Below are 102153 nucleotides of genomic sequence, written 5' to 3' on the forward strand. Positions count from 1 at the left end.
GGCGGGGAGCGGCTCAGCTACGGGGATGGCAGTGGGGATGGCTTGGGCAGTGGTGGAGGCGGTGTCGGAAGGAGCTAAACGGCACACGGCGATGACCACGGCTGCCACGACTGAGGCTGCTGCCATCCAGGGCATCATCCGGCGCAGGGTAAGCGCACGAGACTTGGGGCTGGGGGCGGCATAGGCGGTAAACATGAGTCTGAAGGTGGCCCACTCGACAGGAATATCAGTGGCGGTGCGGAAAAAACGCTCCAGCGTCTGCTCTTCGCTGAGCGACGTGGTGCCCTGCATGTAGCGCTCAAGGAGCCGGGCTATGGTGGCATAATCGGGATTTCTCATAAGGCTTTATCTACGTTTGTCCAATTCTTCATAAATCGCTTTGCGGGCTCTCGCCAAGAGGGTGCTGACCGACTTGGGGGCTATGCCCACGATGCGGGCTATCTCGTCGTGGCTGCGGTGCTCGACCTGACGCATGTAGAAAACCTGCTGCTGTACTGAGGGCAGGCGCCGCATCTGACTGTCGAGCCACTCGAGGTTCTCGTGGTGCTGAAGGCTGACATCGGGCTGGGCGTAAACCGAAGCGGCAAGCTGGCGGAGGGCGTCGGCAAGAGGGAGGCGGGATGACTGGCGACGGCAGGCATTGAGAGCCAGGCGACGGGCGATGGTGGCAGTGAGGGCTTCGGGCGACTCGACACGCTCCAACGCGGCAAGGAGTTGCCACAGGCGTATCATCGTGTCTTGGGCGACATCCTCGGCGCCTTCGGCATCACTTCCGGCGCCGACAGCTGCGGTGAGCGCCACCTGGCGCAGTCGCGGGACAAGGCTGATGAACTGGTTTTCGGTCATTGTACTGTGGCTTTGTTACACCAATAAGACACATAAGGCGGATGAAACCAAACGGGAATTAACATTTTTAACAATTCTGCCGACTCCACAGCAATCTGCAGAGCTACGGCGTAGCCGTCATGCAGCCGGCGGATAATGCTCCAAATCGCATGATCAAGCAGTCTGGGGCTCCATACAAAACTCAATAACGGCTGTATCATTGAAAAAAAGCGAGAGCCGCATAACCCTGAATGGGCCGGCGGCTCTCGCTTATGTTGTAATCAAGGGAAAAACCTTAGATGTTGCTGTCCTTGACGTCGATGTCGAGGATGTTCTTCTTGTTGGCCTCGATGCGCTCGTAATCCTCACGCGAACCAACGATGAGCTTGTCAAACTGGCGCAGACCTGTACCGGCGGGGATGCGGTGACCGCAGATAACGTTCTCCTTCATACCCTCGAGGCGGTCTTGCTTGCCACGGATGGCAGCCTCGTTGAGCACCTTGGTGGTCTCCTGGAACGAAGCGGCAGACATGAAGCTCTTGGTACCGAGGGCAGCACGGGTGATACCCTGGAGTATCTGGGTGGCTGTGGCCTGGACGGCATCGCGCACCTGGACGAGGCGCAGGTCGCGGCGCTTGAGGCTTGAGTTCTCGTCGCGCAGCTTGCGGAGAGTGATAATCTGACCAGCCTTGAGGTTCTCGGAGTCGCCGGCGTCGGTGACTACCTTCTTGCCCCAGATGCGGTCGTTCTCCTCGGCGAAGTCGAGCTTGTCTACGAGTTCCTGCTCAAGGAATGTGGTGTCGCCCGGATCATTAATCTGAACCTTGCGCATCATCTGACGCACGATAATCTCGAAGTGCTTGTCATTGATCTTCACACCCTGGAGGCGGTAAACGTCCTGTACTTCGTTGACGATGTACTCCTGCACGGCGGTGGGACCCTTGATGGCAAGGATGTCATTGGGAGTGATGACACCATCGGAGAGTGGAGTTCCGGCACGCACGGCATCGTGCTCCTGCACGAGCAGCTGCTTGCTCAGATTGACAAGATACTTATGGGGTTCGCCGTGCTTGGGCGTAACGATGATCTCGCGGTTACCACGCTTGAGCTTGCCCATAGTGACCTCGCCATCGATCTCAGATACGACTGCGGGGTTAGAGGGGTTGCGGGCCTCGAAGAGCTCGGTAACTCGTGGGAGACCACCGGTGATGTCACCAGCACCTCCTACGGCACGTGGAATCTTAACGAGAGTGGCACCGGTAGATACCTTCTGTCCGTCTTCTACCACTACGTGACAGCCTACGGGGAAGTTGTAGGTACCGAGCACATTGCCGTCGGCGTCTAGCACATCGCAGGTAGGAACCTTGGTGTGGTCCTTGGCGTCGATGATAATCTTCTCGGAAAGACCTGTGGTATCGTCGGTCTCGGCCTTGAAGGTGACACCGTCGATGACGTCGTTGAAGCGCAGTGTACCGGCATATTCGGTAACGATGAGCGCATTGAAGGGGTCCCACTTGGCGATGAGGTCGCCCTGCTTGACGATGTCGCCGTGCTTGTTGTAGAGGATAGAACCGTAGGGCAGGTCGAGGGTAGAGAGGACAATATCGGTATTGGGGTCGATGAATCGGATCTCGCCCAGACGGCTTACGACCATACGGCAATCCTTGGACTCGTCGTCGCGGAAGGGAACGTCGCGCACCTCTTCAAACTCGATGCGGGCATTGTTCTTGGCAACGATGCTGGCGTTGGCGGCTGCATTACCAGCCACACCACCGGCGTGGAATGTACGCAGTGTAAGCTGTGTACCAGGCTCACCGATGGCCTGAGCGGCGATGACACCGGCAGCTTCGCCCAGCTGTACCATACGCGAGGTGGCGAGGTTGCGGCCATAGCACTTGGCGCAGATACCGCGCTTGCTCTCACAGGTAAGTACGGAGCGGATTTCTACCATCTCGATGGGTGACTTCTCGATGATGTCGGCCTTCTCCTCATTGATTTCCTCACCGGCGGCGCAGATGAGCTCGCCAGTGGTGGGATGGATGATGTCATGGACAGACACACGGCCGAGGATGCGCTCGCCGAGAGAAGATACAATCTCGTCGCCATTCTTGAGCGCACGGCACTCGAGGCCACGCAGTGTACCGCAGTCTTCCTGGGTAATGATGACATCGTGAGACACGTCGACCAGACGACGGGTAAGGTAACCGGCGTCGGCAGTCTTCATAGCGGTATCGGCAAGACCCTTACGGGCACCGTGGGAAGCGATGAAGTACTCGAGCACTGACATACCCTCCTTGAAGTTGGAGAGGATAGGATTCTCAATAATCTGAGCGCCCTCGGCACCTGCCTTCTGGGGCTTGGCCATCAGACCACGCATACCGGAGAGCTGCTTGATCTGGTCCTGAGAACCACGGGCTCCGGAGTCGAGCATCATGTATACGGCGTTGAAGCCCTGGTCGGCTTCGGTCATTTCCTTCATCAGGACATCACCCAACTCGTCGTTGACGTGGGTCCAGGCATCGATAACCTGGTTGTAACGCTCGTTGTCGGTGATGAAACCCATGTTATAGTTGTTGGTAATCTCCTCGACCTCGCGCTGTCCCTTCTCTACGATAGCTTCCTTCTCAACAGGGATGATGATATCGTCGAGGTTGAACGACAGACCGGCTACATAGGACATGTGGTAACCCAGGTTCTTGATGCCGTCAAGGAAGGCGCAGGCGCGAGCCATACCGACTGCCTTGATAACGCGGGCGATGATGCCACGGAGTGACTTCTTGGAGATGATTTCATTGACGAAGCCCAGTTCATCGGGGATAATCTGATTGACTACCACGCGGCCAACAGAGGTCTCGACAATATGCTTGACGGGCTGACCCTCAACGATATCGTCGACGAGCACCTTAACAGGAGCGTGGAGGTCGCACTTGCCGTCGTTGTAGGCGATGATGGCCTCTTCGGGACCGTAGAAGCTCAGACCCTCGCCCTTGGCTCCGGGACGGAGCTTGGTGATATAGTAGAGACCGAGCACCATGTCCTGAGAAGGCACGGTGATAGGAGCGCCGTTGGCAGGGTTGAGGATGTTGTGGCTCTGGAGCATCAATATCTGTGCCTCGAGTACAGCCTCGTTGCTCAAGGGAAGGTGGACAGCCATCTGGTCACCGTCGAAGTCGGCGTTGAACGCAGTACATGCCAGCGGGTGGAGCTGGATGGCTTTGCCCTCGATGAGCTTGGGCTGGAAGGCCTGGATACCCAGACGGTGCAGTGTAGGAGCACGGTTGAGGAGCACGGGGTGACCCTTCATGACATTCTCGAGGATGTCCCAGATGACGGGCTCACGACGGTCTACTATCTTCTTGGCACTCTTGACAGTCTTGACGATGCCACGCTCGATGAGCTTGCGGATGATGAATGGTTTGTAGAGCTCGGCAGCCATCAGCTTGGGCAGACCGCACTCTCCCATCTTGAGCTCAGGACCAACGACGATAACCGAACGCGCAGAATAGTCGACACGCTTACCGAGAAGGTTCTGACGGAAGCGTCCCTGCTTACCCTTGAGTGAGTCGGAGAGTGACTTGAGCGGACGGTTGCTCTCGCTCTTCACGGCACTGGCCTTGCGAGAGTTGTCGAAGAGAGAGTCGACAGCCTCCTGGAGCATACGCTTCTCGTTGCGGAGAATCACCTCGGGAGCCTTGATTTCGACGAGTCTCTTCAGACGGTTGTTGCGGATGATGACACGACGGTAGAGGTCGTTGAGGTCGGATGTGGCAAAGCGGCCACCGTCGAGGGGTACGAGCGGACGAAGCTCGGGGGGGATGACGGGAAGTATCTTCATAATCATCCACTCGGGCTTATTGACCTCCTTGGACGAGCGGAAAGCCTCGACAACCTGCAGGCGCTTCAGAGCCTCGGTCTTGCGCTGCTGGCTGGAGTCATTGTTGGCTCGGTCGCGCAGCTCGTAAGAGATAGAGTCGAGGTCGAGGTCGGTAAGGAGGTCGCGGATAGCCTCGGCACCCATCTTGGCGATGAACTTGTTGGGATCATCGTCGGGGAGGAGCTGGTTGTTGGGGTCGAGCTGGGTATCGAGAATGTTCAGATACTCGTCTTCGGTGAGAAGGTCCATGCGGTGAGAACCGTTGATCTCGAGTCCGTCCTTGTCGGTGCGGCCCTCAAAGGCTCCGGGCTTGATGACGATATACTTCTCGTAGTAGACCACAGCGTCGAGCTTCTTGGTAGGCATTCCGAGCAGATAGCCAATCTTGTTGGGCAGTGAACGGAAATACCAGATATGTGCGATTGGCACTACCAGTTCTATATGACCTGAGCGCTCGCGGCGTACCTTCTTCTCGGTAACCTCGACACCGCATCGGTCGCAGACGATACCCTTGTAGCGTATGCGCTTGTACTTGCCGCAGGCGCACTCATAGTCCTTGGTAGGACCGAAGATGCGCTCGCAGAAGAGTCCGTCACGCTCTGGCTTATAGGTACGATAGTTAATCGTCTCTGGTTTGGTAACCTCGCCAAACGAATTTTCCAGGATTTCTTCGGGAGAAGCCAATCCGATGGTAATCTTCGTAAAATTATTCTTTATTTTTGTATCTTTCTTAAAAGCCATTGTCTTGAAATAATTAAGGGTTCTCGTTTAATCAAGTTTGATACTCAAACCAAGACCACGGAGTTCGTGGAGAAGTACGTTGAGTGACTCGGGGATACCGGGAGTAGGCATGGCATCGCCCTTGACGATAGCCTCGTAAGCCTTGGAACGTCCTACGACGTCATCACTCTTGATGGTCAGAATCTCCTGGAGCACATGGCTTGCGCCGAATGCCTCAAGAGCCCAAACCTCCATCTCTCCGAAACGCTGACCACCAAACTGGGCTTTACCACCGAGTGGCTGCTGGGTAATCAAGCTGTACGGACCGATAGAACGGGCGTGCATCTTGTCTTCTACCATGTGGCCGAGCTTCAAGAAGTAGGTCATACCGATGGTAGCGGGCTGGTCGAACTTCTCGCCGGTCTCACCATCATATATATAGGTAGAGCAGAGGCGGGGCAGACCTGCCTTGTCGGTCCACTCGGAGAGGTCGTTGAGCTTGGCACCGTCGAAGATAGGAGTGGCAAACTTGACACCGAGCTTCTTACCGGCAGCACCGAGGATGGCTTCGAAGATCTGACCGAGGTTCATACGAGAGGGCACACCCATAGGGTTGAGCACCAGGTCTACAGGACGTCCGTCCTCGAGGAAAGGCATATCCTCGGCACGTACGACCTTGGAAACGATACCCTTGTTACCGTGACGACCAGCGAGCTTGTCGCCCACCTGAATCTTACGCTTCTTGGCGATATAGACCTTGGCCATCTGCAGGATGCCTGAAGGCAGCTCGTCGCCAATGGTGATGGCAAACTTGCGGCGCTTCAGCTCGGCATCGAGCTGCTTGTACTTGCGGATATAGTTCATGATGAGCTTCTGGATAAGGCCGTCGGTATGCTCGTCGCCAGTCCAGCCATTGCTCTGGATGCCGTCGTACTCGAGGTTCTTCAGCGCAGTAGCGGTGAAGGTAGAACCCTTGGAGATGATTTCGGCACCGGTATAGTCCTTGATACCCTCACACTTCTTGTCTTCGGTGAGTTCAAGGAGCTTGTCAACGAGGATATCCTTCAGGTCCTCATTCTTTGCCTCGTATTCCTCGTCAATCTTGGCCAGAACAATCTTGTCCTGCTTCTTGGACTCACGAGTCTTGATGGCACGAGAGAAGAGCTTCTTGTCGATAACCACACCGCTGAGTGATGGATTGGCCTTGAGTGAAGAGTCCTTCACATCGCCGGCCTTGTCGCCGAAGATGGCGCGCAGCAGCTTCTCCTCGGGTGAGGGGTCGCTCTCGCCCTTGGGCGAAATCTTACCGATGAGTACATCGCCTGGCTCTACGCGGGCTCCGACGCGGATAACACCGTTCTCGTCAAGGTCCTTGGTAGCCTCTTCGCTCACATTGGGGATATCAGAGGTAAACTCTTCCACACCACGCTTGGTCTCACGCACGTCGAGTGAATACTCGTCGACATGTACGGAAGTGAGCACATCCTCACTTACCAGGCGCTCAGAGATAACGACGGCGTCCTCATAGTTGTAACCCTTCCATGGCACGTAGGCTACGAGCAGGTTGCGACCCAGGGCCAGCTCACCATTCTCGGTGGCATAACCCTCGGTGAGGATATCACCGGCTTTCACACGCTGACCCTTGTCGCAGATAGGACGAAGGTCGATGGTCATATTCTGGTTGGTACGACGGAACTTGGGAATGCGATACTCCTTGAGAGCAGGCTCGAAGCTGACAAAGTCTTCCTCCTCGGTGCGGTCGTAGAGAATACGGATGGTGGTGGCGTCAACATACTCGATGACACCGTCGCCCTCGGCGGTAATCATGGTGCGTGAGTCCTCGCAGACCTTCTTCTCCAGACCGGTACCTACGATAGGTGCATCGTTGTGGAGCAATGGCACTGCCTGGCGCATCATGTTACATCCCATCAGCGCACGGTGACCGTCATCGTGCTCGAGGAAAGGAATAAGACCTGCTGAAACAGAAGCAATCTGCTGGGGAGCAACGTCCATGTAATCTACCTGGGTAGGAGCAACTACTGGATAGTCGGCATCCTGACGGCACTTTACAACCTTGCGGATGAAGTTGCCCTCGGGAGTAAGGGGAGCATTGCCCTGACCGATAATCTTGGCCTCTTCCTCCTCTGCGGTAAGGTATACCACGTCCTTGTTGTCCATGTCGGCCTTGCCGTCAACAATCTTACGGTAAGGTGTAACGATGAAGCCGAGGTCGTTAATCTTGGCATACAGACAGAGTGATGAAATAAGACCGATGTTAGGACCTTCAGGACTCTCGATAGGACACAGACGGCCGTAGTGAGTATAGTGTACGTCTCGAACCTCGAAACCGGCACGCTCACGAGAAAGACCGCCAGGACCAAGGGCCGAAAGACGACGCTTGTGGGTAACCTCGGCAAGGGGGTTGGTCTGGTCCATGAACTGGCTCAGAGGGTTGGTACCGAAGAATGAATTGATAACGCTCGAGATGGTCTTGGCGTTAATCAGGTCGGTAGGAGTAAACACCTCATTATCACGAACGTTCATGCGCTCACGGATGGTACGGGCCATACGGGCAAGACCGATAGAGAACTGGTTGGCCAACTGCTCGCCTACCGTGCGTACACGGCGGTTGCTCAGGTGGTCGATATCGTCAACGGTAGCATTGGAGTTGACGAGCTGGATAAGATATTTGATAATCTCGATGATATCTTCCTTGGTAAGCACGCGGACATCAGACTCGGTGTTCAGGCCCAACTTCTTGTTGATACGGTAGCGGCCCACCTCGCCCAAGTCGTAACGCTTGTCAGAGAAGAACAGATTCTGGAATACTTCCTTGGCACTGGCATCATCGGCAGGGTCAGCATTACGCAGCTGGCGATAGATGTAGAGCACGGCCTCCTTCTCAGAGTTAGAGGGGTCTTTGGCCAATGTATTGAAGATGATAGAATACTTGTTACCGGCTTCGGCATCCTTGTGCAGGAGAATGCTCTGAGCTCCACTTTCCAGAATCTCAGGTATCATCTCCTCGGTGATGACTGTCTCACGCTCAACGATAACTTCCGAACGGTCAATAGATACTACTTCACCAGTATCTTCATCCACGAAATCCTCGTTCCAGCGAGTCACCACGCTACCGGCAACCTTGCGGCCTACGCAGGCCTTGAGGTTCTTCTTGTTGACCTTTACCTCCTCGGCAAGGTCGAAGATGCGCAGAATGTCCTTATCGCTTTCATAACCGATGGCACGCAGCAGTGTCGTAACAGGCAATTTCTTCTTACGGTCGATATAAGCATACATTACATTATTTATATCGGTCGCAAACTCAATCCAAGAGCCCTTGAATGGAATGATACGTGCGCTGTAAAGCACAGTACCGTTGGCATGCACACCCTGACCGAAGAATACACCCGGTGAACGGTGCAGCTGGGCAACTACCACGCGCTCAGCACCGTTGATAACGAATGTACCGTTGCTTGTCATGTAAGGAATGGTACCGAGGAACACGTCCTGGATGACGGTTCCGAAATCCTCGTGGTCGGGGTCGGTACAAAACAGCTTCATCTTAGCCTTCAAAGGCACACTATATGTAAGGCCACGCTCCAGACACTCGTCTATGGTGTAACGCGGCGGATCAATATAGTAATCCAAGAACTCAAGAACGAAGTTATTGCGAGTATCGGTGATAGGGAAGTTCTCAGCGAACACCTTATACAGACCGTCATTCTTGCGTTCTTCAGGCGGAGTTTCCAACTGTAAAAAGTCCTTGAAAGACTTCAACTGCACATCGAGAAAATCCGGGAAAGGGTACGGATTATGCACGCTGGCAAAATTTACTCTGTTATCGACAATTTTTGTAGCCATAAATGAATTAAATGATCTGTTATAAAAGCCCGAAAGAGCGGGCTGGGCATCAGCGTCTATAGAAAGACACAAAAAGGTTAGGACTCACCGACTGGGCAAATCCTAACCATATTTAAGAGAAAACTGAGTTCTTATTACTTGAGCTCTACCTTAGCGCCAGCTTCCTCGATAGCCTTCTTCAGGTTCTCAGCCTCTTCCTTAGAGAGACCTTCCTTAACTGTAGCAGGAGCAGCGTCTACGAGATCCTTAGCCTCTTTCAGACCAAGACCGCAAGCCTCCTTAACAGCCTTAACTACCTGGAGCTTTGTAGCACCTACCTCAGCGAGGACAACATCGAAAGATGTCTTCTCCTCAGCTGCGGCTGCACCAGCAGCAGCAGGACCAGCAGCAACAGCAACAGCTGCAGCTGCGGGCTCAATACCGTACTCGTCCTTCAGGACTGTTGCCAACTCATTTACTTCCTTAACAGTAAGATTTACTAATTCTTCTGCAATAGCTTTAATGTCTGCCATTTTATTCTAAATTTTAATTGTTCTTGTAATAAATATATCTTTGACTTTATGTAATTGTAATTGTTACATTGCAATTATTATTCAGGACGCTCGCCTAAAGTCTTGAGCACACCGTGGATGGTGTTTGCGCCTGACTGAAGAGCAGAAACAACGTTCTTGGCGGGAGACTGAAGCAAAGCAACAATATCTGCGATAACTTCGTTCTTGCTCTTGATAGCCACGAGTTCCTCGAGCTGGTTAGCTCCGAAGAAACCCTCCTCTGCGTAAGCAGCCTTAAGTGCGGGGATACCCTCTTTGGTATATTCCTTAAGCAACTTGGCAGGTACATTCGCTGTGTGAGCGAAGAGGACGGCGGTGCTACCCTTCAGGCTACCGTAGAGCTCAGAGAAATCAATCTCAGACTCTTCCATTGCCTTGTGGAGAAGGGTGTTCTTCACAACGACCATCTTGATTTCACTCTTGAAGCACTGGCGACGGAAATCACTGGTTTTCTCTGCATTCAATCCTGTTACGTCAACAAGATAGAAATGGGGATATTCCTTGAGTTTCTGTCCAAGCTCTGCTATAATAGTATCTTTAAGTTCTTTCTTCATTGTACAAAACTTTTAGAGTTATTCAACTGATTTAGGATCAATCTTGATACCCTTACTCATAGTGCTTGAAATAAAGATACTCTTGATATATGTACCTTTAGCAGCAGCAGGCTTCAACTTGATAACGGTCTGGATAAACTCCTTAGCGTTACCATAAATCTGCTCGGCGGTCATATTAACCTTACCGATAGAGGTGTGGATGATACCAGCCTTATCTACCTTGAAGTCAATCTTACCCTGCTTAACGTCCTTAACTGCCTTAGCAACATCCATAGTTACAGTACCGCTCTTGGGGTTAGGCATAAGACCACGAGGACCGAGTACACGGCCGAGGGGACCTACTTTACCCATGCAAGAGGGCATTGTGATGATGACATCGATATCTGTCCATCCGCCTTTGATCTTCTCAATATATTCATCAAGACCAACGTAGTCGGCACCTGCCTCCTTGGCAGCTGCTTCCTGATCGGGAGTACAGAGGGCGAGTACACGCGTAACCTTACCTGTTCCGTTAGGAAGAGATACTACGCCACGAACCATCTGGTTTGCCTTACGGGGGTCAACACCAAGACGAACGTCCACGTCAACAGAAGCCTCAAACTTGGTAGTGGTAATTTCCTTGACCAGCTCTGTAGCCTCCTTGAGTGTGTACATCTTCCCTGCTTCAACCTTCTCAGCGACTGATTTTTGATTTTTTGTCAGTTTACTCATCTTTAATTGAAGTTTTTAAATTATTCTCCAGGGAAGTCCCCTTTTACAGTGATACCCATACTGCGAGCAGTACCGGCAACAAGTCTCATAGCGCTCTCGATAGTGAAACAGTTCAAGTCAGCCATCTTGTCTTCGGCGATAGCCTTTACCTGATCCCAGGTTACGGTTGCCACCTTCTGACGGTTGGGCTGGGCTGAACCACTCTTTACCTTGGCCACCTCTTTCAACTGCACAGCTGCGGGAGGAGTCTTGATAATAAAGCTGAAAGACTTGTCTGTATAATAAGTGATAACAACAGGAAGTATCTTACCTGCCTTATCCTGGGTTCTGGCGTTGAACTCTTTGCAGAATCCCATAATGTTGATACCCTTAGAACCCAAAGCAGGACCTACGGGTGGTGAAGGATTCGCAGCGCCACCTTTAATCTGTAATTTGATTAATCCAGCAACTTCTTTAGCCATTTTTGTTAATAATTGATTTTTTGTTAATTATCAGTCTGAAGAGTGGAAGCCTCTCGACTTGTTAGGAAGACACACCGTAACAATATGCGCCTATCCTTCTTTTTCTACTTGCATGAAATTCAACTCAAGCGGTGTCTTGCGTCCGAAGATTTTCACCATAACCTTGAGCTTGCGCTTTTCGGTGTTCACCTCTTCGATGATACCGGTAAATCCGCTGAAAGGACCGTCGGTAACCTTGACAACCTCGTTTACCTCGTAAGGGATGTTTACGTCTGCGGCAAACTCAGCTTCCTCAGCAGCACCGAGCATACGGTTGATATCGCTCTGGGGAACAGGTGAGGGATTGTCAAGACCTCCGAGGAAACCTAAACAGTTGGGCATAAAGCGCAAAGTATGTGCAACATCACCGATGAGTGTTGCCTGCACAAAAACATATCCTGGCAGAGAGATTTTTTCCTTCTCCACGCGACGACCGTTACGCTGAGAATATGTCTTCTCTGTAGGAATAAGTACCTGAGCTACATTAGCACTGAGCAAATCGTTGTGTTTGATTTCGGCCTCAATATATTCTTTGAGCTTGGCCTCCTTGCCACTAACGGCGCGCAGTACATACCAATTCATTCCAGTTTCTGCCATTGTTACCTTTAATTAGGATAGATGGTAGTCATCACAAAACGGAAAAAACTATCCATTGCGAAAACAACAAGAGCCACCACAACAGAAGCAGACAGCACAACAACAGCGCTATGCGTCAGCTCAGCGTATGACGGCCAAGTGGTCTTATGTACAAGTTCGTTATAACAAGCCTTGCAATAATTTCCTATTTTCTTAAACATATATTTTTTATTTTTGCACGGGTTGGAGGGCTCGAACCCCCGACACCTGGTTTTGGAGACCAGTGCTCTACCAACTGAGCTAAACCCGTAAGAAAGTCTCCGCAACCGCAGCTGCGGAGACTTGTATTTAGTTTTTCAACTAATTCTCTGATTACTTAACGTCGTCGAGGATAGCTGTGATCTGACCAGAACCTACTGTACGACCACCCTCACGGATAGCGAAACGGAGACCCTCGTTCAGAGCAACCTTGTAAATCAAGGTAACCTCAATCTCTACGTTGTCACCAGGCATTACCATCTCAACTCCCTCAGGAAGTTTGATTTCACCGGTACAGTCCATAGTACGGAGATAGAACTGAGGACGATACTTGTTACCGAATGGAGTGTGACGGCCACCCTCTTCCTTCTTCAATACATAGATAGAAGCCTTGAAGTGATCGTGAGGAGTGATAGCACCGGGATGCACAACTACCATACCACGCTTAACCTCGTTCTTGTCGATACCACGGAGAAGCAGACCTACGTTGTCACCAGCCTCACCCTCAGCAAGAATCTTGCGGAACATCTCAACACCAGTGATAACTGACTTCTTGTCCTCACCGAGACCGAGCAGCTGAACTTCGTCACCTACCTTACACTTACCAGTCTCGATACGACCTGTAGCAACAGTACCACGGCCAGTGATTGAGAACACGTCCTCAACAGGCATCAAGAAAGGCTTATCAACCTCACGAACAGGCTCCTGGATCCATGTATCAACAGTATCCATCAGTTCGAGAACCTTGTCCTCCCACTTCTCAACACCGTTCAGAGCACCGAGTGCAGAACCGCGGATGATAGGAGTATCCTCTTCATAGCCATACTGCTCGAGAATCTCGTGAAGCTCCATCTCAACGAGCTCCAGCATTTCCTCGTCGTCTACCATATCGCACTTGTTCAGGAATACTACCAGACGGGGAACGTTTACCTGACGAGCGAGAAGCACGTGCTCACGTGTCTGAGGCATAGGACCATCAGTAGCAGCACAAACCAGGATAGCACCGTCCATCTGAGCAGCACCAGTAACCATGTTCTTTACATAGTCAGCGTGACCGGGACAGTCAACGTGTGCATAGTGACGTTTAGCTGTTTCATACTCAATGTGAGCAGAGTTGATAGTGATACCACGCTCTTTCTCCTCAGGAGCGTTGTCAATCTGGTCAAATGACTTAACTTCCTCGCCAGTACCCAGTCTCTTGTGAAGAACGAGAGAGATGGCAGCTGTCAAAGTAGTCTTACCGTGGTCAACGTGACCGATAGTACCGATGTTTACATGCGGTTTGGTACGTACGAATTCTTCTTTAGCCATAGCTTTGATATTTAATTTTTATAATGAAAATCAGTTTAAATTAATATATTGTTTGTTTTCCATATCCTTTCCGTTCTGCCGGAATGAGATAAGAATTAGAGCTGTAACTGAGAGTTGAACTCAGGACCTCTTCCTTACCAAGGAAGTGCTCTACCACTGAGCTATTACAGCAAATTTAGAGCGGAAAACGGGGCTCAAACCCGCGACCCCCAGCTTGGAAGGCTAGTGCTCTATCAACTGAGCTATTTCCGCGTTGAGTGGGTGGTGATGGATTCGAACCACCGAAGGCGAAAGCCAGCAGATTTACAGTCTGCCCCATTTGGCCACTCTGGTAACCACCCATATTTTTACGGTCATGCGTCCGTTTCCGTTTCTTGAGCCTCTTGTCGGATTCGAACCAACGACCCCGAGATTACAAATCACGTGCTCTGGCCAACTGAGCTAAAGAGGCAAATCCTTGCAGCCGCCGAGCGACTCGTTTTTAGGACGTGTTGTAAAACGGCTGCAAAGATACGCATTATTTTTCTATTGCCAAAACTTTTTGCAGTTTTTTTTAATGGCTACGCTGTTTTTCCTTGAATTTGGTGAGTTGAACCTTCAGGCTCTCGACACACTGGTCAATACTTTCCTCAAATGTGTCACAAGTCTTTTCAACATAAAGGTCCTTGCCGGTCACACCCACAGTCACGCAGGCTTGCTTGTTGAGAGCGGTGGCAGGCTTCACCACTTTTAATTGCACCTCTACTTTCTGAATATCTTCATAAGTTTTTTCCAACTTGGCGATTTTCTTTTCGACAAACGCCTGTAACTTCTCGGTAGCGTCGAAATGTATCGACTGAATCTTAACTTCCATAATTACCTCCTTTTTATTTAATTAAAGAGTTACGCCCTTGGATGGGCTTCTTGATATACTCGCTTGAGTTGCTCAAAGGTGGTATGGGTGTAGATTTCGGTCGTAGAGAGACTCTCATGACCCAACAGTTTCTTCACACTTTCCAGACCAGCCTCGTGATTGAGCATAGCGGTAGCGAAGGTATGGCGGAGCACATGGGGCGACCGTTTGCTGAGCGTGGATACAAGCGACAGACATCGCTTCACCTCGTTTCTTACCTGGTCACCGCTCATCCTCTCTCCCTTGCGAGTCACAAACAGGGCGCCGTTACCGGCCTTGACCTGCTCATCACGCACCCTTATATATATTAATAAGGTGTGCTCCAGTTCCTCACCCAGAGGGATGATGCGCTGCTTGTTGCGCTTTCCCAACACTTTGACAGCATGGTTAGCCCAGTCTATCGCCGTGCCGTCCAGTCCTGTCAATTCAGAGAGACGTATGCCTGTCTCGTAAAAAGTCATCAGCATCGTCCGTGCCCTTACGCTTTCGAAGTCATCACCCCACTCCACCACATCCAGAAGCCGGTTCATCTCCTCTTCTTTCAGAAATTGCGGCAGAGGCTTTGCCTTCTTCGGGCCCTTAATCATCCTCGACGGGTCGCGGGCTACCTTTTGGTGAGCCAGAGCATAACGGTAAAACGAGCGAAGAGCACTCAGTCTGCGATTAACAGAAGTAGCTCTATTGCCTTTATCCATCATGCTTTCCATCCATCCACGGATGACATCGGCATCGACAGTCTCCCAGGAAAGCAGCATGTCCAAATTTTTGAAATATGCCTCAAAAGCCTTCAGGTCTTCGGCATAACTGCTAACAGTCAACTCTGAACGGTTCTTTTCAAACCGCAAGTAGTCCAAAAATTCGCCAATCATCGCCATCGCGCCTATTACATTACTGTTTTCGGCAACGAATATACGGAAATTAATTCAAACTACCAAATTTTCGGAGGAAAAATTATTCCTCTTCCTGACGGAGCTTCTGTACGTAGATGGCGTGTTCCATCTTGAGACGCTTCAAAACAGAAGGCTTATCAAACTGCTGACGAGAGCGGAGTTCCTTAATAACACCTGTCTTTTCGAATTTTCTCTTGAACTTCTTGAGAGCTCTTTCGATGTTCTCACCATCTTTTACTGGTACAATAATCATTGTCTTGTTTTTATTAATTAATTATGTTAAACTTATTGCTTTCGGGCATGCGCCCAATAATAGCGGCTGCAAAATTACTGCTATTTTGTCACTTGGGCAAGTTTTTTGCCCTATTTTTTCACAAAACGGCTGAAATTGTTGCATTTACGCCGTTCAGCGCCACTATCTCCAGCCCATTCCAGCCCATAGATACGCCCTCCGCAGTCCCCGTTTTTGGGGCGGAGATTATGGATGGAAGTCGGGGAAGGACTGATGCAAAAAGGGAGATTATCGGCGCTTTCGCCGAGGACATCGTCAGAATTGCCGAGGGCACCTTCACACTTCCTGAGGGTACCTTCACGGTCGCCGAGGGTATCTTCACGGTCGCCGAGGGTATCTTCAGAATTATTGCGAGGAGGGATATGGATATTTCATGGCTTGAAATGATTGTTGCGGAGCTTGATACTGGTATTGCGTGTCACGAAATTACTCTGATAGGATGCTGCATGGGAATGTGAATGGCTAACGGATGAGCGAAGCGGGTAATAGGTGCGACAAAGTGGTCAAACTTGCAGACAAAGCGGGCAACGGATGTAGCAAGATGGGTAGCCGTGTACAACAAAGTGGGCTGCAATGCACAATAAAGTGGATGGTCAGGGACTATAAAGTGACTGCCCTTATATATATAATAATGTAGGGAATGGAAGAAATGGTGATTTGCCTGTTGGTGGCGATTGCTACAACGCTGGGAGCGGCTGGGAGGGCGGCTGGGCTTCTATCCTCTCTTCCTCGGACTGTCGTGGATTTCCTCGGGGTTGTCGTGGATATTCTTGAAGTAGTCACGGATATTCTCGGGGCTGTCGCTGATATCCTCGGGGCTGTGGTGGCTCAACCTCTTGTCCATCCCGCCGCCACAGCCAGCCACACGGTGCTACCACTGGTCACCGCTATAGCCGTTGTGACGGAAGGGGAATTCGTCCTCTTCCTTAGGGACAAACATCGAGTCGTCTTCGCTCTCGCCGTCCATACGGGCAAGCGTCTGGCTGTTCTTGAAACAGGTCCCGAGATAGTCGTTGCGATGAAAATATCTGCCGAGCACCTCGCGGTAGTCATCAAAGGCCTGCGGCGATGGCGTCTCGGTGAATATACGGGCAATCGCAGCCTCAACCTCATCAATACCGCAGTCCTCGGCCAGACAGGAGAGCGCACCCAAGGCATAGGTCCAACCCCGCTTGGCATAACGGGTGACGAGCCTTACCACCCGCTTCCAGCAGGCATTGTCTATACGACAGCCGTAGAGCCTCGACACGACCAACACGCCAAGATAATCGAGCCTCGCGTCGCCACACCACGACTCCACGATGTCGAGGAAGTAGTTGCAGTCGTCCTCGGGCGAAGCGAGCAGCATCTTCAGCCCCGTCTCGTCCCTACAGTCGATATACTCTTCCACCTCTGCCATGCGGCGCTGGCAGTCCTCGAGTATGCTCACCATCCGCGCGTCGGGCTCTATCCCCACCCCGTGCAGGAAGAACTGGTGCAGGTTGTCTATCAGCGGTTCGTCGTTGCACTGGAATGCGAACAACATCTCCAGAAGGAACTGCGGAGTCTGGTTCTGACAGTAATCTTCGGCATAGAAGGGGTTGGGCTCGCCCCGCTCGTCATACTTGTCGATGCAACCCAGCACATCCAGGGCGTCGGAGTCGCGGGCAAGCGCCTTTTCCACATAGTGGCGCGTGTAGCGGTTGTCTGGGCCCTCCCGGAGACTGCAGTCGTCGAGGAAGAGACGCAGCGCATATCTGTTGTAGTCCCTGCCCTCGCTGTAGGCGGCATAGACGCTGGCGGCATCGGTCCATCCATAGCGCTCGACGAGCTGCCTGTTCTTGTCCACGAAATCGATGCTGCAGTCTACCTCTGCCTCCTGACTCAGCAGTTCGTCTGCCAGCAGTATGGCGAGCCCGCTGCCTATGGCGCTATCCAGCTCGGGTATCATCGGAGCCATCTCGCGCCTGCCCACCTGCGTCCTGCCCACATAGGGGTATAGCATCAGACGGCGCACCGAGCTCTCGTCTACCTCTACGGTCATCACCATATCGCGGGCCGTCACCCAGTCCCTGACCTTCACGTCTACTATCACTTGTATCATATCTTCCATTTCCGTTATGCTTGCCGGCACCATGCCAACAGTCTGCGAAATTAGCGAAAATCATTCTGTCCACAGCGCTCGAGATACGTATAAAACTCTGCCGGACCCACTTTTTCTCCCTACTTGTCATGGCCAGACAAAAAAGTGTGCCCTTTTGCACCCATTACTCGTTTTTTATTTTTACCTTTGTCACACATTGACAATCGCATTACACCTATTTATATTATATAGACAATGAAGACATCTAAGAAGTGGACCATCCACATTGCCTGTTATGTGATAGCTGCCCTCGCGCTATCCGTTCTCAACGAGTTGCACCCTGCGGTGAAATACCGCACAGAAGTAATCGAGCCACAGTCCGAGGCCCTGCAGCCCACGGCAGTCATCGATCTGGACAACGACAACCCCTATGCCTACGCCGGACAGGAGAGCGACGGCAAACTGTATCTCTATGCCGACAGACAGCTGGCGGTCATGAACCCGCGCGTCTCCGAGAACCGCAATCTGACATTCATGCAGATTGTCACCACTGCCGACGGCGCTATGGAGCTCCACGTCAAGGGCTTCATCAATGTCGACGCCCAGGGCCACTACTCGCTCGACGATGCCGGCAATGTGGGCAAGCCTATGGTCATCAAGCAGGTCAAGGACGGCGAGCCCATCATGCAGAACATATCCAATATCGACACCAAGCGGTATAAGATACGCCTCCTGCGCAATGCCCCTCTCGGCATCAATGCCGACGCCGTGGCCAAGGCAGCCCAGCGCGTGAGCCCCGACTACACCCCCGCACCCCAGCCCGACCCACAGCAAGAGAAGGTGCAGGAGTATATCCACAACAAGAGCCTGCTGGTCTACAAGAGTACCATCTTCTACTCGCTCCTGGGCATCACCGTGCTGGCAGTGATTATGGCCATCCTGCTCTTTGCCGAGCGCGACGAGATAGAGTTGGGTCCGAAGAACAAGATAACCACCTGCGACGACGAGCTGACCATCAGCACCGAGTACCAGAAGATGCCCAAACTGCTCCTGGTGAGCAACTATCTCTTGCTGGCCCTCATCGCCGTCATCACGGTATGCCTCTGCGTGCCCCTGCTGACCGAGACCATCTTCGCCAATCTCTTTGCCGGTTTCTTTGAAGGTCTGGGCGCCATCATCATGCTCACGGCACTGGCCTGCGCCATGGCCTACAACTGCTGGATGATGAGCCGCCACATCAAGGATGCTGAGGCCTGCGATACCGACAAGGGCTTCTGGCTCACTGCCGTCGAGATACTGATGGTGATTGTGGTCAACACCGTGGTGGTGGCCATGTGGCTGCCCGTATCGCTGATACCCGTCTTCGGCATCAACGTGATACTCGCCCTGCCCAACATCATCATCGCCTATGCCACCAGCGCCCACCGCTCCGAGCTCCACTGGATGCTGCCCATCCACGAGATATACAAGTGGATAAGCGGCTTCACCGTACTGGCCTTCGTCGTGCTGCTGTGGATATTCAACTGTCTGCTCCAGGGCAAGGTGCGCAGTGACAAGCTCGAAGCCGCCGCCAACGCCAAGCGCCAGCTCTCTGAGGGCAATGACTTCTATGCCACCGGAGAAGACGGCAAGCTGCACCACTTCCAGCGCGTAGGCTCCAGCGACGAGTGGCGCGACCTCAGCGATGAAGGCGGCCAGATCTACTACCGCAATGGCACCGTATTAACACGTGCTGCCTACTAAGAGAACATGATGCCAGATACAGCCACACTACTCTACCGGCGTGTAGAGGCACTTGCAGACCTCGACAGCGATACCGTCGAGGTGCGCAACAGGAGTCTGCACGCCGCCCTGGCGCAGGTGTGCCATGAGGGAGTCAAGGATACGGGCATGGCCTTTGGCAACCTGTTTTCGCAGGTCGACTACCTGTGTCGCAGCCGTGCCGTGGGCGCCGCCGACAGGCAGGAGATACAGACCATGCGCCGCCACTCCAACAGCACCGAGCCCATCGCCGATGCCGACTGGCCCTACGACCTGCGCGCGCTGGCTCTGCTCGTGTCGGCAGTCACCTCCACCGACGTGCCCTCGGCCCTCGTGGGCCGTCTGCCCGTCATGGGGCGTCCCGCCGACCTCAGCCACACCATAGACCGCCGCTATCTGCGCTGCGTGGTCACCGACCATGACGACCAGCTTATCCACGTCCATGCCGACGGCGAAAGCACGGGCGACACCTACACCGTCGACTACACCGCCCACAGCTATCTGCAGCCCCTGCTCAAGCGCGGCATGCAGCTCAACCTCATCGACTGCCACAAGGGCAAGCACCTCGAGCCCGGACTCATCATTGTCGAGCCCGACTATCTGCTCGACATCAGCCAGATAGCGCGCTGCTTCACCGACTACGGCCACCATCCCCTCGCCTATGTCGCCAACAGGCTCAGCCCTACCGCCAACTCCTATGCCATACTCCTGGGTAACTTCGCCGGGCGCGCCCTCGACGACATCATCAACCACCCGACGGACTACGACTGGCTCGACACCCTGCGTACCAACTTCCGCGAGCGGGCGCTCGACTACTGCACCTGCCCCGACTTTGCCGGCGGAGCCACATTCAAGGTCGACGCCAAGGCGCAGATCGACAATCTGTGCGGCATCGTAGACAATCTCTTCGCCCCCGACCCCGCCTCGCGCCGCAGTCCCTACAGGCGCGACCAGGCCATCCTCGAACCTTCCTTCGTGTGCGAGCGGCTGGGCATCCAGGGTCGTATCGACCTCATGACCACCGACATGCGGCTGCTGGTCGAACAGAAGTCGGGGCGCAACTACAATATCGAGCGCGGATATGCCAACCAGTATGGCTCCTTCCAGAAGGAGGACCACTATGTGCAGCTGCTGCTCTATGCAGGGCTGCTGCGCCAGAACTTCGGACTGGGCCACCGCAAGACCGACATACGCCTGCTCTACTCCAAGTATCCCCTGCCCGGCGGACTGGTAGCCGTCAACGAGTACCAGGCCCTCTTCCGCGAGGCTATTGCCCTGCGCAACCGCATCGTGGCGCAAGACTACGCCATAGCCCACGACGGGTTTGGCAGCATCATCGACCAGCTCACCCCCGAGACCATCAACGAGCGACAACTGTCTACCCGCTTCTTCTCCGACTACATTCTGCCACAGCTCCAACGCCTGCTCACTCCGCTCCACACCATGAGCGCCGTAGAGCACGCCTACTTCTGCACCATGGCGACATTCGTGATGCGCGAGCAGCTGGCTGCCAAGGTGGGCAGCAATGAGGGCGTAAGTGCCAGCATGGCCGACCTGTGGAACATGCCGCTCGCCACCAAGCGCGAGATGGGCAACATCTACACCGGGCTCACCATCACTGGCAAGGAGAAGAGCAAGGGACGCGGCGGATGGGACATCGTCAGCCTCGACGTGCCCGACCAGGGCGAGGACTTCCTGCCCAACTTCCGCCCGGGCGACTCGATATATCTCTATGCCTACACCGACACCCCCAACCCCACCGGCGCCATCCTCTTCAAGGGTTCGATAGTGACGATGAGCCAACACAGCATCACCGTGCACCTCAACGACGGCCAGCAGAACGAACATATACTCGCCGACAGCACCTATGCCGTAGAGCACAGCGGTTCCGACAACACCTTCACCGCCAATCTGCGCAGTCTGAGCGAACTGATACACGCGCCGAGCGACCGCCGACAGCTGCTCCTCTCGCAGCGCGAACCCACAGCCGACACCTCGCGACGGCTCACCCGCCCCTACAGCCCCACCTACGACGCCACGCTGCTCAAGGTCAAGCAGGCCAATGACTTCTTCCTGCTCGTGGGCCCGCCGGGAACCGGCAAGACATCGATGGCGCTGCGCTTCATGGTCGAAGAGGCACTCTGCGACCCCGACGCATCGCTGCTGCTCACCTCGTACACCAACAGGGCGGTAGACGAAATCTGCGCCATGCTCACCGAGGCGGGCATAGACTATCTGCGCATAGGCAACGAGTACACCTGCGACCCCCGCTTCCGCGACCAGTTGCTCGACAGGCGCGTGGGCGAGACTCCCAGACTCGACCACGTGCGCCAGACGCTGCTCTCGGCCCGCGTGGTCGTGGCTACCACCACCACGCTGCAGAGCCGCACGCCCCTCTTCACGCTGCGCCGCTTCTCCCTGGCCATCATCGACGAGGCCAGCCAGATACTCGAGCCTTCGCTGATGGGGCTGCTCACCCATATCGACAAGTTTGTCATGGTGGGCGACTACAAGCAGCTGCCGGCAGTGGTGCAGCAGCCCGCCGCGCTGTCGCAGACCACCGACCCGCTGCTCACAGCCATCCATCTCACCGACTGCCGCAACTCGCTCTTCGAGCGGCTTTACCGCCGCGAGATGGCATTGGGTCGCACGCAGTTTGTGGGCATCCTGCGACGTCAGGGACGCATGCACCCCGACATCGCAAGTTTCCCCAACGAGATGTTCTACCGTCGCGAGCAGCTGGAGTGTGTGCCCCTGCCCCACCAGCAGACCGACGTCATCTACCCCACGCCACTGCCCCACGCCGCCGACGGTCTCGACACGCTTCTCCACCATCACCGCCTGCTCTACTTCCCCTCGGCCGGCAATCTCTCGCCCACCCAGTCAGACAAGGTCAACCCCGTAGAGGCGAGGATAGTAGCCCGGATAGTCGGGCGGATATACTCCTACTGTGGCAAGGACTTCGACCCCGACCGCACGGTGGGCGTCATCGTGCCCTACCGCAACCAGATAGCCATGATACGTCGCGAGATTGAGCAGATGGGCATCGAGCCGCTCACCCGCATATCCATCGACACCGTAGAACGGTATCAGGGGTCGCAGCGCGATGTTATCGTCTACTCGTTTACCATCCAGCACGCCTACCAGCTGGACTTCCTCACCGCCAACTGCATGGAGGAAGACGGCCTGGTGATAGACCGCAAGCTCAACGTGGCGCTCACGCGTGCCCGCAAGCAGCTCATCATTACCGGACACGAACATACGCTGCGCCAGAACGCGCTCTTCGCAAAACTCCTGGACCATATACGCAGCAGGGAGGGATATGCCGAGCCGCAAGAAGAGTAGCCCGGTCGTGGGAACAAGGATAATCGGCAGAGACCATATCGCAGAGGCTTTGCCACAAACGATTGTGGTGGCCGCACGGTCCTCGCATGACTGGAATACAGACAATTGGCAGACGGGGATAAAAAAAGTGGGCAGTCATGGCGTGGCATGGATAGATTATTAGTACCTTTGCACCGTCAAACAGAGCTGCCGCTACGGTTGCGGGCTGCTACACAACAGATATCTCTATGCTTAGCAACACTACTAAAGGTTATATTCTGGCTGCCATCGCAGCCGCAAGTTACGGAACCAATCCCCTCTTCGCCCTGCCCCTATATAAAATAGGTATGAACCCCGAATCGGTTCTTTTCTTCCGCTATATGACCGCCATACCTATGCTGGCAGCTATGCTGATGATGCGCGGACGCGGTTTCGGACTACGCCGGCACCAGATACTGCCACTCGTGGCGATGGGTCTGATAATGGCCCTCTCGTCGCTCACCCTCTTTGAGAGCTACAACCACATGGCGGCAGGCATAGCCTCAACGCTGCTCTTCGTCTACCCCATCATGGTGGCGGTCATCATGGCACTCTTCTTCAAGGAGCGGCTCACCATCACCACCATCCTCTGCATCGTGATGGCTCTGAGCGGAATAGGGCTGCTCTATCGTGGCAGCGACGGCGACACACTGAGTCTGGTGGGCACGCTTCTGGTCATGGCATCGTCGCTGAGCTACGCCATATACATCGTGGGCGCCAACCGCCCCATGCTGAGCGAGATCCCCACGCTCAAGATTACCTTCTACGTGCTGGTGTTCGGCGCTGTAATCTTTGCCGGACGCTTTGCCACCGGCACGCCCTTCACCATGCCCGCCACCAGCCAGTGGTATATGTGGGCCGACGTGGTGGCGCTGGCGCTCTTCCCCACCGCCATCTCCTTCCTCTGCACCACGGCTGCCATCCAGCGCATTGGCTCTACGCCCACCGCCATACTGGGAGCGCTGGAGCCCGTGACAGCCATCATCTTCGGCGTGCTCGTCTTCGGCGAGACCCTCACCCCGCGCGACATGGTGGGTCTGACGCTCATCATCGCGGCTGTGACAATGGTGGTAGGCGGAAGCAAGACAGGCGAATACCTGATGCGTCTGCGCCGTATGTTCCCACGCATACTCAACCGCGTACGCCACAAGTGAGGAAAGATTTAGGCGCATAAATTTGTAAGTCAGCAGGAAAACAAGTACTTTTGCAACCTGTGCATCAAGATACACAAAGAATGGAACAAGACAACAAGAAATTTGAACAGATACTGGTAAACATTACCGGTCAAGACCGCCCGGGACTCACCGCGATGGTCACAGAGATACTGGCACGCCACAAGGCCCAGATACTCGACATCGGTCAGGCAGACATCCACGCCACTCTCTCACTTGGCATCCTCATCCGTATAGACGAGCGCCAGTCGGGACAGGTGATGAAGGAACTGCTCTTCAAGGCTACCGAACTGCAGGTGCAAATAGCCTTCACCCCCATAGGCGACGACGAGTACGAGGCATGGGTCAACAAGCAGGGCAAGAACCGCTACATCCTCACCCTGATAGGCAAGACGCTCACCGCAGAGCAGATTGCCTCAGCCACCAAAATCATCGCGCAGCAGGGGCTCAACATCGACTCGATACTGCGCCTCACTGGACGCCAGAGCATCAAGAAGACCAACCGCAACGTGAGGGCCTGCATCGAGTTCTCGCTGCGTGGCACGCCCCGAGACCAAAAGGAAATGCAGGGAGACCTCATGCACATGTCGGCAGACATGGGTATAGACTTCTCATTCCAAAAGGACAACATGTACAGACGCATGCGCCGACTGATATGCTTTGATATGGACTCGACGCTGATACAGACCGAGTGCATAGACGAGCTGGCCGACCGCGCCGGAGTGGGCGACAAGGTGCGCGCCATCACCGAGAGCGCCATGAGGGGCGAGATAGACTTCAAGGAGAGCTTCACCCGACGCGTGGCACTGCTCAAGGGCCTCGACGCAAGCGTGATGCAGGAAATAGCCGAGAAGATGCCTATCACCGAGGGCGCCGACCGTCTCATGTCGGTACTCAAGAGATGTGGATACAAGATAGCCATCCTCAGCGGTGGTTTCACATACTTCGGCGAATACCTCCAGCGCAGATACGGAATTGACTATGTCTACGCCAACGAGCTGGAGATAGACGATAACAACAAGCTCACCGGACGCTATGTGGGAGAGATAGTAGACGGTACACGCAAGGCCGAACTGCTGAAGCTCATCGCACAAGTGGAGAAGGTAAACCTGGCGCAGACCATCGCCGTGGGCGACGGTGCCAACGACCTGCCCATGCTCAGCGAAGCCGGTCTGGGTATAGCCTTCCATGCCAAGCCACGCGTGGTGGCAAGCGCTGAGCAGAGCATCAATACGATTGGACTCGACGGAGTGCTCTACTTCCTCGGGTTCAAGGACAGTTATCTCGAAGACCAGGGCCGTTTCTGACCCCGCAACCATACACGACACTCCCGACCGCAATGTCCACACCAGGGCATTGCGGTTTTGTTTTGTCCGAAGCGGGTGTATGACGGCTGCGGTTATGGTCTCTGCCGTGGAGTCTGGTAATGCGCGCAGCGGGACTATGATGGATATTTAACACACATTATTTGGGGAATTCAAAAAAAATGAATAAGTTTGTGCAGAAAACAATAATAACAAGAACGATTATGACGAAAGAAGAACTGATGAGACGCGCCATCGCCCTGAGCGAAGAGAGCGTGCGCAAAGGCGGCGGCCCCTTCGGCGCCGTGATAGCCCGCGACGGCGTGGTGGTGGCCGAGGCTTCCAACCGTGTGACCCTCGACAACGACCCTACCGCCCATGCCGAGGTCAGTGCCATCCGCGCCGCCTCGCTGCGTCTCGGTACCTTTGACCTCAGTGGTTGCGACATCTACACCTCATGCGAGCCTTGCCCCATGTGTCTCGGTGCCATCTATTGGGCACATCTGGACCACATCTACTATGCCAACGACCGCAAGGACGCTGCCGCAATAGGTTTCGACGACGACTTCATCTATCAGGAGATAGCCCTCGCTCCGGCAGACCGCCACAAACCCATGCGCATCCTGCTGCCCGATGAGGCCAAGAAAGCCTTTGAGGCATGGAGAGAGAGCGACAGCAAGACTGAGTATTGACCCCTACAAGCCAATATCCGCCACTGGCAGAGGATATTGGCTTTTTTGGTTGCAGAGGAGTTGTCCCGCCGCCACGCGAACTATCGTTTATTTGTTATGGATGACGAAAAAAACTGACAAAACAGTTACGTTTCTGATTTTATTTCTTAACTTTGCAGATATAGTCATTGTTTCTCAATATATTGTTATGACAGAAAGATACATCAACCCGCATACTGATTTCGGTTTCAAACGCCTTTTCGGCTCCGAGTTCAACAAGGAGTTGCTGATAAGTTTCCTCAACGCATTGTTTCGTGGCGAACAGGATGTTAAGGATGTGACTTACCTCAACTCTGAGCAGTTGGGCGACCGTGCTGATGCCCGGCGCGCCATCTTTGATGTCTATTGCGAGAACCAGAAGGGCGAGAAGTTTATCGTCGAGATGCAGAATGTGTATCAGGAGCTCTTCAAAGACCGCACCATCTATTACTCCACCTTCCCTATCCGTGAGCAGGCTCAGCGTGGAGGTAACTGGGACTTCCATCTCAGTTCGGTTTATACCATCGGTTTGCTGAATTTCAATTTCGCAGAAGGTCTGGAGGAAGCGCAGCATTGGCATCATGAGGTTAAACTTATGGAGGTCAACACCAAGAAGGTGTTCTATGACAAGCTCACTTATATATATGTAGAGATTCCTAAGTTTGACAAGACCGAAGACCAGCTCGTCACGATGTACGACAAGTGGATGTTTGTGCTCAAGAACCTCTCTGTGCTCATGGAGCGCCCCGCTGCCCTTCAGGAGCGTGTGTTCACAAGGCTGTTTGAACAGGCTGAAGTTTCCAAGTTCAATGCGCAGGACAGGATGCTGTACGAGGATAGTGTGAATGCCTATCGCGACATCATCAACGCCATCAACACTGCCAAGAAGGATAGTTTTGCAGAAGGACGCGCAGAGGGCATTGAGTTCAAGACGGTCGAGATAGCCCGCAAGATGCTGCAGCGAGGCATGGCTGTCGAAGAGGTAGCTGAGCTGATGGATATGACGGTTCAGGAGATAAAGAAGATATTGTAGACAGATGTATACCGATTGCGACATCATCAACGCCATCAACACTGCCAAGAAGGATGGCTATGCTGAAGGCTATGCCAAGGGCTTGGCTGAAGGCATTAAGCGCAGGAAGGTCGAGATAGCCCGCAAGATGCTGCGCCGCGGCATAGAGGCTGAAGAGGTGGCTGAGGTGGTGGACATGACGATTCAGGAAATAAAGGAGAAGATGTAACCGGATGTTTCCGGGAGCCTTGTCATTATCGAGGCGACGCTGGCGACATCGGTTATCATACTATAAAGCAGGCTGGATTCCACTCGCGGGGTCCAGCCTTTTCTGTGGATAATCTTCAGAATCATTGTAGCAAAAGTGGCCGCTGAGCAGGGTTTATAGGGCTTACGCGTAGTAAACGGTAACAAAATCACGGCTGTTTCTCATTTTTTTATCATAAACTGCGGTGGGTAAAGAGATTTTTATTATATTTGCAATCATCAACATTATATTAACATAAACTAAAACTAAATTAACTATGAGAAAAGTTATGCTACTGTTGGCTATGGCGATGATGAGCTTCAGCCAACTCTCAGCCCAGGAAAGTGCAGTAGATGACCATGGAATCTTCAACCATCTCAGTGTGGGCGTCGGTGTCGGCCTTACCGGTATCAGCATCGAGGCTGCAGCCCCCATCACTCCCTACGTGACCGTACGCGGTGGTGTAAACATCTTCCCGCAGATTAAGGTCAAGACCGACCTCGACCTCGACGGTGAAATCCCAGCAAGTTATAATGGCCCCCGCTCTTTCGAGGTGGAAGGCAAGTCGTCGCTCACCACCGGCCATCTGCTCTTCGATGTCTACCCATTCAAGACGAGTGCATTCCACGTTACCGCAGGTGCCTACCTGGGTTCCGACAAGATAATTACCCTAAAGAATACCAAGGACGGCGTGCTGATGGATATCAACAGACTCAACGCCTCTCTCCCCGACGGCCAGAAGATTGGTCTTGACCTGGGCGACTACCTGCTTACCCCCGATGAGCGTGGTAACGTAGACGCTACACTCAAGGTTGCCGCCTTCCGTCCTTATCTGGGCGTAGGCTTCGGCCGTGCAGTTCCCGCCAAGCATCGCTTCGCCTTCAACTTCGACATGGGTGTGCAGTTTTGGGGTACCCCCGAGGTTTATCTGCGCGACCACAAGCTGACCAAGGCCGACACCAACAGCGATACCGGCGAAGTGCTGAAGTATCTGAGTAAGGCTACAGTTTATCCCGTGCTCAACTTCCGCATCGTAGGTCGTATTCTCTAATCGCATCCATAAAGATAGAATTTTTCATGACAAGGCATATCGGCGGCAGAGTGCATCGCAGCCGGTATGCCGATTTTTATACCATCCTGATGACCATCGATACCCAAACCCTCGACCCCAAGCGCGACCCTATGGGCGCAGCCATTCTCGACTATCTCACCACGGGCCGTGCCAAGACGCTCACCGTGATGTCGTCGATGTTTGACGACGACGAGATGCCGGTAGACTATCTCTTCCGCACTACCGACAGCATGCCGCCGTTGGAACTAAAGGCGCTGGAGATGACCAGCGGCACCACGCTCGATGTGGGCGCCGGAGCCGGATGCCACGCCCTGGCGCTGCAGCAGCGCGGTGTGAGCGTCAAGGCTATCGACGTGTCGCCCCTGAGTTGTGAGGCCATGCGCCGGCGCGGCATCGCCGATGTGGAGTGCATCAACCTCTTCGACCCACGCCTCGGCGGAGGTTTCGACACCATACTCATGCTGATGAACGGTACGGGCATAGCCGGCAAGATGAGCGGACTGGGCGGGCTGTTGCGTCGCGTGGCGAGTCTGCTTGCCCCGGGCGGGCAGATACTTATCGACTCGAGCGACCTGAGTTATGTCTATCAGGATGAAGATGGTGGTATGGACATCGACCTGTCCGGCAAATACTATGGAGAGGTCGACTATCAGATGCGGTATGACCGTGTCGAGGGCCTACCGTTCGACTGGCTCTATGTCGACTATCCGCTGCTCAGCGCCGCAGCCCGTGAGGCGGGGCTCGACTGTCGGCTCGTGGCCGAAGGCGACCACTACGACTATCTGGCTCAGCTCAGTCTGGAGAGAACCAACCCTTAAACATATCAAGATTATGATGAAAAAGATATTTGCCCTGGTCATCACCCTATTTGTCATCTTGCTGATGGCGCTTACCTGTCCCGACAAGAAAGCCCATACCGAGGCCATCCGTTCTGCGGTCTCGGGCTATGTGAACGAGACCCTTTCCCAACGTCATGACGACAATATCGTGATGGGCTTTTTAGGTTCGCTCTTCGTGAGCAAAGTGGCAGAAGTCTATCTGGACAATTCGCTGGAGGTAAGCAACTATCTGCTGTTCAGCGTAGGCCGCATTACCTTCGACGGAACCACCCGCGTGGTCTCGGTGGGTGCCTTCAACCATGTCTTCACCAGCGACAAGGACGATATACGCCAAGCGCTGCAGAAGACTGATGAATGACACGGACTCCCAATTCGCCCCTACCCCGCTACTGGCCACCCAGCAGTTCGAAATAACCGATGATTTCTTCCCAGGTCTTGAACTTGTCGCTGCCCCAACGGATGACGGTACCCATAAAGTCGTCCACATCGCGGTCGCTTATCAGGTAGTCGGCACAGATGAGCTGCGGGTCGTTGGTATAGATTACCCTGTTCCACGCCGGAGCCGAGAGCGCGTCTTCTATCCATGCTCCCATCTCGGTTATCTGTTCGGGGTGGTCGGTGGGAGCCGGCGCCACTATCCTTACATCGTATTTCTCGATGAGCATCTCAAACGCCTTGTGCATGCTTGATGTCGCGTTGAGATAGCTGTCTCTCATGGTCGAACTGTCTATCAGCACCACGGGACGCGTGCGGCCCTCCTGCCGGTCGTCTATCCACCTTATCACCGGTATCAGATACCTGTGCACCACCTTTTCTATCAGTCGGTGCTCGCCGTGGAAGCGGATAGCCTGAGGATAATGGCTGTGGAAGAGGTCGAAGGTATGCACCACCGGGTCCTTGTCGCCAAAGAGACCATAGACACGCCGTTGCTCGTCGGCATCGACTGCCGCAAAGCAGCGGGTGGTAATGTCGGCATACTCCTTGACCAGAGCCTTGGTCACCACCACCTCCTGCACGCCGTCCCGACGTGGATTCTGAAACACCTGTTTGCCCATCATGTTGCTCTTCTGCATGGTCTGCCCCATCTCCAGTGCGGGGTTGACCAGTATGCGGTCATAGCCGTGCAGCATCTCGGCATACATGCCGCCCATCGAGGTACCGATGATGAGGTCGGGGTTCTCCCGGCGAGCCATTTCCTGCAACATCGTCACCGCCTCGACCGGGTCCAGCGGAATGTCGTCCGCCACCACCGTCGCATTGGGTAACAGTGTCTGCAGGATTGATACCGTTCCGCTCTGTGCTGATGACATAAAACCATGAATATACATGATTTTCTTCCCGTCCATGAGGTCGGGGTACTGTTTAATATAGGGATTTTGCATTTTTAAGCCATTTATGTGCAAAGTTACCATTGTTTTTGCTTATCTTTGCCATGTCTACCTATGCATTATCATTAAATTAACAATAATTACATGAGAAATTCATTCCTTTTATTGGCACTTGCAGCAACACTTTCAGTGTCGGCGGCCGATGTGACGCCCACTTTCACTGAATGGCAAGACTTGCAGGTAAACGCGGTAAACCGTTTCCCATTGCACACCCAGTTCTTCGCGTATGAGAACCGTGACCTGGCGCTCAAGGGCGCCAAGACCGAGTCGTCCAATTTCCTCTCGCTCGACGGCAAGTGGAAGTTCAAGTTTGTAGAGAACGCCGACCAGCGTCCTACCGACTTCTACAAGACCGACCTCGACGACAGCACATGGGGCGAAATCAACGTTCCCGGCATGTGGGAGCTCCAGGGATATGGCGACCCTGCCTATATCAACGTGGGATATGTCTGGCGCGGTCATTTCAAGAACAACCCGCCCTATACCCCCAACGAGCGCAACCACGTGGGTTCATACCGCCGCATCATCACTATCCCCGCCAACTGGGACGGCAAGCAGGTGATAGCCCACTTCGGCTCTGTCACTTCCAACATGTACCTCTATGTCAACGGACGCTTCGTGGGCTACAGCGAGGACTCCAAGGTGGCTGCCGAGTTCGACATTACCCCTTACATCCATAAGGGTGACAACCTCATTTCATTCCAGACATTCCGCTGGTGTGACGGTTCTTACTCCGAAGACCAGGACTTCTGGCGCCTCAGCGGTGTGGCCCGCGAGAGCTACCTTTACGCCCGCGACGCCGGAGTGCATATCGACGACCTCAGAATTACCCCCGACCTCATCAATGACTACAAGGACGGTACCCTCGAGGTGAAGGTCGACGTGACCGGACGCCCTGTCATCGACTTCGAGCTGCTCAACGCCAACGGCATCACCGTGGCCAAGAGCACTGCCGACTTCAAGCGCCACGCCTACGGCACCATCCGCTTCTCGCTGCGCAATGTCAAGAAGTGGACTGCCGAGACTCCTTACCTTTTCACCCTCGTGGCCACAGTCAAGAACGGCGACAAGGTGACAGAGGTCCTCACCCAGAAGGTGGGCTTCCGCAAGATAGAAATCAAGAACTCGCAGATGCTGGTCAATGGCCAGCCCATTCTCCTCAAGGGCGCCAACCGTCACGAGATTGACCCCGACGGCGGCTACGTGGTAAGCGTGGAGCGCATGTTGCAGGACATCAAGATTATGAAGCAGCTCAACATCAATGCTGTCCGCACCTGTCACTATCCTTCTGACCCCCGCTTCTACGACCTCTGCGACGAGTACGGTATCTATGTCCTCGCCGAGGCCAATCAGGAGAGCCACGGTCTTGGCTACGAAGAGACCGCTTTCTCTCGTAAGCCCGAGTACGCCAAACAGATAATGGAGCGCAATGAGCATAACGTACACATGTATTTCAACCATCCCAGCGTCATTATCTGGTCACTCGGCAACGAGACGGCAGAGAGTGTGAACTTCGAGAATGCCTATAAATGGGTCAAGGAGTTCGACCCCAGCCGTCCCATACATTGGGAGCGCGGCCGCTGGAACTCCGACTCCGACTTCTACTGCCCCATGTACCTCGGCCTGAAGGAGAGTGAGGAGTACTGCAAGCGCACCGACGAGAAGGCCAAGAAGCCTTTCTTCCAGTGCGAGTATGCCCACGCTATGGGCAACAGCCAGGGCAACTTCAAGGAGTACTGGGACATCATCCGCAAGTACCCCAAGTACCAGGGTGGTTTCATCTGGGACTTCGTAGACCAGGCTCTCCGCAAGAAAGACGCCAACGGTGTGGAAATCTTTGCCTATGCCGGCGACTACAACGACTGGGACAGCAATGATGACAAGAACTTCAACAACAATGGCTTCATCAGCCCCGACCGCAAACTCAATCCTCATGCCTACGAGGTTGGTTACCAGTATCAGAACGTATGGGCAAAGGCCATCGACGCCAAGGCTGGCAAGATAGAGGTTTACAATGAGAACTTCTTCCGCAACATCGACAACTACAAGCTGTGCTGGACTCTCCTCGCCGATGGCAAGGCCGTACAGCAGGGCGAGATAGCCAACCTCGATGTGGCTCCCCAGCAGAAGGTGGTTTACACTCTGCCCTACAAGCTCGACGGTATCGACGCCAATGCCGAGGTGATGCTCAACATCGACTTCAAGACCAAGACTGCCGAACCTCTCATCGCCAAGGGACAGACCATGGCTTACGCCCAGATAGCCATCGCCGAGAAGGACGCCAAGCCCGAGCTCAACGCCGACGGACTCATCGGCACAGCCAAGGGCAAGGTCAAGGTAGCCAACAAGAAGGGTGCTCCTCTGCGCGTTCAGGGCAGCAACTTCGTGGTAGAGTTCGACCCCGCCACCAGCTACATCAACTGCTACGAGGTCGATGGCGTGTCTATGCTCGGCGAGGGCGGTATGCTGAAGCCCAACTTCTGGCGTGCAGTGACTGACAACGATATGGGTGCCAACCTGCAGCGTCGCTACGTGGTTTGGCGCAACCCCGTCATCAACCTCAAGTCTACCGAGGTCGAGAAGGGCAAGAACTCAGCTTCGGTTAAGGTCGTTTATGATATGCCCGAGGTCAAGGGAACACTTACTCTGTCTTACCTCATTGGTGCCGACGGACAGATACGCGTTACTCAGGACTTCAAGGCCACTCCCGGTGCAGAGGTGGGCAACCTCATGCGCTTCGGTATGAAGCTCGACATGCCGTACCAGATGGACCAGAGCCACTTCTATGGCCTCGGCCCCAACGAGAACTATATCGACCGCTGCTCTTCTCAGCGTCTTGGCATCTATACTCAGACCGCCGACGAGCAATTCTATCCCTACATACGTCCGCAGGAGACCGGTACAAAGACCGGCATACGCTGGTGGAACCAGACTACCACTGAGGGCAAGGGTCTGAAGATTGTGGCCGACGCTCCCTTCTCTGCCTCTGCACTCCACTTCAACATCTCCGACCTCGACGAGGGCGACAAGAAGAAGCAGCGCCACGCTGCCCAGTTGCCCAAGTCCAAGTATACCGAGCTGTGCATCGACAAGAAGCAAGCCGGAGTGGGTGGTGTAGACTCATGGTCACGCGCGGCTGAAGCCCAGCCCGAGTATCGCCTCAAGTATGGCGACTACAGCGTAACCTTCTGGCTCGTTCCCGTGAAGTAAACTGCCCCCAATATCCTTCAAGCCCGCCATCATCGCAACCCAAGCGAAGATGACGGGCTTTTTGCATCTAATTGCGACGGCGCAGCGCAAGCAGCCCGCAAGCAGCGGCAACTCTGTAGGAGTTGCGTTTCCCCAGCCCAGGGTTGAGGTGCGCAGCGCCTCTACCCTGGGTATATATATAATAAGGTGTAGCAACTCTATAGGAGTTGCGATTAGCGAAGCGTTAACCACAGCAAGAAGGGCGAGCATATCAATTGAGGTAACGCCTACGGCTAATCGCAACACTTACAGCGTTGCCACATTAGTGGGGCAGCTACCCAGGGTAGCGTGCTTCGCCCGCAACCCTGGGCTATGAAATCGCAACTCCTACAGAGTTGCTGCAGGGTGCTTTCCGGCTGTCAACCAATTACACCGCCGCATCGACCACGCACACCGCCGCACCAACCACGCACGCCGCCATGCCAACCAAACACATCGCCGCGCCAACCACGCACACCGCCACGCTAACCACAGTTGGTGGCTCGTATCAATAGGTACGAGGCCGCGCGTCATTTGTTACGAGCCCGCGTATCATAAGGCACGAGGTCACGTATCTTATGATACGAGCCGACGATGACAATCACGGTGCTTCCAAACACATGGTTTACAATGGCTATAGGACGCCTCCGCACGAAGGGGATGGAGCGCGGGGAAATCGGGAGGCTGGCAAAACGGGAACGTAGGGCGCTGCCCACGATACGGGGGACCACCACGCCACATGCCTCCCTCACCACAAGGCATCAAAAAAATATCCGCAATGCCTGGGGTGATGGCATTGCGGACAATGGAGTCGGTAGTAACGGGCGTCACGTGGCGCCTGTACTATATAATAAGGTAAGCCTTAGTGGCAGAAACGCACCTGGACATCGTTGCCCTTGTCGTCCATGACGCGCAGACGCAGCTGACCACCGTTGTGGTCGAAGTAGCGGGCATAGATAGGGTGGAGACCGCGGCGCATGGCGTGCTGGCCGATGATTTCGCGCGGGCTGTGCTCGCCATCATTGTCTGCTACCATCGTATCGTCTATCTTCAGATAGCTGCCGTCGTCAGAGAGCAGGACGAAGGTATAGATGCCGTCGGCGGGGATGTCGATATATCCGTTGAAGATAAGTCCGATATTGCCCTTTGCCTCGGCGGGTATCTGGATGCCGGTGGTAACATAGGTGCCGTTGAGCGCAGCCTGGTCTATGCCGGCACAGTCGCGTCCGTCGTAGTCGTGCCATGCCACCTGCAGTCCTTCCTTCAGACTGTCGGCAGTCACAGCCGGTGCCAGGTCTTCCTTGACATAGCTGCACTTCACCATATCACCCTTGCGGTTGTCGGGGCCGAAGGTGCGGAAGGTGAAATGCGTGGTCTCGGTGATGGTCATCGGTCCGGCATAGAGCTGTGCGTTGACGCCGGGTATGCTACCGTCGGTGGTGTAGCGTATGGTGGCCGAGGGGTCGGCACACTTGACATCGACCACGCCCTTGTCGGTGAAGACATTGACATTATAGAAGCCAGTGAGGTCGGGTATGCGATAGGTGACACCCATCTTCTGCAGACGGGGCAGATGGGCGACGAGGCGGCTGGTGAAGTTGTCGATATTCATGGTCTGGGGCTTGCTCCATCCCAGCTCGGCGGTGGCTATCACACGTGGGAACGCCTGATACCACACGCGGTTCATCGTGGGCACCCATTCGGTCCAGAGGTTGGCCTGCACACCCAGCACCAGCTGCTGCTCCTTGGCGTCGAGTCCCTTGACGGGGTCAAAGCGGTAGATGGCGGGGATGGAGTTGCGGTCTTCCTGATAGTCGATGTAGAACTCGGAGTTGGGCGAGCATATCAGCGCATTGCCATGCGAGGTGGTCTGCTTGGGCGAGTCGGCAGCCCATGAGCGCCACCACATCACGGCCGAGTTGGCGGTAAGTCCGCCGGCGATAATCTCGTCCCAGCCTATCATGGTCTTGCCGTGGGCGGTGAAGAAGTCCTCCATATAGTGGTTGAACCATGCCTGCAGCTGTGGCTCGGTCGTGAGGTGATGGTCCTTCATACGCTTCTGGCAGTCGGGGCAGGTCTTCCAGTTTTTCATGTCGACCTCGTCGCCGCCGATGTGTACGTAGCGCGATGGAAAGAGGTCGAAGACCTCGCTCCACACGTTCTTGCAGAACTCGAGCATGGTGTCCTTGCCCGGGCACATAGGCGTGGTGAAGAGCTTGCCCCATCCCGTCTGCTTGAAGCACGACAGTCCGTCGTAGTTGTCGATGGCCATCAGGCTGTGGCCGGGCATATCTATCTCGGGGATAATCTCGATGCCACGCACCTGGGCATAAGCCACGATGTCGCGCACCTGCTGCTGGGTGTAGAAGCCACCATAGAGGGTGCGTCCCTTATCATCGCGGCGCGTACGGGCAACAGGAACCTGCAGGTCGGGTGCATCTTCCTCGGCGGCACGCTTCATGCACACGGTATCCTGGTTGTTGTAGATGCGCCATGCACCACGCTCGGTGAGGAGTGGATAGCGCTTAATCTCGATGCGCCATCCCTGGTCGTCGGTGAGGTGCCAGTGCATCTTGTCTATCTTGTAGAGCGCCAGCACGTCAAGCAGCTTGTAGACCTCGTCGACGGTAAAGAAGTGGCGGGAGCAGTCGAGCTCCATGCCACGCCACTCGAAGCGTGGCGCGTCGGGGGTGGTCACACAGGGCACCGTCCACGTGCGTGCCACCACCTGCTGTGACTCGATGTCGTCGGGCAGCAGCTGGCGCAGGGTGGCTATGGCGTTGATGACGCCACGGTAGGTGTCGCCCTCGATGGTCACTCCCTTGCCGGTGACGCTGAGGCGATAGGCACCGGCATTGCCCTCATTGGCAAGGGTAAGGCGGATGTCGCCCTTGCCATTTTTGACGGCAAAGCGATAGCCCGTGGCGCGGCTGAGCATCTGGCTGAGATACTCGGCGGCAGGCCGCAGCTGTGCATTGTCGCAACCGATGGTTGCACTCTTCTTGATGGTCCACGCTCCTGTGCCCACCGTCATCTGGTCGGGTACGGGAATGATGGCGGGCTGCTGTGCCATAGCCGTAGCGCCGGCAAACAACAGGCAGCAGACCAATGCTTTCTTTATACTTATCTTCATATCTTTAGGTTTTATGCTACAAAGTTAGCACAAACGGCGTGAAGAACAAAAGGAAATCAGTCCTTTTTCTTCCGGGATGCACAGATGGACTGCCACAGCCCTGCCCTCACCGACAGAATGTCAACAAAAATCGAGCAAAAACGTAAGAAATATCGCCATGGGCTTGGTCGGTACGACGGTTTGCACTATCTTTGCATAAGATAGGCTGCACCTCGGCCATTAAGCGAGCTTATGGCGTTCGGTTTGCACTATCTTTGCATAAGATAGGCTGCACCTCAGCCATCAAGCAAGCTTATGGCGTTCGGTTTGCACTATCTTTGCAAAATATCATCTAACGCAAATCATTCTACTATGACCAGAAAACCTGTAATCATCATGCTCACAGCCGCCCTGTTGATGTCGGTGGCTGCCTGGGGCCAGAGCCTGCCCAAGTTCAAATTCGGCGAACCCACCATGGAAGAACTGAAGATGACCACCTACGACAAAGACTCATCGGCGGCAGCCGTGGTGCTGCTCAACCTGCGCGATGTGGGCTTTCGCCTCGACGGCGGCGACATCACCGAAGTCACCACCAACCGCTTCCGCATCAAGATACTCAAGGACGCCGGCAAGGACTATGCCAACGTAGACCACGTGCTCTACAACAGCCAGGGCGCCAAGGGCCATGAGAAGATTTTCGGCATCAAGGCAGTCGCCGTAAACCTCGAGAACGGCAAGGTGGTCAAGACCAAGATGAAGAGCGACATGATATTCACAGAGAAGCTCGACGAATACCACGACCGCGTCAAGTTTACCATCCCCCAGGCCAAGGTAGGGTCGGTCATCGAGTACGAATACAACGTGAGCAGCGACCTCTACTACCAGATGGACGACTGGAACGCCCAACAACCCATACCCGTGGTACACGCAAGATATACATCCATCATTCCCGAGTGGCTGCTGTTCAGGTATGAACTGCGCGGACCTGGTCTGCTGCAACCCATCCTGGGCGATGGGCTCGTAGCGCGCAGTGACGTGATACAGACCACCAGCAAGAACTATGTCTATGTGGGCAACAACATGCCTGCCGTCAAAGGCGACGACTACGTGTGGTGCAAGAGAGACTACATGGCCCGCATCACCGCCGAGCTCACAGCCACCAACTTCCCCTATGTGGGCTACAAGGACTTCGGAGAGACCTGGGAGCGCATAGACGAGATGCTGCGCAAGGCCGACTGGTTTGGCAGCAAGTTTGGAAGCAAAAGCCCTTACTGTGACGAAATCAAGGAGAAGGGCATAGACAAGATAGCCGATACAGAGCAACGTGCTGCAGCGGTGCTGCGACTGCTCTTCAGCCACCTCAAGTGGAACGAGACGTTCGAGTTGAGCCCACAGTCGATGGCGAAGACCGCCAAGGCGGGCACAGGCTCCAACGCCGACATCAACCTGATAATGGTCAACATGCTGCGCGACGCCGGCATCGAGGCGGTGCCCGTGGTGATGCGCCTACGCAACACCGGCACGCTGCCCGTGACCTACCCCAGCATGGACAAACTCAACACCTTTGTGGTGGGAATACCCATGGGCGAAGGCAAGATGATGTATGCCGACGCCTCGTCGGAGAAAGGCTTCCTCAACGCGTTCACTCCCTCTCTGTATGTCAACAAGGCGCGCATCCTGAGCAAGCAAGAGGGCGAGAAGTGGGTAGACCTGCAGCTCATAGGCAAAGACACCGAAAGCAATGTAGTGACGGCAGCGATAGACGTCAACGGCGAACTCAAGGGCAAGGTCAAGGCCGTACACCGAGGTACGGGTGCCTATATGTTCCGCTCCCACTATGCGCAAGCCAAGGACGAGAAGGAATATGTGACCGACAAGGAGGAAGACTTCAACATCAGTATAGCCGACTACAAGACCACCGACGCCAAGGAGTTTGGCGACGAGGCGAGCGAGGACTACACCTTTACCCGCAAGGGTGAAGCCACAGACGACCACATCTACATCTCGCCCATCATCTACCCCATGGTCAAGAGCAACCCGTTCACCGACGCCACCCGCCAGATGCCCATAGAGTTTCCCTTCATCCATACCGAGCGCACCCTCTACACCATCACCATCCCCGAGGGTTGGGAGGTAGAGGAACTGCCCAAGAGCGTGAACATCGCTACCCAGGGGCGCGAGATGACGGCACGCATCGTCTGCGGTGTAGCCAACAATGTCATCAAGTGTAACACCATCTTCAAAATCAACAAGGTATTCTTTGCCAACAACCGCTACGACGAGGTGAAGACATTCTTCGCCAACATCGTGGAGCGTAGCAAAGACCTCATAGTACTAAAGAAGAAGCCATGAGAATAATCACGCTTATCGCCGCAGTCACGGCATGGGCTGCCGCGGCATGGGCAGAACCCACAGCACAGATACGCAAGCAGACAGTGCACATCGACGTAATCTCGCAGAGCGAATACCGCATGACCGAGCACACCGAGGTGGTGATATACAAGGAGACCATGAGCCAGCTGGCCAACTTCTACACCACGCTCGACAAGTCGGAGAAGATTGAACGTTTCGCCTGCGTGGTCGAAGGGGTAAACAGCAAGTTCAACAAGAAATACAAAGCCGGCGACCTGAAGTATTCGGAATACTCGGGAGACATGGTCACCGACCTGAAGAGCGTGGAACTGAGCATAGACCTACCTCTCTACCCCATCGTGGTGACCACCGACGTGACCTACCACCGCACGGACAACACCATAAGCTATCCGCCCTTCTTGCCCATACCCGCCTATGACACCGAGGTCAAGGAGGCTACCTGCATGGTAGACTTCCCGGCATCGATGAATCTGCGCTATGTGGCTATGGACACCGACATGAAGCCCGTGGAGAGCACCACGCCCAAGGGGAAGAAACGCTGGACTTTCACGCTCGCCAACCAGGGCGAGATAGTCTATGAGGAGTTCAGCAAACCGCTGCTGCAGCAGATTCCCAAAGTGCTCTTCGTGCCAGAGAGACTTGATTATTACGGCACACAGGGCAGCATGAAGTCGTGGGAAGAGTTTGGACTGTGGATCAACAGCCTCTGCCAGGGCATGGACGTGCTGCCCGACGATGCCCGGGCCAAGGTACACGAACTCACCGACACCTGTGCCACCGACTGGGACAAGGTGAGGGTGCTCTACAACCTGCTGCGCCGCCACACCCGCTATGTGAGCATCCAGCTGGGTATCGGCGGCTACCGCCCGCTGGCTGCCGAGTTTGTGTGGCGCAAAGGTTTCGGCGACTGCAAGGCACTGACCAATCTGATGAAGGCCATGCTGGCAGAAGCGGGCGTGGCTTCGACCTATACGCTCATCAGCACCAAGTATGACAGGCTCATCGACCTGCCCAACTTCCAGCAGCTCAACCACGTCATCCTCAAGGTGCCCACCTCCAAAGGGGTGATATGGATGGAGTGTACCAACCCAGAGATACCTCTGGGCTATACCCACGACGACATAGCGGGACACGAGGCGGTAGAGATAAGCGACAAGGGCGGACACAGAGTCATCCTGCCCGACTATGCCGATACACTCAATCTGCGCACTACCAAGGTGAAGACCGTTTTCCGCCCCGACGGCACCGGCAGCATAAACATCATCGACAGCTATAGCTGTCATCGCTACACCAGGCTCTATGGCTGGCTCAAGAAGAGCGAGAAAGACCGCATCAATGCGGCTGCAAGGGCTTACAGTCTGCCCTTTGGCAACATAAAGCGGGCTGTGGCGAGGATGGGCTACCGCAAGGGCGAGGGCGGGCGTGGCCTACTGCCTCTCATCTCAGCCTCGGTCGAAGCCGACCAGGTGCAGATAGCCACCAGCACGCGTGCCCGCCTCTTTGCCTCCATCAACCCGCTGCACGGCAACTTCGTCCCGAGCCACATAGCGCGCGACCGCAAGCACGAGATCTACATAGATCAAGGCTTCAAGAACGTGGAGATTATCGAGATGACGCTGCCCGAGGGATGTATGTTAGAAGCCACGCCCAAGCCGGTAAGCATAACCAACGAGATAGGCTCCTTCACATCGACCGTAAGCGTAGAGGGGCACACCGTCAAGCAGACCAACACCCTCATCCTGCGACGCGGCACCTATCCCGCCGCCAAGGCGCAGCTGCTGGACGACCTCGACAGCGCCGCCGACACAGTCTACAAAGGCAAAGTGATACTCAAGCGCCCATAGAGGGCTACTGATTGGGTGGTAGAAACAGTTGCAGCAGCAACAATCAGAACAATCAGAGAGACATTGATAAAAGGGGTGCATGGTCTTCATATCGGCCAGGCACCCCTTAATATTGAACCCCAAACGGTCATTAGCCCGTTAGGTGTATTCTTGCTAATCTATCAGTTGGCTACATATACGCCTAATTCGGCAAGACTTGATACTGAAGAAGAGCCACTCTCAATAGAGAGGCGTATGTAGCGTGCTGACACACCACCATAGAACGAACAGTACTGGTAACCTCCGTTCTTGGGCATTTCGCTCTCTGTGACGGTACCAGCCTCATCCCAGTTGACACCATCTTTGCTCAACTCAATCTTGACAGCAGAGAAATAGTACTCATCATACCACCATCCGCCATACCAGGACTTGTAGTAGCGTGAGAATCGGAAACCGCTGACAGACTTATTGCCGCCCATATCCACGATGACTACCTTGGTCTTGCCATCATTGCCGTCGGCACGGAGACCAGCGCCATTGGTCAGGTCACCATCAAAGAGTTCGCTGGCGGTAATATCTACACCGCTGTCATACTTAACATTCCAACCAGTATAATCAGTAAGGAGAGTTCCTACAACGTCATCTTTAGAAGAAATATCCTTGACGAGTTTGGTCTCTGTGTTCACGATGAGATAACCTACGCCACGCTCCTCGCTGCCCTTAAGTTCTCCCTCGGCAGAACCTATCTTGACAGCCATCATATAGGCCTTCTCGGTGAGCGAAGCCAGAGCACTCTCATTGAGAGTTACCTTCACGGTATCGCTTGCATCCGTCTTTCCTGCTTCTACCGTGACGTTCTGGTTCTCGAATGTAACGGCAGACTCGGGAAGAGCAACATAAGAAGTGTTATGCTCGGCATTGTAGGCTTCAACCAGGCTGGGATCTGAGACTACATATACCTTGCAATTCTGGCTTGGGGCACGCTGCACTTTTACAGGGAATTCGCCCTTGAGCGAACCGAAGTCACCTACCGGAGTATGAGCAACCGTACCTGTAAAGGTATTGTTGGCGTTAGCCTTGAAGTAAACGAGGTTGTTGGGATTGCCCACCACGTCATATACGGTGTCGCTCGAGCATGATGCCATCGTGATGCCGGCTACTGCCAAGACACCGAGGGCTGCTGATTTGATTATATTTTTCATTGTTACTATCCTCCTTTGATTACTCAGAACACTTGTTGTTTTCGTCTATGCCCCAAGAGATACCCTGATAAGCATCGGTTGTAGCTGAGAGATTACCGCTCTCGTTCTTGTCGCGCACGGTATTCTTCCAGTCCATGTCATAACCGTGGTTAGAAACGTCCTTGATGACATAGCCCTCTGTCTGGTTCATCTTCCAGTAAGCCACGAGACCATCAGAGTTGGGGTCTACGCCACAGAGAGTGGTAGCGATGGTGCTGGGAGAGAGGGCCTTGTTCCACAGACGAATCTCAGCCAGACGACCGCTGAAGTACTGGCTGGCATAGTAGTTACCCCAAGACATACCCAGCTCGAAACGCTGGAAGGGAGTAGACTTGCCTGATACAGACGCATTGGCATCGGGTGAGGGGTTGTCATCTACATACATATTGAAGTCGGAGCCGTTGTAGGTACAGGTCACGAGATACCAGCGACGGGCAGCAAAGTGAGTGGTAGAGAACATACCGCCACCGGGATAAATCCACTGGAGGATGTCGCCACCAGCAGAACCAGACTCACCAAAGCGGAACATATTGGCCATTTCCTCATTGGCACCCTCGATAGCCAGCACACGCTGGATGTTACCGGCATATCCGAAGCCGTTGGCATAGAACTTGAACTGGATGGTGTAGTTGCCCAGGTCTACCTTCTTGCTCTCATCAAAGATGAAGTTGGATGAAGCGGTAGAGGTGTATGACATATGGTGGAAGTTGAGCACACGTGAGATGCGGATGAAGAGAGTGCGCGAAGCCTCAACGACATCCAGATTGCCACCAGATACGGCCTTGATGGTAACAGGAATCATGTAGCTGCGTCCCTCGACAAATGACTCGGTGCTTACCACCTTGACAGCAGTGGCTGTAGATACAGCGCTACCAGCCTTGATGGTTACCTCGCTGTTCTCGAGTTCTACACAGTCCAATGGTATGCCATAGTAAGAGCTACCATTCTTAAGGTTGTACTGCGATACCAATGCAGTATCGATGGCGAGTGAAACCTTAACATCACTTTCTACCTTGCTGGTTGCCTGGATAGAGATAGGATACGAAGAAGGGGTATCCTCAACCACAAATTTCTGAACGGGAGTAACCTCGGTACCTACTACCAGAAGTCCGTTCTTGCCATAATCGAAGTCGTCGCCCTCAGCATTACAGCCGGTCAGTACTGTACCGCCTGCCATGAGCAGCAGGGCTGCCGACATTAAACTATACTGGATATTCATTATTGTTTCTGTTTATTGTAGTGTTGATACATTTATTTATTCAACGCGGGATTCATAATCTGAATGGCCTCACGCAGAGCCTGATAGGGCTGTCCATTCTTAGACTGGTTGTAGTTGAAACGGGTAGAGTAGCTACCTACGCCGCCCTTATGACCCTTTGCGGGCTCCCAGCGGGCATAGTTCCAGATCATGCCTCCGTCGGGTTTCTGATGAAACGCCTCGATGTAGAGGTGCTTCTCCTCGGGCCAGCCAGCGGGAGCGCCCATGCCGGTAGCACCCTGGCCGCTATATGCCTGCTTGATGAGGTAGTCGCAATAGGGTTCGCAGTTGTCACCGGGGGACCTACCGAAATAGTCTATCATGAACAGCTTCTCTGCCCACTTGCCTTCGGGACCGAAATACTTGTTGCACTCATCGGCAACGATGTACATAGAGTTGCTGTCCCATCCCTCGTAGTCGAAGTCTACGCCATCGAGACCACATTTTACCACGGTATCGACAGCCCATCGGGCATAGGCACGCAGAGCTTCCTCGCTACGGTCTTCACGCAGGTCTACGATGGTGTTCTGGTCTACATTCATATTCTCGTCACGATACCACACGGCGTGGTTCCAGTTAGAGGCATCGGCATGGAACACAAAGCGTGTACCCAGTTTCTCCTGGCAGTAGCGCATATCAGCGTAAGCCACAGGATGGGTCTCTGGGGTAGGAATACCTATCCAGAGGTTGCAGATATCGAGCGAGTCGGGCAGTCCGACGAGACGCTCGCCCCAAGAGGCGGGGTCCTTGCTACCTTCCACACCCTCGAGAGGTGCCCAGTTCTGATAGTAAACATAGCAGATCTCGTGGTCGCTCTTCTTGTACGCACGGAGATTCTTGTAATATTGCTCGTCATAGGTCTTCAAACCCTGAACGGTATTGGCCTCGGTGTCGGTATCACAGCTTGTGAGACCCCCAAACACCATAGAGGCTACTACGGCAGCGCTGAAAAATATTCTGAATTTCATATTGGTTCTATCTTTAATATACATTATTAATATTAATGTGACTTCTTGTCCCACCAGAGAGTGGTGCCACCGTTGTCGCCGGTACCATTGTTAGACTCGCCGTTGAGTACGCTTACTGCTGAGTTGACAGCAGCGCTGTTGGTGGTGTACTCTGACTGTGGATAAGGCAGTCGGCGTATCTGTACGCTGGTGCTTATCTTGCCATTGCTGTCATTGCGTACCACGGGGAACAGCTTGGGATAACCTGTACGACGGAATTCAGACCATCCTTCAGGGCCATCGGGATACATAGCTATCCACTTCTGGGTGATGATGCGCTCGAGGTTCTTCTCAAAGCCAGCGCTCTCGTCCCAAGCGATGGTGATAGAACTGGGAGAAGCGGCATCGTTGCCGTCGCCGGTCTTGTCTTCATAGGCAGCGGGAGTCAGTTCGTCGTTGGCGAGATAGTTGTCAGCGCCAGAGACGCCAGCCTCCTGGAAAGAGATTTTCACACCAGCCTCATAGAAGTGCTGGGCTGTACCACCCATGTTCCAGCCACGCAGAGCGCCCTCGGCACGGAGGAAGTAGCTCTCGGCAGCTGTCATCCACACGATAGGAGTTGTGGTCTTGTCGATATTGAGCTTGGAAATCTTGGCTCCGGCATAGGCACTGACCTTAGAGCTGATGTTGCCCGTACCACAGCGCACACCATGATAGCCACCGTCGTCGGCAGCAGTCTTGAAGTAGGCGGTACGACGGGGGTCGTTGTAACCATTCATGTAAGAGTCCATGGCTGCACTCATACGGATTTCACCGGCATTGAAGGTCTCCTGCATATCATAGTTGGGATGATAGTAGTTGAGCTTGCTGTGGAGCAGTTCGGCGTGTTCGTCTACAGCCTCGATGACGCCGATGACATTGTTGATGGATTTTTCAGCCTCGGTTCTGGCGAGGGCTGCATCGGCATAAGCCACACGGATAGCAAGACGCAGACGCAGAGTGTTGGCAAACTTGACCCAGTTCTTGACACTGCCGTCATAGACATTGTCGTAGTCCTGCATCAGAGTAGCACCGGCGCTGGCCAGAGGAGTGAGCACGTCGATGGCATCGTCGAGCTCGGCAAAGAACTTCTTGTACACTTCCTGCTGGCTGTCGAAGGCAGTTCCCAGCGAACCGCTACCATAATTGATATAAGGTATAGGGCCATAGGTGTCGGTGACACGGTGCATAGCCTCAACCTTGATGATGTCTGCCAGAGCCTTGATTTCGGGCTGGTTGCCCTTCTCGGCTGCCTTTACCAGACTCTGCCATGCGGGCATGACGCGAGAGAATGGCTTGGTAAACATCTGCTCATACCATGTCATCTTGTAAGTACCGTTGTGAGAGCCGCTGGCCCAGGTACCGGTCGGACCGATATAGCCTGAATAGAGGTCATGAGAGAGACCCTGACAGACCTGATAGTCAGAAGACTCGTTGCCGGCACCGTCCTTGTAGAGCACCACATTGTTCTGCATCTGGGTGAAGAAGGCACCTGTGCTCAGGTTGTCTTTCTCCATATCTTTGTCGTGAGCCTCATTGGGATTGGTATTGATATCCTCAAACGAGTTGGTACATGCTGTAGCCAAGCTCATGGTAAAGGCTCCTATCAATGTATATTTGATGATTGATTTCATAGTGTATTATCTCCTTGTTAGAATTTAACTTTAACAGAGAAACCTAAGTTGCGGAGGCTTGGCTGCATGAAGTAGTCTACGCCCTGATAGTAGGTTCCTGTGTTGGATGTAAGTTCAGGATCAAATGGAGCCTTGTTGTAGAGCATCCACAGGTTGTGGGCTACAAATGAGAGGTTGAGACCCTTGATCCAGTTGACATACTTGGTGATTGGCACATCATAGCCGAGGCTCAGTTCCTGCAGACGCAGGTTGGTAGCACTGTAGGTGTACATGGCATCGATGGTCTTGGTGGGGTTACCCACTACCTGATAGTAAGCCTGAGCGGGGATGGGCTTGCCATTGACGATGGCACCACCGTTGTTGCGGGCATCCTGAGAAGCCTTGGAAGCGCCATAGTAGTCGAGGATGGCCTGTGTCTCAGAGACTACCACGCCACCATTGCGGTAAGTGAAGAGGAAGCTGAGGTTGAGACCCTTCCAGCTGAAGCTATTGCCCCAAGAGAGGTTGTAATTAGGTGTGGCCTTGCCGGCATAAGCATAATACTGGTTGCCGTTGGGGCTGGCCTCTACGGTCTTGGTGTCAGAGTCGACATAGATGGCTCCGTGCTCGTCGGTCTTGAGTGTGCGTACCCAGATGTCGCTCATAGAGCCACCTACCTGCAGACGGTTCTGATAACCTGAAGTGCTGGCGGGATACATCACGTCGAGGTCGTAGAGCTGGCCGTCGATGGGGTTCTTCCATCCGTGGAGCATCTCCTTGATTTCGTTGCGGTTGAGAGTCCAGGTCATATAGGTCTCCCAGTCTACGGGGCCGAGTGGCTGGCTGAAGCGGGCAGAGAGTTCGATACCCTTGTTGTCTACGCGGCCACCGTTGGTCCAGATGCTGGTATAACCGGTAGATGAAGACATAGGCACGTTGAAGAACTGGTCATAGGTAGCCGACTTATAGAGAGTGGCGTTGACCTTCAACTTGTTCTGGAAGAGGACAAAGTCGAGACCCAACTCCCAAGACTTGGTGCGCTCGGGCTTGAGGTCATCATAGAAGACGGTAGTGGTCTCAGGGCGACCGGTAGTGGGGTTGATGGTGTAACCGCCGCGCTTGAGATAAGGATTGTTAGGCTCATTACCTACCTCAGCATAAGAGAGGCGGGTCTTGAAGTAGTTGAGCCACTTGTTGCTCTTGATGACAGGGAAGATGTCGGTCCAGATGCCAGAGATACCGGCAGACCAGTAGAAGAAATTGTCTTCGAGCTTGGATGACCAGTCATTGCGGGCGGTGAGGTCTACATAAGCCATACCCTTGTAGCCTACCTGGGCAGTAGCGAATACGCTCTCCAGACGGGTACGGTAGCCGTCATCCTGATATTTCTTGAAGGTGGCATCGCTGGTCTTCACGTTTTCAAAGGTGAAGATATTGGGGGTACCCAGCAGATGGCCCTCAAAACCGAAAGGCTTGTAGTCGTTCTGGGTATAATTGGTACCCAGCACACCAGACACATTCCATGTCTCATTGCAGAAATACTTGTTGGCCTTGAGGAATGCCTCGGCGTAGAGTGTGGTATAGTCTTCGGTCAGATTCTTGTATGCGCCATACTTAGAGGCATACAACTGGTTGGTAGAAGCGAAGAACTTGTACTCGGAGCGGTTGTGGCTGTTGTCGTACTTCACACGACCGGTCACGTCGAGCCAGCTGTTGATCTTGTAGTTGAGAGAGAGCGAGATCTGATTGCGGGTCTTGTGGTTGATATAGCGCTCGCGCTCAGTCTGCCAGTAGGGGTTCTCCATACTCATATCGTTGGCGTAGGGCCAGTACTGTACTGGGAAGTTGCGGTTGGTATCATAGCGCTCATAGTAGCCGAGCTTGCTGAAGTCGTCGCCTGCGGGGAAGAGGTAGACGGCAACCAGCGGGTTGTGATACTGTCCCTGTGACAGCATGTTCTGCTCCTTGGCGGTAGAGAGCATATAGCTGAAGTCGATGGTCAGCTTGTCGTTCAATGCAGTTGTGGTGTTGCGGAAAGCTACATTGTAACGGTCCAGGTCATTGCTGTGGATGATGCCCTGGGCATTGGTCGAACCCAAAGAGAGATAGGTCTGGTTGTGGTCAGAACCTACAGAGAGGCTTACATTATTAGAGATGTTGGTACCGGTCTGGAAGAAATCTTTAGGGCTATAGCTTGAAGGAGTGGCGAGCTTGCTACCCCAGCTGAAGTAGGAGTTGGCCTCGGTAGGACCATACTGGTTCTGGAACTCGTGCATCACAAAGGGCTCAGAAAACTGGAAGCTGCCGCTGTAGGTAACGTCCATATGACCCTTCTTACCCTTCTTGGTGGTAACGAGGATGACACCGTTGGCGGCGTTGGCACCATAGAGGGCGGCAGCCGAAGGACCGGTGAGCACGTTGATGCTCTCGATGTCATCGGGGTTCATGGTAGACACGGCATCACCTGTCTGGCCGGCACCCTCGAAGATTCCCTCGGGCTGGCTACCCTTGAGGTCATTCATGGGTATACCGTCGATGACATAGAGTACGCCGTTGTTGCCGGTGAGTGACTTGGCACCACGCATAACGACACGGGTAGAACCGCCGACGCCGGCAGAACCTGTAGTAAACTGGACACCCGCTACTTTACCATTGAGAGAGTTGACAAAGTTGGCATCCTTGACTTTTGTTACAGCATCTCCGCCAAGCTGCTGTACGTTGTACGAAAGTGATTTGGCTTCTTTCTTGATACCCAGAGCTGTTACCACAACTTCATTCAGCACCTCGGTATCGGGCTTCATGGTTACTTTGATGCCTTCACCGGCATTGACTTCTACGGTGGAGTAACCCAGATAGGTAATGACAAGTTTACTACCTGCTGGAGCCTTCAATGAGAAGTTACCATCTACGTCGGTTGGCACTGCGGTCTTGGTTCCCTTCAAGGTAACGGTTGCTCCGATGATGGGCTCGCCGTTCTCGTCGAGTACCTGTCCGCTAACCTGCTTTACATTAGCCTGCTGTACAGAGTAGGAGCTGCCTGTGGCTTCCGTAGAAGCGGCACTGACACTCAGAGCACCCATGCACAAGGCTGCAGAAAAGCACAATCTTAACAATTGCTTTTCATTCATAGCGTTGAACATTATTATTTTAAGTTAGACATATAAGAATAGACGTTTAGTGCTAATTCTTCAATTTTTTATAATGAGGTTTTATTGCGTTGGGCTGGTCCTGGACGCGTCCGAGTTTAGCATACGTTGGTTTTATGGCCGCAAATTTAACAAAAAATATAATTCCCGTGCAAATTTTCTTGAACTTTTTTTCGCTTTTAACGCAAAATTGTGTGGTCGGAATCGCTGTGTGCGTACACAGCACACAATTCCACCAAGGTCGTGATGAATTTCAGACGTGCATTTAGTGTTTTTTCAATCGTCCTGCAATGGAGAGGTAACGACAGAAGGGATGGAAAAAAGGAGCAGAGATGGCTCTGGGGGCATTTGCAACAATTAACACATCAAGCGCGGTGATTGTTAACAATCATAAACACGCGCGCGGCGGGCGCAGAGATGACTTTGATGCCAAGCGTGATGGTCGGCAAGACGGGCGCAGCTACTTGACGATTGGCAGAGCGCACATTCTGCGTAACGTGCTTCATATTGTATTACAAATACTTATACTTTCACCAACAACAACCACGCCCGAGATGCGGGCGGGAGTCAAAGGCTGGCAGCCAGAGCCATCTCGGCCATGCTGCAGAGGGGAAAAGAGATGCGGAGGGATGACGGCGAAATTAAATATGTTTAACTATATTCTATTAATAGTAATTACTCTATCGCTCGCGTACGCGACGCCTTGCGCCGACACCAGCGCCATTGCGCCCGCAGCCCTCTTGAGGATAATTGCAAGGCGCGAAACAGTCGTTTCGGGGCACGAAATAAGGAAATCATGCTTTGCAATCATTATTTCATGCCCTGAAATCAACATATAGTTGGTAGCGGGCAAGATTGGCGCGGTGGCGGACAGGAGGGTCAGAATGGCGAGCAAGACAGCCGGAGCGGCGGAGAAGCTGAATGGGGGCAGCGGCAAGATGGAGGATATGGCGGTCAAGACGGATGAAGCGGCGAAGAAGTTGAAGACTATCGGCAAAGAGGACGGAGGATGTGGCGAAGAAGACGGAGGATGTCTGCGACAAATTTGCGCCAATGTCGCAGGTCGTCGGGACAAGGGTTGCGCAACTTTTTGCGCAAGCGGGCGATGTGCAAATGGTCTCAAAATAAACTGCTTGGAATGGCAGAAAACGCGACGATGGCCGCCGTTTTTGCCTAAAAATGCTGCAAAAATGAAAAAAAAAGGACAGAAAGGATAGATTTTACAAATAATCGCATAACTTTGCACATAATTAACGTGAGTTCGACGAAAATGCTTCAAGCAGCGATACCCTGATGAATGAAAGAGAATCATTATCACCATGATTTCCGCCTTTGACATGCGGCTTTCACGCTGGTATTTGCGCTTTCTTTCTGCCTAAAGCGCCAATTTTTTTTTCAATGCATCAAAAACTTTGCAGAAATCATCAGCAATACAAAAAAGTTCAGTAACTTTGCACCGTCAATTTAGGAAAACCGTTGCGTAGCAACTTAATCGACAAATAAACCTGTCGCATCATACCGTAAACCATTACTGGGAGGTCGATGATAAATGAACAGAATAAGGTATTATTAAAAACAGATGCAATGAGCAAATGCAAGACAATAGGGATAAAGGTAATATTGTTGATGTTGTTATTGTTGATGGGTAACACTTCAACCATAAAAGCACAAGGCTTGGCTTTGAAAAGCAACATCCTTTATGACGCCACCACAACTCCCAATGCAGCTATAGAGGTAAGGCTATCCAACAAATGGACAGCCGGGATAAATGTTGCCCTTAACCCATGGTCTTTTTCCGACAACAAGAAACTCAAGCATCTGCTTGTTGCCCCACAACTTCGCTACTGGTTGTGCGAATCATTCTCAGGACATTACTTCGGAGCAAACATAGCTTATGTTCATTATAACGTAAGCGACATCAAGTTTCCCTTTGGACTTTATAGTGGTGTTGACGGTGAGCGCCGACAGGGCGACCTTGCCGCCATAGGTGCATCCTACGGTTATTCGTGGATACTCTCTCCCCATTGGAGTCTTGAGGCTGAGGCGGGTCTCGACCTCGGCTATACCTGGTCTGACAGGTACGACTACCCTAAGTGCGGCACCTACCGTGGTTCCGACAACAAGTTTCTTGTTCTGCCCAAGTTGGCGTTGAACATAGTGTATATAATAAAATAAGGTAAGGAAAGGATATATTTATGAAAAGATTTTTTCTGATTATCACTCTCACGGTTATGGCATGTATAGATGCCATATCGCAGACGTCACCGCAGATGTCACTGCGTGTTGACGGTGTGGAGCGCGAGGGCAATGGCTACCGTGTCCGCTATTCCTTCACCCTGCCTCAGCCGGCATCCGACTATTCCTATCAGGTGACTCCGCTCTTCACCTGTGGCACCGACACCATCTTTGAGGAGTCAGTCACTGTGCGCGGCAAGCTCAATGCCAAGAAGCTGCGCCGCCGCGTGGTGCTTGGCGACCGCAATGCCACTGTACCCTCGTATGTGCCTTCGGGTATCGACTCAGTCATCACTCGCACCGCCTATCTGCCCACCGACCGCTATCCCTGGGTAGTAGGCTCCACACTTCAGCTCTGCACGTCAGTAGAGGGGGAGGGTTGCTGCGAGGTAAGTCCTGCCGTAGTCCTTTGCTGCGACAGTTTCCTCTGCGAGCGTCCCTTCCATCCCGTGTTCTCCCCGGTTGAGGACAACACCGGCAAGGCGGGCGAGCTACAGCGCAACAATCCCGTGCTTCAGCATATATCCCAGTATCGTCCTTACGACAGCAGCCGCATACTGCGCAAGGAGGAGGGAGCCTTGTATGTCTTCTTCCCCTTGGACAAGTGGACACTGCTGCACGATTTCCGCGACAATGCCGCCACTCTCGACACCATCGTGAGCATCACTCGCCAGATTATGGCTGACTCCACGTCGAGCGTAAAGCTCATACAGATTATCGGTCTTGCCTCGCCCGAGGGAAGCGTGAAGCGCAACAACCTCTTGGGTCAGAACCGTGCTGCCGCCCTGCGCGACTATATCAAGCAGAGGGTAAAGACAGGCAATGCCATGTTTGAGCTATGCAACGGCGGTGAGGCATGGACAGAGCTGCGCGACCAGATTGCCGACAGCAATATAGAGGGACGCGACCAGCTACTCAATATCATCGACACCGAGAAGAACCCCGACGAGCGTGAGCGCAAGATGAAGCGGCTGAACAGGGGAAAGACATATAAATACTTGAAGGACAACGTGCTGAGCGACCAGCGTAATTCAGGATACATCCGCGTATATTACGACTATGTGCCCGATTCAGCCGCTGCGGTAATCAACCGTGCCTCAGAGCTATTGCGTGAGGAGCGATACACGGAGGCACTGACGATGCTTCGCACCGTAGAGTCAGACGAGCGCGCCCAGAACGCCCTCGGCGTAGCCCTCTACATGACGGGCGACAAGCAAGAAGCTCTCTGCCGCTTCCGCCGTGCGGCAGCCTCAGGCAATGAGGATGCCCGCCGCAATGCCGAACAACTTGAATAATCAATTATATACAATATTTAATTATACAAAAATTATGAAGAAAATTAATCATTACGTTCTCAACGGTGCGATAGCGCTGTTGTCAACCGCAGGTTTCGTAGCCTGCTCGTCCTCCGACGACGTAACAGATGCTCCCGTCAACCCCACGTATGACGGCAAGAGCGTGAAGACCCAGTTTGCGATTAATATCGCAAATGAATCCTCTAAGACAAGGATGACTGCTGAAAATACTCAGAATAGTTCGAATTTCTTAGGAATGAACAATATCTACTTGATACCGTTTGTGGAAATTCCTACAGAGAGTAAATATGTAGATGGAGCACAAACAGGATCAACCCCTAAAACTTCAAAGGAATATACTTTCCCGTCTGATGTACTGAAGTTAGCTGCTATAAGTAATTCCGAAATAGATAATTCTACAGATAACAAAAATTATAAGATTTATAATGATGTTAGTATTCCTGTCGGAACAAAGAACTTCTTGTTCTATGGCACTGGACCAATGACAGATAAAGTTAAAAACGGAGCATTAACAGTTGCTGACATATCTTCTACTTCTGGTAATACCACCAATAAGATAAAGTTCTCTTTGGTGGATATTGCAACTACTGATGGAGCCAATAATACTTTGACAACAGTAAGTGGTGATTTTGCAGCATATCTTACAACAATTGCAAATGCTACAGGATGGGCAGAATTAACATCAAACGATGATGCAACTTTATATCAGGCACGCACTAACTTGATTACCAATCCTTCAAATGGTGGAGTTCGTGGTGTATCTGCTATTGCATTGAAGCAGATTGTTCAAGATATTGTGACATTGGCTTATCCGAAGCAAACTCCTAATGGAGGCACGGAAACTACTGTTAGTAAGGTTGCTGATGCTATATGTACAGCAGTAAAGGCAAAGTATTTCGACATTTCAGAAACAGCAGGATCAAAGGGTAAAGTAGATTGGAAATCAACAGGCGTGGAAAAAACTATTAAAACCTTCCCAAGAGATCTGAATATTCCTGATGGTGCTATGTTGATGACATGGAATAATACAGAAAACAAATTCGAAGCTACAGCTAATCCAAGTATGGGTACTACTACAGGAAGCTCACCATTTATCAATTTCTATAATCTTACTTATCCTGCTTGTATAGCATATCGTGCAAATACACCATTGGCAGCTAAGAATGAAGAGGTGTCAACATGGCCTACTCAATATAGTAGTTGGGAAAGTTATGATTGGACAACACAAGGTTGGGGTCAAGAAGTTCTTGTTACCACACGTTCTATAGCACTTCAGAATAATATTCAGTATGGAGTCGCTCAGTTGGAAGCAACCGTCATAGCTGCATCGAATTTGTTAAATGATAATTCTGGTAATAATATGGTTTCTGTAACAGCTAATGCATTCCCTGTGAAAGGAATTTTGATTGGTGGTCAGAAATCTGATGTTAACTGGGAATATTTGCCTAATACGTCTGCTTCAGATAAAGTTGTTTATGACTCGGATATAAATAATATCAATCTTACAACTACAGAAAGTTCTCCATTCTATACACTATTGTTTGATAGTTATACAACTGGTCTAAAAGCAAAGCAAAATACTATTAGAATAGCGTTGGAGTTAGAGAATAATTCTGGTGCAGATTTCAAAGGTATAGATGGAGTTGTAGCTGCTGGTCAGAGATTCTATCTCTTGGCGGAATTAGATCCAAAGGCATCATCAGGAGTAACTGCTATTTCTTGGCCAAACACTAATCCAAATCGTTTCCCACAGTTTGGAATAGACCGTACATTTGTTCAGGATTTCAAGACTAAGGTGAAATTTACTGTAAGAACATTGAAGAATGCTTACGTCACAATTCCAGATTTGCGTTCAATCAAACTTAAGCTTGGTCTTTCTGTTGACCTGCAGTGGCAGAGCGGTTTGACATTTGATGTTCCTCTTGGTGGAACTATTAACTAAAGATTTCAAGTATCGGAAGTTAGGAAACCACAGACCTCTCCGCCCCTTTAGGGGACACCTCTCCTAACTTAGGAGAGAAGTTAAGTTACCCAAGACACTTCCGACACTTTAGTAAATTCTGATGGCGTCACGACATCTATTGTCGTGATGCCATTATATCGGTATTAACAACAACAATATCATATATATAATAAGGTAATGAGAAGCAAGTATTGTCTGCTGATGCTGCCCGCTGCGGCGGTGATGCTCTCGTCGTGCTCTATCATCGACGAGGACAACTCCGACTGCGGATTGGACAACAAAATCGTATATCGCCTGAAACTCAGAACAAACATCCAAACCGAACTCGAAACACAGCTCGGCACGGAGGAGGAACGCCCCGTGGCACAAGCACTCAGCTCCTCACTCAGCGGTATATTCACTGACTGGGCACACGACATCTCTCTCTCATTCTATGACACCGACGACAAACTGTATAAAACGGAAAAGCATACGATGGATGCGTCGCAAGCTGAATACGTGGTGTATCTGCCAGAACGTGACTACCGTAATCTCGTTGTGGCAAATATAGCCGACGCTGAAAATATCCGCCCCCTCGATGACACCCATCCCGGTGACATGAAGTTGCAGTATGACAACCTCACCGACACCCTCAACAGCCACACCACCGGTCTCTTCACCGCAAGACAAGTGATAGAGGTGTGCGGCTGCACCGAGACATATTACGTTGACCTGTATATGGCTAACAGCTGCGCCGCTCTTGTGGTGGATACCACGGGTGTGGATATACGCGGCATGAAGGTGTTCACCCAGGACTTCGCCACCTCCTTCGCAGTGGCTGACAGCACCTACGCCTTCACAGCCAATCCCGTGGTGCGCTCAACTGAGATACCTCTCCCCGGTCAGCACCGCACCTGCCATTATGCCGTGAGCTTCCCATCAAGGAACAACACCGTAGCCACCGCTTCCGCCGTCAGTCAAGCCCCGGCAAGGGCAGACTCCCAGGCAGAGTCCCTCTTCCGCATAAAGGCATACATCACCCTCCCCGACGGCTCTGTCACTGAGAACATCATTTCTGTGGAGCAACCCCTCCTCGCCGGTTATCTCAAGATAATAAAGATGAAGATGAAGCACGACGGCTCGCTCACTCCCGAGAGTCACGACGTGGGAGTAAGCGTGACGCTGGACTGGAAGCAAGGGGGGACTTATGAGCCGGAGATATAGTTATTAACTCAACTTTCGCAAGAAAGGATAATAGTTGGTAGTTAAGGAGTTAAGGAGTTAAGGAGTTAAGCCAAATGTTGTTGCGCTTATATCCAATGCTCAATACTAATGGCTTAACTCCCAGCGACCAACGGGAGCGATAACTCCTTAACTCCTTAACTTCCAAAAAGTTGAGCATATGCGAAACTTAAGTTATTAAATAACTCCTCCAAAATAAAATAACAATGAAAATTGATTTGAAAAATATATTATTGACTATAATGATGATACTGGCTGCTGCCTTCGTCACCTCTTGTTCGGATGACGACAGTCTTGCCTCCCGCGGTCTGGAGACCGTGGAGATGCCTATCTCCATCTCTATCCCCGCCGAAGGATTCGTCAATCCCACTGATGTGGGCATAGGCAATGAGGAGCCTGCTTCGACGTTAGCCGTCACCCGCGCCCTTGGAGACCCCGGTGAAGCGGAGACCTTTGCTCTCCCCAAATATCTCTATATATACCTCGTCTCAACCTCTTCCTCTAATTCCACCCAAGTCATATTCAAGAAGCAAGAGGTGAAGTCCGAGGACTGGAAGCTCTCCACTTCCGGAGATAACACCAATGGTCATTTCTCGGCTAAGGATGGCCTCTATGTCTATCAAGGTCATCTCTCCATCAATCTCCCGCTCAACCGCAAGGAAGGCAGGGTGTATGTGGTGGCAAGCAATCTGGACTTGGATGACAGTGGCTCAGCAAACCCGAAATACAAACTCGTGACAGATGTCTCGTCTTGGAGTTCTTCTAAAGAAGTAGAGGATGGAGTTACGTTCACCAACCAGTCTGAATTGCGTAACAATATGCAGAACCTCTACTCCTCGCCATATAACCTCGAAAACGATGGTAATTATTACGGCACCATAAAAGACTATGCCTCTAATGTGCCGCATATCGACATGGTGCTGTATCATGTGGCAACAAAGGTTGACCTGCAATGGACTATCGACGAGAAGTTTCAAGGAACCAAGGCATGGAAGCAGGAGAAAAAGGAATCAAATGGTTCTAAGGATACAATGCGCAGCACGACGGATAACACATCCGAAGACTACAACAAGGTGTTCTTCTCCTTCATCGAGGCGCGACTACTGCCTAAGGAAGAACTGCCAATATTCAAGCCGATGAATGTGATAAAATACAAAAGCACATTCGACGCGGCTTTTCTCGGAGAAGAGAAGTATACGGGAAAAGATCAGCCATATACAGATTCTAAAGGAAACGCCAAAACAAGAAAGGAATACTACCAAGTGCTCCCGGAAGCAGAAAAGTCGGGCATGTACTACGGTCGCAAGGTCATCTATGTGATGCCGGAACTTGTTACCCCAAGTCCTGGAGATTATTATTACGACATTACGTTGAAGATACTGGTGAACAATTACACCACCTCAGAGAAAAAAAAGGATGGATCATATTCTTCCCTTCTCACTGAAGAAGACCATGCCACCACGGGTCATCATGCCCGGATAAAGATAAAGAAGTCAGACCTCAACGGTGCTCCTAAAGGCAGCGACGGCTATCCGATTTTCACCCCATGGATAAGGGCGACAATCCATGTCAACACTGTGAAAGACGTGGAAAACATAGTGAAGTTTACCGATCCAAATAAGTAAATAACATAGATAATAACATGCTGAGTAAAAGAAGATTATATACTACGATAATAGCCTTGCTGACCCTCTGCACCACAGCTTTTGCGCAGACGGGTAGCTTCAGCGGACCTGTGAGATATGTGAAGACGAATGGATCTTATGCCAACGACGGCACTTCGTGGGCGCAGGCTAAGAACAACCTGCAGGATGCCATAGAGTCGCTTCACGACTATATGACCCGAAACGGCATCACGGAGGGACGGGTGTATGTGGCGAAAGGAACATACAGCCCCACCACTTCTACCCCCGGTGGCGACGGTGTGCTATACACTTCTTTTCTTATCTATGAGGGCATAACGGTGTATGGAGGATTTGATGCCGCAAATCCCGAAGACACTCCCGAAGAACGTATCGTCCTTGATGCTAAAGGTTCGGAAATGCCAATCTCTGAAGCCAAAGGATTGAAGTGGCTAATGAAGAACACCACCACGCTCAGTGGTAATCACAGTAGCTCTACGGAAGACCCGATGAAGTGGGACTCGAAAAAGAACGAATACGACGAGTCGTTTACGGGCAACTCATACCATGTGGTATGGTTTGCCACCAACACCTCAACCCATTCCTCCGGTCTCGACACCAAAAACCGCGGCGTGGCTCTTGCCGATACCGCCGGTCTCGACGGCTTTACCATACGCGACGGCAATGCCTCCAACCGCACCGTGCCCGAGCAAACTGACGGCTCTCATGCTTATCACAACAGTTATGGCGGCGGAGTGTATATGGTGGGCAATACCGTGCTACGCAACTGTATCATCCGCCAGAACTCATCGTCGCTGCGTGGAGGCGGTGTGTATATGGACGGCGGCGGACTGATGGAGCAATGCTATGTCACCCAGAACCAGTCGGGCGGAGTGGGTGTTACCGACGGATATGGTGGCGGTGTAGCTTGCGATGATGGCGGCATCGTGCGCCATTGTCTCATCGAGAACAATGCCGCGAGATGTGGTGGCGGACTCTCCATAGCCTTCTCCTCGCAGCCTAAGGACGACAAGGCGCGATATGCTTCATACGCAACGGGATGCGTGGTGAACAACAACACATCATCGGCCGAGGCGGGTGGAGTGTTTATGAAGAATGGCGGTCTGCTCAACCACCTCACCATCACATGCAACAAATGTGTGGGAGCGGGAGTGGTGTATAATAGCCGTCGCTACGGACGCAGCGGCGGACTGTATGTGGATGGCGGCGGTATGGTTACCAATTCCGTGATATGGGGCAATGAGGTAGCTGCCAACAACAATGTGCAGTATGCCACATACCGTGAGAATGCCTCCACCCCGAAGGTGAAGCTCGACTTCGTGGCTCTCTCCAAATACAACTACGTCGATTGGAGCGGAACGGTGAAGCGCACCAACGGAGTGTATTCCTTGAATGAGGAAAACAGCAATGAGTCTATTCCGGGATATTATCCTGACTTCACCAATGTCCCCGATGCAACGGGAGTGCTGGGTAGTTCCACTGTCTCAAGACGATGGAATCCCCGCGCCTCGTCATACCTGCGCAATAAGGGGATGCAGCTCAACGACTATCCAACGAGCGCCAACTATCCCAATGGCTCTGACTACGAGACGGAAGGCAAGGACATCATTGATGCACATATCACTGAGGACATCTTAGGCAGTCAGTTTGCCCCCCGTTGCGTGCTTGGCGCCTTTGTGGCTAATAGCTTTAATGGTGAATATGAGTTAGTGGCAAGTATGGAAGACAATACCACTCCGATAAAAACAATATTTATCGACCCCACCACTGATGCTGAGGTGTCATTAGTTTCAGATGAGACATTGGGCAATTCGTGGGAGAATGCTTTCAGTAATATCAACGATGCCTTGGATTATGTTGTCAAGAAGCTCAATCCCACAGCTACCAATCCTGTGCAGCTACTTGTCAAGGAGGGCACAACCACCACGGCTGGAAACAATTATATTCCCTATATCCGCTCGTCGTATATCGACCTGCCGAGCCATGTGCGGCTATATGGCGGTTTTGCCTCATCGCTCACCGGCACCAACATATCCAAGCGCAATCCCAAGGCTTACCCAACCCGCATAACCGCCAACATCACAGGTGGCGACTATGCCGAAAATGGTTGTCATATCATCACCGTGCGCCATGGAGCGACCGACGTTATTGTGGATGGCTTCCAGCTCTACTTTGCCAATGCCCAGACGAGCAGTGTGCTGCCCACCCTCGCTTTGGAGGGAGGAGCGGGCATCGCCATTATCAACAGTTATGCCGACAAACTGATGGAGAACATCAAGATACGCAACTGCGTGGTAGCCAACTGCACCGCCTCGCAAGGCTCCGCCCTTTTCCTGCGCAACACTCCAGGAGCCGTGATGCAGGTGGATGTGGAGAACTGTATCTTCCACAACAATGCCGTGACAAAGCAGCAGGCTGCCACCGTTGAGGCTACGGGCAGCAACACCACGCTCACCCTCAATCACTGCCTCATCCGTGGCAACGTGGGATATGGCGTTATGGCTACAGACCATGCCAATATCAAGGTAAAGAACACCGCCCTGCATGCCAATATCGGCTATGGCTCATACACCTCAGGCAACAATCCCAAGATAACGGATTTGAAGGCTGATGCCTCTACTCCCGATTCCAAGGTTGTCACTTTCTATACGACATCAAACGGAAGAATAACATTGGCAGAAGGAGCAACCAATGCCAACAATATGATGGACCTGGGAGTAACTTCTTTTAGCGATGTCGCCACCTCCAAGTTCTCCTATCACTCCTCATTTACCGACACCTATCCCAAGTTCATCAACCCCACGAGCAACATTGGGGTAAACAAGGATGGTGATGTGACGATGTACGGTGGCGACCCCAACTGGATGCCGATGAACATGAATCCGATGGTGAATGCTGCCAACGAGACAGGTTCCTCAGCCACTGACCCCGGCTTTGGCAAGGACATAACAACAAATATCTACCGCAACTATGGCGGTGCAGCCGACATTGGTGCAGTGGAGAACCACAATGAAGTGGCAGAAGGCGACACTTCCAATGAGGATGTTGAGGGAGGCTACCAGCCACCATACGGCAAGGTTATTTATGTGCGCGACTACCGTAATCCCGACGGAACAATAGACAACACAAGGGATGGTGACGGTTCATCATGGCAGAATGCCATCAATGGAAACCTCGAGTCAGACAAATATAAGAACAACCACGGCTTTGGCGGCGTGGATGCGGAACTGTATGAAGACGGCTATCAACTTACAGGACTCCAATGGGCTGTGGATGAGGCTTTTGCCCGCTCGTTGGATAGGAATGATGATAATACTATTAAATATACGACAAAATCAGGTGTAACTCATTTCAATCCAGGAAGTCAAAGCACAGTCAATCCTGACCGTACAACTATAGAAGTCTCAACTGTTGACAAGAGCAAGCGAGTTCAAGTCTGGATAGGTGAGGGTGAATACATCCGTCGCGAAGGCTTCTTCATGCGTGATGCAGTGGATGTATATGGTGGTTTCCCTGGCAAGGGAGGCGACCCTCAATCCCCTGGTATGAAAGAGCGTATGCCCAAGACATCTATCCTTGAGACATTGAGAGATGACGAGGTGACTGAGACAGGTGTTATTGGTACAGGAGCATGGGGGCCTCAGGTAGATGACTATAAGCATAATGTATTGGCTGCTTATTCCTCAGGAGATGTCACTAATTTGTGGAAAGTAGTTGACTTTTCTTCCGATGATAAACAGGGTAATGCACCTGCATGTATTGATGGAAATAATGATACATTCTGGCATTCGCGCTGGCAGGACGATAATGCAGGTCATGGAATTAAAAATGGTGGTCTGCCTCAGTGGATAATTATAGATATGGGACAGACATATGAAATAACATCTCTGAAAATCACAAACCGCAATTATTATCCCAACAACTATACAATAGGATATGCACCATCTTATTCCGATGATGGTATAGCTCAACAAGTAGATGAGAAAGCCTTCACGCTGATATGGGAAAATAAAGATATTACAGCAGATAAATCACAGACCCTTGTTTTTGATAGGACTATTAGTTGTCAATACTTATATATTAAGGTCAACTCAAATAACAACAGTCAAAAGCATGTTGACATATTAGAGATTGAGGCCTATAACGGCAGCACAAAGATTGACCATTTATTAGGTTCGAGAGTCCAAAACAATGTATATGATCTTAATAGTTATGCAAAGGCATATAAGTCACAGCGTGTGCTTACCCAGCCATATCCTTACTTTAAGGGAAGTGTACAAATAAATGGAAAGGAACCAGGAAATAACCTGGAGTTTGATAACGACCCAATTAATCCATTCTGTGTCATTACCAGTTGGGATGGTTTTGTTATCCGCAACGGAAGAGCCAAGATTACACATCAGCGTGACGGTGGAGCTGGAGTGGCTTTGCGTATCAATGGACGTTTGGCTAACTGTGTGATAACAAATAATATTCTGTCGTCAAAATCAAATACTCGTGGAGGTGGCATATTCCAAAATGGTGGAATAATTGAAAACTGTGAGATTGATGGTAATATATTAAATAGTGAAGGCGGTTCTGACAATAATGTCTTTGGTGGAGGACTTTATCAAAGAACTGGTACTGTATTCAACACTTCTGTCATTCATAATAAGATTACAGGTAACGGAACAACGCAAGGTACTGGCGTGTTCTTTGAGAATGGACGATTCTATAATAATACAATTACGGCTAATGAAGGACCATATACACTGTATTCTGGAAAATGGTTCTCAAATGGCCGTATTGATGTGTATAACTCAATAATTTATAATAATACAACAAATAATACCAAAGAATTCGACTGTACCACAGAAAAAGGCAATATCACTCTGAAAAACTGTTTGTTTAAGAATAAAAATACACACAGGACTTTTGACAATTCCTATACTAATGTTGATGCTTCTTCATTCGTTTATATGGATGACAAGGGTATGTCAGTCTCAGACCTCTTCAACGATGCCGACAATGGTGACTATAGTTTGAAGGAAGGGGCTATTGCCATTAATATGGGAACTGACCAGTTGGGTAAGAATATGGAGGGTACTGCCGATATTGTGCTTCCTTCATACGATGCGCAATATGCCGACCGTATCCAAGACTGCACCGTGGATATCGGTGCATACGAGTTTAATGGTGCGTATAGCATTACGCCGGATGTAACTACAAGCACGGACAAGGCGGTGTACTATGTCACGCAGAACGGACGCGGCACAGGCTCGGCTGCCAATCCCGCTAATGCGGCTTGCTGGACTAAGTTGCAGAAGGTGCTGGATGCTGCGGGAAGATATGTGTATGAGCATAAGGACGATGTAGTCAAGAAACAAGTGATTGTGAAGTTGGCGGGCGATGCGCCGGAGGAAACAACTGTAGGCGGGAACAAAACTTATCAGTATTCTGGCTTTGTATATCGCCCTCGCCGCTCATACAAGAAGACGAATTCGGGACAGGAGGTGAACACACGCGACTATACTATCATCGTGCCTCATGGAGTGGAGGTATGGGGAGGATATAGCGACGACTACGAAAGTGCTGACAAAAACGGATTCTATACCAAGGTCTCTGAGGGCAACTATACCGACAACCGTGATGTACTGAAAAACCGCACAACTCTCAGCGGTGTATATCAGGCTGATGACCAGGATGTAAACGTGTATAATGTGGTGACGTTCACCAATAATACATTTGACGAAGAGGGAACACTCAATCCAAATGATACTCTTGAAAACATATCAGCCCGCGCCGTGCTCGACGGACTATTCATTGAAGGCGGCAATGCCGACGGCGAGAAGCAATCTACAGGAAAGAGAACTGACACTCGTGTGGGTGGCGCTGCCATCGTCACGGGCTATGCCCATATACGCAACTGCGTGGTGCAGAACAACAAGGCTACGGATTTCGGAGGTGGACTGTATCTCGAAGAGGGCGCATTGGTGAGCGGAAGTATCGTGCAATATAACGAGGTAACCAAGGGTGACGGAGGAGGACTATACGTGGAAGAACCGGCATCGGCATCCTCTGAGAATGTCAACGCCGCAACCAACCCTGCCCGCATCTTCACATCCGACATCATCTATAACACGGCAAGCGGAGCGGGAGGAGGTATCTCGTTCACCACCAACGGCACGCCGAATGTCAGGGCAAACAGTGTGCTGTTCTGGCAGAACACGGGTAGCGAGCAGTCGAACGTCAACGGCATGACAACACCGACGGATGCGGGGAACACCAACCTTACCATCAAAGACTATCCCATATCCTTCTGCGCCACTGAGACAACACGTGAGCCGGGTATCAACAACATCGCAGTGCATACCGATGTGGTCAAGGGTGTGCGCTTCGCCACAGAAACGTACAACCATGACTATATCGACAGCAAGGGAACGGCTGTCAAGAGAATGCATAATAGTTATGAGTTCTATAAGATAAAGAAATACAGTCTGCTGGCACGTGGAGGCATGGAGTACAAGGACTATAAAGCCCTTGTCGCGAGTGATGCCCTTACCGCCGAAGACCTCGCAAAGAAAACACGCACATTTGAGGGCAACGACTTCATTGACATCGGAGCGAGAGCCATCGACGAACTGGTGCTGCCTGTGGCTACTGCCGACAATCTCATGACCCGCATCTTTGTGGTGAAAAACGAGGACGACGTGGCTACTACATCAGTGGAGGTGATGCAGAACCAGACCCAAGACCCATACTATCAGCAGGAAGGCTCGTCGTTCGCCTATCCCATGCGCTATCTCGACGATGCGCTGCAATATGTGAGGGAGGCACGCAAGATGAAAGATGAGAATGGCGTATATACAAACAGAAAGAAGAAGTTTGAGATTATCCTCAGCGGCGGAACATATTACCCCATGCGTAATATCAAGGGAGAATATGTGAACAGCCGTGGACGTACATATCTCGTGCCTGAAGGCGTGACCATCGTTGGAGGTGTCAAGACAAAACAAAGCGACAATAACAAGGATTCCACCTATTATGGCAACACTGCTGAGCCATCTGATAATACTACTTTTACTTATGGCAATTCAACTGTCGTTATCTCCCATCCCAAGATTAAGAACATCATAGAGAACCGCGAACTCTCCGACATCAACCACAACAACATTGCTGAACCGTGGGAGATGGCAGTGCAGACCATTCTGTCAGGACAGGTGGTGAACGGTAATTCCAACGAAAACGTATATCACGTCATAACTTGTATCGCCGACGAGAAGCACGTGGGAGGACTGCCTGATGCTACGATTAAATATCACGACATCACAAGTGAGAAATATGACGCAAATGCCGGCAACGGCACTGTTCCATACGAGCGTGGTGTGCCTGTCATCATTGATGGTGTGGAGATCGAGGACGGCATGGCTATGGGATATGACGCAAAAGCCGTGAACAGTAAATCAACATACTATAAGGGGGGTGCCATCTGTGTCGAAGGCAACTGGACTACAGGTGATGTCTTAAGAACATATACGGATGGCAGCGGCAATGCTATCGAGAGGCCTGTAGGATATAGAAGCATCCCTCTTGAGGTGCGCAACTGCAACTTCCGCAACAACGGAGGATGCCTTGGAGGTGCCATCTTCACCGACAGCGAGCTGAAGGTCTTCGCCTGCAACTTTGTGCAGAACTATGCCAAGGTGGAGACTGACCAAATAGGTAATAATAGTGTGACATACGCCGGACGTGGCGGCGCCATCAATGCCAGCTACAACACCGTGATAGTAAACTCGCTGTTTGCAAACAACGAGGCTGACACAAACTATCAGACAGGTGTGGGAGGTGCTGTGCTGCTCGGAGAGTATGCCTCGCTCCACATGATTAACTGCGACGTGGTGCGCAATCTTGCCTATGCCTATCCCGCTATCTATTGCTATAAGCCAAATAAAGGAGGCAAGTACTCTGATGGCGAACAAACATTGAAAACCAACAATCCACATAAGATTGTCAACACCATATTCTGGGGCAATGAAGTGACGGGTGACAGCGGATTGAACAGGGTAGCCAACCTTAGTCAGGATAATAATAAGAAGAATGCCGAGATGCTGTGGTTCTGCGCCTACGAGGAGGGTAAGGGTAACGCCCCTGTAAACTCCGGAAACAATATTGATTACCGACTCCAGACATATAAAGGCTTCGGAACTTTCATACCTTCGCTGTGGATTGGCAAATATAACTATCTCTATACAGACAACACAACTATCAAAGAGTCAACAGTAGATAATCCCGACAAGGATCCCAATACAGGTCTTAACCCCGTTACCTGCAACATCATCATCGCCTCTGACAACGACGCCATCAACGGACCGAACTTCATCAACCCGTCGTCAAAGGCAGGAAAGGCAGGATATCATACCTCTGCCGACTGGATGATAGGTCGTATCAACAACCTCGTGGATAATGGATGGACATATCTACAGCAGGACCTGAGCGGTAAAAAACCGACGTTTGTCTATGAAGAAGAAAAGGCAAAGGGTGCCGGTATCTATCGCCATACGGCGTATAACGACAAAAATGTCAACACGGGTGAGACGGCTGTGCCAATCGGTAATGACGAGTATATGACATACGCCGATGCTACGGGCAAGTCGATGCTGCGTATTTCCACCGACCCCAACCCTACTCACCACCAGACTTACATTGATCTCGGCGTGTATGAATACCAGCACGTGAAGCTCGACCCGTCGGTGGAGAAAGGACATGTAGATGTGCTGTGGGTGACGCAACAGGAGAGAACCAGTGCCTCGGTGGCTGACGGTAAGACATGGGAGACGGCGACGAGCGACGTGCAGCGAGCTATAGAGACGCTGCTTGCATCACGCAACGGACACGACAAGGAGATTCGTATGCTTGAAGGACAATACCAACCGGTATATACCATCAATGGTAATCTCGGTTTCACTATCACAACAGACATCTCTACGAGTAGTATAGTGCCGCCCGTTGGCTCGACACCCGAGGGTGTGAACTCCCTTACTATACGTGGTGGCTACAGTAAGGATGTGCAGGGACTGGAGAACATCCACGACTATCCCGTTTATCTTTTCGCTTCGGAACGCTCGGGCGTGAATGAGGATCTCCTCGGACATATCTTCGTGATAGGTGATGTAAGGCAGAGGGAATCTTCGGGAAATGTTACTAACGATGTGAAAGACTATGTCGTTCCTGTATATTTCGACGGATTGACCTTCTGTAATATTAAGTCTAAAGATAAAGACGGAGGTGCCGCTGTGTTCTATAAGGATCAGGTCGATAAAAATGGTTCTCCTGTAGGTAAATCATACGTTACGGAGAATGGAGAGATAGTCAGCAATAATGGTGTTAAATATACTCAATATCCAATCAGCGACACACCATCTGAATATCCTCTCTATAAGCTGACGATGAACCGCTGCGACTTCCGCATCAATGGAGCAACCTCAGAAGTGCCGGCAGTAACTATAGGCGAGGGTGGAGGTGACGCTCTCATCTATAATTCCGTATTCCATAGCAATGCGGGAAGTCCGCTCGTCGCCACAGATACCAAGGTGGTTAACTGCACTTTTGCCCTCAATGGTGGTGAGATAGAATTTTCAGGCAATTCGGAGATGCACAACTCTGTGCTTTGGCGCAATAACGGGTATGAGACTACTCGTGAATGGACAGGTCTAACCGCTACTGGAAGCATGTCGTATAATGCCATATCGTCGCTCAGCTCAGACGATAATGTCAATAATTATAATGTGACGTTGTCATCCGACAACAACAACGTGCTGCAAGGCCCGAACTTCTTCGACCCGGCATTAACTGCTGCTGACAGTTGGGCTAAGGCTTCGCGCGACTTCCGTGTCAATCCGAGTGCAAAGATTATCGGTAAGGCATCGCCTAAGAAATATGTGGAACTCGTGAGGGACCTCACGGGAAGGTATCCTTACACTTCTGACGTGGATATTTCGAATGCCGACGATGACAACGACCCATATTATGTGGACTTGGTTAAGAAGGACTTCGACCTTGCCAATAACAGCCGCTATTACGGCTCTGCCGGTATGGAGAGAGGTGCTTATGAATGTATCGCCACTCTTAGCCGTGTGCTCTATGTCAATCCATCGCTTGACTTGTCAGGCCCTGACTACAACGGATTCTCTTGGGAAAAGGCATATACCAAGGGCAATCTCCAGAAAGCCATAGATGCTGCAGCCGTTTATTCTAACGTCCATGAAGGCGAAAAGTCGTATGTCTTCGTAAAGGAGGGTACGGACACATCTACCGGTAAGCCCATCACCATGCGCAACAACGTAACGCTTTATGGAAGTCTGCCGTCAGCCATCAATACGGGAGTTGAGGAGACGACAGATAAGAATGGAAACAAGTATTACGATAACGACAAGATAGAAGAATATATCAAGGCTATGGATGCCGACCGCGACGGTATGGCTTCTTCTTACGCCAAGCATACCATCGTGAATGGTGTAAAATCGGTGGAGCCTTTAACCTACTGTCTTTTCGACGGACTTCTGATTGGTAATGCCGATAACGGTGCTGCAAACAAATCCGCTTCGCCCGTGGTGGATATACAGCAAGGCAATGTGGCCCTGCGCAACTCCATCATTGCCAACAATGAGATTACTGCCACCGGTCAACACCTCGTCAATCTCCAGTCGGGACTGCTCTACAACACGCTTATACGTGACAACAAGATGCCATCAGCCTCCTCAGCCCTTGTCGATCTCAGCTCCGGAGGCTATATGCTCAACTGCACTGTCGTAGGAGGTGACTTGACTCAAGGCTCCACCGCCTCACATGCCATTAATAATATAATGTATAAGGAGACGGACTCTACTATGCCGTTTGCCCCCTACTTCCGTCCTTCCACTACGGCTTATCATGGAGAAATACCAGAGGCGGATGTCAGCAATCGCAACTTGTGGTATCAGCTACACGAACGTACAGACAATATTGAAGGCGGTGATAACGGAACATCGGGTGACGGCAAGAGCCATATCTCATCTTCTCTTCAGCAATTTGTTGACTATACCTCAGACCGTGACCTTCTCGGCAATCCCCGTTTCATTGGTTCCAATGTGGATAAAGGATGCTTTGAGACATGGTCAACGGGAACTATCAACTCGCCATTGGACATACATGCCAATACTCTTGCCACAAGCTACAACGGGCAGACTTATCCACATGAAGGCTCAGTGGTGTATCTCCAAAAAGGTGGCAATCTGATTTGTGATGTAAAGAGCGACAATTCACCATACTTTACCAACGCCAATCCCCTGCGCCCAGGCTACGTTCTGGCATCGGAGGGCGGCTCGCTCTATGGACAGGGCAATACTATCGACCTCCGATATGTGGCAGCCGAGAGAACCATCGGACAGCAAACCATCGCACAATACTCCCTCGTCTCACTGCCATTTGACATGAACTATGGGACGAACGATGAGGGCGTAATGCCTTTCGTCACAACTACCACATACGATAAAAATAATAACAATGTTACGGAAGAAGCCGTTGCCCCATTCTATCGATATGAGTATGACGGTGAGGCACGAAGCAACTATAAGTACAGCTTTGCAGAGAGCGACTCTCCATGTTGGAAACTGCTCACCACAGACACCCGCACAGCCAACGAGGGTATGCTCATCGACCGTGGCTCTACAGCTACAAAGCAAACTCTTCGTTTCACCGCATACGGAGCGAAAGCCGCTGACGATCCTGACGCTCACTATCTTTATCGCGAGTCTGCCGACAAGGATTATGTCACCCTCACTCAATATGACGACCGCACATCAACCAATGGCGGTGCTGACTTCACCTTCACCTCTGTATATAATATGGGATGGAACCTCAAGGGCATGCCTTATCTTATAAGCAATTATCCCGTATATAAGAAGATGGACGACGGGACGTATGCCATGAATGTGCCGCACGTGGTATATACGATGAACCCCAATGGAAGCTATGTGACGAAGCAATCGTGGTATGCTGATAATACACTCTCGCCCGGAGAAGCCTTCTTCACACAGACGGCAACCATCAACAAAGAGGAGCATCTCCACTTTGCCCAGCTCTTATATACCTCTTCTGCTTCTACTAACACGGGCAACACTCGTAACGTCCTCAATATCTCCTTGTCTTCCGCAGATGCAACAGGTGAGGATGCCTATCGGAGCGTGGGCGTTTCACATGCGGCTGGCGTTGTCAGTCTGCAGCCAGTGGATAACACCTCTGATGATAACACCTCTATGGTATATACCATCAATCGCGACGGAGCGAAGTTTATGTCGATGAATCCCGCTATCCCCGACATTGCCGTATGTGGCGCTGGCGGCGAGATGATGTCGTTGGTAGGTGCTGCTCCTATTGAAAAGGAAATATCCTTGGCTACGAGGGTTGGCTCAACCGGTCGTTACATCTTCTCGCTCGATAGGAGTGCAGGCGTTTCACCCGCCACCACCGAGGTATGGCTAAAAGACTATCAAACGGGCATTGTAACGAATCTTATGGAAGATGATTATACTGCTGAGATTACTGTGGGCGAGAATCCTGCATCCCCGGTGCTTACCACAGGTAGATTCTCATTGACCATCGGCGGTGTGCGTCCTGACATCGGTGAACGTGATGAAAACAGTGCCAGATGGACCATATCCATCAACCGTTGTCACGTAACAGTCTCTGGTCTCTCCACAGATTCCGATGTCCTCTTCTACACCACCGATGGCATACTCCGCCATCGTGCCACTCCATTCCTTGGCAAATGCGAGGCAGAGCTTTCTCCTGGCGTATATGTAGTCAGGGCAGAGGGAAATAGCAAGGTTATAGGGCTTGTAAGGAGAGATTAATAGGGAATTTTGCAATAAAAGACGAAAATCTTGACCTATACGCCTAAAATATGTACCAAATCCAAACTGCATTATTAGCACCCATTTTGACCTATACGCCTCATTTTCACCCCTCAAAATAACTATTTTGACCCCACAAAATGGCTATTTTCACCCTCAAAATGGTCACTATGAGACGTAAAGTCAAATCATATTCATTTGTCACCCAAGCAGAGGATGGTATCATCTTTTCAAAACCTCGTTGCTGCTTTGAAGGAGAAATCGATTCGGACTCTCCTTATATGAATAAAGGTAGGTTCTATAAATTAGTTTTCAATGTAAGGCAGTGTTTCTGTTTTACTTGGATGTCTTCACGCCTCTCGCACCGTATCTTTTTGTCTTTCATTCAGTCACGTAGCCCGCTACGCTCCCTCGTGAAAAACAAAAACCTACGGCACGATAGTCGCAAATACATCGCAAGCTAATTTATAGAACCTACCTAATGCTGTCAGTGAACGCCCTTTCGATAGAGGTGGTGCGATTAGGTACATAACTGCAAAATGAAGAACTCTGATGGTAAGGCATTGAAACAATAATGCTCTGATACATCTACCATAGCGGAGGGCAGCATGAAACAGCCCAGTGCATCCAGGTCTTTGACTGCTAAATGGATTCTGCCGATGTCGTAAGGATGTACAAGAGGGGGTGTGTCAGAAGTAACTGACACACCCCCTCTTTCATAACTTAACGTGAGTTCGATGAATTATAATTCATTGAAAATATGGTAATTAGCGAAATTTTTAGTAACTTTGTAGTGGATAAAAAACAATGAAACTAAAGAATTTCGCTATGATTACCGAAGACAAAGTTACAGAAATTTTCTGTATTGCTGATGATTTTTGCAAAGTTTATGATGCGCAGATGGCAAAATATACGTTTAAGGCAGAAGGAAAGCGCAAATACCACCGTGAAAGCCGCATGTCAAAGGCGGAAATCATGATTATAATGATTCTCTTTCATTCATCAGGGTATCGCTGCCTGAAGCATTTCTATCTCGAAAAGGTATGCAAACACATGCGCCATCTGTTTCCTGAGGTGGTATCATACAATCGTTTCGTTGAACTGGAACGGGAGATTGCCATCCCATTGATAGTGTTCATCAAGAAGGTCTTGCTTGGCAAGTGTACAGGTATCAGTTTTGTCGACAGCACACCTCTGCGAGTATGCAAGAATCAGAGAATCCATATTCACAAGACCTTCAAGGGTATCGCACAAAGAGGCAAATGCTCCATGGGTTGGTTCTTTGGATTCAAACTTCACTTGATATGCAACGAGAAAGGTGAATTGCTCAACTTTATGATAACCCCTGGGGATGTTGACGACCGAAAACCTCTTGAATATAAAGTTTTTGTCGAATTCATTTATGGAAAGCTCGTTGGTGATAAAGGATATATTGGAAAGCGTCTGTTTGAAAGACTTTTTGTGGATGGCATTCAGCTTATCACGAAACTCAAGAGCAACATGAAGGGAGCTTTGATGTCCGTTTCCGACAAGTTGCTGCTCAGGAAGAGGGCGATCATTGAGACTGTGAATGATGAACTGAAGAACATTGCCCAAGTTGAGCATTCACGACATAGAAGCTTTGACAATTTTGTAGTCAATCTTCTGGGAGGTATAGCTGCATACTGTTACTTCCCAAAGAAACCAACCATACGAGTACAGACCGTGGACATTTCAAATGACAGGCAACTTACTTTATTCTAAAGTATATTCGTCGAACTCACGTTAATTAATATAGGCGCAACATATAATCAATATAGACGCGCTTATAAACGGAATAAACAGAATTGCGAATTCTTGGCATTGTATCAACAGACTGCCTCAACCAACAAGGAAACTGAGAACAACTGAAATGAGAGCAATAAAGCGAATAGTGCTTACACTGTCTATGACCTTATTGTGCTGCCCGCAAGTCTTTACAGACAGCATCATGGACCGTATGCGCACCCGCGACTTCTCCCCCATCGACTATATGGGATATGTGCTCACCATGTGGTACAATGGTTTCTTCAACTATCCCTTCGTGGTGCGTGTCAGCATCTTCATGATTCTCATCTGCTGTATATCGATGGTCGTCTTTACCATTTCTATCAGTGTCAACAAGCATTTCGAGGGCCGACGCAACCGCATCTACAACCGCTACTACAAGCGTTTCTACGACATCTTCTGCGAGATAACACTCAATAAGGACAAACTCACCCGCAACGAGATCGACGAGCGCATAGGCCTCACCACCCGCGACATAGCCCGCCGCAAGAAGCCCAAGTACATGTTTGCGCTGTGCATGCTGCTGGTGCAGGTCAAGTCAGACTACTACAACGAGTACAACTACCGCAACGTGCGCACCCTCTGCAACGCCATCGCCATCGAAGAGTTCATGGAGCGTATGCTCGTGTTCGGCTCGCGCACCAACAGGCGTCGCGCGCTGCAAATCTCCCAGTTCATGATGATTGACCTGCCCGAGTCGGTGCTGGTGCGCCTGCTCAACTCCGTCAACCAGGTCATCCGTAAGGAGACACGTATGTACTATCTGTGGCTGAGCGACTACAATCCCTTCAGATTCTTCATGGAGAGCGAGCTGCACAACTATGATTGGCGCGAATGGGACGCTCTGGAGATACACTTCCTGATGAGAGCACGCCATATAGCCAACAAGGAGATGCCCTCGCTGCCCCCTATCATCGCCGAGTGTGAGAACGAGAAGCTGCAAGCCTGTCTGATCAGAGAGGTGGGCTACTGGGGCACAGCCGAGGATGTGGACAACATGAAGAAATACCTGGCCCACAAGAGTCAGGTGGTACGCCAGGCTACCATAGAGTGTATCATCAAGGGCCATCTGGTATCAGCAGAGCCGCTGCTCATGGCTGCCTACGCCCATCAGAACGAGCATCTGCGCCAGTTTATCCTCCGCGCCCTGGTGACATTCAATACGGGCCGCGCCATCCCCTTCTTCCTGAAAGCATGGAGCGAGTCCAAGGTCCAGTCGACCAAGCTCAACATCATCATGTCGCTCAGCCTGTATGGCGAGAAGGGCATGGAAGAGTTTGAACGCCTGGAGAGAGAGTGTACCGACAAGGACGACAGTATCCTCTTCAAGCAGGTTAGAGTGTTTGACAGTTATATCAAGAATTTGGCACGATGAAAGAGATTATATTATACACCTACGGATATCTCGTCTTCTTCTACTCGATGGCGCTGATGTTCAGCTACGTGATGCTGGTGGCCCTGTCGCTCAGAGAGACGCGCCGCTCGCGCCACTCCCTGAGCGATATCTACGTGAAGAAGATATTCGACAACTCGCCCTATACCCCCGGTGTGTCTATCGTGGCTCCCGCCTACAACGAGGAAAACACCATCGTGGACAACGTGAAGTCGCTGCTCTCGCAAGACTGGCCCAAGTTTGAGGTCATCATCGTCAACGACGGTAGCAAGGACCGCACGCTGGAGAAGATGATTGAGGAGTTTGATCTCGTCGAAGTGCCCTATCTCTACAAGCAACGCATCATCGCCAAACCGTTCAAGCGTATGTTTATCTCCAACCGCAAGGAGTATGAGAAACTGCGCGTGGTGGACAAGGAGAACGGTGGTACCAAGGCAGACCCCGTGAACGCCGGTCTGAACGTAGCCAACTATCCCTACTTCATCAATACCGACGTAGACTGTATCCTCTCCAAGAACGCTATCCGTATGTGCGTGCGCCCTATGGTGGAAGAAAGGAACGTGATAGCCGTATCGGGCGTGATGAACATCTCCAATGCCTGCAAGGTGGTCAACGGCGAGCTCATCAAGTACCGCATACCCTGGTCGCCCATCCCTCTGTTCCAGACACTGGAGTATCTGCGCTCGTTCATGATAGGCAAGATGGGCTGGAGCCACATCAACGCCATGCCTAACGTATCGGGAGGTTACGGTATGTTTGACACCGAGATAGCCATCAACGCCGGTGGCTACTCTGCCGACTCGCTGGCAGAGGACATGGACATGCTTACCCGCATGATAGGCTACTGCTGCGACTTCGACAAGCCTTACCGCGTGATACAGATACCCCAGACCTGCTGCTGGACGGAAGGTCCGTCAAACCTGCGCATGCTGTACCGCCAGCGTGTGAGATGGGGACACGGCCTGATACAGACATTTGCCAAGTATTACCGCATGATGTTCAAGAAGAAATACCGTCAGCTGGGTCTCATCACGATGCCCTACCTCTTCATCTTCGAATTCATCGCCCCCGTCATCGAGCTGATAGGTTTCTGCACGTTCCTCTACCTCGCCTTCACGGGCGGCGTCAACTGGGGCACAGCCTGGATTATCTTCCTGATGATGTATATCTTCTGCTTCCAGCTCTCGCTTGTCGTCATCTATTACGACTATCTGCAGACCCGCATGCGCGGCTGGAGCTATCTGCGACTCGTGCTCGCTGCCCTGCTCGAGCCCTTCTTCTACCACCCCTTCATCATGCTCTTCTCGCTGCGCGGCTACCTCAAGTTTATCATGGGTAAGCGTATCGTATGGGGCGAGATGCAGCGCAAGGGCTTCAACAATCCCAACAGCGGCAACGCTCAGGGCCAGGCCGACAACTCCCCCGGCCCCGACATCAATATAGCCACCCAAACCACCGAATAAAGAACCAAAACCAAAGTCATGATGATGAAAATACATAAACCACAGATATGCGGCATGGCGCTGCCCCTGATGATGGCAGCCTCGGCACTCACGTTCACCCCTGCACAGGTGCAGGCACAGTCGATAGTGAAGACCAAGGACATCCATCTGCCCGACTACTACGACACCACGGTGCGCGCCGCCTTCAAGCGCGGCAACTGGGAGGGCGGCAAGCGTCTGCTCGACGAAGGTCTGAAGCGCTACCCCGACGTGTCGACGCTCAACGAGCTCGCCGGCCGCTACTACTACCACAAGAAGTCCTACGACGACGCCCGCTTCTATCTGGTGCGCGCCCTGCGTGACAACAACGCCAACGTCGAGGCCAAGCAGCTCATCATCAATGTCGAGGAAGAGACACGCAACTACTCGAGCGCCATCTGCTACGTCAACGAGCTGCTCGAGATACATCCCTACTGGAAAGGACTCTGGCGCCGCAAAATCAACCTCTACCGCAAGCAGAAGAACGATGTGGAGGCCGACCGTCTGCTGGAGCGCCTCTGCCATATCTACCCCAACGACGCACAGCTGAAGAAAGACCTGAACTATCGCCTCGAACAGCGCGCCATCGCCGACCGCAAGGCGGGCGACAAGAACGGCGCCATAGAGTCGCTGCAGCAACTGGTCAACAACGACCCCAAGAAGGAAGAGCACTATCTGATGCTCTGCAACCTGCTCCTGCAGCAGGGTCGCCGCAGCGAAGCCATCGACGTGGCCGACCGCGGCGTGAGCAATCTGCCCGGCAGTTACCGCCTCATCATCAAGAAGGCTGGCATCCTGGCCGAAGACAACCGCTATGGCGAGGCGATGGCGTTTGTGGAACGCTGCATGAAGCACAACCACAGCGGACAGCTCAGCAGCTTCTACGGACAGCTCCAGGCTGATGCCGCCCGCGCTGCCGCCAAGGGCGATCCCTATATCCTCTATGGCAAGGTCTATGAGCGCACCAAGAGCCAGGAGTCGCTCGACTATCTGCTCAATACCGCCATCACCCGCGGCTACTACGACGACGCCCTCACCTATATCGCCGCCGAGCGCAAGCGCAAGGGCGACACCGAAGACCTGCTCTACAAGGCATACATCGTAAACCGCCGTATGGGCAACGCCCAGGCTGCATCGAGCCTGCTCAGTCGCCTCTACCAGCGCAACCCCGCCAACAAGGACGTGGCTGACGAGCTGGCGCGCGAGCGCCTCACCCGTGCCATGGAGATGATGAACAATGGCGATTACGGCGAAGCCCTCCCCCTGCTCGAGTTTGCCGCAGAGCACTCTACCGACAAGGAGGTGCGCGAGGCTGCCTTCAACCGCATGGTGACCTGCAACGTAGAGCTGCGCCGCTATACTGCCGCCGAGCGTGCGCTCGCCGACTATCAGGCGCAGTTCCCCGATGCGCCCAGCACCATACTCAAGCACGCCGACATCCTCAGCCGCAGCGGACGCACCGAGGCGGCTCTCGAACTGCTTGCCAAGGAATGCGAAGAGGAAGACGACGCCCTCACCCGCGCCCAGTATGTCAACGCCTACGAGGAAGCTGCCGTGCCCCACATCAAGCGCCTCATCCGGCTGGGCGCCTATGGCAAAGCCTATACGCAGAGCCTGCGCCTGCTCGAGATATGCCCCCTCTCTGAAGACGGTCTGCAATATGCCGTCAACACTTCTGCCCAGCTCAAGCGCTGGAAGGAGCACCGCCGCTGGGTGGCTCTGGGCCGCGAGCGCTATCCCAATGACAACTTCTATGTGGTCAAGCAGGCTGCGCTCTACACCACCGACCGCAAGTACTCCAACTCTCAGGACATCCTGCTGCCCAAGGTGGCAGAGTATATGGGCGACTCGCTGCTGATACGCGCCAACAGTACCAACAGCAGCGACTGGGCCATGGCGCTCCTGGACCGTCACCAGAACGACTCGGCTATGGCCGTCATCAACAAGGCGATAGAGTATGACAGCGAAAACCGTCTGCTACTCTACACCAAGGGTCTCATCTTCGAGGCTAAGCATGAGTATGACTCTGCTTATGTCTACCAGAAATACTACCGTCCGGGCTACGGCGAGGAGGCTTCGTTCCGGCGCCATCTCGACGGACTCGTGGCACGCGGCTACCGCAATGGACTCAACTTTGAATACCTGCAAGGACGCTATGGAGAAGAAGATGTAATCACGGCTGTGGCTTCGATAGAGTATACACGCAAGCTGGACGATACCGACGCCGTCGGCGTGCGCTTCAACTACGCCGGCCGCGAGGGTGCCGCCAAGGACACCAAGAGCGACGACCAGCAGCCCGGAGGTACGGGCATCCAGCTGGTGGGCGAATGGACACACCAGTTTGACGACCTGTGGTCGGGAACGGCTACGGTGGGCTTGGCCAACAAGTACTTCCCCCAACTCATGGCTAACGCCCGTCTCACCCGCAACTTCACCCATGACTGGGAAGGCGAGGTGCATGCCGGTTTCCGCCGCATCAACTCCTACGAGAAACGGTTCAGATGGCAGGCTACGGGCGAGGACTCGCCGGCATGGGTCTTCGACCACTGGGACGACACCCACAATCTGCTGCTCAACCTGGGCATCGGCGCCAGCAAGACCATCGACCTCTTCTGGCTCAACGGTCGTCTGGACCTCTACAACATGAAGAGTAAGATGTATGCCAACCTGATGCTGCAAGGCAAGTACTTCATGCTCAACGACGGCAAGTCGTGCATACAGGCACTGGCGAGCATCGGCTCGGCGCCCGAAGCGTCGATGATAGACAACGCGATGCCTGGCACCTTCAGCAGACTCAACACCCAGGTGGGCCTGGGCGGTCAGTACCGCATACACCGCAATGTAACGCTGGGCGTGCTGGGCACCTGGCTCACCTACTACACCCAGACCAACACCCGCACGGGTACCGAAGAGAGCCCCATCGACGGCGTCAATACAAGATACAAAAACCTGTTCAACATAGATGTACAAGTTCTCATCAGCTTCTAAGACAATGGCCACAGCAGTGTGCGCGCTGATGCTCGCCCTGCCTATCACCCTGCTGGCTGCATGCTCGGGCACAGAGCTCAAGCCCTTCAGCCAGTACAGCGAGTATGCCGTCAAGGCTGCCGACGACGGCGACCCTGGCGACGCCAAATGGGCTGCCTATCTGAAGAGTCACTTCCAGAAACGGGCTACCGACCGCGACTGCATCATCGCCGGAAAAGCGCAGGACGACAGTCAGCTGCAGCTGGTGGTCGACCTCGACGGCAGCATGGACAGTGACTACGAGGTGGCTGTGGCTCCGCACGAAATCAGACTCAAGGCGCGCTCTACCGAAGCGATGCTCTGGCTGCAATACCAGTTCATGAGCTCGGCGTCGGCTGATGACGGCCGCTTCCTCTCTGCCGACCTGCCTCCCGCTGTGGTCGACTGCAAGAGCGACACTAAAGGCAGCTTCGCCTTCGAGCATCGCAGCATCTATACTCCCACCAATACCAATGCCGACATGATGCCCATACTGGGTGTGGGCAATGTAGACTTCGACTGGGGACTGTGGGGACACAATCTGCGCAAGGTATTTACCGACGGTATACCGGCTGAAGCGACGGCTATGGTCAATGGCAAGCGGGACGCGGGGCAGTTCTGCTTCTCGTCGGAGGCACTCTACCATGCCTATGAGCAGTTTGTGGTAGACCAGTATGGCGACGGCAGCGACGGGGTGACCACCCGCTTTGCCGTGGTGCCCAACGACAATCGGCTGGTGTGCCAATGCGCCGCATGCAAGGCAAAAGGAAACACACCGCAGTCGGCTACGCCGGCGGTGACAGCCCTCATCGAGCGGCTGGCGCGCCGCTTCCCGCACCAGATGTTCTTCACCTCGGCCTACTCGACCACCCGCACGGCTCCCACACACCGTCTGCCCGACAACGTGGGCGTGATGGTGAGCGCCATCGACATGCCTATGGCGCCGGAAGCATCACAGGCCAAGGGCCACGAGGGTCTCGAGGCGCAGATCAAGGCTTGGCAGCAGTGCTGCGGCAGAGTCTATGTGTGGGACTACATGCGCAACTTCGACGACTACCTCACCCCCTACCCCTGTCTACACCACATGCAGAGCAGACTGCGCTTCTACCGCGACCTGGGTGTCAAGGGCGTGTTCCTCAACGGCAGCGGATACGACTATGCGCCGTTCGACGATGTGCAGACCTATGTGCTGGCACAGCTGCTTATCAATCCCGATGTCGACATCGAGGCTTGCGCCAGCCGCTACTTCGCCTCGGCTTATCCCAAGACGGGTCAGTTGCTCGGCGACTACTATCGCAAGATAGAGCAACAGGCTCAGCGCGCCACTCTACCCTTCTACGGCGGCATCGACGAGGCGCTCGACACTTGGCTCAACGCCCAGCAGTTTGGCGAGTTCTTCTCCACGATGGACCGGGCTTCCAAGCAAGCCGACGAGGCTGAACGCAGCAAGCTCAACCGTCTGCTTACGGCGCTTGCCTTCACCCGTCTGGAGATTATGCGCAGTCAGCAGCAGGCGCCAAGCCATCAGCAGATAGATGCGATGACCTCGCTGCTGGCGCATCATACTGCTTTCGAAGACATGGCTAACTACCGTGAGAGCGACGGCGACCTCGACGCTTACCTCAAGCAATGGAAGGAGAGCTATCCTTGGCTCGACACCGCCGGCAATCTGCTCCGCGGCGTCACTATGGATGCCGAGCCCAAGGCCGATGCCCATCTCCTCACCGACGGCAAGCAGGGATTTGCCACAGACTATCATCTGTGTTGGCTGATTTCATCGGCACCGGTACAGCGGTTCTCGGTATCATCGGGTCTGCCATCAGCAGCCGTTTTCCATGTATCGCTGCTTCACGCACCACAATGGCACATCTTCGCGCCGTCATCGATAGAGGTCGTGCAGGGCGGAGCGGTGAAAGGCAAGGCCATCATAACCTCACCAACCGACAGCCGCCGCGTCAGGGTGAGCATCAGCGCTACGGGCTTGCAGCCTGGAGTCAAGACCGAGGTCATCATCACGCAGACCGCTGCAGCGGAAGGGCGCAAGACGATGGCTCTCGACGAAATAGAAATAACCAACAGACAATGATGCATATACATTATTATATATATAAGGCGTCACGAGTACTCCTGCCTCTGGTCATAATAGGCATGGCAGCAGTGATGGAGACCGCATGCACAAAGCGCGTGCGGCCCACCTACATCACCGTGTCCGACTCCATACGCCACTACTATCCCGTGGTGTCTGGCGAGGTGCTCGACCTCACCTACGTGGTACGCAACGAGGGCGACGACCCGTTCCTGATTGACGATATCCAGCCCTCGTGTGGTTGCATTGACGCTCCCAAGGACATCGACGCCATTCCGCCTCATGACTCCATCACCCTCAAGTTCTCCTTCGACACCACCAAGAACATCGGCTACGTCCGCCATTGCATCAGGCTCTTTGGCAACGTGCTCCCCCGCGGCATGGCTGTACTCACCTTTGATGTCAACGTGGTACCGCCTTCCTTTGACCAACCCGACTACGAGGAAGTTCATTCGCAGCGCCGTGCCAACAATGTCGAGGAACTTGTAGATGGCAAAGCCTCGGAGAAAGGATATTATACCACTCCCGACGCCTCGCGCGACAGCCGTCAGCACGTGAGGTATCCGTGGCGCGACTGACCCCAACAAGAGAATAATCATCAAAAATATAACAAACAAACATTTACAAACATTTCAAATCATTACAATTATGAAGAAAGTATTATTCATGATTTTCGCCGCAATGACCGTGATGGCATGCAGCGATGACTCCACTCCAGGAGTAGAGCCAGGAGGCGGCAGCCAAGCTAAGACTGAGCCAGCTACCGAAGTGTACATCCAGGGCAGCAAGGTGGCTGCCACCCGCGTAGCTGAGGTCCCGACCAACCGAGCATACTTCTTTATCCGCGTAGACAACCGTATCCCCGGCATCGGTAACTTCGACTCCAAAGAGTACTTCCCCCAGACCGAGACAGGTAAGAGCGTCATGGTCGCTGCCAACGAGGGTACCGTCGACGTGTACTACCCCAGCTGGAATAACAGCAGCTTGAACCCCTGGTATGTCTTCGACACCAAGGGCGTGGCTACGCTGAAGGCCATTGACAAGATGCCCACTGTAGAGGACCTCATCAAAGCCGACAAGAGCAAGGGCAAGATTAACTTCAAAGGCGTTGACCTCAAGAAGCTCCACGTGCTGTGGTATATTGTCAAGTACCAGAACGTAGACTACCTGTGGCACGTCGACGGAGTGCTCACCGACCAGGACGTCAAGGACGTGACCGACATACCCGGTATCGGTGAGGACATCAAGAATGAGAACAAGGACCTCGAGGACAAGAGAGACGAGAGCACCGTGCTCCCTACGGGCAACGGCAATGTGGAGGTAGACATACACCAGCAGGCCCACAAGGACTGGAGTGAAATCAAGACCTCTATCCATGTCCGCGACGAAGCCGCCAAGAAGGTTATCGTCGAGATCCCTCTCGCCAAGGAGAACGTGGCTGAGCAGGACGACTTCGCCATCCGCACCTGGGACCTGAAGATTGACGCCAAAGTCTATATCAATGGCAACGAGTACGAGTTTGGTACCACAAATCCTGTGAAGGTAACCATTGAGCATCAGGCTACCAAGGTGGTCATTACTGCAGACTGCACAGCCGCTACAGAGTACATCCAGATGCTGCGCAAGGAGTATGGCGACGGCGTGACCGTTGAGGTTCACACCTACGGCAAGGGACTCACCGACGCCCAGCTATGGGAGAAACTCAAGAAGGCCACCGTGCGCGTCGAGCCCAGCGGCTACAAGTTCTTGAAGTACAACGGCGCCACCAGCGCCTACTTCAGCAAGTAGCCGCCAGCCGTCTATACCATCCGAGACGCGATCAAAGACAAACAAATAACTGCCGTTGGCGCCTGCCTGTGTGAGCAGGCAGACGCCGACGACATCTTGATAACCATTACTAACTATTCAAAATCAACTAATATGAAAAAAGTATTGTTTATGGCTATCGCTGCAATCGCCATGATTTCCTGCAGCGACGACTCCACTTCCGGCCAGGGAACAGGAGGCCAGGGCAGTCAGACCAAGACCGAACCCTCTACCCAAGTGTACATCCAGGGCAACAAGACCGCTGCCACCCGTGCTGCGGCTGCCAAGGTGAACAAGAAGGGTGCCTATTTCTTCATCCGTTTAGACAACCGCATCGCCGGCGCCGAGGACTGCAAGTCGGGCGACTATTTCCCCCAGGACGTATTCGGCAACACTGTCTGGTTGCCATACAACAAGGGATATATAGACGCCGACTACGCCTACTATTCCAGAAATGACGACTACGACAAATACGTCTACGACAGCAAGGGAAAGGCCACCCTCGACGCTATAGTCGAACAACCGCAGCTCAAGAGCATCATCAAGGCCAACCTGAACCCCAAACTGAAGCTCAAGGACATAGATATCGAAGACCTCTACGTCATCTGGTACATGGTGAAGAAGCAGAAAGATAGCTGGCACGTGGACGGTGTGCTGACCAAGAAGACCAACAAGGACCTCTCGGCTATCCCCGGCGTGGGCGGCGACATCAAGGAGGAGAACAAGGACCTCACCGACAAGAAGGATGACAACACCGTGCCCGCCACCGGCGACGGCAACGTGGAGGTAGACATCCACCAGCAAGCCCACAAGGACTGGAGCGAAATCAAGACCTCTATCCATGTGCGCGACGAGGCTGCCAAGAAGGTTGTCGTCGAGATTCCTCTCGCCAAGGAGAACGTGGCAGAGCAGGACGACTTCGCCATCCGCACCTGGGATCTGAAGATTGACACCAAGGTCTATATCAAGGGTACCGAGTATGAGTTTGGCACTACCAATCCTGTACAGGTCATCGTAGAGCATCAGGCCGACAAGGTAGTCATCACCGCCGATTGTACCGCCGCCACAGAGTACATCCAGGCGCTGCGCAAGGAGTATGGCGACGGCGTGACCATCGAGGTACACACCTACGGCAAGGGACTCACCGACGCCCAGGTATGGGAGAAGGTCAAGAAGTCGACCGTGCGCGTCGAACCCGCCGGCTACAAGCATCTCAAGTACAACGGCGCCACCAGCGCCTACTTCGGCAAGTAGACCCACGGCTGATACAAGCAGCTCTACGGCTCAGACTATCAGCCCTATACCTTATATAATAAGTAGGGCGCTGCCATCCCTGATGGATGACAGCGCCCTCTCTCTATCCGCAATGCCCACATCCGGCTTTGCGGATATTGTTTTGATACCGGCTGCGGGCGTCAGGTGTGCAGTTCGTGCCCCAGCCTGCGCCGGCAGAGCCATATCTCTACCGAGTTGATGATGTTCTGCCACAGGATATAACAGCCGGGACCTATCGACGACAGCGGGTTGAGGTAGGTATAGGCTATCCAGATGGCAAAGGCGGTGTTCTTCTGGCCCAGAGCCTGCCCCGACTCAGTGGTGGCACCAAAGTAGTGACCTATAAATCTGCCCACGGCAAACTGGATGACACAGAGGACAAGCCCCAGCAGCGCGATGATGAGCAGGAAGGTCAGCGAGGTGTCAGCGTGTGCGATGTTCTTGGCCGTGGTGCCCGAGACGATGAGCAGCGAGCCACCCCACATGTAGTACGACAGGTCGTTGATGCTCACCACCCACCGGTGCAGCCGCTTCATGCCATGCTTCACGATATACGCCAACAACATGGGCAGCACCAGCACCATGCACACCTCGTGCAGGATGGTCAGAAAGGCGGTGAGAAAACTCACATTGGCAGCCTTGTCGATCAGCGGGAAACATACCGGGATGAGCAGCGCCGTGATGAAGTTGGAGATGAAGGTATAGGTGGTCATCTGCTCCAGTTTGCCGCCCAACTTGGCCGTCACCACCGGCGCGGCAGCAGCCACGGGGGCTATGATGCAGGTGATGATGGCCTCGACGATGATCAGACTGTTGTCTTTGAGCCTGTATTCCACCACCAGCAGCGTAAGCAGCGCCACAAAGAGCACCTGAACCACGCCCACCCACAACATCCACCTCACGGGTATCAGTCGGCGGAAGTCTACCTTGCAGAAGGTGACAAAGAGTATCAAGAACATAAACAGTGGTAGGATGCGATCGCAAATGGGACCACACACCCGCGCCGCGCCGTTGAGGGCTGGCACCAGGGCAAAGACCAGATATATCGCGATGCCCGAGGCGATGGACACAGGCAGTGTCCAGTTGCGCAGAAACCGTAACAGAGACTTCATATCAGCTATCTTCAGAATTCATAATCATCTATCGCTGACAAAAGTACGCTTTTTCGCGCTAACAGAGGCAGCCACACCACTTTTTCTGTCATTCCGACGCCCGTCAGACGCTTTTTTCCCTGTGATAGAGCAAAAAGAGCGGCTTTTCCTTTTACCACTACCCGTTTTTTTGTATATTTGTAGCATAATACCAACAAACAATAGATATGCGAAACCTTATCATCTCTTTACTCTTAAGTCTCTGTGCCTCCACGGCATGGGGAGCCAAGGCGTCGTGGATAACGGCTGCCGATGACAGTGTCAACCGCCCCAATACATGGATAGCCTTCCAGAAGGATGTGGTGATGAAGACCAAGCCGCGGAGCCTGAAAGCACGCATAGCCTGCGACTCCAAGTACTGGCTGTGGGTCAACGGCAACCTCGTGGTCTTCGAAGGCTCGCTCAAGCGTGGTCCCGCTCCCGGCGAGGGCTACTACGACGAGATCGACTTGGGCCGCCACCTCCAGCGAGGTCACAACCGCGTGGCTGTCCTTGTATGTTACTTCGGCCGCTCGGGCTTTTCCCATGAGGACAGCGGCAAGTCAGGCCTCTACATCGACTCCGATAATGCCGAGCTGTGTACCAACGCCAGCTGGATGAGCCGCATCCATCCCGCCTATGACACAGCCACAGGCGAGATGCCCAACTTCCGACTCTCCGAGAGCAACATCAGCTACGACGCACGCCATGCCATCGACGGATGGCAGACTGCCGACGTCTCTGCCAAGTACGGCTTCACGCCCTCGGTCGAGATTGGAGCCTGGGGCGACCGCCCATGGGGCAAGATGACACGCCGTCCGATACCCATGTTCAAGGACTTCGGCGTCAAGGCTGCCCGCTTCGAGCTCCACGAGGGTGCCCGTCGCGACACCGTCATCGCCTTCCTCCCCGGCAACCTGCAGGTGACACCCGTGATAGACCTCACCGCCACCCAGGGCGGCGACACCATAGACATCTGGACCAACCACTCCCACATGGCGGGCGCCTGGAATGTCAGAGCACAGTACGTGACGCGACAGGGACAGCAGCAGTACGAGTCGCTGGGATGGATGAACGGCGAGAAGATTATCCTCTATCTCCCCAAGGGCATCAAGGTCAACGGCGTAAGCTACCGCCAGACGGGTTATGATACCGAGGTGGTGGGTACTTTCCACTCTGACAACGATTTCTATAACCGCTTCTGGCAGAAAGCCCTCAATACGCTCTATGTCAATATGCGCGACACCTATTTTGACTGTCCCGAGCGCGAGCGCGCACAGTGGTGGGGCGACGAGGTGATACTTACCAGCCAGGCTTTCTACACGCTGTCGCTCTCGTCGATAGACCTGATGCGCAAGGGCATGCTCGAACTGGCTGCCTGGCAGACCGATGAGGGAATACTCCACGCCCCTGTGCCCGGTACCTACAAGAGTGAGCTGCCTGGACAGATGCTGGCAGCCGTAGGACTCTATGGTTTCTGGAATTACTATATGAATACGGGCGATTCTGCCACCATCCGCAAGGTCTATCCTGCCGTGCGCCGATACCTTGAGCGCTTCCCGCTCGACTCCACCGGGCTTACAGCTGCCTACAAGGCCACTTGGCTGTGGGGCGACTGGGGCGACAACCGCGACATCAGGCTCATCTTCGCCGGCTGGCATTACATGGCACTCGACGCGATGGCACGTATGGCCGACATGATGGGTCTCGACGCCGACGCAGCCCAGTATCGCGCCACTATGGAGCAGATCAAGAAGGGTTACAACCACTGTTGGAACGGCTACAGCTACCGCCATCCCCAGTATATGGGCGCTACCGATGACCGCGTACAGGCTCTTGCCGTCATCTCGGGCATCGCCGACGAGTCCAAGTATGGCGAGATATTCAATGTACTCAAGACGCAGGAATACGCCAGCCCCTATATGGAACGCTATGTCATGGAGGCCCTCTTCCAGATGGGCCAGGGCGACTACGCCATGCGCCGCCTGAAGAAGCGCATCGCCCCCATGGTCAACGACAAGGACTACCCCACGCTGTGGGAGTTCTGGGATGCCCGCAAGAGGGGCTTCCGCGGCGGCTCGTCCAACCACGCCTGGAGCGGTGGCGGTCTCATCGTGATAGCCCAGAAGCTCATGGGCGCCGAGACCATCGACCCCTGCTGGCGACGCTTCAAGATAGACCCGCAGTATGTCACCTTCGGCGAGGCGAGCCTCTCCTTCCCCACCCTGAGCGGCACCGTCTCTACCGCTTTCAAGCGCGACAAAACCCAGCTCACCATGTCGGTGGGCGTGCCTGCCAAGACCGAGGCGCTGGTCTACATTCCCTCGACCGCCACTGACCGCATCACCATCGACGGCCGCGCTCTGCGCACCGACCGCATCGTGACCGACGCCCAGTGGGCCAAGGCGGGCAAGACTGCCGTCTGGCTGCGTGCCGGCAACCACGAGATACGCGTAGCCAAGTAACCCGCTGATACCAGCCGGCATCACCGCCGGCATAGATACGACAAGGCCGAAGCCCGAGACCCACTGTGTCTCCTGCTTCGGCCTTTTCATTTCTATGCTTGTCGTGTTGACTACATGATTTTGGGCACCTGGGCGAGATACTGCTGCAGTTCCTCGTCAGAGAGCGAGTAGTTCATCAGGTCGCCGTTGAGATAGCTGTCGTACGAGGGCATGTCGATGAGTCCGTGACCACTCAGGTTGAAGAGTATGGTCTTCTGCTCGCCAGCCTCGCGACACTTGAGGGCCTCGCGCACGGTGGCGGCAATGGCATGACAGCTCTCGGGCGCGGGCACGATGCCCTCGGTGCGCGAGAAGAGGATGCCCGCCTGGAAACTCTCCAGCTGCGGGATGTCTACACCGTGCATATAGCCGTCCTTGATGAGCTGCGACACGATCATTCCGGCTCCATGGTAGCGCAGACCGCCCGCATGGATGTTGGCGGGCTTGAAGTCGTGGCCCAGGGTGAACATGGGCAGCAGCGGAGTATATCCCGCCTCGTCGCCGAAGTCGTATTCAAACTTGCCCCTGGTCAGCTTGGGACAGCTCGATGGCTCGGCGGCGATAAACTCGGTCTTCTTGCCGTCGAGGATGGTATGGCGCATGAAGGGGAAAGCCAGTCCGCCGAAGTTGCTGCCTCCTCCGAAGCAGGCTATCACCATGTCGGGATATTCCTCGGCCATCTCCATCTGCTTTTCTGCCTCAAGTCCTATCACTGTCTGGTGCAGTGAGACGTGGTTGAGTACCGAACCGAGCGTGTACTTGCATCCCGGAGTCTGCATGGCCAGCTCTACAGCCTCGGAGATGGCAGAGCCGAGCGAACCGGGATTGAGGGGATCGCGGGTGATGATGTCCTTGCCGGCGCGGGTCGACATCGATGGCGAGCCCTCGACGGTGGCTCCGAAGGTGCGCATCAGTATCGAGCGGTAGGGCTTCTGCTTCATGGTAATCTTGACCTGGTAGACAGCAGCCTCGAGACCAAATATCTTGGCGGCATAGGACAGCGCGGCGCCCCACTGGCCCGCTCCGGTCTCGGTGGTGACGTTGGTTACGCCCTCTCGCTTGCAATAATAGCACTGTGCGAGTGCCGAATTGATTTTGTGTGAGCCCAGTGGCGACGCACTTTCATTCTTGAAATAGATGTGAGCAGGCGTGTCGAGCGCCTTTTCCAGGGCATACGCGCGCACCAGAGGTGTCGAACGATAGTAGGCATAGAGGTCTCTCACCTCGTCGGGGATGTCTATCCACGCGTGCTCGGTATCGAGCTCCTGGCGCGAACACTCTTCGCTGAATATATGAGCCAGGTCTTCAGGACCTATGGGCTGGTGGGTCTGTGGGTTGAGCGGCGGCAGCGGCTTGGTGGGCATGTCGGCCTGGATGTTGTACCACTGCCGGGGAATCTGGTCTTCCTCGAGCAGAAATCTCTTTTGTTTTTTCATGTCTTGTCGTGTTAAGTGATTTGATTTCCATTTACAAAAGTAGTATTTTCCACGCAAACCACATTACGTTTTGCCGGTTTTTTACACACCGCGGGCTACATTTTGCCATCCCCCACCATCGATACGGCATACGTAGTTGCCTCAGCCACTCTCCCCACCATCGCTGTCGGGACAGAGGGAGCAGGCGCCACGCCGCCGAGGGCGCCAATCATGCCCGAGATGACATCAAGAGTCATTTCGTGGTGCGAAACGACTATTGCACGCCGCGATACAATTAAGGCAAAGCCCGAAATGACTATATCTCACCGCCGAAACAACTTTTCGGCCATCGCGACGCAGATTGCGAGGGTGGCGGCGAGGGTAGCGAGGAATGGGGTGCGGATAGCAAAGGACGGGGCGACAGCAACGGGGGATGCGATAGCGGCGGCAATGGTAGAAATGGGGATGAAGATGGCTTCCATAACATGCGCACGCATACATATTTTTAACAAATATGATGCGATTTGTTTTGCAAAATGATTGGTTATGCGTAACTTTGTAGATGATTTTTCCGACAGCGCCAGCTGCCGGACCTCATCAGCATAAGGTGAAGACAACAATAACAAGAAACAATACAAACAAGCCAAACAAAATGAACAAGCTAAGAACCCTTTGCACAGTAGTGCTGTCGGCAGGTATGGCCATGATGGCCTACGCCGGGAGCAAGACCGAACCCGTAGATTATGTAAGCACGCTGGTAGGCACGGCATCGTCCTACGAGATATCTACCGGCAACACCTATCCCGCGATAGCCATGCCTTGGGGCATGAACTTCTGGGTGCCTCAGACCGGAAAGAACGGCGACGGCTGGACCTACACCTACTCAGCCAACAAAATCCGTGGCTTCAAGCAGACCCACCAGCCCAGTCCGTGGATCAATGACTACGGCATGTTCTCGCTGATGCCCGTCACCGGACGCGCGATCTTCGACGAGGAGCAGCGCGCCAGCTGGTTCTCCCACAAGGCCGAGAAGGCACTGCCCTACTACTATCGCGCCTATCTGGCCGACTACGACGTGGTGACAGAGATTGCACCCACCGAGCGTGCCGCCAGCTTCCGCTTCACATTCCCCGAGACCGACTCTGCCTTCGTGGTGGTCGACGCCTACCACAACGGCTCTTACGTGAAGATACTCCCCCAGGAGCGCAAGATAGTGGGCTATACCACCTTCAACCACGGCGGTGTGCCCGAGGGCTTCCGCAACTACTTTGTCATCACCTTTGACAAGGACTTCACCTATACCGCCACCGTAGACAAGGGCGTAATCAGCCGCGGCATCGCCGAGACTGCCAACGACCATGCCGGAGCCATCATAGGCTTCAAGACCCGCAAGGGAGAGGTGGTCAACGCCCGCGTGGCATCATCATTCATCAGCGCCGAGCAGGCTGAAGTCAACCTCGGAGAGATTGGCAACCGCTCGTTCGACGATGTGTGCAAGGCCGGACGCCAGCGCTGGAACGAGGTGCTGGGTCGCGTCGAGGTCAAAGACCAGAGTCTGGACCACCTGCGCACCTTCTACAGCTGTCTGTACCGCTCGGTGCTCTTCCCCCGCGCCTTCTGGGAGGTGGTAGACGGCCAGCCCATGCACTACAGCCCCTACAACGGCAAGGTAGAGAAGGGCTATATGTACACCGACACCGGCTTCTGGGACACCTTCCGTTCGCTCTTCCCGCTGCTCAATCTGCTCTACCCCTCAGAGAACGCCAAGATGCAGGAAGGTCTCGCCAATGCTTACCGCGAGAGCGGCTTCCTGCCCGAATGGGCGTCGCCCGGCCACCGCGGCTGTATGGTGGGCAACAATTCGGCATCGGTAGTGGCCGACGCCATCATCAAGGGAGTGCGCACTGCCGACGCCGAGACGCTGTGGCAGGCTGTGGTACACGGTACCCAGGCAGTTCACCCAGAGATAAGCTCTACCGGCCGTCTCGGATACGAATACTACAACAAGCTGGGCTATGTGCCCTACGATGTAAACATCAAGGAGAATGTGGCCCGTACCCTGGAGTATGCCTACGACGACTGGTGTATCTACCAGATGGGCAAGGCACTGGGCAAGAAGGACAAGGAGCTGCGCCCATTCAAGCTGCGCGCCATGAACTACCGCAAGGTATTCGACCCCGAGACCCGTCTGATGCGCGGCAAGTTGAAGAACGGCGAGTTCCAGGCACCCTTCAACCCGCTCAAGTGGGGTGACGCCTTCACCGAAGGCAACAGCTGGCACTACACCTGGAGCGTCTTCCACGACCCGCAAGGACTTATCGACCTGATGGGTGGCAACGCCACGTTCAACCAGATGATGGACTCGGTGTTCACCGTACCTCCCGTCTTCGACGACAGCTACTACGGCTTTGTCATCCACGAGATACGCGAGATGCAGGTGATGAATATGGGCAACTACGCCCACGGCAACCAGCCCATCCAGCACATGATCTATCTCTACAACTACTCGGGCCAACCCTGGAAGGCTCAGCAGCGCGTGCGCGAGGTGATGGACCGCTTCTATACGCCTAACCCCGACGGCTACTGTGGCGACGAGGACAACGGACAGACCTCGGCATGGTACGTATTCTCTGCTCTGGGCTTCTATCCCGTATGTCCTGCCAGCGACCAGTACGTGCTGGGTACGCCCTACTTCGACAGCGTGACGCTCAATCTGGAGAACGGACGCAAGGTGACCATCAACGCCCATGGCAACGGTGCCGACGCTCCCTACATCAGCAGCATGCGTATCAACGGCAGCGACTACACCCGCAACTACATAGACCACGCCACACTCATGGGCGGCGCCAACATCGACTTCAGCCTCAGCCAGAAGCCCAACTTCCAGCGCGGCACCAGTGCCGACGACGCCCCCTACTCGTTCAGCCGTGAACTGAAGAACAAGAAGTAACAACTATATCAATCATGAGAAAAACTATCAAAACACTGATGATGCTGGCAGCACTCACCCTGCTGCCGGCTCAGACATTCGCCATCACGATTCTGCACGGGCCTTACTTGCAGAGCGTAGGCGAAACCGAGGCCACCATCGTATGGACCACCGACAGCATGTCGGTAGCTTGGGTAGAACTGCTGCCCAACGACGGCATAGAGTTCTATGCCCAGGCGCGTCCCCGGTATTATGACACCCACATCGGCATCAAGCGCACCGACCGCATCCATGCCGTCACCCTCAAGGGACTCAAACCCGGCACCACCTATCGTTACCGCATCTATGCACAGGAGGTGTTGAGCCATCAGGCCAACAGGGTCATCTACGGCAACGTGGCAGCCACGGTGGTCTACAAGAAGGCTCCGCTGGCGTTTACCACACTCGATGAGCGCAAGGCGAGCACCTCCTTTGTCGTGGTCAACGACATCCACGGCAAGAGCGACGTGATGGCGCGTCTGCTCGGCAATGCCGGCTACAAGGACAAGGACCTCGTCTTCTTCAACGGCGACATGCTGTCAATCCTCGACAAGGAAGAGAAGATCTGGAACGGATTTATGGACGAAGCCGTCAAACTCTTCGCCTCGGAGAAGCCTCTCTACTATGTACGCGGCAACCACGAGACCCGCGGACAGATAGCCGACCGCTTCCAGCGCTATGTGCGCCCCAACGACGACAAACTCTACTTCGCCTTCCGTCAGGGTCCCGTGTACTTCATCTGCCTCGACACCGGCGAGGACAAACCCGACAACGACATCGAGTATGCCGGCATCACCGACTATGACAACTACCGGAACGAACAGGTGGAATGGCTGCGCCAGGTCATCGCTTCAGACGAATACAAGCGTGCCCCCTTCCATGTAGTGCTGGGCCACATCCCTCCCCGTTATGACAAGGAAGCCTGGCATGGCGATATTGAGGTCAGGGAGAAGTTTATCCCCGTGCTCAACGAAGCCAACGTCGATCTGATGCTCTGCGGCCACCTCCACGAGTTTGCCTACACCGAGCCCAATGCCCGTCTGAAGTTCCCCATACTGACCAACAGCAATGTAGCCATAGTCTCGGTCAAAGCCGAAGGCAACAAGCTCGACGTCAAAGTGATAGAGGAAGACGGCAAGACCTCATTCCACAAGACCTACATGCAGCGATAGGCTGACAGCGTCAATAAACAAAGCGGACCAAGATGGTTATCCAACCTGTCTTGGTCCGCTTTTTTGTTATAAAGACTTGGGGCGCTGTGGCCCCAAGCGTCTGTTATCTCAGAAAGAGCATCTCGCGATACTTGGGCAGTGTCCAGAGTTCGTCGCTTACCACCAGCTCGAGCTTGTCTATCTGGTAGCGTATCTCCTCCATCTTGGGCGCCACGGTGTCGTGGTATGCCACAGCCTTGGAGCGCTCGTCCTCTATCTTGTTGGCCACCTTGCGGGCGTCTACGAGTTCCTCCACGCCGGTCTCTATGGCCTGGGTGCGCTCGGCTATCTCCTTGATGAGTTTCTTGTTGCGCGCGGTGAGTGCGTCGGCCTCCTCCTTGGAGAACACCTCATACATATTGGTCACATTCTTGAGCAGCTGGCTCTGGTAGTGGGTGGCCACGGGGATGATGTGGTTCATGGTGAGGTCGCCCATGACGCGGGCCTCTATCTGTATCTTCTTGGTGTAGGTCTCCCATTTCACCTCGTTGCGGGCTTCAAGCTCGGCGCGCTTCATCACGTTGAGACTCTCAAACATCTTCACGCTCGACTCGTCAAGATAGCGGTCGAAGATGACTGGACATGATGTCTCGCAGTCGAGACCACGACGCTTGGCTTCCTCAACCCACTCGTCGGAGTAGCCGTTGCCATCGAAGTGGATGGGCTGGCAGGTCTTGAGGTCTTCGCGAACCACGTCGATGATGGCGCTTATCTTGTCCTCGCCCTTGGTGATGAGTGCGTCTACGCGGCTCTTGAAGTCGTTGAGCGCCTCAGCCACTGCGGCATTGAGGGCAATCATTGCCGAAGCGCAGTTGGCCTCTGAACCTACCGCGCGGAACTCGAAGCGGTTGCCGGTGAAGGCGAAGGGAGAGGTGCGGTTGCGGTCGGTGTTGTCGATGAGCAGCTCGGGGATGCCGGGGATATCGAGGTTCATGCCCTGCTTGCCCTTCATCGAGAAGAGGTCGTCCTTGTCGGCTTTGACGATATGGTCGAGCAGGTCGGTGAGCTGTCGACCCAGGAAGCTGGAGATGATGGCGGGTGGCGCCTCATTGGCTCCGAGTCGGTGGGCATTGGTGGCGCTCATGATAGAGGCTTTGAGCAGTCCGTTGTGACGGTACACGCCCATGAGGGTCTCGACGATGAATACCACGAAGCGCAGATTGTCCTCGGGAGTCTTGCCCGGAGCGTGGAGCAGCACGCCCGTGTCGGTCGAGAGGCTCCAGTTGTTGTGCTTACCCGAACCATTGATGCCGGCAAAGGGCTTCTCGTGGAGCAGCACACGGAACCCGTGGCGGCGCGCCACCTTCTTCATGACCGACATGATAAGCATATTGTGGTCTACAGCCAAGTTGCACTCCTCGAAGATGGGCGCCAGCTCAAACTGGTTGGGCGCAACCTCGTTGTGACGGGTCTTGCAGGGGATGCCAAGGGCAAGAGCCTCGATTTCCAGGTCCTTCATAAAGGCCTGAACGCGCTCAGGGATGGTACCGAAGTAGTGGTCGTCCATCTGCTGGTTCTTAGCAGAGTCGTGACCCATAAGGGTACGGCCGGTAAGCATCAGGTCGGGACGCGCGAAGTAGAGTCCTTCGTCTACGAGGAAGTATTCCTGCTCCCAACCCAGGTTGGCCTGCACCTTCTTGACACCGGGGTAGAAGTACTGTGCCACTCCGGTGGCAGCCTCTCCTACTGCGCGCAACGTGCGGAGCAACGGCGCCTTGTAGTCGAGCGACTCGCCGGTATAGGAGATGAAGATGGTGGGTATACAGAGGGTGTCGTCGATGATGAACACGGGCGATGTGGGGTCCCAAGCCGAATAGCCGCGTGCCTCAAACGTGTTGCGTATTCCTCCTGATGGGAAACTTGAGGCGTCGGGTTCCTGCTGGACGAGTAACTTGCCTGAAAACTCTTCTATCATACCTCCCTTGCCGTCGTGTTCGACAAAGGCATCGTGCTTTTCGGCCGTTCCCTCGGTCAGGGGCTGGAACCAGTGAGTGTAGTGGGTCACGCCGTTCTCCTCGGCCCATTGCTTCATGCCCGCAGCCACAGCGTCGGCTATGGAGCGGTCGAGCTGGGCGCCGTTGTCCATCACATCTACCAGCTTGCGATATACATCGGCGGGCAGGTACTTGAACATCTTGGCACGGTTGAACACCAGCTTTCCGAAATACTCGGACGGACGGTCCTTGGGAGTGGCCACCTCGACGGGTTTCTTGTGGAAAGCCTCTTCTACAGCATCAAATCTCAAATTTGCCATAATCTTCGTGAATTGTAAATATGTTGATAACTTGAATATTCTTTGTTTCAGCGCTGCCGGCGATGGCTCCGTCGCATGCCGACATGGAGGGCCTCACCGTTACGGTGTGCAAAGTTACTGAAAATCTTGCCTATTCCTTTACTGTTTGTCACTTTTTTTTACGATTTTCATCCTCTCTGCCGTCATCCCATCCATTGGCGCAGTCGCTGCATGGCTTCTTCGCAACTGTCGCGGTCGCCAAAGGCGGTGAGACGGAAGTAGCCCTCGCCGCTGGGACCAAAGCCCACGCCGGGGGTGCAGACTACCGAGGCGCCGTAGAGCATCTGCTCGAAGAAGCGCCAGCTCTCCTGACCCTCGGGAGTGCGCACCCAGAGATAGGGAGCGTTCTCGCCGCCATAGACGCTGAAGCCCATGGCGCGCAGGGCGTCGGTCATGAGTCGGGCGTTGCCCATATAGTAGTCGATGGTGGCTCGGGTCTGTGCCTTGCCGTCGGGGGTGTAGATAGCTTCGGCTGCGCGCTGTGAGATGTAGCTGGCGCCGTTGAACTTGGTACACTGGCGGCGCTCCCATAGATGGTTGAGCTCCACCTGCTGGCGTCCGTCGGTGGTCACAGCTTTCAGGTCGCGCGGGATGACGGTGTATCCGCAGCGTACACCGGTAAAGCCTGCCGTCTTGGAGTAGCTATGGAACTCTATGGCACACTTGCGTGCGCCCCGTATCTCGTATATCGAGTGGGGAATGGACTTGTCCTGGATGTAGGCTTCATAGGCAGCGTCGTAGAAGATGATGGCGTCGTTGGCGAGGGCGTAGTTGACCCATTTCTTCAGTTCTGCCTTAGACAGTACGGTACCCGTGGGGTTGTTGGGATAGCACAGGTATATCATATCGACACGGTGTTCGGGCAGCGCGGGCACGAAATCGTTCTCGGCAGTACAGGGCAGATAGGTCACGTTGCTCCAGCGGCCGTTGGCGAAGGTTCCGGCGCGGCCTATCATGGCATTGGAGTCGATATAGACAGGATAGACGGGGTCGGTGACAGCCACCGAGTTGTCCCAACGCACTATCTCCTGGATGTTACCCGTATCACTCTTAGCGCCGTCGTTGATGAAAATCTCCGAGGGGTCAAGGTGTATGCCGCGAGGGGCGAAGTCGTTCTTCAGGATGGCTTCGCGCAGAAAGTCGTAGCCATGCTCGGGGCCATAGCCGTGGAACGACTGCTTGACAGCCAGGTCGTCTACGGCACGGTGCATGGCTTCAATCACCGCTGGACACAGGGGCTGGGTGACATCGCCTATTCCCAAACTGATGACGTGGGCATTGGGATGGGACACGCGGTAGGCGTTGACCTTCTTGGCCACATCGGCGAAGAGGTAATTGTCCGAGAGTTTCAGGAAGTGTTCGTTTACTAAAGCCATATTCTTCTTGATGTTGTTAAAGTGGAATTACAGGGTTATCTCGCCGTCGTAGACAAACTCGGCAGGGCCCGAGAGCATCACGTGGTCGTCCTCGGCCCATCTCACGTGGAGCCTGCCGCCGTCCATCACCACATCGCTCTCGCGTGAGGTCAGCCCCACGTGGGCGGCAGCCACGGCGGTGGCGCAGGCTCCGGTTCCGCAAGCCATGGTGATGCCCGACCCGCGCTCCCAGACACGGGTGCGCAGTTCGTCGGTGCCCGTCAGCTGGGCAAACTCTATATTGCAGCGCTCGGGGAAGGCTGGCAGATGCTCGCCCATAGCCCCCACGCGCGCCACATCGATGGCGGCGATGTCGTCGACGAAGACCACACAGTGGGGATTGCCCATCGACACAAACAAAGGATGCCCATACTCTCGCAGGGCATCAAGACCCACCTGCTCGTCATACTGACTGGCTTGGTGGAAAGCGGGTTGGAGCATATCGACGGTGACGCCGGTGACCGTAAGCCGGTCGGGCGAGAGGGTCAGCGAGAGTGTTTTCACCCCCGAGAGGGTCTCAAGTTTTATCTCGCTGCTATCCGTAAGATGTCGTTCATAGAGATATTTGCCGATACATCGGCTTGCGTTGCCGCACATCTTGGCTTCGGAGCCGTCGGCATTGAAGATACGCATCGAGAAGTCGGCTCCGCTCAGTATCGAGGGCTTCCCGATAAGCACCAGACCATCGCTCCCGATGCCTGTGTGGCGGTTGCTCCACTTCACCGACGCCGTCTGCGGGTCGGAAATGGGGTAGCGGGTGGTGTCGACATAGATGTAGTCGTTGCCGGCACCGTCCATCTTGGTAAAGTGTATCCTGTTGTGCATCGTTTCTCTCAATCTTACGATTGCAAAAGTACATAGTTTGTCACAAACCATGCCCTAAAATATTGTTTTTTTATCTTTTATTTATGAGAAAGTTACGATTTGCAACGCCGAGATGCCGTTTTCGTATAAAAATGTAAGCACGAAAGTCGCCAAGACTTACACTTTTGTCACAGAGGTCATCAAAAATTCCGTGGAGATGGCCTCCAGCAGCGTGGAGATTGCCAGGAGCATTGCAGAGGTCATCTCCATGCGCGCATCTGCTATCCCCACGTGGATGAAGAGAATACAAAAAACCTTGGCGTCTTCTGACGGCTCCGCCTTGGTGGCAATGACAGCAATGGCAGCCGGAAAACAAGTTTTCCTTCGTGCCATCACCGTCATCACCACCGTCATGCGCGGCATGACGTCAGAAAATACCAAGGAGCAAAAAGCCGCCGTTGGCGGTAAAAAAAGCCCGGCTCGCGCCGGAACAAAAGAGATAGTCAATAGGATAGCCGTAAGCAGCGGCAACTCTGTAGGAGTTGCGCTTACATAGCCCAGGGTTGCGGGCGAAGACCGCTACCCTGGGTAGGTTTACCGTTTTTATGGCAACTCTGTAGGAGTTGCGATTAGCCGAAGGCGTTATACTCAGTCAAATAATATTCCCCAATACATTTCAGTCCATTGTCCTGCTGCGGGTAACGCCTTCGGCTAAGCGCAACACTTTACCTTTCCGCGCCGCATAGCGCCGCGCCGGTGACCTTCGGTTCAGCGTTGCTCCACCTTTTATATATAGCACCCAGGGTAGAGGCGCTGCGCACCTCAACCCTGGGCTGGGGAAACGCAACTCCTACAGAGTTGCCGGGGGTGCGTACCTTACACAATGGACTAACTATACATGGTCGTTGGGTGCGTACCTTCCACAATGGGCTAACTATATATGGCCGTTGGGTGCGTACCTTCCACATTGGGCTAACCATACATGGTCGGTGGGAGCAGACCTTCCACATTGGGCTAACTATACATGGTCGGTGGGAGCAAGCCTTCCACATTGGGCTATATTATCCTCACGCCTATTGCATTGTATTCGGGACTGGAGAGGAAGACCTGGGCAAACCTCCTTATACTTTCCCCATCCATCGGGACGATGGTAACAATCTGTAACCAAATCACGGTGATTATGTGAGAAAGTGTAAGGTTTATGGAGTTTATATCTTACACTTTGCAGATTATTGCGATTTTATTAAATCATATTGCTCTATTTCTGGCGGTTATCATGACAAAAGTGATTACTTTTGCAGGGGTAAACTTACTTATTTCCGGCTTTTCGCCCGTTATGGATGCTACACTACAGGATGACAGCATCAGACGACGACACACCGGCTATCGTCCAGAGACAGCCAACCTTATAAATATATATAATATGTGTGGAATTGTAGCCATTTTCAACATTAGCGGCCCTATGGGCCAGCTCCGTGACAAAGCACTGCGTATGAGTCAGAAGATAAGACACCGTGGCCCCGACTGGAGCGGTATCTATACAGGTCACACCGCCATCCTCGCCCATGAACGCCTGTCTATCGTCGACCCCCAATCCGGTCGCCAACCTCTGTTCAGCTGCGACCGCAAGCAGATACTCGCCGTCAATGGTGAGATATACAACCACCAGGACCTACGCGCCCAGTATGCCAACTCCTACACCTTCGCCACAGGTAGCGACTGCGAGTCTATCCTCCCCCTCTACCGCGACCTCTTTGCCGACGGCCGCGACCCCAGCAATAAAGACATCGTTGCCATGCTCGAGCGTCTCTCGGGCATCTTCGCCTTTGCCCTCTACGACGAACAGCGCGAAGAGTTTCTCATCGCCCGCGACCCTATCGGCGTGATACCTCTTTATATAGGTTATGACGGCGAGGGTCGTGTCTACGTGGCCAGCGAGCTCAAGGCCCTCGAGGGTCAGTGTGACCATTACGAGCCTTTTCTCCCAGGCCACTACTACTGGAGCCGTAACCTTGGCATGAAGCGCTATTACCGTAGAGACTGGATGCAGTATGACAACGTAAACGACAACGATGCCAGCGCCGACGTCGTGCGCCAGTCGCTGATGGGCGCGGTGCGCCGCCAGCTCATGAGCGATGTGCCCTACGGCGTGCTGCTCAGCGGCGGACTGGACAGTTCCATCGTCTCGGCCGTAGCCTCACAGTATGCCGAGCGCCGCATCGAAGACGGCGGACGGCAGAGAGCCTGGTGGCCCCGGCTGCACTCCTTCGCCGTAGGACTCAAAGGGGCGCCCGACCTGGTCAAGGCCCGCATGATGGCCGACCATATCGGCACCGTGCACCATGAGGTCAACTACACCATACAGGAAGGACTTGACGCCCTGCGCGACGTGATTTACTTCATCGAGACCTACGATGTCACCACCGTGCGTGCCTCGACGCCCATGTATCTGCTCGCCCGCGTCATCAGGTCGATGGGTATCAAGATGGTGCTCTCGGGCGAGGGCGCCGACGAAATCTTCGGCGGCTACCTCTATTTCCACAAGGCTCCCTCTGCCCGCGCCTTCCATCAGGAGACGGTGCGCAAGCTGTCCAAGCTCTACCTCTACGACTGTCTGCGTGCCAACAAGAGTCTGGCGGCATGGGGCGTGGAGGGACGCGTGCCCTTCCTCGACCGCGAGTTTCTCGATGTGGCGATGCGCCTCAACCCCGCTGCCAAGATGTGTCCCGGCGACAAGATAGAGAAATACATTCTGCGCGAGGCCTTTGCCGACATGCTGCCCCACGAGGTGGCGTGGCGGCAGAAGGAGCAGTTCAGCGACGGCGTGGGCTATTCGTGGATAGACACCCTCAAGCAGATTACTGCCGAGGCGGTGAGCGACGACGAGATGGCACATGCCCACGAGCGTTTCCCTATACATACGCCGCAGAACAAGGAGGAATACTTCTACCGCAGCATCTTCGAGGAACATTTCCCGAGCGACAGCGCGGCTCTGAGTGTGCCCAGCGTGCCCAGCGTGGCTTGCTCCACCCCCGAAGCGCTGGCTTGGGATGCCACTTTCAGCGGCAAGAACGACCCCAGCGGCCGTGCCGTCCACGACGTTCATGCCCAGGCTTATTGACACTGCCGTCCCGAAGACGGGGCTCAGCCCGTCACCGACAGACTTCACATAAATAATCATCCTATAAAGAGAAAAGAAAATGAAAGTACACAAGAAATGGATTATCCTCATGGCGGGCATGACGGTCATAGCCTTCGCCGGACTGTTTGCCACCGAACCCTCGTTCGTCTGCGACTTCAACAAAATCAATGGCGCCGATGTGGCATGGCTCATCACCGCCACCATCTTCGTGCTGATGATGACGCCAGGTCTGTCGTTCTTCTACGGCGGCATGGTGGGAGCCAAGAATGTCATCTCTACCATGCTGCAGAGCTTCATCGCCATGGGCCTGGTGAGCGTGCTATGGGTGGTCTTCGGCTTCAGCCTGGCGTTTGGCGACGACATCGGCGGAGTGCTGGGCGACCCCACCACCTTTCTGATGTTCCAGCACGTGGGTGCCGACACCTACATCACGCCTACGGGAAGGCTGCTGGGCGGCGCCACAATACCCCTCGCCCTCTACGCGCTGTTCCAGATGAAGTTTGCCATCATCACCCCATCGCTTATCACGGGTTCGTTTGCCGAGCGTGTGCGCTTCTCGGCCTACCTGTTCTTCATGATGTGGTTTATGGTGTTCATCTACTGTCCGTTGGCCCACATGACGTGGCACCCCGACGGCCTCTTCCTCAAATGGGGCGTCGTCGACTTTGCCGGAGGTATCGTGGTCCACGCCTCATCGGGAGTGGCAGCCCTCGCGGGAGCCATCTTCCTGGGCAGAAGGGCTGCCCAGACGCGCCAATCGCAGCCTGCCAACATCCCCTTTGTACTGTTGGGAGCAGCCATGCTGTGGCTGGGATGGTTCGGCTTCAATGCAGGCAGTTCGCTGCATGCCGACGGCCAGGCAGTCAAGGCGTTTCTCAATACCAATACAGCCTCGGCTACAGCGATGATGACCTGGATATTCTTTGACTGTCTGCGTGGGCGTAAGCCTTCGGCCATGGGCGCCGCCGTGGGTTGCGTGGTAGGTCTGGTGGCCATCACCCCGTCGGCAGGCTACGTCACCGTAGGACAGAGCATCTTCATCGCCTTTGTCATCACACTGATATGCAATATCGCTGTCTACTGGCGCAGCCACAGCCGCATCGACGATGCCCTCGACGTATTCCCTACCCACGGCACGGGCGGTATCTTCGGCACAGTGCTCACTGGCATCTTCATCCAGGAAGGCCTCATCTCGGGCACGTGGGCTGGCGTGGTGGTCTTCCTTTACCATCTGCTTGCCGTAGCCATCGTCATCGTCTATACGTTTGCCATGAGTTATCTGGGCTATTGGCTTATCGACAAGGTCATCCCCATGCGCGTGAGTGCGCAGAGCGAGCGCGTGGGCCTCGACTTCTCGCAGCACGAGGAACACTATGGTCTGTCGCATATCGGTGAGCGCGAGATAGCCGAATACGAGGACTATCTGCGACAGAAGGAATAGCGATGCGACAGGATTGATAATCTCAATCACAACATCTATAACCTCAACCGGGGATGCCAACCGTGACGGTCGGCTCTCTGGTTTTTTGTGGGAATAAGCCCCTCCCCAGCCCTCCGAAAGCCCCTCCCCAACCCTCCCCAAGGGGCGGGGGCTCTTTCCTGCTGTGTCTAAGGCATTTGCGAGGAGCTCCCGCCCCTTGGGGAGG

63 protein-coding genes, 5 tRNA genes and 2 pseudogenes are annotated in these 102153 nt (G+C 53.3%); 34 read left to right on the forward strand and 36 right to left on the reverse strand.

Translation table 11 applies throughout. The features are described from left to right. The 19 genes and pseudogenes from CIK87_RS09980 to rpsU all read right to left on the reverse strand — a co-directional run. Positions 1-339: pseudogene (locus CIK87_RS09980) on the reverse strand (hypothetical protein); the annotation flags it as partial. 6 nt (positions 340-345) lie between these two features. Then, on the reverse strand, positions 346-846 hold the full coding sequence (locus CIK87_RS09985) for an RNA polymerase sigma factor (protein WP_094387052.1): 501 nt from the start codon (positions 844-846) through the stop codon (positions 346-348). Between the two features lie 274 nt (positions 847-1120). Beyond that, positions 1121-5440: a DNA-directed RNA polymerase subunit beta' gene (gene rpoC, locus CIK87_RS09990; RefSeq protein WP_094387053.1), complete on the reverse strand. Its 4320-nt coding sequence runs from the start codon at positions 5438-5440 to the stop codon at positions 1121-1123. A gap of 27 nt (positions 5441-5467) precedes the next feature. Beyond that, on the reverse strand, positions 5468-9280 hold the full coding sequence (gene rpoB, locus CIK87_RS09995) for a DNA-directed RNA polymerase subunit beta (RefSeq protein WP_022309503.1): 3813 nt from the start codon (positions 9278-9280) through the stop codon (positions 5468-5470). A 134-nt stretch (positions 9281-9414) separates the two neighbouring features. Further along, complete coding sequence (gene rplL / locus CIK87_RS10000) at positions 9415-9792, reverse strand: 50S ribosomal protein L7/L12 (protein WP_094387054.1); 378 nt, start codon at positions 9790-9792, stop codon at positions 9415-9417. 77 nt (positions 9793-9869) lie between these two features. After that, positions 9870-10385 (reverse strand): 50S ribosomal protein L10, encoded by a 516-nt coding sequence (rplJ, locus tag CIK87_RS10005; RefSeq protein WP_022309505.1) that lies wholly within the window; start codon positions 10383-10385, stop codon positions 9870-9872. A gap of 18 nt (positions 10386-10403) precedes the next feature. Further along, a complete protein-coding gene (rplA, locus tag CIK87_RS10010; RefSeq protein ID WP_022309506.1) occupies positions 10404-11096 on the reverse strand; it encodes a 50S ribosomal protein L1 in 693 nt (230 codons plus the stop codon). A gap of 20 nt (positions 11097-11116) precedes the next feature. Beyond that, the gene (gene rplK, locus CIK87_RS10015; protein WP_022309507.1) at positions 11117-11557 is read right to left on the reverse strand and encodes a 50S ribosomal protein L11; all 441 of its coding nucleotides are present in this window, start codon (positions 11555-11557) and stop codon (positions 11117-11119) included. Between the two features lie 90 nt (positions 11558-11647). Then, complete coding sequence (gene nusG / locus CIK87_RS10020; RefSeq protein WP_094387055.1) at positions 11648-12193, reverse strand: transcription termination/antitermination protein NusG; 546 nt, start codon at positions 12191-12193, stop codon at positions 11648-11650. Between the two features lie 8 nt (positions 12194-12201). Continuing rightward, positions 12202-12393: a preprotein translocase subunit SecE gene (secE, locus tag CIK87_RS10025; protein ID WP_022309509.1), complete on the reverse strand. Its 192-nt coding sequence runs from the start codon at positions 12391-12393 to the stop codon at positions 12202-12204. A gap of 16 nt (positions 12394-12409) precedes the next feature. Beyond that, positions 12410-12482 (reverse strand) — tRNA-Trp (locus CIK87_RS10030). Between the two features lie 62 nt (positions 12483-12544). Then, a complete protein-coding gene (tuf, locus tag CIK87_RS10035; RefSeq protein ID WP_094387056.1) occupies positions 12545-13741 on the reverse strand; it encodes an elongation factor Tu in 1197 nt (398 codons plus the stop codon). A 99-nt stretch (positions 13742-13840) separates the two neighbouring features. Then, positions 13841-13912: transfer RNA gene (locus CIK87_RS10040), tRNA-Thr, on the reverse strand. An 8-nt stretch (positions 13913-13920) separates the two neighbouring features. Then, positions 13921-13993: transfer RNA gene (locus CIK87_RS10045), tRNA-Gly, on the reverse strand. A gap of 6 nt (positions 13994-13999) precedes the next feature. Further along, positions 14000-14082 (reverse strand) — tRNA-Tyr (locus CIK87_RS10050). A gap of 36 nt (positions 14083-14118) precedes the next feature. Then, a tRNA-Thr gene (locus CIK87_RS10055) sits at positions 14119-14192 on the reverse strand. 102 nt (positions 14193-14294) lie between these two features. After that, a complete protein-coding gene (gene hpf / locus CIK87_RS10060; protein WP_022309647.1) occupies positions 14295-14594 on the reverse strand; it encodes a ribosome hibernation-promoting factor, HPF/YfiA family in 300 nt (99 codons plus the stop codon). 29 nt (positions 14595-14623) lie between these two features. Next, on the reverse strand, positions 14624-15502 hold the full coding sequence (gene xerC, locus CIK87_RS10065) for a tyrosine recombinase XerC (protein WP_254046545.1): 879 nt from the start codon (positions 15500-15502) through the stop codon (positions 14624-14626). A gap of 82 nt (positions 15503-15584) precedes the next feature. Then, complete coding sequence (gene rpsU / locus CIK87_RS10070) at positions 15585-15776, reverse strand: 30S ribosomal protein S21 (RefSeq protein ID WP_022309645.1); 192 nt, start codon at positions 15774-15776, stop codon at positions 15585-15587. Positions 15777-15799: 23 nt separating this feature from the next. Between rpsU and CIK87_RS10075 the strand changes: the two genes are divergently transcribed. Next, positions 15800-16273, forward strand: coding sequence for a hypothetical protein (locus CIK87_RS10075; protein ID WP_144008178.1), 474 nt, complete (start codon positions 15800-15802; stop codon positions 16271-16273). Between the two features lie 257 nt (positions 16274-16530). Here the strand turns inward: CIK87_RS10075 and CIK87_RS14740 are convergent, their stop codons facing one another. Next, the gene (locus CIK87_RS14740; protein ID WP_256388301.1) at positions 16531-16659 is read right to left on the reverse strand and encodes a hypothetical protein; all 129 of its coding nucleotides are present in this window, start codon (positions 16657-16659) and stop codon (positions 16531-16533) included. Positions 16660-16686: 27 nt separating this feature from the next. Beyond that, positions 16687-17907: a hypothetical protein gene (locus tag CIK87_RS10080; RefSeq protein ID WP_094387059.1), complete on the reverse strand. Its 1221-nt coding sequence runs from the start codon at positions 17905-17907 to the stop codon at positions 16687-16689. Positions 17908-18132: 225 nt separating this feature from the next. Here CIK87_RS10080 and CIK87_RS10085 point away from each other — a divergent pair, with 225 nt between their 5' ends. The 10 genes from CIK87_RS10085 to CIK87_RS10130 all read left to right on the forward strand — a co-directional run bounded on the left by CIK87_RS10085 (position 18133) and on the right by CIK87_RS10130 (position 29715). Beyond that, positions 18133-19620: a hypothetical protein gene (locus CIK87_RS10085; RefSeq protein WP_094387060.1), complete on the forward strand. Its 1488-nt coding sequence runs from the start codon at positions 18133-18135 to the stop codon at positions 19618-19620. A gap of 9 nt (positions 19621-19629) precedes the next feature. Next, positions 19630-22983 carry an AAA domain-containing protein gene (locus CIK87_RS10090; protein ID WP_094387099.1) on the forward strand — a complete coding sequence of 1118 codons (3354 nt, stop codon included), beginning with the start codon at positions 19630-19632 and terminating at the stop codon, positions 22981-22983. Positions 22984-23210: 227 nt separating this feature from the next. Beyond that, positions 23211-24155: a DMT family transporter gene (locus CIK87_RS10095; RefSeq protein WP_094387061.1), complete on the forward strand. Its 945-nt coding sequence runs from the start codon at positions 23211-23213 to the stop codon at positions 24153-24155. 80 nt (positions 24156-24235) lie between these two features. Continuing rightward, positions 24236-25480, forward strand: a complete 1245-nt coding sequence (gene serB / locus CIK87_RS10100; RefSeq protein WP_022309639.1) for a phosphoserine phosphatase SerB — start codon at positions 24236-24238, stop codon at positions 25478-25480. A gap of 221 nt (positions 25481-25701) precedes the next feature. After that, the gene (locus CIK87_RS10105; protein ID WP_022309638.1) at positions 25702-26169 is read left to right on the forward strand and encodes a nucleoside deaminase; all 468 of its coding nucleotides are present in this window, start codon (positions 25702-25704) and stop codon (positions 26167-26169) included. A gap of 187 nt (positions 26170-26356) precedes the next feature. Continuing rightward, on the forward strand, positions 26357-27220 hold the full coding sequence (locus CIK87_RS10110) for an Rpn family recombination-promoting nuclease/putative transposase (protein ID WP_094387062.1): 864 nt from the start codon (positions 26357-26359) through the stop codon (positions 27218-27220). A 4-nt stretch (positions 27221-27224) separates the two neighbouring features. Continuing rightward, positions 27225-27428 (forward strand): hypothetical protein, encoded by a 204-nt coding sequence (locus tag CIK87_RS10115; protein WP_094387063.1) that lies wholly within the window; start codon positions 27225-27227, stop codon positions 27426-27428. A 295-nt stretch (positions 27429-27723) separates the two neighbouring features. Continuing rightward, positions 27724-28497 (forward strand): hypothetical protein, encoded by a 774-nt coding sequence (locus CIK87_RS10120; RefSeq protein ID WP_022309634.1) that lies wholly within the window; start codon positions 27724-27726, stop codon positions 28495-28497. A 95-nt stretch (positions 28498-28592) separates the two neighbouring features. Next, positions 28593-29336 carry a class I SAM-dependent methyltransferase gene (locus CIK87_RS10125; protein WP_371327117.1) on the forward strand — a complete coding sequence of 248 codons (744 nt, stop codon included), beginning with the start codon at positions 28593-28595 and terminating at the stop codon, positions 29334-29336. Positions 29337-29349: 13 nt separating this feature from the next. After that, entirely contained in the window at positions 29350-29715 is a 366-nt protein-coding gene (locus tag CIK87_RS10130; RefSeq protein ID WP_022309632.1) for a DUF4359 domain-containing protein, read from the forward strand. Between the two features lie 28 nt (positions 29716-29743). On the opposite strand, the gene CIK87_RS10135 is transcribed toward CIK87_RS10130, so the two are convergent. Further along, on the reverse strand, positions 29744-30739 hold the full coding sequence (locus CIK87_RS10135; protein ID WP_094387066.1) for a YqiA/YcfP family alpha/beta fold hydrolase: 996 nt from the start codon (positions 30737-30739) through the stop codon (positions 29744-29746). A 90-nt stretch (positions 30740-30829) separates the two neighbouring features. Between CIK87_RS10135 and CIK87_RS10140 the strand changes: the two genes are divergently transcribed. Further along, the gene (locus tag CIK87_RS10140; RefSeq protein WP_094387067.1) at positions 30830-33955 is read left to right on the forward strand and encodes a glycoside hydrolase family 2 TIM barrel-domain containing protein; all 3126 of its coding nucleotides are present in this window, start codon (positions 30830-30832) and stop codon (positions 33953-33955) included. Between the two features lie 880 nt (positions 33956-34835). Here the strand turns inward: CIK87_RS10140 and CIK87_RS10145 are convergent. Next, the gene (locus tag CIK87_RS10145) at positions 34836-37106 is read right to left on the reverse strand and encodes a family 20 glycosylhydrolase (protein WP_094387068.1); all 2271 of its coding nucleotides are present in this window, start codon (positions 37104-37106) and stop codon (positions 34836-34838) included. A 351-nt stretch (positions 37107-37457) separates the two neighbouring features. Here CIK87_RS10145 and CIK87_RS10150 point away from each other — a divergent pair, with 351 nt between their 5' ends. Continuing rightward, the gene (locus tag CIK87_RS10150; RefSeq protein ID WP_158216238.1) at positions 37458-39437 is read left to right on the forward strand and encodes a DUF3857 domain-containing protein; all 1980 of its coding nucleotides are present in this window, start codon (positions 37458-37460) and stop codon (positions 39435-39437) included. Next, positions 39434-41302, forward strand: coding sequence for a transglutaminase family protein (locus tag CIK87_RS10155; RefSeq protein WP_094387070.1), 1869 nt, complete (start codon positions 39434-39436; stop codon positions 41300-41302). Before CIK87_RS10150 ends, CIK87_RS10155 begins: the two co-directional genes overlap by 4 nt. 161 nt (positions 41303-41463) lie before the next feature. Here CIK87_RS10155 and CIK87_RS10160 read toward each other — a convergent pair whose 3' ends face one another. The 7 genes and pseudogenes from CIK87_RS10160 to CIK87_RS14550 form a co-directional block, all read right to left on the reverse strand. Next, entirely contained in the window at positions 41464-42483 is a 1020-nt protein-coding gene (locus tag CIK87_RS10160; RefSeq protein WP_094387071.1) for a BT_3987 domain-containing protein, read from the reverse strand. A gap of 19 nt (positions 42484-42502) precedes the next feature. Continuing rightward, positions 42503-43741 carry a BT_3987 domain-containing protein gene (locus tag CIK87_RS10165; RefSeq protein ID WP_094387072.1) on the reverse strand — a complete coding sequence of 413 codons (1239 nt, stop codon included), beginning with the start codon at positions 43739-43741 and terminating at the stop codon, positions 42503-42505. 32 nt (positions 43742-43773) lie between these two features. Continuing rightward, complete coding sequence (locus CIK87_RS10170; protein ID WP_254046105.1) at positions 43774-44748, reverse strand: glycoside hydrolase family 18; 975 nt, start codon at positions 44746-44748, stop codon at positions 43774-43776. A 32-nt stretch (positions 44749-44780) separates the two neighbouring features. Then, positions 44781-46400 carry a RagB/SusD family nutrient uptake outer membrane protein gene (locus CIK87_RS10175; RefSeq protein ID WP_094387073.1) on the reverse strand — a complete coding sequence of 540 codons (1620 nt, stop codon included), beginning with the start codon at positions 46398-46400 and terminating at the stop codon, positions 44781-44783. Positions 46401-46417: 17 nt separating this feature from the next. Next, positions 46418-49507 carry a SusC/RagA family TonB-linked outer membrane protein gene (locus tag CIK87_RS10180; protein WP_158215126.1) on the reverse strand — a complete coding sequence of 1030 codons (3090 nt, stop codon included), beginning with the start codon at positions 49505-49507 and terminating at the stop codon, positions 46418-46420. A 383-nt stretch (positions 49508-49890) separates the two neighbouring features. After that, positions 49891-50031 (reverse strand): hypothetical protein, encoded by a 141-nt coding sequence (locus CIK87_RS14400; RefSeq protein WP_158214805.1) that lies wholly within the window; start codon positions 50029-50031, stop codon positions 49891-49893. A 761-nt stretch (positions 50032-50792) separates the two neighbouring features. Continuing rightward, positions 50793-50924 (reverse strand): annotated as a pseudogene (locus tag CIK87_RS14550) (IS982 family transposase); the annotation flags it as partial. A 227-nt stretch (positions 50925-51151) separates the two neighbouring features. On the opposite strand from CIK87_RS14550, the gene CIK87_RS10190 reads away from it, so the two are divergent. From CIK87_RS10190 to CIK87_RS10260, 14 genes are all read left to right on the forward strand, one after another. Further along, complete coding sequence (locus CIK87_RS10190; RefSeq protein WP_256388302.1) at positions 51152-51700, forward strand: DUF3575 domain-containing protein; 549 nt, start codon at positions 51152-51154, stop codon at positions 51698-51700. A gap of 20 nt (positions 51701-51720) precedes the next feature. Then, entirely contained in the window at positions 51721-53055 is a 1335-nt protein-coding gene (locus tag CIK87_RS10195) for a hypothetical protein (protein WP_144008180.1), read from the forward strand. Between the two features lie 34 nt (positions 53056-53089). Further along, positions 53090-55018, forward strand: coding sequence for a hypothetical protein (locus CIK87_RS10200; protein ID WP_144008181.1), 1929 nt, complete (start codon positions 53090-53092; stop codon positions 55016-55018). 198 nt (positions 55019-55216) lie between these two features. Continuing rightward, positions 55217-56242: a FimB/Mfa2 family fimbrial subunit gene (locus CIK87_RS10205; protein ID WP_094423065.1), complete on the forward strand. Its 1026-nt coding sequence runs from the start codon at positions 55217-55219 to the stop codon at positions 56240-56242. Between the two features lie 260 nt (positions 56243-56502). Next, positions 56503-57885, forward strand: coding sequence for a hypothetical protein (locus tag CIK87_RS10210; protein ID WP_094387079.1), 1383 nt, complete (start codon positions 56503-56505; stop codon positions 57883-57885). 17 nt (positions 57886-57902) lie between these two features. Next, a complete protein-coding gene (locus tag CIK87_RS10215) occupies positions 57903-70772 on the forward strand; it encodes a discoidin domain-containing protein (protein WP_094387080.1) in 12870 nt (4289 codons plus the stop codon). A gap of 828 nt (positions 70773-71600) precedes the next feature. Beyond that, positions 71601-72515 (forward strand): IS982 family transposase, encoded by a 915-nt coding sequence (locus CIK87_RS10225; protein WP_094387102.1) that lies wholly within the window; start codon positions 71601-71603, stop codon positions 72513-72515. Between the two features lie 148 nt (positions 72516-72663). Next, positions 72664-73953, forward strand: a complete 1290-nt coding sequence (locus CIK87_RS10230) for a HEAT repeat domain-containing protein (RefSeq protein ID WP_144008182.1) — start codon at positions 72664-72666, stop codon at positions 73951-73953. After that, positions 73950-75434 (forward strand): glycosyltransferase, encoded by a 1485-nt coding sequence (locus tag CIK87_RS10235; protein WP_094387083.1) that lies wholly within the window; start codon positions 73950-73952, stop codon positions 75432-75434. The genes CIK87_RS10230 and CIK87_RS10235 overlap by 4 nt, the downstream gene beginning before the upstream one ends. An 18-nt stretch (positions 75435-75452) precedes the next feature. Next, positions 75453-78440, forward strand: coding sequence for a tetratricopeptide repeat protein (locus CIK87_RS10240; protein ID WP_094387084.1), 2988 nt, complete (start codon positions 75453-75455; stop codon positions 78438-78440). Between the two features lie 4 nt (positions 78441-78444). Continuing rightward, entirely contained in the window at positions 78445-80544 is a 2100-nt protein-coding gene (locus CIK87_RS10245) for a DUF4838 domain-containing protein (protein ID WP_158216240.1), read from the forward strand. Further along, complete coding sequence (locus CIK87_RS10250) at positions 80541-81122, forward strand: DUF1573 domain-containing protein (protein WP_254046547.1); 582 nt, start codon at positions 80541-80543, stop codon at positions 81120-81122. Before CIK87_RS10245 ends, CIK87_RS10250 begins: the two co-directional genes overlap by 4 nt. Positions 81123-81192: 70 nt before the next feature. Next, positions 81193-82332, forward strand: coding sequence for a hypothetical protein (locus CIK87_RS10255; protein WP_094466948.1), 1140 nt, complete (start codon positions 81193-81195; stop codon positions 82330-82332). 132 nt (positions 82333-82464) lie between these two features. After that, entirely contained in the window at positions 82465-83604 is a 1140-nt protein-coding gene (locus tag CIK87_RS10260) for a hypothetical protein (protein WP_144008183.1), read from the forward strand. A gap of 161 nt (positions 83605-83765) precedes the next feature. Here the strand turns inward: CIK87_RS10260 and CIK87_RS10265 are convergent, their stop codons facing one another. Further along, the gene (locus CIK87_RS10265; RefSeq protein WP_094387088.1) at positions 83766-84737 is read right to left on the reverse strand and encodes a transporter; all 972 of its coding nucleotides are present in this window, start codon (positions 84735-84737) and stop codon (positions 83766-83768) included. A 206-nt stretch (positions 84738-84943) separates the two neighbouring features. Here CIK87_RS10265 and CIK87_RS10270 point away from each other — a divergent pair, with 206 nt between their 5' ends. Further along, on the forward strand, positions 84944-87220 hold the full coding sequence (locus CIK87_RS10270) for an alpha-L-rhamnosidase C-terminal domain-containing protein (protein ID WP_094387089.1): 2277 nt from the start codon (positions 84944-84946) through the stop codon (positions 87218-87220). Between the two features lie 110 nt (positions 87221-87330). Here CIK87_RS10270 and CIK87_RS10275 read toward each other — a convergent pair whose 3' ends face one another. Next, positions 87331-88695 carry a TrpB-like pyridoxal phosphate-dependent enzyme gene (locus CIK87_RS10275; RefSeq protein WP_094387090.1) on the reverse strand — a complete coding sequence of 455 codons (1365 nt, stop codon included), beginning with the start codon at positions 88693-88695 and terminating at the stop codon, positions 87331-87333. A 95-nt stretch (positions 88696-88790) separates the two neighbouring features. After that, positions 88791-88931, reverse strand: a complete 141-nt coding sequence (locus tag CIK87_RS14555; protein WP_216822758.1) for a hypothetical protein — start codon at positions 88929-88931, stop codon at positions 88791-88793. Between the two features lie 395 nt (positions 88932-89326). On the opposite strand from CIK87_RS14555, the gene CIK87_RS10285 reads away from it, so the two are divergent. Next, positions 89327-91624 carry a GH92 family glycosyl hydrolase gene (locus CIK87_RS10285; protein WP_094387092.1) on the forward strand — a complete coding sequence of 766 codons (2298 nt, stop codon included), beginning with the start codon at positions 89327-89329 and terminating at the stop codon, positions 91622-91624. A 14-nt stretch (positions 91625-91638) separates the two neighbouring features. Continuing rightward, on the forward strand, positions 91639-92814 hold the full coding sequence (locus CIK87_RS10290; protein ID WP_094387093.1) for a metallophosphoesterase family protein: 1176 nt from the start codon (positions 91639-91641) through the stop codon (positions 92812-92814). A gap of 103 nt (positions 92815-92917) precedes the next feature. Here the strand turns inward: CIK87_RS10290 and CIK87_RS10295 are convergent, their stop codons facing one another. The 3 genes from CIK87_RS10295 to dapF all read right to left on the reverse strand — a co-directional run bounded on the left by CIK87_RS10295 (position 92918) and on the right by dapF (position 97386). After that, positions 92918-95107, reverse strand: coding sequence for a glutamine synthetase III (locus tag CIK87_RS10295; protein ID WP_094387094.1), 2190 nt, complete (start codon positions 95105-95107; stop codon positions 92918-92920). A gap of 182 nt (positions 95108-95289) precedes the next feature. Continuing rightward, positions 95290-96522, reverse strand: a complete 1233-nt coding sequence (locus CIK87_RS10300) for an LL-diaminopimelate aminotransferase (protein ID WP_094387095.1) — start codon at positions 96520-96522, stop codon at positions 95290-95292. Positions 96523-96549: 27 nt separating this feature from the next. Continuing rightward, positions 96550-97386 carry a diaminopimelate epimerase gene (gene dapF, locus CIK87_RS10305; protein WP_094387096.1) on the reverse strand — a complete coding sequence of 279 codons (837 nt, stop codon included), beginning with the start codon at positions 97384-97386 and terminating at the stop codon, positions 96550-96552. 196 nt (positions 97387-97582) lie between these two features. Between dapF and CIK87_RS10310 the strand changes: the two genes are divergently transcribed. The 3 genes from CIK87_RS10310 to CIK87_RS10320 all read left to right on the forward strand — a co-directional run bounded on the left by CIK87_RS10310 (position 97583) and on the right by CIK87_RS10320 (position 101948). After that, a complete protein-coding gene (locus CIK87_RS10310; protein ID WP_144008184.1) occupies positions 97583-97921 on the forward strand; it encodes a hypothetical protein in 339 nt (112 codons plus the stop codon). Between the two features lie 867 nt (positions 97922-98788). Next, positions 98789-100486 (forward strand): asparagine synthase B, encoded by a 1698-nt coding sequence (gene asnB, locus CIK87_RS10315; RefSeq protein WP_094387104.1) that lies wholly within the window; start codon positions 98789-98791, stop codon positions 100484-100486. Between the two features lie 79 nt (positions 100487-100565). Further along, positions 100566-101948: an ammonium transporter gene (locus CIK87_RS10320; RefSeq protein WP_094387098.1), complete on the forward strand. Its 1383-nt coding sequence runs from the start codon at positions 100566-100568 to the stop codon at positions 101946-101948. The last annotated feature ends 205 nt before the right edge of the window (positions 101949-102153 follow it).

The sequence above is a fragment of the Prevotella sp. P5-64 genome (assembly GCF_002251285.1).
GTDB lineage: Bacteria > Bacteroidota > Bacteroidia > Bacteroidales > Bacteroidaceae > Prevotella.

Excerpts from the sequence above, each read along its gene's own strand:
- CIK87_RS10095 (WP_094387061.1), top strand. The coding sequence starts at position 23,211 with ATGCTTAGCAACACTACTAAAGGTTATATTCTGGCTGCCATCGCAGCC.
- CIK87_RS10165 (WP_094387072.1), bottom strand. The coding sequence starts at position 43,741 with ATGAATATCCAGTATAGTTTAATGTCGGCAGCCCTGCTGCTCATGGCA.
- CIK87_RS10105 (WP_022309638.1), top strand. The coding sequence starts at position 25,702 with ATGACGAAAGAAGAACTGATGAGACGCGCCATCGCCCTGAGCGAAGAG.
- CIK87_RS10310 (WP_144008184.1), top strand. The coding sequence starts at position 97,583 with ATGGCCTCCAGCAGCGTGGAGATTGCCAGGAGCATTGCAGAGGTCATC.
- CIK87_RS14400 (WP_158214805.1), bottom strand. The coding sequence starts at position 50,031 with ATGAAGCACGTTACGCAGAATGTGCGCTCTGCCAATCGTCAAGTAGCT.
- CIK87_RS10285 (WP_094387092.1), top strand. The coding sequence starts at position 89,327 with ATGAACAAGCTAAGAACCCTTTGCACAGTAGTGCTGTCGGCAGGTATG.
- asnB (WP_094387104.1), top strand. The coding sequence starts at position 98,789 with ATGTGTGGAATTGTAGCCATTTTCAACATTAGCGGCCCTATGGGCCAG.
- rpoC (WP_094387053.1), bottom strand. The coding sequence starts at position 5,440 with ATGGCTTTTAAGAAAGATACAAAAATAAAGAATAATTTTACGAAGATT.
- CIK87_RS10160 (WP_094387071.1), bottom strand. The coding sequence starts at position 42,483 with ATGAAAAATATAATCAAATCAGCAGCCCTCGGTGTCTTGGCAGTAGCC.
- CIK87_RS10270 (WP_094387089.1), top strand. The coding sequence starts at position 84,944 with ATGCGAAACCTTATCATCTCTTTACTCTTAAGTCTCTGTGCCTCCACG.
- tuf (WP_094387056.1), bottom strand. The coding sequence starts at position 13,741 with ATGGCTAAAGAAGAATTCGTACGTACCAAACCGCATGTAAACATCGGT.
- CIK87_RS10275 (WP_094387090.1), bottom strand. The coding sequence starts at position 88,695 with ATGAAAAAACAAAAGAGATTTCTGCTCGAGGAAGACCAGATTCCCCGG.
- CIK87_RS10190 (WP_256388302.1), top strand. The coding sequence starts at position 51,152 with ATGTTGTTATTGTTGATGGGTAACACTTCAACCATAAAAGCACAAGGC.
- CIK87_RS10135 (WP_094387066.1), bottom strand. The coding sequence starts at position 30,739 with ATGCAAAATCCCTATATTAAACAGTACCCCGACCTCATGGACGGGAAG.
- CIK87_RS10195 (WP_144008180.1), top strand. The coding sequence starts at position 51,721 with ATGAAAAGATTTTTTCTGATTATCACTCTCACGGTTATGGCATGTATA.
- CIK87_RS10210 (WP_094387079.1), top strand. The coding sequence starts at position 56,503 with ATGATGATACTGGCTGCTGCCTTCGTCACCTCTTGTTCGGATGACGAC.
- CIK87_RS10245 (WP_158216240.1), top strand. The coding sequence starts at position 78,445 with ATGGCCACAGCAGTGTGCGCGCTGATGCTCGCCCTGCCTATCACCCTG.
- CIK87_RS10200 (WP_144008181.1), top strand. The coding sequence starts at position 53,090 with ATGAAGAAAATTAATCATTACGTTCTCAACGGTGCGATAGCGCTGTTG.
- CIK87_RS10300 (WP_094387095.1), bottom strand. The coding sequence starts at position 96,522 with ATGGCTTTAGTAAACGAACACTTCCTGAAACTCTCGGACAATTACCTC.
- CIK87_RS10320 (WP_094387098.1), top strand. The coding sequence starts at position 100,566 with ATGAAAGTACACAAGAAATGGATTATCCTCATGGCGGGCATGACGGTC.
- CIK87_RS10230 (WP_144008182.1), top strand. The coding sequence starts at position 72,664 with ATGAGAGCAATAAAGCGAATAGTGCTTACACTGTCTATGACCTTATTG.
- xerC (WP_254046545.1), bottom strand. The coding sequence starts at position 15,502 with ATGATTGGCGAATTTTTGGACTACTTGCGGTTTGAAAAGAACCGTTCA.
- CIK87_RS10130 (WP_022309632.1), top strand. The coding sequence starts at position 29,350 with ATGATGAAAAAGATATTTGCCCTGGTCATCACCCTATTTGTCATCTTG.
- CIK87_RS10260 (WP_144008183.1), top strand. The coding sequence starts at position 82,465 with ATGAAAAAAGTATTGTTTATGGCTATCGCTGCAATCGCCATGATTTCC.
- CIK87_RS10140 (WP_094387067.1), top strand. The coding sequence starts at position 30,830 with ATGAGAAATTCATTCCTTTTATTGGCACTTGCAGCAACACTTTCAGTG.
- CIK87_RS10090 (WP_094387099.1), top strand. The coding sequence starts at position 19,630 with ATGCCAGATACAGCCACACTACTCTACCGGCGTGTAGAGGCACTTGCA.
- secE (WP_022309509.1), bottom strand. The coding sequence starts at position 12,393 with ATGTTTAAGAAAATAGGAAATTATTGCAAGGCTTGTTATAACGAACTT.
- rplK (WP_022309507.1), bottom strand. The coding sequence starts at position 11,557 with ATGGCTAAAGAAGTTGCTGGATTAATCAAATTACAGATTAAAGGTGGC.
- CIK87_RS10295 (WP_094387094.1), bottom strand. The coding sequence starts at position 95,107 with ATGGCAAATTTGAGATTTGATGCTGTAGAAGAGGCTTTCCACAAGAAA.
- rplJ (WP_022309505.1), bottom strand. The coding sequence starts at position 10,385 with ATGAAGAAAGAACTTAAAGATACTATTATAGCAGAGCTTGGACAGAAA.
- CIK87_RS10075 (WP_144008178.1), top strand. The coding sequence starts at position 15,800 with ATGTTAAACTTATTGCTTTCGGGCATGCGCCCAATAATAGCGGCTGCA.
- CIK87_RS10155 (WP_094387070.1), top strand. The coding sequence starts at position 39,434 with ATGAGAATAATCACGCTTATCGCCGCAGTCACGGCATGGGCTGCCGCG.
- dapF (WP_094387096.1), bottom strand. The coding sequence starts at position 97,386 with ATGCACAACAGGATACACTTTACCAAGATGGACGGTGCCGGCAACGAC.
- nusG (WP_094387055.1), bottom strand. The coding sequence starts at position 12,193 with ATGGCAGAAACTGGAATGAATTGGTATGTACTGCGCGCCGTTAGTGGC.
- CIK87_RS10250 (WP_254046547.1), top strand. The coding sequence starts at position 80,541 with ATGATGCATATACATTATTATATATATAAGGCGTCACGAGTACTCCTG.
- CIK87_RS10225 (WP_094387102.1), top strand. The coding sequence starts at position 71,601 with ATGATTACCGAAGACAAAGTTACAGAAATTTTCTGTATTGCTGATGAT.
- CIK87_RS10170 (WP_254046105.1), bottom strand. The coding sequence starts at position 44,748 with ATGAAATTCAGAATATTTTTCAGCGCTGCCGTAGTAGCCTCTATGGTG.
- CIK87_RS10180 (WP_158215126.1), bottom strand. The coding sequence starts at position 49,507 with ATGAATGAAAAGCAATTGTTAAGATTGTGCTTTTCTGCAGCCTTGTGC.
- CIK87_RS10265 (WP_094387088.1), bottom strand. The coding sequence starts at position 84,737 with ATGAAGTCTCTGTTACGGTTTCTGCGCAACTGGACACTGCCTGTGTCC.
- CIK87_RS10255 (WP_094466948.1), top strand. The coding sequence starts at position 81,193 with ATGAAGAAAGTATTATTCATGATTTTCGCCGCAATGACCGTGATGGCA.
- CIK87_RS10240 (WP_094387084.1), top strand. The coding sequence starts at position 75,453 with ATGATGATGAAAATACATAAACCACAGATATGCGGCATGGCGCTGCCC.
- CIK87_RS10215 (WP_094387080.1), top strand. The coding sequence starts at position 57,903 with ATGCTGAGTAAAAGAAGATTATATACTACGATAATAGCCTTGCTGACC.
- CIK87_RS10145 (WP_094387068.1), bottom strand. The coding sequence starts at position 37,106 with ATGAAGATAAGTATAAAGAAAGCATTGGTCTGCTGCCTGTTGTTTGCC.
- hpf (WP_022309647.1), bottom strand. The coding sequence starts at position 14,594 with ATGGAAGTTAAGATTCAGTCGATACATTTCGACGCTACCGAGAAGTTA.
- CIK87_RS10175 (WP_094387073.1), bottom strand. The coding sequence starts at position 46,400 with ATGAAATCAATCATCAAATATACATTGATAGGAGCCTTTACCATGAGC.
- CIK87_RS10150 (WP_158216238.1), top strand. The coding sequence starts at position 37,458 with ATGACCAGAAAACCTGTAATCATCATGCTCACAGCCGCCCTGTTGATG.
- serB (WP_022309639.1), top strand. The coding sequence starts at position 24,236 with ATGGAACAAGACAACAAGAAATTTGAACAGATACTGGTAAACATTACC.
- CIK87_RS10205 (WP_094423065.1), top strand. The coding sequence starts at position 55,217 with ATGAGAAGCAAGTATTGTCTGCTGATGCTGCCCGCTGCGGCGGTGATG.
- CIK87_RS10290 (WP_094387093.1), top strand. The coding sequence starts at position 91,639 with ATGAGAAAAACTATCAAAACACTGATGATGCTGGCAGCACTCACCCTG.
- rpoB (WP_022309503.1), bottom strand. The coding sequence starts at position 9,280 with ATGGCTACAAAAATTGTCGATAACAGAGTAAATTTTGCCAGCGTGCAT.
- rplA (WP_022309506.1), bottom strand. The coding sequence starts at position 11,096 with ATGAGTAAACTGACAAAAAATCAAAAATCAGTCGCTGAGAAGGTTGAA.
- rpsU (WP_022309645.1), bottom strand. The coding sequence starts at position 15,776 with ATGATTATTGTACCAGTAAAAGATGGTGAGAACATCGAAAGAGCTCTC.
- CIK87_RS10120 (WP_022309634.1), top strand. The coding sequence starts at position 27,724 with ATGAGAAAAGTTATGCTACTGTTGGCTATGGCGATGATGAGCTTCAGC.
- CIK87_RS10080 (WP_094387059.1), bottom strand. The coding sequence starts at position 17,907 with ATGGAAGATATGATACAAGTGATAGTAGACGTGAAGGTCAGGGACTGG.
- CIK87_RS10115 (WP_094387063.1), top strand. The coding sequence starts at position 27,225 with ATGTATACCGATTGCGACATCATCAACGCCATCAACACTGCCAAGAAG.
- CIK87_RS10085 (WP_094387060.1), top strand. The coding sequence starts at position 18,133 with ATGAAGACATCTAAGAAGTGGACCATCCACATTGCCTGTTATGTGATA.
- CIK87_RS14740 (WP_256388301.1), bottom strand. The coding sequence starts at position 16,659 with ATGGACAAGAGGTTGAGCCACCACAGCCCCGAGGATATCAGCGACAGC.
- CIK87_RS10235 (WP_094387083.1), top strand. The coding sequence starts at position 73,950 with ATGAAAGAGATTATATTATACACCTACGGATATCTCGTCTTCTTCTAC.
- rplL (WP_094387054.1), bottom strand. The coding sequence starts at position 9,792 with ATGGCAGACATTAAAGCTATTGCAGAAGAATTAGTAAATCTTACTGTT.
- CIK87_RS10110 (WP_094387062.1), top strand. The coding sequence starts at position 26,357 with ATGACAGAAAGATACATCAACCCGCATACTGATTTCGGTTTCAAACGC.
- CIK87_RS14555 (WP_216822758.1), bottom strand. The coding sequence starts at position 88,931 with ATGACTCTTGATGTCATCTCGGGCATGATTGGCGCCCTCGGCGGCGTG.
- CIK87_RS09985 (WP_094387052.1), bottom strand. The coding sequence starts at position 846 with ATGACCGAAAACCAGTTCATCAGCCTTGTCCCGCGACTGCGCCAGGTG.